General features: G+C 60.8%; 99 protein-coding genes, 1 tRNA gene and 1 other RNA gene (1 of these 101 only partly in view). 54 read left to right on the forward strand and 47 right to left on the reverse strand.

Features of this window, described 5'->3' with window-relative positions:
• Positions 1-231: 231 nt before the first annotated feature.
• The 13 genes from AC1Q6I_RS02740 (at position 232) to AC1Q6I_RS02800 (ending at position 10,087) form a co-directional block, all read left to right on the forward strand.
• Positions 232-1,047, forward strand: a complete 816-nt coding sequence (locus tag AC1Q6I_RS02740) for a substrate-binding periplasmic protein (protein WP_102625471.1) — start codon at positions 232-234, stop codon at positions 1,045-1,047.
• Positions 1,048-1,056: 9 nt separating this feature from the next.
• On the forward strand, positions 1,057-1,419 hold the full coding sequence (locus AC1Q6I_RS02745) for a DUF4398 domain-containing protein (protein ID WP_102625470.1): 363 nt from the start codon (positions 1,057-1,059) through the stop codon (positions 1,417-1,419).
• Complete coding sequence (locus AC1Q6I_RS02750) at positions 1,416-2,231, forward strand: OmpA family protein (protein WP_024076930.1); 816 nt, start codon at positions 1,416-1,418, stop codon at positions 2,229-2,231. The genes AC1Q6I_RS02745 and AC1Q6I_RS02750 overlap by 4 nt, the downstream gene beginning before the upstream one ends.
• Before the next feature lie 251 nt (positions 2,232-2,482).
• A complete protein-coding gene (locus tag AC1Q6I_RS02755) occupies positions 2,483-3,922 on the forward strand; it encodes an aminotransferase-like domain-containing protein (RefSeq protein ID WP_024076929.1) in 1,440 nt (479 codons plus the stop codon).
• A 103-nt stretch (positions 3,923-4,025) separates the two neighbouring features.
• Positions 4,026-4,517: a translation initiation factor 2 gene (locus AC1Q6I_RS02760; protein WP_102625469.1), complete on the forward strand. Its 492-nt coding sequence runs from the start codon at positions 4,026-4,028 to the stop codon at positions 4,515-4,517.
• A gap of 161 nt (positions 4,518-4,678) precedes the next feature.
• Positions 4,679-4,933: a YkgJ family cysteine cluster protein gene (locus AC1Q6I_RS02765; RefSeq protein WP_024076927.1), complete on the forward strand. Its 255-nt coding sequence runs from the start codon at positions 4,679-4,681 to the stop codon at positions 4,931-4,933.
• 41 nt (positions 4,934-4,974) lie between these two features.
• Positions 4,975-5,580 (forward strand): START domain-containing protein, encoded by a 606-nt coding sequence (locus AC1Q6I_RS02770; protein WP_024076926.1) that lies wholly within the window; start codon positions 4,975-4,977, stop codon positions 5,578-5,580.
• A gap of 103 nt (positions 5,581-5,683) precedes the next feature.
• A complete protein-coding gene (locus AC1Q6I_RS02775) occupies positions 5,684-5,920 on the forward strand; it encodes a hypothetical protein (RefSeq protein WP_041161285.1) in 237 nt (78 codons plus the stop codon).
• Between the two features lie 230 nt (positions 5,921-6,150).
• A complete protein-coding gene (locus AC1Q6I_RS02780; protein WP_015885395.1) occupies positions 6,151-6,492 on the forward strand; it encodes a ribonuclease E inhibitor RraB in 342 nt (113 codons plus the stop codon).
• A 24-nt stretch (positions 6,493-6,516) separates the two neighbouring features.
• Positions 6,517-6,852, forward strand: a complete 336-nt coding sequence (locus AC1Q6I_RS02785; protein WP_144113513.1) for a hypothetical protein — start codon at positions 6,517-6,519, stop codon at positions 6,850-6,852.
• A gap of 70 nt (positions 6,853-6,922) precedes the next feature.
• The gene (locus AC1Q6I_RS02790) at positions 6,923-8,332 is read left to right on the forward strand and encodes a circularly permuted type 2 ATP-grasp protein (protein WP_024076924.1); all 1,410 of its coding nucleotides are present in this window, start codon (positions 6,923-6,925) and stop codon (positions 8,330-8,332) included.
• Between the two features lie 4 nt (positions 8,333-8,336).
• On the forward strand, positions 8,337-9,287 hold the full coding sequence (locus AC1Q6I_RS02795) for an alpha-E domain-containing protein (protein WP_010563770.1): 951 nt from the start codon (positions 8,337-8,339) through the stop codon (positions 9,285-9,287).
• Positions 9,284-10,087, forward strand: a complete 804-nt coding sequence (locus AC1Q6I_RS02800) for a transglutaminase family protein (protein ID WP_024076923.1) — start codon at positions 9,284-9,286, stop codon at positions 10,085-10,087. Before AC1Q6I_RS02795 ends, AC1Q6I_RS02800 begins: the two co-directional genes overlap by 4 nt.
• Positions 10,088-10,349: 262 nt before the next feature.
• Here AC1Q6I_RS02800 and AC1Q6I_RS02805 read toward each other — a convergent pair whose 3' ends face one another.
• Positions 10,350-11,156 (reverse strand): c-type cytochrome, encoded by an 807-nt coding sequence (locus tag AC1Q6I_RS02805; RefSeq protein WP_102625468.1) that lies wholly within the window; start codon positions 11,154-11,156, stop codon positions 10,350-10,352.
• Between the two features lie 637 nt (positions 11,157-11,793).
• On the opposite strand from AC1Q6I_RS02805, the gene AC1Q6I_RS02810 reads away from it, so the two are divergent.
• The 3 genes from AC1Q6I_RS02810 (at position 11,794) to AC1Q6I_RS02820 (ending at position 16,094) form a co-directional block, all read left to right on the forward strand.
• Entirely contained in the window at positions 11,794-12,999 is a 1,206-nt protein-coding gene (locus tag AC1Q6I_RS02810; RefSeq protein ID WP_102625467.1) for an acetyl-CoA C-acetyltransferase, read from the forward strand.
• A gap of 15 nt (positions 13,000-13,014) precedes the next feature.
• Positions 13,015-15,162 (forward strand): 3-hydroxyacyl-CoA dehydrogenase NAD-binding domain-containing protein, encoded by a 2,148-nt coding sequence (locus AC1Q6I_RS02815; protein WP_102625466.1) that lies wholly within the window; start codon positions 13,015-13,017, stop codon positions 15,160-15,162.
• Positions 15,163-15,350: 188 nt separating this feature from the next.
• Positions 15,351-16,094, forward strand: coding sequence for an amidotransferase (locus AC1Q6I_RS02820; protein ID WP_024076918.1), 744 nt, complete (start codon positions 15,351-15,353; stop codon positions 16,092-16,094).
• On the opposite strand, the gene AC1Q6I_RS02825 is transcribed toward AC1Q6I_RS02820, so the two are convergent.
• The 3 genes from AC1Q6I_RS02825 to AC1Q6I_RS02835 all read right to left on the reverse strand — a co-directional run bounded on the left by AC1Q6I_RS02825 (position 16,072) and on the right by AC1Q6I_RS02835 (position 18,738).
• Positions 16,072-17,043 carry a magnesium and cobalt transport protein CorA gene (locus tag AC1Q6I_RS02825; protein WP_041161284.1) on the reverse strand — a complete coding sequence of 324 codons (972 nt, stop codon included), beginning with the start codon at positions 17,041-17,043 and terminating at the stop codon, positions 16,072-16,074. The genes AC1Q6I_RS02820 and AC1Q6I_RS02825 overlap by 23 nt on opposite strands.
• Positions 17,044-17,085: 42 nt before the next feature.
• Positions 17,086-17,832 carry a lysophospholipid acyltransferase family protein gene (locus AC1Q6I_RS02830; RefSeq protein WP_024076916.1) on the reverse strand — a complete coding sequence of 249 codons (747 nt, stop codon included), beginning with the start codon at positions 17,830-17,832 and terminating at the stop codon, positions 17,086-17,088.
• 213 nt (positions 17,833-18,045) lie between these two features.
• A complete protein-coding gene (locus tag AC1Q6I_RS02835; RefSeq protein WP_024076915.1) occupies positions 18,046-18,738 on the reverse strand; it encodes a crotonase/enoyl-CoA hydratase family protein in 693 nt (230 codons plus the stop codon).
• Between the two features lie 319 nt (positions 18,739-19,057).
• Between AC1Q6I_RS02835 and AC1Q6I_RS02840 the strand changes: the two genes are divergently transcribed.
• Positions 19,058-19,147, forward strand: a tRNA-Ser gene (locus AC1Q6I_RS02840).
• Between the two features lie 149 nt (positions 19,148-19,296).
• Here AC1Q6I_RS02840 and AC1Q6I_RS02845 read toward each other — a convergent pair.
• The 6 genes from AC1Q6I_RS02845 to AC1Q6I_RS02870 all read right to left on the reverse strand — a co-directional run bounded on the left by AC1Q6I_RS02845 (position 19,297) and on the right by AC1Q6I_RS02870 (position 23,809).
• The gene (locus AC1Q6I_RS02845; protein ID WP_102623735.1) at positions 19,297-20,337 is read right to left on the reverse strand and encodes a DMT family transporter; all 1,041 of its coding nucleotides are present in this window, start codon (positions 20,335-20,337) and stop codon (positions 19,297-19,299) included.
• Positions 20,338-20,414: 77 nt separating this feature from the next.
• Positions 20,415-20,750 carry a hypothetical protein gene (locus AC1Q6I_RS02850; RefSeq protein WP_024076912.1) on the reverse strand — a complete coding sequence of 112 codons (336 nt, stop codon included), beginning with the start codon at positions 20,748-20,750 and terminating at the stop codon, positions 20,415-20,417.
• A 91-nt stretch (positions 20,751-20,841) separates the two neighbouring features.
• A complete protein-coding gene (locus AC1Q6I_RS02855) occupies positions 20,842-21,195 on the reverse strand; it encodes a gamma-glutamylcyclotransferase family protein (RefSeq protein ID WP_024076911.1) in 354 nt (117 codons plus the stop codon).
• Between the two features lie 17 nt (positions 21,196-21,212).
• On the reverse strand, positions 21,213-21,872 hold the full coding sequence (locus AC1Q6I_RS02860) for a M24 family metallopeptidase (RefSeq protein WP_102623734.1): 660 nt from the start codon (positions 21,870-21,872) through the stop codon (positions 21,213-21,215).
• 419 nt (positions 21,873-22,291) lie between these two features.
• The gene (locus AC1Q6I_RS02865) at positions 22,292-22,870 is read right to left on the reverse strand and encodes a DUF4337 domain-containing protein (RefSeq protein ID WP_024076909.1); all 579 of its coding nucleotides are present in this window, start codon (positions 22,868-22,870) and stop codon (positions 22,292-22,294) included.
• Positions 22,871-22,924: 54 nt separating this feature from the next.
• Positions 22,925-23,809, reverse strand: a complete 885-nt coding sequence (locus AC1Q6I_RS02870) for a LysR family transcriptional regulator (RefSeq protein ID WP_024076908.1) — start codon at positions 23,807-23,809, stop codon at positions 22,925-22,927.
• A gap of 93 nt (positions 23,810-23,902) precedes the next feature.
• On the opposite strand from AC1Q6I_RS02870, the gene AC1Q6I_RS02875 reads away from it, so the two are divergent.
• Positions 23,903-24,898 (forward strand): NAD-dependent epimerase/dehydratase family protein, encoded by a 996-nt coding sequence (locus AC1Q6I_RS02875; protein ID WP_102625770.1) that lies wholly within the window; start codon positions 23,903-23,905, stop codon positions 24,896-24,898.
• Here AC1Q6I_RS02875 and AC1Q6I_RS02880 read toward each other — a convergent pair.
• Complete coding sequence (locus AC1Q6I_RS02880) at positions 24,858-25,214, reverse strand: DUF2784 domain-containing protein (RefSeq protein ID WP_024076906.1); 357 nt, start codon at positions 25,212-25,214, stop codon at positions 24,858-24,860. The genes AC1Q6I_RS02875 and AC1Q6I_RS02880 overlap by 41 nt on opposite strands.
• 109 nt (positions 25,215-25,323) lie before the next feature.
• Here AC1Q6I_RS02880 and AC1Q6I_RS02885 point away from each other — a divergent pair, with 109 nt between their 5' ends.
• Complete coding sequence (locus AC1Q6I_RS02885; protein WP_024076905.1) at positions 25,324-26,010, forward strand: HAD-IA family hydrolase; 687 nt, start codon at positions 25,324-25,326, stop codon at positions 26,008-26,010.
• Between the two features lie 327 nt (positions 26,011-26,337).
• Here AC1Q6I_RS02885 and AC1Q6I_RS02890 read toward each other — a convergent pair whose 3' ends face one another.
• A complete protein-coding gene (locus tag AC1Q6I_RS02890; RefSeq protein WP_102625416.1) occupies positions 26,338-27,084 on the reverse strand; it encodes a 3-oxoacyl-ACP reductase family protein in 747 nt (248 codons plus the stop codon).
• Between the two features lie 125 nt (positions 27,085-27,209).
• On the opposite strand from AC1Q6I_RS02890, the gene AC1Q6I_RS02895 reads away from it, so the two are divergent.
• Entirely contained in the window at positions 27,210-28,133 is a 924-nt protein-coding gene (locus AC1Q6I_RS02895; RefSeq protein ID WP_024076903.1) for a LysR family transcriptional regulator, read from the forward strand.
• Between the two features lie 31 nt (positions 28,134-28,164).
• Here the strand turns inward: AC1Q6I_RS02895 and AC1Q6I_RS02900 are convergent, their stop codons facing one another.
• From AC1Q6I_RS02900 to AC1Q6I_RS02910, 3 genes are all read right to left on the reverse strand, one after another.
• Complete coding sequence (locus AC1Q6I_RS02900) at positions 28,165-28,893, reverse strand: aspartate/glutamate racemase family protein (RefSeq protein ID WP_102625417.1); 729 nt, start codon at positions 28,891-28,893, stop codon at positions 28,165-28,167.
• Between the two features lie 13 nt (positions 28,894-28,906).
• Positions 28,907-30,436 (reverse strand): NCS1 family nucleobase:cation symporter-1, encoded by a 1,530-nt coding sequence (locus AC1Q6I_RS02905; protein WP_024076901.1) that lies wholly within the window; start codon positions 30,434-30,436, stop codon positions 28,907-28,909.
• A 470-nt stretch (positions 30,437-30,906) separates the two neighbouring features.
• Positions 30,907-31,641 (reverse strand): phosphoadenylyl-sulfate reductase, encoded by a 735-nt coding sequence (locus tag AC1Q6I_RS02910; protein ID WP_024076900.1) that lies wholly within the window; start codon positions 31,639-31,641, stop codon positions 30,907-30,909.
• A 152-nt stretch (positions 31,642-31,793) separates the two neighbouring features.
• Between AC1Q6I_RS02910 and thrH the strand changes: the two genes are divergently transcribed.
• Complete coding sequence (thrH, locus tag AC1Q6I_RS02915; RefSeq protein WP_024076899.1) at positions 31,794-32,411, forward strand: bifunctional phosphoserine phosphatase/homoserine phosphotransferase ThrH; 618 nt, start codon at positions 31,794-31,796, stop codon at positions 32,409-32,411.
• Positions 32,412-32,461: 50 nt separating this feature from the next.
• On the opposite strand, the gene AC1Q6I_RS02920 is transcribed toward thrH, so the two are convergent.
• From AC1Q6I_RS02920 to rloA, 6 genes are all read right to left on the reverse strand, one after another.
• On the reverse strand, positions 32,462-32,818 hold the full coding sequence (locus AC1Q6I_RS02920) for a helix-turn-helix domain-containing protein (RefSeq protein WP_069077441.1): 357 nt from the start codon (positions 32,816-32,818) through the stop codon (positions 32,462-32,464).
• Positions 32,818-33,120, reverse strand: coding sequence for a type II toxin-antitoxin system HigB family toxin (locus AC1Q6I_RS02925; protein WP_024076897.1), 303 nt, complete (start codon positions 33,118-33,120; stop codon positions 32,818-32,820). The genes AC1Q6I_RS02920 and AC1Q6I_RS02925 overlap by 1 nt, the downstream gene beginning before the upstream one ends.
• A 229-nt stretch (positions 33,121-33,349) precedes the next feature.
• Complete coding sequence (gene pabB / locus AC1Q6I_RS02930; RefSeq protein WP_024076896.1) at positions 33,350-34,693, reverse strand: aminodeoxychorismate synthase component I; 1,344 nt, start codon at positions 34,691-34,693, stop codon at positions 33,350-33,352.
• Positions 34,694-34,793: 100 nt separating this feature from the next.
• Positions 34,794-35,780, reverse strand: coding sequence for an alpha-L-glutamate ligase-like protein (locus tag AC1Q6I_RS02935; protein ID WP_024076895.1), 987 nt, complete (start codon positions 35,778-35,780; stop codon positions 34,794-34,796).
• Complete coding sequence (gene rloB, locus AC1Q6I_RS02940) at positions 35,780-37,312, reverse strand: osmotic stress tolerance membrane protein RloB (protein ID WP_024076894.1); 1,533 nt, start codon at positions 37,310-37,312, stop codon at positions 35,780-35,782. The genes AC1Q6I_RS02935 and rloB overlap by 1 nt, the downstream gene beginning before the upstream one ends.
• 5 nt (positions 37,313-37,317) lie before the next feature.
• Entirely contained in the window at positions 37,318-37,863 is a 546-nt protein-coding gene (gene rloA, locus AC1Q6I_RS02945; protein ID WP_102625418.1) for a retropepsin-like aspartic peptidase RloA, read from the reverse strand.
• A gap of 272 nt (positions 37,864-38,135) precedes the next feature.
• Here rloA and AC1Q6I_RS02950 point away from each other — a divergent pair, with 272 nt between their 5' ends.
• The 6 genes from AC1Q6I_RS02950 (at position 38,136) to prpD (ending at position 46,648) form a co-directional block, all read left to right on the forward strand.
• Positions 38,136-38,858, forward strand: coding sequence for a GntR family transcriptional regulator (locus tag AC1Q6I_RS02950; RefSeq protein WP_024076892.1), 723 nt, complete (start codon positions 38,136-38,138; stop codon positions 38,856-38,858).
• Positions 38,855-39,748 (forward strand): methylisocitrate lyase, encoded by an 894-nt coding sequence (gene prpB / locus AC1Q6I_RS02955; RefSeq protein ID WP_024076891.1) that lies wholly within the window; start codon positions 38,855-38,857, stop codon positions 39,746-39,748. Before AC1Q6I_RS02950 ends, prpB begins: the two co-directional genes overlap by 4 nt.
• Positions 39,749-39,800: 52 nt before the next feature.
• The gene (gene prpC, locus AC1Q6I_RS02960) at positions 39,801-40,928 is read left to right on the forward strand and encodes a bifunctional 2-methylcitrate synthase/citrate synthase (RefSeq protein WP_102625419.1); all 1,128 of its coding nucleotides are present in this window, start codon (positions 39,801-39,803) and stop codon (positions 40,926-40,928) included.
• 169 nt (positions 40,929-41,097) lie between these two features.
• Positions 41,098-43,692, forward strand: a complete 2,595-nt coding sequence (acnD, locus tag AC1Q6I_RS02965) for a Fe/S-dependent 2-methylisocitrate dehydratase AcnD (protein ID WP_102625420.1) — start codon at positions 41,098-41,100, stop codon at positions 43,690-43,692.
• 11 nt (positions 43,693-43,703) lie between these two features.
• Positions 43,704-44,894, forward strand: a complete 1,191-nt coding sequence (gene prpF / locus AC1Q6I_RS02970) for a 2-methylaconitate cis-trans isomerase PrpF (protein WP_102625421.1) — start codon at positions 43,704-43,706, stop codon at positions 44,892-44,894.
• Positions 44,895-45,163: 269 nt separating this feature from the next.
• Positions 45,164-46,648 carry a 2-methylcitrate dehydratase gene (prpD, locus tag AC1Q6I_RS02975; RefSeq protein WP_024076887.1) on the forward strand — a complete coding sequence of 495 codons (1,485 nt, stop codon included), beginning with the start codon at positions 45,164-45,166 and terminating at the stop codon, positions 46,646-46,648.
• Positions 46,649-46,846: 198 nt separating this feature from the next.
• On the opposite strand, the gene AC1Q6I_RS02980 is transcribed toward prpD, so the two are convergent.
• The 7 genes from AC1Q6I_RS02980 to AC1Q6I_RS03010 all read right to left on the reverse strand — a co-directional run bounded on the left by AC1Q6I_RS02980 (position 46,847) and on the right by AC1Q6I_RS03010 (position 55,647).
• Positions 46,847-48,169: an ABC transporter ATP-binding protein gene (locus tag AC1Q6I_RS02980; protein WP_041161281.1), complete on the reverse strand. Its 1,323-nt coding sequence runs from the start codon at positions 48,167-48,169 to the stop codon at positions 46,847-46,849.
• A 14-nt stretch (positions 48,170-48,183) separates the two neighbouring features.
• The gene (locus AC1Q6I_RS02985; RefSeq protein ID WP_102625681.1) at positions 48,184-49,929 is read right to left on the reverse strand and encodes an ABC transporter permease; all 1,746 of its coding nucleotides are present in this window, start codon (positions 49,927-49,929) and stop codon (positions 48,184-48,186) included.
• Positions 49,930-50,155: 226 nt separating this feature from the next.
• Positions 50,156-50,884, reverse strand: coding sequence for an alanyl-tRNA editing protein (locus AC1Q6I_RS02990; RefSeq protein WP_069076762.1), 729 nt, complete (start codon positions 50,882-50,884; stop codon positions 50,156-50,158).
• 2 nt (positions 50,885-50,886) lie between these two features.
• A complete protein-coding gene (locus AC1Q6I_RS02995) occupies positions 50,887-51,879 on the reverse strand; it encodes a serine O-acetyltransferase (protein ID WP_024076883.1) in 993 nt (330 codons plus the stop codon).
• Positions 51,880-51,916: 37 nt separating this feature from the next.
• Positions 51,917-52,831 (reverse strand): PLP-dependent cysteine synthase family protein, encoded by a 915-nt coding sequence (locus AC1Q6I_RS03000; RefSeq protein ID WP_024076882.1) that lies wholly within the window; start codon positions 52,829-52,831, stop codon positions 51,917-51,919.
• A 24-nt stretch (positions 52,832-52,855) separates the two neighbouring features.
• Positions 52,856-54,718, reverse strand: a complete 1,863-nt coding sequence (gene moeB, locus AC1Q6I_RS03005; protein WP_024076881.1) for a molybdopterin-synthase adenylyltransferase MoeB — start codon at positions 54,716-54,718, stop codon at positions 52,856-52,858.
• A gap of 35 nt (positions 54,719-54,753) precedes the next feature.
• Complete coding sequence (locus tag AC1Q6I_RS03010; protein ID WP_162163613.1) at positions 54,754-55,647, reverse strand: DMT family transporter; 894 nt, start codon at positions 55,645-55,647, stop codon at positions 54,754-54,756.
• 160 nt (positions 55,648-55,807) lie between these two features.
• Here AC1Q6I_RS03010 and AC1Q6I_RS03015 point away from each other — a divergent pair, with 160 nt between their 5' ends.
• Positions 55,808-57,232: an aminotransferase-like domain-containing protein gene (locus tag AC1Q6I_RS03015; RefSeq protein ID WP_102625680.1), complete on the forward strand. Its 1,425-nt coding sequence runs from the start codon at positions 55,808-55,810 to the stop codon at positions 57,230-57,232.
• Between the two features lie 111 nt (positions 57,233-57,343).
• Here the strand turns inward: AC1Q6I_RS03015 and ppsR are convergent, their stop codons facing one another.
• A complete protein-coding gene (gene ppsR, locus AC1Q6I_RS03020) occupies positions 57,344-58,162 on the reverse strand; it encodes a posphoenolpyruvate synthetase regulatory kinase/phosphorylase PpsR (RefSeq protein WP_024076878.1) in 819 nt (272 codons plus the stop codon).
• A 178-nt stretch (positions 58,163-58,340) separates the two neighbouring features.
• On the opposite strand from ppsR, the gene ppsA reads away from it, so the two are divergent.
• From ppsA to AC1Q6I_RS03060, 8 genes are all read left to right on the forward strand, one after another.
• Positions 58,341-60,716: a phosphoenolpyruvate synthase gene (ppsA, locus tag AC1Q6I_RS03025; RefSeq protein WP_024076877.1), complete on the forward strand. Its 2,376-nt coding sequence runs from the start codon at positions 58,341-58,343 to the stop codon at positions 60,714-60,716.
• 105 nt (positions 60,717-60,821) lie between these two features.
• On the forward strand, positions 60,822-61,811 hold the full coding sequence (locus AC1Q6I_RS03030; protein ID WP_024076876.1) for an alpha/beta fold hydrolase: 990 nt from the start codon (positions 60,822-60,824) through the stop codon (positions 61,809-61,811).
• A gap of 189 nt (positions 61,812-62,000) precedes the next feature.
• Positions 62,001-62,492 carry a ribonuclease E activity regulator RraA gene (gene rraA / locus AC1Q6I_RS03035; protein WP_024076875.1) on the forward strand — a complete coding sequence of 164 codons (492 nt, stop codon included), beginning with the start codon at positions 62,001-62,003 and terminating at the stop codon, positions 62,490-62,492.
• A 24-nt stretch (positions 62,493-62,516) separates the two neighbouring features.
• On the forward strand, positions 62,517-63,512 hold the full coding sequence (locus tag AC1Q6I_RS03040; protein WP_024076874.1) for a zinc transporter ZntB: 996 nt from the start codon (positions 62,517-62,519) through the stop codon (positions 63,510-63,512).
• A gap of 86 nt (positions 63,513-63,598) precedes the next feature.
• Positions 63,599-63,844 (forward strand): hypothetical protein, encoded by a 246-nt coding sequence (locus tag AC1Q6I_RS03045; RefSeq protein WP_005790375.1) that lies wholly within the window; start codon positions 63,599-63,601, stop codon positions 63,842-63,844.
• Between the two features lie 2 nt (positions 63,845-63,846).
• Positions 63,847-64,671: a mechanosensitive ion channel family protein gene (locus tag AC1Q6I_RS03050; RefSeq protein WP_003175519.1), complete on the forward strand. Its 825-nt coding sequence runs from the start codon at positions 63,847-63,849 to the stop codon at positions 64,669-64,671.
• 87 nt (positions 64,672-64,758) lie between these two features.
• Complete coding sequence (gene sigX, locus AC1Q6I_RS03055) at positions 64,759-65,349, forward strand: RNA polymerase sigma factor SigX (protein ID WP_017845210.1); 591 nt, start codon at positions 64,759-64,761, stop codon at positions 65,347-65,349.
• Positions 65,350-65,456: 107 nt separating this feature from the next.
• Entirely contained in the window at positions 65,457-66,437 is a 981-nt protein-coding gene (locus AC1Q6I_RS03060; RefSeq protein WP_024076873.1) for an OmpA family protein, read from the forward strand.
• A gap of 64 nt (positions 66,438-66,501) precedes the next feature.
• Here the strand turns inward: AC1Q6I_RS03060 and cobA are convergent, their stop codons facing one another.
• The 8 genes from cobA to AC1Q6I_RS03100 all read right to left on the reverse strand — a co-directional run bounded on the left by cobA (position 66,502) and on the right by AC1Q6I_RS03100 (position 77,934).
• The gene (cobA, locus tag AC1Q6I_RS03065; RefSeq protein WP_102623544.1) at positions 66,502-67,245 is read right to left on the reverse strand and encodes a uroporphyrinogen-III C-methyltransferase; all 744 of its coding nucleotides are present in this window, start codon (positions 67,243-67,245) and stop codon (positions 66,502-66,504) included.
• Positions 67,246-67,255: 10 nt separating this feature from the next.
• A complete protein-coding gene (locus AC1Q6I_RS03070) occupies positions 67,256-69,964 on the reverse strand; it encodes a nitrate reductase (protein ID WP_102623543.1) in 2,709 nt (902 codons plus the stop codon).
• Entirely contained in the window at positions 69,964-70,281 is a 318-nt protein-coding gene (gene nirD / locus AC1Q6I_RS03075; RefSeq protein ID WP_024076870.1) for a nitrite reductase small subunit NirD, read from the reverse strand. The genes AC1Q6I_RS03070 and nirD overlap by 1 nt, the downstream gene beginning before the upstream one ends.
• Entirely contained in the window at positions 70,278-72,731 is a 2,454-nt protein-coding gene (nirB, locus tag AC1Q6I_RS03080) for a nitrite reductase large subunit NirB (protein WP_102623542.1), read from the reverse strand. The genes nirD and nirB overlap by 4 nt, the downstream gene beginning before the upstream one ends.
• Before the next feature lie 298 nt (positions 72,732-73,029).
• Positions 73,030-74,697: a bifunctional protein-serine/threonine kinase/phosphatase gene (locus AC1Q6I_RS03085; RefSeq protein WP_102623546.1), complete on the reverse strand. Its 1,668-nt coding sequence runs from the start codon at positions 74,695-74,697 to the stop codon at positions 73,030-73,032.
• Positions 74,697-75,908, reverse strand: coding sequence for a nitrate/nitrite transporter (locus AC1Q6I_RS03090; protein WP_041160996.1), 1,212 nt, complete (start codon positions 75,906-75,908; stop codon positions 74,697-74,699). Before AC1Q6I_RS03090 ends, AC1Q6I_RS03085 begins: the two co-directional genes overlap by 1 nt.
• Before the next feature lie 210 nt (positions 75,909-76,118).
• Positions 76,119-76,694, reverse strand: a complete 576-nt coding sequence (locus AC1Q6I_RS03095) for an ANTAR domain-containing response regulator (RefSeq protein WP_024076866.1) — start codon at positions 76,692-76,694, stop codon at positions 76,119-76,121.
• A 13-nt stretch (positions 76,695-76,707) separates the two neighbouring features.
• On the reverse strand, positions 76,708-77,934 hold the full coding sequence (locus AC1Q6I_RS03100) for a CmpA/NrtA family ABC transporter substrate-binding protein (protein WP_102623541.1): 1,227 nt from the start codon (positions 77,932-77,934) through the stop codon (positions 76,708-76,710).
• 248 nt (positions 77,935-78,182) lie between these two features.
• On the opposite strand from AC1Q6I_RS03100, the gene sctC reads away from it, so the two are divergent.
• The 4 genes from sctC to AC1Q6I_RS03120 all read left to right on the forward strand — a co-directional run bounded on the left by sctC (position 78,183) and on the right by AC1Q6I_RS03120 (position 81,880).
• Positions 78,183-79,742 carry a type III secretion system outer membrane ring subunit SctC gene (sctC, locus tag AC1Q6I_RS03105; protein WP_371858340.1) on the forward strand — a complete coding sequence of 520 codons (1,560 nt, stop codon included), beginning with the start codon at positions 78,183-78,185 and terminating at the stop codon, positions 79,740-79,742.
• Between the two features lie 167 nt (positions 79,743-79,909).
• Positions 79,910-80,314 (forward strand): winged helix-turn-helix domain-containing protein, encoded by a 405-nt coding sequence (locus tag AC1Q6I_RS03110; RefSeq protein ID WP_102623539.1) that lies wholly within the window; start codon positions 79,910-79,912, stop codon positions 80,312-80,314.
• A complete protein-coding gene (locus AC1Q6I_RS03115; RefSeq protein WP_102623538.1) occupies positions 80,307-80,768 on the forward strand; it encodes a transglycosylase SLT domain-containing protein in 462 nt (153 codons plus the stop codon). The genes AC1Q6I_RS03110 and AC1Q6I_RS03115 overlap by 8 nt, the downstream gene beginning before the upstream one ends.
• Positions 80,769-80,854: 86 nt before the next feature.
• Positions 80,855-81,880 (forward strand): quinone-dependent dihydroorotate dehydrogenase, encoded by a 1,026-nt coding sequence (locus AC1Q6I_RS03120; protein WP_024076861.1) that lies wholly within the window; start codon positions 80,855-80,857, stop codon positions 81,878-81,880.
• A gap of 122 nt (positions 81,881-82,002) precedes the next feature.
• Here the strand turns inward: AC1Q6I_RS03120 and rmf are convergent, their stop codons facing one another.
• The gene (gene rmf, locus AC1Q6I_RS03125) at positions 82,003-82,218 is read right to left on the reverse strand and encodes a ribosome modulation factor (RefSeq protein WP_002553055.1); all 216 of its coding nucleotides are present in this window, start codon (positions 82,216-82,218) and stop codon (positions 82,003-82,005) included.
• A gap of 531 nt (positions 82,219-82,749) precedes the next feature.
• Here rmf and rlmKL point away from each other — a divergent pair.
• Together rlmKL and AC1Q6I_RS03135 are read left to right on the forward strand one after the other, a co-directional pair.
• Complete coding sequence (gene rlmKL, locus AC1Q6I_RS03130; protein WP_024076860.1) at positions 82,750-85,020, forward strand: bifunctional 23S rRNA (guanine(2069)-N(7))-methyltransferase RlmK/23S rRNA (guanine(2445)-N(2))-methyltransferase RlmL; 2,271 nt, start codon at positions 82,750-82,752, stop codon at positions 85,018-85,020.
• 141 nt (positions 85,021-85,161) lie between these two features.
• A complete protein-coding gene (locus tag AC1Q6I_RS03135) occupies positions 85,162-87,546 on the forward strand; it encodes a sensor domain-containing diguanylate cyclase (protein ID WP_069076767.1) in 2,385 nt (794 codons plus the stop codon).
• A gap of 64 nt (positions 87,547-87,610) precedes the next feature.
• Here the strand turns inward: AC1Q6I_RS03135 and dacB are convergent, their stop codons facing one another.
• Positions 87,611-89,071, reverse strand: coding sequence for a D-alanyl-D-alanine carboxypeptidase/D-alanyl-D-alanine endopeptidase (dacB, locus tag AC1Q6I_RS03140; protein ID WP_102623537.1), 1,461 nt, complete (start codon positions 89,069-89,071; stop codon positions 87,611-87,613).
• A gap of 236 nt (positions 89,072-89,307) precedes the next feature.
• On the opposite strand from dacB, the gene AC1Q6I_RS03145 reads away from it, so the two are divergent.
• Positions 89,308-89,652, forward strand: coding sequence for a YggL family protein (locus AC1Q6I_RS03145; protein ID WP_003193255.1), 345 nt, complete (start codon positions 89,308-89,310; stop codon positions 89,650-89,652).
• A 36-nt stretch (positions 89,653-89,688) separates the two neighbouring features.
• Here AC1Q6I_RS03145 and AC1Q6I_RS03150 read toward each other — a convergent pair whose 3' ends face one another.
• Positions 89,689-90,879 carry a benzoate/H(+) symporter BenE family transporter gene (locus AC1Q6I_RS03150; protein WP_024076857.1) on the reverse strand — a complete coding sequence of 397 codons (1,191 nt, stop codon included), beginning with the start codon at positions 90,877-90,879 and terminating at the stop codon, positions 89,689-89,691.
• Between the two features lie 360 nt (positions 90,880-91,239).
• Here AC1Q6I_RS03150 and AC1Q6I_RS03155 point away from each other — a divergent pair, with 360 nt between their 5' ends.
• On the forward strand, positions 91,240-92,004 hold the full coding sequence (locus AC1Q6I_RS03155) for a GntR family transcriptional regulator (protein WP_024076856.1): 765 nt from the start codon (positions 91,240-91,242) through the stop codon (positions 92,002-92,004).
• Positions 92,005-92,144: 140 nt separating this feature from the next.
• On the opposite strand, the gene guaD is transcribed toward AC1Q6I_RS03155, so the two are convergent.
• The 4 genes from guaD to xdhA form a co-directional block, all read right to left on the reverse strand.
• On the reverse strand, positions 92,145-93,449 hold the full coding sequence (gene guaD, locus AC1Q6I_RS03160; protein WP_102623535.1) for a guanine deaminase: 1,305 nt from the start codon (positions 93,447-93,449) through the stop codon (positions 92,145-92,147).
• 7 nt (positions 93,450-93,456) lie between these two features.
• Positions 93,457-94,299 carry a xanthine dehydrogenase accessory protein XdhC gene (gene xdhC, locus AC1Q6I_RS03165; RefSeq protein ID WP_069076769.1) on the reverse strand — a complete coding sequence of 281 codons (843 nt, stop codon included), beginning with the start codon at positions 94,297-94,299 and terminating at the stop codon, positions 93,457-93,459.
• 117 nt (positions 94,300-94,416) lie between these two features.
• Positions 94,417-96,816, reverse strand: coding sequence for a xanthine dehydrogenase molybdopterin binding subunit (gene xdhB, locus AC1Q6I_RS03170; protein ID WP_102623534.1), 2,400 nt, complete (start codon positions 96,814-96,816; stop codon positions 94,417-94,419).
• Complete coding sequence (gene xdhA / locus AC1Q6I_RS03175) at positions 96,809-98,257, reverse strand: xanthine dehydrogenase small subunit (protein ID WP_024076852.1); 1,449 nt, start codon at positions 98,255-98,257, stop codon at positions 96,809-96,811. The genes xdhB and xdhA overlap by 8 nt, the downstream gene beginning before the upstream one ends.
• A 280-nt stretch (positions 98,258-98,537) precedes the next feature.
• Here xdhA and AC1Q6I_RS03180 point away from each other — a divergent pair, with 280 nt between their 5' ends.
• From AC1Q6I_RS03180 to ffs, 6 genes are all read left to right on the forward strand, one after another.
• A complete protein-coding gene (locus tag AC1Q6I_RS03180) occupies positions 98,538-99,197 on the forward strand; it encodes a GntR family transcriptional regulator (RefSeq protein ID WP_024076851.1) in 660 nt (219 codons plus the stop codon).
• 2 nt (positions 99,198-99,199) lie between these two features.
• Positions 99,200-102,688, forward strand: coding sequence for a chromosome segregation protein SMC (gene smc / locus AC1Q6I_RS03185; RefSeq protein ID WP_069076771.1), 3,489 nt, complete (start codon positions 99,200-99,202; stop codon positions 102,686-102,688).
• Between the two features lie 259 nt (positions 102,689-102,947).
• A complete protein-coding gene (zipA, locus tag AC1Q6I_RS03190) occupies positions 102,948-103,811 on the forward strand; it encodes a cell division protein ZipA (protein ID WP_024076849.1) in 864 nt (287 codons plus the stop codon).
• A gap of 86 nt (positions 103,812-103,897) precedes the next feature.
• Entirely contained in the window at positions 103,898-106,264 is a 2,367-nt protein-coding gene (gene ligA, locus AC1Q6I_RS03195) for an NAD-dependent DNA ligase LigA (protein ID WP_024076848.1), read from the forward strand.
• Positions 106,265-106,424: 160 nt separating this feature from the next.
• Positions 106,425-107,591, forward strand: coding sequence for a zinc-binding metallopeptidase family protein (locus AC1Q6I_RS03200; RefSeq protein ID WP_024076847.1), 1,167 nt, complete (start codon positions 106,425-106,427; stop codon positions 107,589-107,591).
• Between the two features lie 236 nt (positions 107,592-107,827).
• Positions 107,828-107,924, forward strand: an RNA gene (ffs, locus tag AC1Q6I_RS03205) — signal recognition particle sRNA small type.
• A 105-nt stretch (positions 107,925-108,029) separates the two neighbouring features.
• On the opposite strand, the gene AC1Q6I_RS03210 is transcribed toward ffs, so the two are convergent.
• Positions 108,030-108,596 (reverse strand): HI_0983 family protein, encoded by a 567-nt coding sequence (locus AC1Q6I_RS03210; protein ID WP_102623533.1) that lies wholly within the window; start codon positions 108,594-108,596, stop codon positions 108,030-108,032.
• Between the two features lie 445 nt (positions 108,597-109,041).
• Between AC1Q6I_RS03210 and AC1Q6I_RS03215 the strand changes: the two genes are divergently transcribed.
• From AC1Q6I_RS03215 to AC1Q6I_RS03230, 4 genes are all read left to right on the forward strand, one after another.
• Complete coding sequence (locus tag AC1Q6I_RS03215; protein WP_102623532.1) at positions 109,042-111,003, forward strand: hypothetical protein; 1,962 nt, start codon at positions 109,042-109,044, stop codon at positions 111,001-111,003.
• Positions 111,004-111,102: 99 nt separating this feature from the next.
• Positions 111,103-111,384 carry a hypothetical protein gene (locus AC1Q6I_RS03220; RefSeq protein ID WP_102623531.1) on the forward strand — a complete coding sequence of 94 codons (282 nt, stop codon included), beginning with the start codon at positions 111,103-111,105 and terminating at the stop codon, positions 111,382-111,384.
• 176 nt (positions 111,385-111,560) lie between these two features.
• Positions 111,561-112,607: an N-acetylmuramidase family protein gene (locus AC1Q6I_RS03225; protein WP_024076845.1), complete on the forward strand. Its 1,047-nt coding sequence runs from the start codon at positions 111,561-111,563 to the stop codon at positions 112,605-112,607.
• A gap of 1 nt (position 112,608) precedes the next feature.
• Entirely contained in the window at positions 112,609-113,196 is a 588-nt protein-coding gene (locus AC1Q6I_RS03230) for a hypothetical protein (protein ID WP_024076844.1), read from the forward strand.
• Between the two features lie 58 nt (positions 113,197-113,254).
• On the opposite strand, the gene AC1Q6I_RS03235 is transcribed toward AC1Q6I_RS03230, so the two are convergent.
• A complete protein-coding gene (locus AC1Q6I_RS03235) occupies positions 113,255-114,157 on the reverse strand; it encodes a DUF2167 domain-containing protein (protein WP_102623530.1) in 903 nt (300 codons plus the stop codon).
• A gap of 61 nt (positions 114,158-114,218) precedes the next feature.
• Positions 114,219-114,252, reverse strand: the end of a protein-coding gene (locus AC1Q6I_RS03240) for a LysR family transcriptional regulator (RefSeq protein ID WP_102623529.1). 830 nt of this gene lie beyond the right edge of the window; only the last 34 of its 864 coding nucleotides appear in the window; its start codon lies beyond the right edge, outside the window; its stop codon occupies positions 114,219-114,221.

Below are 114,252 nucleotides of genomic sequence, written 5' to 3' on the forward strand. Positions count from 1 at the left end.
AAGCCCCAAACAGACGCCGGATAGATTTAAGCAAGCCAACCACATCGCCCGTTAATCAGTATTGCAAAAATGGGGGGGACCATAGATTTTTTTTGAATACCCCAAAACACGGTAGGAGCGAGCTTGCTCGCGAAAAACTCACAAGCACCGCGTTCATCCAGGATGCGCGCCATCGCTAACGTTTTTCGCGAGCAAGCTCGCTCCTACAATAATCCTACGGAGAACCTCGCCATGGAACTGCGCCCCTGGGCCGTACTGCTGGGCTTCACGCTGCTGCCAGGCCTGGCGCTTGCCGCCGGTAAATGCGAGCGCCTGGTGATCACCGGCAGCCCGGATGCGCCGCCTTTGCTCTGGCGCGATCCCCAGGACCCCACGCACCTGATCGGCGCCACCGCCGATGTGCTGCAACAGGTGGCCAAGGACCTCGGGCTGAAAATCGACCTGCTCTACGGCGGCAAGCGCTCCATGGCCCTGGATGAAGTGCGCAGCGGGCGCATGGACCTCCTTGCCGATGCACCGTTGAACCTGGGTGAGCTGGAGAACCTCGATTACATCCACCCGGCGCTGGTGCAGACCGATTACCTGGTCTGGACCCGCAAAGACTCAACGCTGGCCTATACCACCGCGGCCGACCTGCACGGTCACCAGGGTGCAGTGTCGGAACGGGCACGATTGAGCCGCGACTTTGAAACCTTCGCCAGCCAGCAACTGAGCCTGCAACGCATGCCCACGTTGACCCCGGCGTTCCAGAAACTGCTGTTAGGGGAGGTGGACTATGTATTGGCCGGACGCTACTCGGGCATGGCCATGGCCCAGACCTTGGGCATGAGCAATGACCTGGTCGCTCGCGACGTTCCCGTCGACCAGCCCGGTCTGTACCTGGCGATTTCCCACAACTCGGCCTGCAATGATCCGTGGCTGCGCGGACAGCTGGCTAAAAAGATGACAGAATTGTCCGGGTCTGGTGTGACGCAAGCTGCGCTACAGCGCAACCTCGAGCGCTGGAAAGCGCAATTGCAACAACCCGTCGGCACCCCAACACAGTAGGGATTTCCAGTGATTTTTCGACCTCTTTTAGCGGCCCTCGCCGTCGTTGCTCTGGCGGGATGTGCAGCCGATCCTGCGCCGAATGAACAAGTACGCCTCACCCAGCAAGCGTTGGAACAAGCCAACGCCGTGGGTGCCAACACCGATGAATCGCCCGAACTGAAACTGGCCGAAGACAAATTCGCCCAGGCCAAGGCCGATATGGCCGACCAATCCTACAAGGACGCGCGCATGCAGGCCGAACAGGCCGAGCTGGATGCGCGCCTCGCCGAAGCACACGTGCTGACCCGCAAGAGCCAGGAACAACTCAACGTGCTCAATACCCGCATCACCCGCTTGCGCAAGCAATTGCAGTTGGGAGAAGCCCAATGAGCCCGATGATCCGTGGTTTGAGCTGTGTATTGCTGCTGGGCAGCGCGGCGCTGGGCGGCTGTGCCAGCCACCCGAATGGCGAACTGGCCCTGCAACAGGCGGGCAGCGATTTCCAGAAGGTCAAGGAAGACGCGAATGTGCTGCGCTTTGCGCCCAAAGACGTGATCCGCGCCGGTGAATCCCTCGCCCGTGCCGATCGCCTGTCCAGCTATTGGGGCAGCGGTGCCGACGTGGTGCATTACGCCTATCTTAGCCAGCGCTACAGCGCGATCGCCCGCGAACATACCGAGCAGGCACTCAACCAGGAACGCGGCGCCAAGCTTGAACTGGAGCGCCAGCGCTTGCAGCTGGCCCTGCGTGAAAGCAAGTTGATCAGCGTGCAGCAACAGGGCAAATGGCTCGAAGAACAGATCGCCAGCCTGGCCACCACCCAGACCGATCGGGGCCTGGTAATGACCCTGGGGGATGTGTTGTTCGACACCGGTGAAGCAGAGCTGAAAAACTCGGCCAACCGCACGGTGTTGAAGATCGTGCAGTTCCTGCAACTGAACCCCAAGCGCGTGGTGCGCATCGAGGGTTACACCGACAGCACGGGCGGCGAGCAGGAAAACCTCAAACTGTCCCGCGACCGCGCGCAATCGGTGGCGGACGTGCTGGTCGACCTGGGCATCGACGAAAAACGCATCCAGGTCGAAGGCTACGGCGATCAGTACCCGGTGGAAGCCAACGCTTCCGAGCGAGGCCGCGCGCAGAACCGTCGGGTGGAAATCGTGTTCTCCGACGCCAAAGGCCAGTTGGGCGCCGCTCGCTGAAGCGTTGCGCCGTTCAAAAATGTGGGAGGGGGCTTGCCCCGATGACGGCGTGTCAGTCAGCGAAACTGTTGACTGAACCCCCGTCATCGGGAGTAAGCCCCCTCCCATATTTGTTTGGGGTACACCCTCACAGTTTTTGCTGTCACTGCGGTCCGCGCTCGACTATTGTGGCAACTGTCCCCGTACACTTTTAAACTGTGCCGGTATGTTTCACACAAAAATAAAATACCCGTGAAATCGAGTGCTGCGTCATGACCAATCTGTTGCTTTACCAACGTATCGCCCAGCAACTGGCTGAGGATATCCGGCGCGGTGTCTATCAGCCGGGCGAGCGCGTGCCTTCGGTGCGCAAGATGAGCTCCCAGTTGAATGTCAGCCACGCCACGGTGTTGCAGGCCTACGCCAACCTGGAAGACCAGGGGTTGATCCGCGCGCGCCCGCAGTCCGGGTATTACGTGCACCAGACGCCCGCGCTCACGGCGCCGACGCCGGATATCGCGCGGGTCGAGCGCCCGGGGCTGGTCACCCGCAGCAGCATCATCCAGCAGGTGTTGGTGGAGTCACGTCGCGAAGGCGTCTTCCCGTTGGGCGCCGCCGTGCCGAGTGTCGATTACCTGCCCGTGCGCGCGCTGCACCAGCAGTTGGCCAAGGTCACGCGCTTCCAGAGCCCTCGCGCGTTCAGCTATATGTTCAGCCCTGGTTTCGAACCGTTGCGTCGCCAGGTGGCGATCCGCATGCGCGATGCCGGCGTGGTGGTCGACCCGTCCGAAGTGGTGATCACCCACGGTTGCGTCGACGCGTTGCAGATGTCGTTGCGCGTGTTGACCCGTCCAGGCGACCTGATCGCCGCCGAATCGCCGACCTATTACGGCTTGTTGCAATTGGCCGACCTGCTCGGCCTCAAGGTTATCGAGATCCCCAGCGACCCGGCCACTGGCATGAGCCTGGAAGCCCTGCAACTGGCAGCCAACCAATGGTCGATCAAGGCCCTGGTGCTGACCACGCGCCTGAGCAACCCCCTGGGCGGCACCATGCCTGAGGAGCGACAGAAACAGTTGCTGCGCCTGGCCTCGGATTTCGATATCCAGATCGTCGAGGACGATATCTACGGCGAGCTGATGTTCGAACTGGGGCGCACCAAGGCCCTGAAAGCCTATGACCGTCTGGATCGGGTGATCTACTGCTCGAGTTTTTCCAAGACCTTGTCCCCCGGTGTGCGCATCGGTTGGATGATCGCCGGCAAATACCAGCAGGAAATCCAGCGCCTGCAGATGTTCAGCACCCATTCGGCATGCAGTGTCACCCAGATGGGCGTCGCCGCGTACCTGGAGAACGGTGGCTACGACCGGCACCTTCGCTACATCCGTCAGGAATACCGCAAGAACCTCAGCGCTTTCCAGCTGGCGGTCCAGCAGTATTTCCCCGAAGGCACGCAGATGACCCGGCCTAACGGCGGTTTTATCCTGTGGGTCAGTTTGCCCGGGCGGGTCAATACCCAGGAACTGCATGTACGTGCCCTGCAACAGGGCATCAGCATCGCCCCGGGGCTGATCTTCAGTAACACCGAACAGTTCAACCACTGTATTCGCTTGAACTGCGGCACGCCGTGGAACCGCGAGGCAGAGCGCGCACTGATGACCCTGGGGATGTTGGCCAGCCAGTTGTGCCAGGAAACCGCAGCCGGTTTTTAGGCGCCCAAATGGGGCGGTACCGATCGCCGGCTGATCACCGCGCTTGTCATGCCGCGCACAACAAGCGAGCATATGGCCCTCTGCCGTTAATGCTGTTGGCGATATGACCTCTATTTTTCGTGCCGTTTTGGTGATTAGCCTCTTAAGCCTTGGCAACGTCGGCACTGTACTGGCGGCGACCCCTGTGCCGGGAGCCGCACCCGCAGTCAGCACCGAGCAGAAGACCCCTGCGAAAAAGCCGGCACCTGCGAAAAAAACCGCGCAGGCCAAGAAGAAAGCGGCCACGACGAAAAAACGTGCGCCGGTCTCGAGCAAGTCCAAGTCGGCTCGCGAAGTGGCTCAGACCCAATTGCCACCGGCACAGTTGGACTTGTCCTTACCCTCGGACATGGTCAGGCACTTGCAACCCATTGGCACCATGGCCCAGCCGAGGAACGTGCCTCTGCTGCCGCCGATGTTTGGCGAAAAGCCATCCGATAACAGTGCGTTCCAGATCAACGGCCGCTTGCTCAGCAATGAGATGAGGCTGCAACTGCGCAACGAAGAGCGCCGCGAAGTCGAAGGCGCCGCGCTGGATTTCGAGTTCAAGCAGTAGACTTTCCGTCAAAGGTGACTTCGTCACTCGACCATCTGTCGCAGACTGGTCAGTCACTTTTGTTTTCTGCGAAAAACTCCTGTTAGACCATTTTAAAACGGCTGTTTAAGGGCGTAATCTAACCCGGCCATCCCTATTGAGTCGTCGAGGACCTGCTGGTCATGAAATGCCGTGAAGGCTGTGGCGCCTGTTGCATCGCCCCCTCCATCAGTTCACCGCTGCCAGGAATGCCCCACGGCAAACCCGCGGGCGAACGCTGCCTGCACCTGTCGGTCGAACAGCTATGCCTGCTGTTCGGCCGACCGGAGCGGCCGGCGGTGTGCAGTGATTTCAAGGCGGATATCGAGGTCTGCGGCACCGACCAGGCCGATGCGATCCGGTTGATCGGCTGGTGGGAGCAGATGACGGCGGCTTGATGGGCTTTACTATCGGAACTTCAACAATAAGGAATACAACAATGGGTTCGCTGAAACGAATGGCTGTGTTGTGCGGTTTTACGGTGTTGTTTGCTGCTACTGCTCAAGCTGAGGATTGGCAGGTCGCCAAGGACGAAGACGGCATCAAGGTGTCGCTGAGCGAAATTGCCGGCTCCAAGTACAAGGCATATCGCGGTGTGACCGTAGTCAAGGCGCCGGTGGCCAAGATCGTGGCATTGCAGGAAGACGTGGCTGGCGCCTGCAAATGGATTCATGAGTGCAAATCGCAAAAACTGCTCAAGAAGGAAGGCGACAAGAGCTGGACCTATACCCAGTTCAAGGCACCGTTCCCGGTGACCGACCGCGATTCCATCCTGGAAATCACCACCTCCACGGCCGCCGACGGTAGCGTGACCCGCAAGCTGCTGGAAGTGCCCACCTACCAGCCGGAAGTGAAGGGCTACGTACGCGTCGCCCAGGTGGAAGGCTACTGGAAGCTGGTGCCCAAAAACGCCAATGAAACCGAAGTCACCTACCAGGTGCACACCGAGCCAGGCGGCAGCGTGCCTTCGTGGCTGGCCAACAAGTTCGTGGTCGACGCCCCGTTCAACACCTTGAAAGCCCTCAAGGAACGCGCTGAGCAGTAAGCGCAGTTGATCCGGTGCCTCCGACCTTGAGTGGAACGTTTGCCAGGCCCTCAAGGTCCAGATAGAGGTAAGCCCACACATGGGTTTTATCGAGGAGGCACCGATGCAAAAGTGGCAGATTACTTTCGTTGATGATCACGGCGTGCAGTCCGTGGAGCAGTTCACCTGCGAACAGAAGCCCAGCCTCGAAGACGCTGCGCACATGATTCGTAACAAGCTGGTGCCAGTGGCTGCCGAATTGAACCTCAATGACCTGGAAGGTCGTAAACCCGAGCCCACGGTCAAGATCCTCAAAGACCAGAACAGTATCCAGATCCTCGACATCTCTCCTGCTGTCTGAACATTTCCTGTATGCCTTTCAAGCGCCTCTGGTGGAGGTGATAGCTTCGCGCTACTCTGCAAGCGAGATCAGCGAATGAATCGCTAAGGTCTGGTCTTGTCAGCTACATGCTTGTTTTCCAGCGGTGATGTCATTGCCCCAGGTGATGTGATTGCCGTAGCCCCGCGCCAGTAGGGCGCGGGCTTGGGGAAGCACGGAAAGTCTATCCATCGGTCTGAGGAGGACGTTTCATGAGCACAGCCTATCAAGAAGACATCAGCACCAATGTTCTGCGCCGTATGAAAGAAGGCGGGTTCGATTTTTCACGGTTCCACCCCATCGAGTTCTACGCCATTTTCCCGGATGAGGAGCGGGCGCGCAGGGCTGCGGGTGAATTTCGTGGCGAATCGCTGAATGCCCAGGTCAGCGCGCGCGACGATGGTGCCTGGTACTTGGAACTGAGCAAGATCATGTTTGCAACCTACGACGGCATAGGAGACTTCGAGCAGGACTTTGAGGCGGTGGTCGAGCCCTTGGGCGGGATCATCGAGGGATGGGGGGTCAAGCAGGAGGTGCGTGGCTTACCCATGTAAATTTTCATCATGTAGTCAGGTTTTATGAGCAGCGAAGTGTATCGGCTGACCTTTTGGGTCGGCCGATTTTGTTTGGGCGCCAATAAAACTATTCGGAACTTGCGCGTGTTTTTTGGGCACCAAAAAAAAGCCACCCGAGCAAGGTGGCCTAAAGGGAAGAGCGGTTCGCTGACGTGGCAGGACGCATCCTGTTCAGCCGATGGGGACGATTATCCGCAGGCTTGGCCGGGCAGTGAAATCAACTCTGGCTATGCTGTTGATAGTCAAAGCCCGCCTTGTGATGAAGCAATGGGCATGACGCCGGGCGTTCTGCGCACCAGGAAGGTGCGACATGGCGCTTCTATTAATTCAACGGCTTGATTTATAAGTGTTTATGCCGCTGGCACGGGCCTTGCGATGCTTCTTGCGTCCGGGTGACAAGGAGTTCGGCATGATCCGCACTTATTACGACGAAATGTACGATGGGGCAGGGCAGGTCCGCCCTCACTACCGCGAGTTCGCCCGTTGGTTGGCTGAAACCCCTGCTGAACTGCTGGCCCAGCGCCGGCGCGAAGCCGATTTGCTGTTTCACCGCGCCGGGATCACGTTCACCCTCTATGGGGACGAGCAGGGGACCGAGCGCCTGATCCCCTTCGACACCATTCCCCGCAGTATTCCCGCCAGTGAATGGCGGATTGTCGAACGTGGCTGTATTCAACGGGTCAAGGCGCTGAACATGTTTCTCGCCGACCTGTATCACGATCAACGCATCATCAAGGCCGGGATCATTCCCGCCGAACAAGTGCTGGCCAACGAGCAATACCAATTGGCCATGCAGGGCCTGGACCTGCATCGCGATCTGTATTCCCACATCTCTGGGGTCGACCTCGTACGCGATGGTGACGGCACCTACTACGTGCTTGAAGACAACCTGCGTACACCGAGCGGTGTCAGCTACATGCTCGAAGACCGCAAGATGATGATGCGCCTGTTCCCTGAACTGTTCGCCGCCCAGCGCATTGCGCCAATCGATCACTACCCCAACTTGCTGCTCGACACCCTGAAAAGCTCCAGCCCCCTGGATAACCCCAGTGTGGTGGTACTGACGCCGGGGCGCTTCAACAGCGCATTCTTCGAACATGCTTTCTTAGCCCGGGAAATGGGGGTGGAACTGGTGGAGGGCGCCGACCTGTTCGTGCGCGATGACCGCGTGTTCATGCGCACCACCGACGGGCCCAAGGCGGTAGACGTGATCTATCGACGCCTCGATGATGCATTTCTCGACCCGCTGGCTTTCAACCCGGACTCCATGCTCGGCGTGCCCGGCCTGCTGGCGGCCTATCGCTCCGGCAATGTGGTGCTGGCGAATGCTATCGGCACCGGGGTAGCGGATGACAAGTCGGTGTACCCCTTCGTCACCGAGATGATCCGTTTTTACCTGGATGAAGAACCGATCCTGAAGAACGTTCCGACCTTTCAATGCCGCAAGCCCGACGAACTGTCCCACGTGCTGGCCAACCTGCCGGACCTGGTGGTCAAGGAAACCCAAGGCTCCGGCGGTTACGGCATGCTTGTCGGCCCGGCGTCCACGGCGGCGGAAATCGAAGCCTTCCGCGCGCGCATCAAGGCCAAGCCCCACGCCTATATCGCGCAACCGACCCTGTGTTTATCCACCTGCCCGACGTTTGTCGAAAACGGCATTGCGCCGCGCCATATCGACCTGCGCCCCTTCGTGCTCTCCGGCAAGGAGACCCGCGTAGTGCCCGGTGGCCTGACCCGCGTGGCCCTGCGCGAAGGGTCGCTGGTGGTCAATTCGTCCCAGGGCGGCGGCACCAAAGACACCTGGGTGGTTGAGGACTGATGCCATGTTGAGTAGAACTGCCTCGGATTTGTACTGGATGTCGCGCTACCTGGAGCGCGCGGAAAACCTCGCGCGCATGCTCGATGTCAGCTATTCGTTGTCGCTGATGCCCCAGGACGGGCGCGGCGACGGCTTGCATGAGTTGGCCATGCCGTTGTTGATCACCGGCACCTTGGACGATTACCACGAACGCCACGGCGAATTACACGCCGAGCGCCTGTTGCACTTCTTTGCCCTGGACGCCGCCAACCCGGCGAGCATCTACAGCTGCCTGGGCGCCGCGCGGGCCAGTGCCCATGCGGTGCGTGGGCGCATTACCGCCGACATGTGGGAAAACATCAACGCCACCTGGCTGGATATTCGCGATATCGCCCAGCAGGGCTTGAGCCGTTACGGCATGAGCCGGTTTTGTGAATGGGTCAAGGAGCGTTCCCATCTGTTCCGGGGCGCGACCTACGGCACCATCATGCGCAACGACGCTTTTCGCTTTATCCGGTTGGGCACCTTTATCGAACGCGCCGACAACACCCTGCGCCTGCTGGATGCGCGCTATGAAATGGCCGGCGACCAGGCCGAAGCAGTCACCGATGGCACGGCCCACGCGTACTACCAGTGGAGTGCCTTGCTGCGCGCGTTATCGTCGTTCGAGGCCTATACCGAGATCTACCGGGACGCCCCCGGCGCGCGCCAAGTGGCGGAGTTGTTGCTGCTGCGCGCCGATGTGCCGCGTTCACTGCGGGCCTGCAGCGAAGAGATCGACCAGATCCTTGCCAGCCTGCCCGGCCTCAATGGTCGCCCGGCCCAGCGGTTGGCCGCGGAGATGGACGCGCGCCTGCGCTTTACCGCCATCGATGAAATCCTCGAGGAAGGCCTGCACGCCTGGCTGACCGACTTTATCCCCTTGGTTCGCCAGTTGGGCGACGCCATCTACAGTTCTTACCTGGAGGCGGCATGAGACTCTCCATCAGTCACGAAACCACTTACCACTATGACGACCAGGTTCGCGCGAGCATCCAGTACCTGCGCCTTACGCCCCACGATAGCGAGCGCCAGCACGTACTCAGCTGGCAATTGGAACTGCCACGCCCGGTGCGTGCCCAGGTCGACCCGTTCGGCAATATCCTGCATGTGCTGACCCTGGACGAACCCCACGATGCCATCATCATTGGCGCCCGTGGCCAGGTGGATATCGACGAACTGCGCGAGGCCGAGCACGAAAGCCAATCGGCCTTTCCGTTCCTGCGCAGTACCCGCCTGACCGAACCCGACGACGCCCTGCGCCGCTTTGCCGAACAGCACTGCCACCAGCGTCGCGACCGTACGGCGCTGATCGACCTGATGCATGCGCTCAACCAGTCGATGGTCTATACGCCGGGCGCCACCGAAGTCGACACCAGCGCCGCCCAGGCCTTCGCGGGCCGGGCGGGCGTGTGCCAGGACCACACCCACGCGTTCCTGGCCTGCGCACGCAGCCTTGGGATTCCGGCGCGGTATGTGTCGGGGTATCTGTACACCGAAGACAGCACCCACCTGGCCAGCCACGCCTGGGCCGAAGCCTGGCTGGATGACGCCTGGTACAGCTTTGACGTGACCAACCAATTGGCCCGCCCCGAACGGCACTTGAAACTGGCCGTGGGCCTGGACTACCTCGACGCCTGCCCAGTGCGCGGCATGCGCCGTGGCGGTGGGCATGAGCAGATGCATGCCAAGGTGAGCGTGGCGCCGACGCCGGTGATCTCAGTCCAGCAGCAATAATCCGCTGCCACCGATCTACCTCCTCTGGCGAGCGGGCTTGTTGTGGCAAGCAGGCTTGTTGTGGCGAGCGGGCTTGCCCCGCGTTGGGCTGCGCAGCAGCCCTAAAACCAGCCACCCCGGCCATATCTGATACACCGCATTCTGCTTTATTGGGGCTGCTTCGCAGCCCAACGCGGGGCAAGCCCGCTCGCCACAACGTACCTGCTTGCCACAACAAGCCCGCTCGCCACAGCACATCCGCTGCTACAGAGATTGGGTGGATTCAGGGTTGTTGCTTGCGCCCGGCCATATGCTTCAAATACCCCACCAGCAACGCCAGCTCGCTGTCAGGCAACACACTGACGGCGAACGCTGGCATCTTTGCCTGCGGCCAGCGCCTCAGGCTCTGCGGGTCGCGGATATAGCGCTTGAGGAAATCGCCGCTGAAATATTCGGTGGGGTTGTAGGGAATATTCAGGTCCGGCCCTACCTGAGCATCGCCGCCACCATTGAGGCGGTGACAGGCCAGGCAGTTTTTCTGGAACAGCGCAAAGCCCTGGTTCACCGGGTCATCGGCCGCCAGTTTCGGGTCGGGTAACAGCGCGGGAAAACGCTCGGCCACGGTCTTCAATTGCTTGATCGCGGAAACCTGGAACGGCCACTGTTCCGGGCTGATAGGCCCGGCCTGCGGGTCGGTCCACACCAGGTAAAACGGCCCGGCGCTGGGTTTGCCGTCGGCCAGCGCGGGCCATGGGTGAGCGGGGTCTTCCACCGCGAGCCAGGCGCGGGCGCCGCTTTTTTGCAACAACGGCGCGGCCGTCAGTTCAGCGGCGAATCCATCAAGGGCCACGGCTTGCAGATGGTTTTCCGGCTTGAGGCCCGGTAGGAGCGCCGCCAGCGGCACTGCGCGATAGGTCATGTTGCGTTTGTAGGACACGTCATCAACGATCTGCACCGTCTGCGCCTCAGGAAGCTTGAGCAGCTCGGCGGTCTGCCAGGTCCTGCTGGCGTGGTCCAGTTCGATGGTCAGTTGCGCGGCCGAGGCGGGCAGGGCCAGGAGCAGCGCGAGGAAGGCTAGCGACGGTTTCAAGAGAGAGGTCCGGACGAAAGGGGGATGGAACCTACGATAGCGCAAATGCGCACGCAAAACGGCAGCTCCTGGCAGGACCGCTATAAGCAATGTCCCGACAGGTGCTGCCAAAAACTGCAATCCTGATGTACAGAATGGGGCATGTGATTCTTCAGCCAATAACCTTGGTGAGGTTGGGCAGGATCAGAATCAGTGTGGTGGCGAACAGAATAAGTCCCGCCTGACGTACTTTCGTGTGCTTGAACATGGCTGACTGCCTTTTGTTGTTATTCCTGAGCGTCAAATGCGTGCCGGTGTAGGTCAGTATCGCAACGTGACGTGTCGCTTTTCTTACAGTTGCTCCAGCAAAACCCGGCAGCAACGTCTTACTGATTGAACCTTAGAGCCCTCGTTCTTCGTGGCTTAGACCCATTTCATATCAGCTAATCGCAATTACTGATTAAAACGCTATGAGGCCTATCGCCATCTTGGCGCCAATGCCTTGGCTAGACCGCTAAAACGATTAATCAGGCGAATCCTGTAGCTACCTACCGTTCGTCCGAGCGTGGGGGTCAAAACCTATGAGCGCATCCGTCATTGAAACCGTGTCAATCGGGCCTAAGGTAAGGGCACTACTGCGCAATGGTTCGAGGACGTCATGACCCAAGCTTTGATCTTTGATGCGATACGCACGCCCCGTGGCAAAGGCAAGGCCGAGGGTGCCCTGTACAGTGTCAAGCCGGTGAACCTGGTGGCGGGGTTACTCAAGGCGCTGGCCCGGCGCAGTGACCTCGACACGCATCAGGTCGATGACATCGTCCTCGGTTGCGTCACCCCGGTGGGCGACCAGGGCGCCGACATCGCCAAGACCGCCGCGCTCGTGGCCGACTGGGACATCAGCGTCGCCGGCGTGCAAATCAACCGCTTCTGCGCCTCGGGCCTGGAGGCGGTGAACCTCGGCGCGATGAAAGTGCGTTCCGGCTTTGAAGACCTGGTGGTGGTCGGCGGCGTCGAGTCCATGTCCCGCGTGCCCATGGGCAGTGACGGCGGCGCCTGGGTGCTCGACCCGCACACCAATATGCACTGTCACTTCACGCCCCAAGGCATTGGCGCGGATTTGATCGCCACCCTGGAAGGTTTCAGCCGTGAGGATGTCGACGCCTTCGCCCTGCACTCCCAGCAGAAAGCGGCCAGGGCGCGCGCAGACGGTTCCTTCAACAAATCGCTGATCACGGTGCAGGACCAGAACGGCATTGTGTTGCTGGACCATGACGAGTTTATCCGTGGCGACTCCACCCTCGAGGGGCTGGGCAAACTCAAGCCCAGTTTCGAAATGATCGGGCAGATGGGGTTTGATGCCACCGCACTGCGGGTCTACAGCCACGTGGAGCGCATCCACCATGTGCACACCCCAGGCAACAGCTCCGGCATTGTCGACGGCGCCGCCTTGATGTTGATCGGTTCCGAGGCCAAGGGCCGTGAACTGGGCCTGCAAGCGCGGGCGCGCATCGTGGCGACGGCGGTCACCAGCACCGACCCGACGATCATGCTGACCGGCCCTGCACCGGCCACGCGCAAGGCCTTGGCCAAGGCAGGTTTGCGGGTCGAGGACATCGACCTGTTCGAGGTCAATGAAGCCTTCGCCTCGGTGGTGCTCAAGTTCATCAAGGACATGCGCATCGACGCCGCCCGGGTCAATGTCAACGGCGGGTCTATCGCCATGGGCCACCCGCTGGGCGCCACCGGCTGCGCGATCCTCGGCACCCTGCTCGACGAGCTGGAGGTGCGCCAGCAGCGTTACGGCCTGGCCACTCTGTGTGTCGGCGGTGGCATGGGCATCGCCACCATTATCGAACGCCTCTGAGCCCAAGGAATTGTCATGACCCAAGCTATCCGATACGAAAAAGGCCAGGACCAGATCGCGGTGCTCACCCTCGATATGCCCGGCCAGAGCGCCAACACCATGAACGCCGTGTACCGTGAGGCCATGGCAGCCACCGTTGCGCGCCTGGAAGCGGAAAAGCACACGCTTGCCGGCGTGATCGTCACGTCGGCGAAGAAGACATTCTTCGCCGGTGGCGACCTCAATGAACTGATCAAGGTCGACAAGGCCCACGCCAAGGATTTCTACGACAGCGTGCTGGTGTTGAAGGCGCAACTGCGCCGTCTGGAAACCCTCGGCAAACCCGTGGTGGCCGCGATCAACGGCGCGGCCCTTGGCGGTGGCTGGGAGATCTGCCTGGCCTGCCATCATCGGGTCGCGCTGGATAACCCGTCGGTGCAACTGGGGCTGCCGGAAGTCACCCTGGGCCTGTTGCCGGGCGGCGGCGGGGTGGTGCGCATGGTGCGCATGCTGGGGTTGGAAAAGGCCCTGCCGTATTTGCTCGAAGGCAAGAAAGTGCCGCCGCAACAGGCGCTGCAAGCCGGCTTGATCGATGAACTCGCGGCGGATCTCGATGAGCTGCTGGCCAAGTCCCGCGCCTGGATTCTCGCCAACCCTGAGGCGAAACAGCCTTGGGACACCAAGACTTTCCAGATCCCTGGTGGTACGCCGTCAAACCCGAAAGTCGCGCAAATGCTCGCCATCGCACCGTCGATCCTGCGCAGTAAAACCAACGGCTGCTTCCCGGCTCCGGAGAACATTCTCAGTGCCTCCGTGGAGGGTGCCCAGGTGGATTTCGACACCGCGCACCTGATCGAAACCCGCTACTTCACCGAGCTGGTCACCGGGCAAGTGGCGAAGAACATGATCGGCACCTTCTGGTTCCAGCTCAATGAAATCAACGCCGGCCGTTCGCGGCCCCAAGGGTTTGCCACCTATGTGACACGCAAGGTCGGCGTGCTGGGCGCCGGCATGATGGGGGCGGGGATCGCCTACGTCAGCGCCAGCGCAGGCATTGACGTGGTGCTCAAGGACATCAGCCTGGCCGCCGCCGAAAAGGGCAAGGCGCACACGGCTGCGTTGTTGGACAAGAAGGTCAGCCGTGGGCAATTGACCGCCGGGCAGCGGGAAAGCATCTTGGCGCGCATTCATCCAACCCAGGATGACGCCGACCTGGGCGGTTGCGACCTGATCATTGAAGCGGTGTTCGAAGACCGCGACCTCAAGGCCAAGGTCAGCGCCGCTGCGCACCGCGTGGTCGGCAGCGACGCGGTGATCGCTTCCAACACCTCCACCTTGCCCATCAGCGGCCTGGCCACGGCCGTGCCCGACCCAGGCAAGTTTATCGGCCTGCACTTCTTCAGCCCGGTGGACAAGATGCCGTTGGTGGAGATCATCAAGGGCGCCCATACCTCGGAAGAAACCCTGGCCCGTGGTTTCGACTTCGTCCTGCAAATCAAGAAAACCCCGATTGTGGTCAACGACAGCCGCGGCTTCTTCACCTCGCGGGTGTTCGGCACCTTTACCAACGAAGGCATCGCCATGCTCGGCGAAGGCGTGGCCGCGCCGATGATCGAGACCGAAGCGCGCAAGGCGGGCATGCCGGTGGGGCCACTGGCGGTGTCCGACGAGGTATCCCTCAGCCTGATGAGCCATATCCGACAGCAAACCGCCAAGGACCTGCAAGCCGAAGGTAAAACCGTGCCGACCCATCCGGCGACGGTGGTGATTGATCTGCTGGTCAACGAGTACAAACGCGCGGGCAAGGCGGCGGGGGGCGGTTTCTACGAGTACCCGGCGGGCGGGCAGAAGCATTTGTGGCCTGAGTTGAAGGCGCGCTTTGAGCGAGCCGACCAGCAGATTCCAGCGCAGGATGTGCGCGACCGTTTGCTGTTTATCCAGGCCATCGAGACCGTGCGATGCGTGGAGGAGGGCGTGTTGATGTCCACCGCGGACGCCAACGTGGGGTCAATCTTCGGGATTGGCTTTGCGGCGTGGAGCGGGGGCGCGTTGCAGTTTATCAATCAGTACGGCTTGAACGACTTCATCGCGCGGTCGCGCTACCTGGCCGAGCAATATGGTGAACGCTTTACGCCGCCGGCGTTGCTGCTGGAGAAAGCGGCGCGGGGTGAAGTATTTCGGTGATCAACCTGTGGGAGGGGGCTACACCCCGATAGCGGAGCATCAGTCACAGAATACAGTGGCTGGATCACCGCTGCCGGGAGCCAGCCCCTCTCCCACAAAGAGCATCCTGCGGGGCTTGCCTTGGAGGGGTATTTCAAGGCAGGCTCTTGGGGTGTTCAATATTCCCATCGCCGTGTCAGGTATTTTTTATGTCGCTACGCGTCTGCATCCTGGAAACCGATATCCTGCGTCCAGGCTTGATCGATCAGTACCAAGGTTACGGGCAGATGTTCAAGCGCCTGTTCTCCAAGCAGCCGATTCCCGCCGAATTTGTCGTGTACAACGTGGTGCAGGGTGAATACCCCTCGGACGACGAAGTGTTCGACGCCTACCTGGTGACCGGTAGCAAAGCCGACTCCTTCGGTACCGACCCTTGGATCCAGACCCTCAAGACCTACCTGCTCGAACGCTACCAGCGCGGCGACAAGTTGCTGGGCATCTGCTTCGGTCACCAATTGCTGGCGCTGCTGTTGGGCGGCAAGACCGAGCGCGCCGGCCAGGGCTGGGGCATGGGCATCCACGACTACAAGCTCGACGCCAAGGCCCCTTGGATGAGCCCGGAGGTGCCTGAACTGACGCTATTGATCAGCCATCAGGATCAGGTCACCACCTTGCCGGAAAATGCCACGGTCATTGCCTCCAGCGATTTTTGCCCGTTCGCCGCGTATCACATCGGCGACCAGGTGCTGTGCTTCCAGGGACACCCGGAATTTGTCCACGACTATTCCCGCGAACTGCTGGAGATACTTCAGACAACCTTGGGCGAAAAGGTCTACACCAACGGCGTGGCCAGCCTCGAACGCGACCACCACGGCGTCACCGTGGCGGAATGGATGATGCGCTTTGTGGCACACAAGCCCGAGGCCAAGGTCAAAGCCAGCCCGAGCGCTTGAAGCTGGCCCACAGTCCGGTACAGCCTAAAGCGATGAACCCCAACACCCCGAAATAGCCGTAGTGCCACTGCAGCTCGGGCATGTTCTGGAAGTTCATCCCATAGATCCCCGCGACCGCCGTGGGGAACGCCAGGATCGCTGCCCACGCGGCGAACTTGCGTTGCACCACACTCTGGCGCGACGCTTCCAGCAACACCCCGATCTCGATGGTCTGGCTGGCAATGTCGCGCAGGGTGGTGAGGTCTTCCATCTGCCGCGTCACGTGGATCTGCACGTCACGGAAATACGGGCGCATGTTCTTGTCGATAAACGGGAAGCTCAACTTCTGCAATTCCTGGCTGATCTCCACCATCGGCGCCACATAGCGCTTGAGCCGCAACACATCACGACGCAGGCCGTGAAGGTTCTGGATATCGCGCTCACTCAGCGAGCTGCACAGCACGTTGCGCTCCAGCTCATCGATCTCGGCGTGGATCGCCTCGCTCACTGGCTGGTAGTTTTCGGTGACGAAATCCAGCAGGGCATAGAGGACAAAATCCTCCCCATGCTCCAGCAATAACGGCCGCGCCTCACAGCGTTGGCGCACAAAACCGTAGGACGCTGAATGGCCGTTGCGCGCCGTGATGATGTAGCCGTTGCCGGCGAAGATATGGGTCTCGATAAACACCAGCTTGCCGTTCTCGCGCACCGGTGAGTAAGTGACGATAAACAGCGCGTCGCCAAACGTTTCCAGCTTCGGGCGGCTGTGTTTTTCCAGGGCGTCTTCGATGGCCAGCTCATGCAGGTTGAACTGGCGTTGCAGGTTGGCCAGCTCCTGGGCGTTGGGTTCTTCCAGGCCGATCCACACAAAGTGACCGGGTTTGGCGGCCCAGGCCGCGCCTTCGTCAAGGGTGATATCAGTAACTTTCTTTCCGGCGCTGTACACAGCGGCCGCAACAACTCTACCCATGATGCTGATCACTTCTTATTAGGAGGACAGGTGTTGGGCAGCTTAGCTTGAAGCGAGTTCTATTGTTGCGGCACTTTGCAGTTCCAGGTCCATTGCCTTGATGCACTCATCCATCTGCGCATGACACGCCTGCATCAATGCCGGGATGTCATCCGAAGTCAGGCCGATGGTAGGAATCGGCGGCAATGAGCGTATGAGTACATCACCGCTGTTCCAGCGGTTCAGCCGCATATGGGTGACGTAATTGCTCACGCACACCTGCACGATTGGCACACCCGCGGCCACCGCCATATGAAACGCGCCCTTCTTGAACGGCATCAGGCCACTGCCCAGATTGCGCGTGCCTTCCGGGAATACCCAGATCGACGTGTCCTTGTGCTGCAAGGTATGGGTGGTGGTCAGCATCGCCCGGCGTGCCTTGTATGCATTGCCCCGGTCGATCAGCACATTGCCCGCCAGCCAGAACAACTGGCCGAACAACGGCACCCATTTCAGGCTTTTCTTGGCGATGCACACCGTGCGGTGCGGCACCACGGTGCCGAGCACAAACAAGTCATAGTTGGACTGGTGGTTGGCGATGATCACGCACGTACCGGGCTTGTTGCGCAACGAGTCCACGTCGGCCTTCACGTTCAGGCGCAAGATCCACATGGCCGGCAGTGCATACAGGCGGGCACACAGGCGGCTGTTGTCCGGGTTGAACGGCCGGCAGATTCCCACCAGCACGCCCAGCCCACCGGCGGCAATAAAGTGCAGGCCCATCAACAACATACGCAACAGAAAAAGCATCGATACGGCTCATCGAGACAAAAGTGGGCGCAGTGTACGGATGTGCACTGAATTCGGCAATTGCGCCTAAATAGGAAGGAGATAGGCGATGTTTAAGTACATGTTTCAACAAGTGCTGACAGAGCCTGTCTAGAGCGGTGAGGGATGATTCGGATATGCCTGTAAGAAAAAGCCCGACTCAAGGTCGGGCTTTGGTGCAGCATGTGTAGGCGATTAGCTGAGGATATGGCCCTGATCCTGGATGATGGCATCGTCCAAGGCTTCCAGCAGCCCACTGCGCACTTTCAACTTGGTGTGCTTGTGCGCGTTCATATTGAGCTTCTTCAACTGCCGTGCGGCTTCCAGCGCCGCTGCGTGCAACTCCTCCGGCGCCACCACCTTATCGAGGAAGCCGGCCTGCAACGCGCCCTGCGGGTCAAACATCTCGGCATTGATCACCGAGCGATGAAACGCCGACTTACGCAGACGATCCCGCGCCAGTTCGATACCCGCATGGTGCATGGTCATGCCGATCGCCACCTCATTCAGGCCGATACTGAACGGGCCCTCGACACCAATCCGATAATCCACCGACAACAGCAGGAACGCGCCCTTGGCCACCGCATGGCCTGGGCAAGCGACGATCACCGGGAACGGGTGCGACAACAGGCGACGTGCCAGCGTCGAGCCCGACGTCACCAGGCTGATAGCCTCTTTAGGGCCGGCCGTCATCACCTTCAAATCATAGCCACCCGACAAAATCCCCGGTGTACCGGTGATGATCACCACCGCCCGGTCTTTCTCTGCCTGATCCAGCGCTTCGTTAAATGCGCTGACCACCGCTGGAGAAATGGCGTTCACCTTGCCGTTGCTCAAGGTCAGTGTGGCGATACCGTCTTCGAGGTGGTAGGAGATCAACTCACTCATGACGCGGTTCCTTGTAGGATTTGTTATAGACGTATGCAGCAGACGTTACCCACCACGCCCGCCCTGGTAAAGCACCATGACTGACTACCCAGTCAGACTTTTCCCGTATACCCGACGGCAGACGGCCTAGGGCAGGGCACAGCAGCCAGGGTAGACCCTCGCGATCAGTGCCTGAGATTGGCACAATCACCCTCCTGCGCCGCCCCCACGCCGACATACCCCCTAACCGCATGAAAATTCTGAAAAAAACCTTTGCCATCAGAAAGGCTTTCGACTACATTAGCGCGCCTCGACAGACTGAACTGGTTTGACGAGATACGGTGAAGTGTCCGAGTGGCTTAAGGAGCACGCCTGGAAAGTGTGTATACAAGAAATTGTATCGAGAGTTCGAATCTCTCCTTCACCGCCACATTCTACAAACACAAACCCCTGATTTTCCTAGAGAAAGTCGGGGGGTTGTGGTTTTTGGCGTCTGAAAAAAGTCATCTGGGACAGCGCTGGGACAGGTACGTGACTCATATTTAAAAGACCGCCGATCACACGCCCCCCAACCCCTCTTCAATGCCTATGCCGATGATGCACATCCGGAAAATGTGCATGGCTATGCTTCATCGCACCATGCATATGCACATGACTATGTGGCACCTTCGCATCCCACTCAAACCCATGCTCATGCTGGTGATGTTCATCGTGCACATGCCAATGCCCGTGCTCAGTCGCTTCATGTTGATGCTCATGGGCGTGCCGCTCCGTCAGGTGCAGCCACACCCCTACGGCCATCAGCGCGGACGCTATCCAGAAGGCCGTTGACACCGATTCCCCCAACGCCAGCAGCGCAATCGCGGCGCCCAGGAACGGCGCGGTCGAGAAATAGGCCCCCGTGCGTGCGCTGCCGAGCCCGCGCAGTGCCAGTACAAACAGGACCAGGCTGATGCCGTAGCCCAGGAAGCCGACCAACAGGATCGGCCCCAGTTGCGCGGCACTGGGTAGCTGCGCGCCGAGATAAAGCGCCAGGCTGCAATTGACCAGGCCCGCCATCAACCCCTTGGCGCCGGCGATAAACAGTGCGTCCGACGCCGACACCTTGCGCGTCAGGTTGTTATCGATCCCCCAGCACAGGCAGGCCACGGCTACTGCCAGCGGGCCGGTCCAGTCGTGGCTTGCGCCGCCGCCTTCGGGCCATGACAGCACGACGCCGCCCAGCACGATGGCGAGCATGCCGAGGACGATGCGTCGATCCGCGTTTTCCCGGAATACCAGCCAGGCGATGACGGCGGTCAGTACCGATTCTAGGTTGAGCATCAGGGAGGCCGTCGAGCCGGTGGTGCGGGTAAGGCCGAACATCAGGGCCACGGGGCCGAGGATGCCGCCGAATGCGATGGCACCGAGCAGCCAGGGCCATTCAGGTGCGGTCAGGCCGGTGGGTTTCCAGCCGCGATCACGGATGAGGCGTACGGCACTCAGGCCAATACCGCTGCCGAGGTAGAGCAGGCCGGCGAGCAAGATGGGCGAGAGGCCCAGGCCGAGGCTTTTGGCGAGCGGGGTGCTGGCGCCGAACAGCGCGGCGGCGGCGAGTGCGTAGACGATACTGAGGTTCATGGGCCATCCTCGGAAGGTTGGCCCATGATACGTCGCTCACTCGGGTTAAATCCCGGGCGAATACAGCAACGTGAGGTTTATTGCGCTTTTTTCAGCTTGATCACATCACCGGAAATGTTGGTGGTGTAACCGCTCAGCACCCAAGCCCAGAACCATTTTTCCTGTACTTGTGTGTTGATCAGCGCGTCGCCGCCTTTTGCCTTGATGGCAGCATCCTGTGCACGCACGAAACGGCTGTTCTGGCCGATCGGGATGACGCCGAACAGCATGATGCCGGTGGCGCTGGCTTCGCTGTGGCCCAGCACGGTGTATTGATTGCTGTCGTACTGCGGGGATTTGATGGCGGTGCCGGTGCAACCTGCGAGGGCGAAACCGAGAACAGCTGCTGCAACCACTTTACTGACGTACTTCACTGAGTAACTCCATGGGCTGAATCCCGAGATTCAATTCTCGGGGGCGACACTTTAATCGCTCCTGTAACAGATTGAAATAAAAGCGCCTGCGTCAGGCTTGCACATACACCCACGCGGTGAGGCCCGAGGCCAGCGCCACCGATACCCGCTTGTAGTCCGACACTTCGTACGCATCCGCCGCCGCCAGCTCCTGCTCGGTGATCTGGAACACCATCCCGTCGACGCTGGCGCCTTGCTCGAGGGTCGGCGCCACGATCGGATGATGGGTCTTGCCACTGGTGGCCAGGACGTGCGGGTCGGTGATTTCTACCCAGCGTTGCGAGTAGCCCAGCATGGCGTCGTGATGGCCGCTCAGTTCGCGGCCGAAGTTAGCCAGTTGTACGGCTTTGTCCTGCAAGGTGCCGTAGGAAAACAACAGCACGGGAAATTCGGTTGAGCGTTCCATTTCTGTTCCTTGAAGGGTCAGGCGAGCAGGTCTTCGTAGAAGGCGCCGTAGGGTTGGGTCGGGTGGGCGATCTGGATCTCGAGAATCCACAACCCGGCATTCGGACAGTGCTCGAAATCACCCAGGTCGCCGCCACGATGAATGGCGTGGGGAAAGTCGCTGACACGGTGGCCCTTGATGTCCAGGTTCAACCGCCAGCCCATGGCGCGCGCTTGTTCTTCGGCGTAGCGGTAGAGTTCGAGGCCGACCACCTGGTCGTTTTTCCAGCGCGATTGTACGCGGTCGAACAGCTCCTTGGCGGCGCTGGCGCAGGCGATCATGTCCGGGTCGGTGCCGGTGGCGAATGTCGCGCCGGCGTCACCTTCGTGGCCTTGCCACACGGCGCCCATGTCGATGAAGAAGATATCGTTGTCGCCCAGCACCGGGTCGCCTTCGGAGCGTTGCTTGAAGGTCTTGAGGGTGTTGGCGCCGAAGCGCACCAGCAGCGGGTGCCAGATGCGTTGCATGTTCAGGTCGGCGAGCACTTGCTTGCCCAGTTCACGCGCTTGGGACTCGAGCATGCCGGGGCGGATGTGCTGTGAAAGGTGTTCGATGGCTTGCCAGGTCATGGCCTGGGCGTAGCGCATGGATTCAATGCTGTAGGCGGCGCCCACGGCTTCTTTGGGTTGTGCGGACACCGGTGTTCCCTCGAGTTGAATAGCATCAGGCGTTATGCGTTTAACTATATAGCGACTCGCAGGCAGAGCCAAAGCGCAAAGGGGCTGTGCGACGACGTTTTCTGTCGAAAACACCTGCTGGGGTTGATGAGTCAAGCGTCAACGAGGCCGTAATCTTCTCAAGCATAAAACGACCGAATTTGTATGGCGGGCCTGTTGTAGTGAGAGGGCTTATTGTGGTGATCGGGCCTGTTGTGGCGAGCGGGCTTGCCCCGCGTTGGGCTGCGAAGCGGCCCCAAAACCTGGCGATTTAATATGCCTGGATAAACGCGGTGGCCTTATTGGGGCTGCTTCGCAGCCCAACGCGGGGCAAGCCCGCTCGCCACAACAGGCCCGCTCGCCACAGGGGGGCGACAGCACTCGCAAGGTTTTTATGCCCCTCAGACATGCAACCAGGCCAGGCTCCCCAGCAGCATCGCCACACCCGCTGCCGTATACGACAGCCGCTTCAACCACTCTTTCCTCGTCAACAACGTGATCGCCGCCAACGAGATCGCGATCTGGATCGCGGTCATCGCCTGGGCCCAGCGGTGATGCTGGTGCAGCGCCTGTTCGGATTTTTCATCCCAGGCTTTCGAGGTCGCTTCGAGTTTCTCGGCCTGCTTGCGCACTTCTTCCTTCTGGTTCCTGTAGCGCTCGATCTCATCCTTGTAGTGCGCGGCGTCCACACCAGGAATATGGGTGGCCAGTTCCGCCAGGTTTTGCCGGCTGGATTTGGCCTGGTAGTAGTTCCATTGGTTGGCGGCTTCGGTCTTGATGATGGCGGCGTTGTTCTTGTCCATCGCCGCTTCGCTTTCGGTGGAGCCGGCCTGGTAGCTGAGCATGGCACCCAAGGTGGCCATCAGGGCGGTCATCACGGCGATGCGGCTGGCGAAACTGTCGCCACGTCCGTGGGCATGTTCAGTGGTGTGTTCGATGTGTTTTTCGTGGGGGCTGGGGACTTCGAAGGCTTCGGACATGGGGGCGTCTATGAAGGGAGTGAGGGAGTCTGATTCTTTACCAGTGAAGCTGTCTCAATCCTGTACGTAACGCTGCAAACCCTGCACGAGCGCATCGAATGTGACCCGGCAGCGCGGGCTGTTGCGCAGGTCTTCATGCATGGTCACCCAGGTGTCGAGTTTCAGCGCGAAGGCCTGCGGCAATACGCGCCGCAAGCGCGGGTCTCGTTTGGCCAGTTGCACCTGGCATCCACCGATACCGGCGCCGGCGCGGATCAGGGCCAGTTGGGCCAGGTCGCTGTCGCTGCTGAAGGCAAAGTCGCTGCGTTCGAAGCCGGTGATGGCCACGCTGCGGATAAACGCGTTGGCCTGGTCGTAGCCGATCACCGAATGGTCGGTGAGGTCTTTCAATACCTGGGGTATGCCGTGTTGTTGCAGGTAATCGTCGCGGGCGTGCAGGCCGACTTCGATCAGGCCGATGCGCTGTGCCAGCAGTTGTTCCTGGCTCGGGCGCACCATGCGCACGGCGATGTCGGCTTCCAGTTGCAGCAGGTCGCTGAGGCGGTTGGTCAGTACCAGTTCGACCTTGAGATGCGGGTGCTGCCGGCGCAAGTGCGTGATGATCGACGGCAGCACTTCCACGCCGACCACTTCGCTGGCCGACACGCGCACCACGCCGCGCACTTCGTCGCCCTGGGATGACGCGGCGCGCTCAAGGGCGGCGGCGGTGCGCTCCATGGTTTCGGCATGGGCGCGCAAGGTGTGGGCTACCGCGGTGGGCAGTAAGCCCGTGGGGGAGCGGGTGAACAGCACCACGCCCAGGGCACTTTCCAGCGCAGCGATGTGCCGACCGACCGTGGGCTGTGTAATGCCAAGCAGCCGCGCGGCTCCTGACAGCGACCCCTCCTTGAGTACCCCGAGGAACGACCGGTAAAGCTCCCATCCAATGCTTGATGCCATGCATAAATGTATAGCGACTGGATGGTCTTCGGCAATTTATCTATAGCAGGGCCGCGCACACAATGGCCTCACCAACCACTGTGGGAGAGGATGATGAGCAAGGTTCTGGTATTGGGTGCCACCGGTGGCATTGGCGGCGAAGTGGCGCGGCAGTTGAGCGCGGCGGGCTGGGAGGTGTGTGCGTTGACCCGGGATGTCGACAAGGCCCGTCGCCAGAATCCCGCCCTTACCTGGCTCAAGGGCGATGCCCTTGATCGCGCGGCGGTGATCGCGGCCGCCCGTGGTTGCGCGGTGATCGTCCATGGGGTCAACCCGCCGGGCTACCGCCATTGGGCCGAGCAGGTGCTGCCGATGATCGACAACAGCATTGCCGCCGCCATCGCTGAAGGTGCCACCATCGTATTGCCCGGTACGGTCTACAACTTCGGGCCGGATGCGTTTCCCGTGTTGCACGAAGACTCGCCCCAGCACCCGCAGACTCGCAAGGGCGCGATCCGGGTCCAGCTGGAGCAACGTTTACGGGAGGCGTCCCAGCAGGGCGCCCGGGTGTTGATCGTGCGCGCCGGTGACTTTTTCGGGACCCGGCTGGCCAATAACTGGTTTGCCCAAGGGTTGGTCAAACCCGGCAAACCCGTACGCCGCGTCAGCTATCCCGGTGCCCCTGGGGTGGCCCATCAATGGGCCTACCTGCCGGATGTGGCGCGTACCGTGTTGGAGTTGATCGAGCGCCGCGCGACCCTCGACGCCTTCGCCTGTTTTCATATGGCCGGGCATGTGGATACGGATGGCACGCAGATGACCCAGGCGATCCAGCGCGTGGTGTTGCGCCGGACAGGCCAGCAACCCCAGGTCGGCGCGTTCCCCTGGTGGCTGTTGACGTTGGCGATGCCCTTTGTCGTGACCGTGCGCGAGATGCAGGAGATGCGCTACCTGTGGCACACCCCGTTGCGCCTGGATAACCAGCGCCTGCTGGCGACCCTCGGCCACGAGCCCCACACCCCGCTGGAGCAGGCAGTAGAGGCCACATTGGAGGGCTTGGGTTGCTTGCCTACGCCCGCCTGGTCAGGCGCACATACACCGCAAGGTTGACCAGCACCACCACAGCGCCCAACACCAGTTGAATGTTCGGCGTCAGGCCGGCGGGGTAGATCAGCGTCAGGATGTAATGCTCGATAAAGCCACCGCCATAGCCGTCTTGCCCGGCCAGGTGGCGAAACAGGTTTTCCCAGCGGGTCAGCGGACACGGCAGGTGGAACACCTCCACCGCAATGCCCCATGCGACCGCAGGTCCATGCAGCCACAGCACCCCACGCCACTTGAGGGCGAGCAACCCGCCGAACAGCACGAACACAATGAAGGACAGATGGAACAGCACCAGGCTGTCGGCGGCCAGACGGTAGAGCATCACGGGCACTTCAAAAGGAGGGCCCCACAGTCTAAAGGGTTGCCTGCTGGCAAGGGGGGCCGTTATTGTGCTGAATCCTTTTAGTCCTTCCCCCCAAGGATCTGTAGTGATGAATGCACCGCGTACCGCCGCTCCGATCAAGGCCGTCATTTTCGATATGGACGGTTTGCTGCTGGATACAGAAGGCATCTACACCGAAGTGACGCAGATCATCGCCGAACGCTACGGCCGTACCTATGACTGGGGGATCAAGCAGCACATCATCGGGCGAGGCGCCCAGGACCTGGCCGACTACGTGGTCAAGGCGCTGGACTTGCCGATCACATCGGCGCAATTCCTCGAAATCCGTGAACCGCTGATGAGCGAGCGGTTCCCCAGGGCCCTGGGCATGCCCGGTGCCGAGGCGTTGGTGCGGCACTTGAAGGCGCACAATATTCCGATTGCCGTGGGCACCAGTTCGTCGCGCAATTCGTTTGGCCATAAAACCACCCTGCACCGCGAGTGGTTCAGCCTGTTCGGCACCATCGTCACCGCTGACGACCCGGAAGTCGGTGCCGCCAAACCTGCGCCGGACATCTTCCTCACCGCCGCCCGCCGCCTGGGTATCGCGCCACAGGACTGCCTGGTGTTCGAAGACTCACCGTTCGGCGTCACCGCTGCAAAAGCCGCGCGCATGACCGCCATCGCCGTGCCTGATGAAGCCATGGCCGACAGCAAGTACCACCACGCCGACCAGATCATCCGCAAACTCGCGGACTTTGACCTGGCGGCCTATGGCTTGCCGCCAATGTCCTGATTCATCACGATCAACGGTGGGAGGGCCCACTGCCTCTGTGGCGAGCGGGCTATTGTGGCGAGCGGGCTTGCCCCGCGTTGGGCTGCGAAGCAGCCCCAAAACCTGGCGATTCAATATGCCTGGATAAACGCGGTAGCCTTATTGGGGCCGCTTCGCAGCCCAACGCGGGGCAAGCCCGCTCACCACAACAAGCCCGCTCGCCACAAAAATCGGTCGCTTAGTGAAAGATTTAATACTTAAGAATCAATAAGTTACTTTGTTGAGAAGAGGGAACACGTCGAATCGTCGCTCCCTCTCCCTCATTTGGTTTTGCAGGGCTTCAGAAAATCAGGCGCTGAACCCACCGTCGATAGTCAGGCTGGCACCGGTGATATACCCGGCTTCAGGCCCGGCCAGATACGCCACAAAGCTGGCAATCTCTTCCACATGCCCATAACGCCCGACCGCCATCAACCCGATCAGGCTCTCGGCGAATTCGCTGTTCGCCGGGTTCATATCGGTATCCACCGGCCCCGGTTGCACATTATTGATGGTGATCCCACGTGGCCCCAGGTCTCTCGCCAACCCTTTGGTCAAACCGACCAGCGCGGCCTTGCTCATCGCGTATGGCCCACCCCCGCCAAACGGCATGCGCTCGGCGTTGGTGCTGCCGATGTTGATCACCCGGCCACCTTCGCCCATATGCTTGGCGGCTTCCTGGGTCGCGATAAACACACTGCGCACGTTGATCGCCAACGTCTGGTCGAAGTCTTCCAGCTTGAAGTCTTCCAGCGGTGCGATGGCCAGTACGCCAGCGTTGTTCACCAGGATATCCAGGCGGCCAAACGCTTTGACGGTGGCATTCACGGCATTGCGAATCGCTGCCGCATCGGCACTGTCGGCATGGATCGCCAGGGCCTTGCCACCTGTGCGGATCACATCGTTTTGCAGTTCCTCAGCCTTGGCGGCCGAGCTGACGTAGGTAAATGCGACGGCTGCGCCCTGCGCCGCCAGGCGCTTGACGATGGCAGCGCCGATGCCACGGGAACCGCCTTGAATCAAGGCAACTTTGCCGCTGAGGTTGTGGGTGGTCATGTCGATCTCCAAAGGGTCCAAGGCGGTATGCCTTGTTGATGGGACCGAGTATCGACCTCGCCTGCCCATGCCGGTAGACGGTGATTGCTATAGTCTGTGTAAACCAAAAGTTTAGAGTGGGCGATATGGAGAGCTTTGGAAGTATCGAATGCTTTGTGCGCAGCGCCGAAGGCGGCAGCTTTGCCGAAGCGGCCCGGCACTTGAGCCTGACCCCGGCAGCGGTAGGAAAAAGCGTCGCCAAACTGGAAGTGCGCCTCGGTGTGCGTCTGTTCCAGCGCAGCACCCGCCGCCTGGCCTTGACCGAAGCCGGCAAGCTGTTCCTCGAAGAGGTCAGCGGCAGCCTCACCACCATCCAGAACGCCGTGGCCAACCTGGCCAGCGCCGAAGGGCGGCCGGTGGGCACGCTCAAGGTCAGCATGGGCACGGTATTTGGCAACCGCTATGTGGTGCCGCTGCTGGGGGCGTTTATGCAGCGCTTTCCGGATATCCGCCCGGACTGGCATTTCGATAACCGCCAGGTCGACCTGATCGGCCAGGGCTTCGATGCCGCCATCGGCGGTGGTTTTGAACTGCCCCAGGGCGTGGTGGCGCGCAAGTTGGCCCCCGCCCATCGGGTGCTGGTGGCATCGCCGGATTACCTGGCGCAACGCCCAGCGGTTTTGCTGCCCGAAGACTTGTCGCGGTGCAGCGGCATTCTCATCCGCTCACCGCAAACCGGCCGCGTGCGCTCCTGGCAACTGACCAGCCTGGCCCGCGAACAGCGCCCGCTGCAGCTCAAGCCCGGTATGACCATGAGTGACTCCGAAGCCGCCTGCTGTGCCAGCGCCCAAGGCCTGGGTATCGCGCTGGTAAGCATGCCGATGGCGGTGCCGTTTCTGCACAGTGGCGAGGTGGTGCGGGTGTTGCCCGACTGGTACGTCGATGACGGCAACATCTCCATCTACTACGCCGAACACAAACTGCTGCCGGGCAAGACCCGGGCGTTTGTGGATTTCATCCTCGAGCAGTTTGTGGGGCAGGGCCTGGGCCTGCAGTTCAGCGCAATCTGAAACGGAGCAGCGCCCCTCCCACTTTTAATCTTCAGTGGCCGAACCGGGTCGGCCAGCCAATGACTTTCTTCGGCCGTGGTGTCGCGTAAGTCCTGATCTTCGATGTCGACAACCCCAACCGCACCAGGGATTCGGCAATGGTCACCGCTGCTGTTACCCCGTCCACCACCGGCACCCCGGTGCGTTGGCGAATCTGCTCATCCAGCCCGGCCATGCCGCCGCAGCCCAGGCAGATCACTTCGGCCTTGTCCTCGCGGATCGCCAGCTCTGCCTGGCGCACGATGGCTTCCATGGCGGCCAATGGGTCTTCTTCCAGCGCCAGCACCGCCATGCCACTGGCGCGCACCGAGGCGCAGCGTTGGTACAGCCCGGCCAGCTTCAGGCGGTCCTCGATCAGCGGCACCGTACGGTCCAGGGTGGTCACCACGGAGTAGGCATGGCCGAGGAACATCGCCGTGCTGGCCGCCGCTTCGGTGATGTCCACCACCGGCACGTCGAGCAACTCCTGCAAGCCTTCGCGGCCATGTTCGCCATAACCGGCCTGGATCACCGCATCGAAGGGCTGGTCATAGGCCATCACCCGGTCCATGACGGCGATGGCCGCCAGGTAGCTTTCAAAATTGCCCTCCACCGATTCAGCCCCGAAGTAGGGGGTGAGCCCGACAATCTCGGTGCCTGGCGACGCCACGGCCCGCGCTTGTTGGGCGATGGTTTCGGTAATGGATTCGGTGGTGTTGACGTTGACCACGAGGATGCGCATGGAAGGTCCTTGTTTAATGACTGACGTTATCGACTGCAATGCTTTCACCGCTGACATCGGCATAGAACGGCTGGCGCTTGGCGATCACCCGGTAGAGCAACCCTGCAATACCGGCGCCAAACAGCCAGGAAAACGGTGAGACGCTGGCAAAGCCCGGCAGCAGCGCCAGCAGGATGGCGATCACCGCCGCAGGAATGAACGCTGCCACCGCGCGCATATTCACGCCACGGCTGTAGTAATAAACGCCATTCGGGTCTTCGCTATACAGCTGCGGCACGTCCACCTGGCTTTTCCGAATCAGCCAGTAATCGACCATGATCACCCCGTACAACGGCCCCAGCAGCGCGCCCAGGCCGGAAAGGAAATACACGATCACCAACGGGCTGTTGTAGAGATTCCATGGCAGGATCAGTACCGCCACGGCGGCGCTGATCAAACCGGCGCGGCGGAAATTCAGGTACTTGGGCGCCAGGTTGCTCAGCACAAAAGCCGGCGCGACGAAGTTGGCCATGATGTTCACCGCCACGGTGACGATCAGGAACGCCAGGCAGCCCAGCACCAGGAAGAAGGTATTGGGGATGGCTGCGATGATTTCGGTGGGGCTCTCGATCACCTGGCCGTTGAGCTGGAACTGCCCGCCGCAGAGCAGCACGGTAATCGCGGCGAACACCAGGATATTCACGGGCAGGCCCCAGAAGTTGCCGACCTGGATGGTCTTGCGGCACGGCGACGAGCGCGCGAAGTCGCAGAAGTTGAGGATCAACGTGCCGTAGATCGCCAGCCACAGCGCACCACCGGCAAAGATATTGCGCCACATCTCACCGCCGCTCAGCGGTTCGCGGATCGACCATGCAATGTGGCCGTCGGCCTGGAAGTACATCCACCCGGCCAGCGACGCGACGGTCAGCAAAATGACCGGCCCGGCGAAGCCTTCGTAGCGACGCACCGTTTCCATGCCGTAGGCCAGTATCACCAGTTGCACGAACCAGATGGTCACAAAGCACACCCAGCCCAGGCTCGACAAACCCAGGATCGAATTGTGGTCGTAGTCGCCGAACCCCGGATGAATCGCCGTCAGCAATACGCGGAAAACCACCGATGCGAGGTAGGTCTGGATACCAAACCAGGCAATCGCGATCACCGCCCGGATCAACGCCGGAATCTGCGCCCCGTGAATGCCGAAACTGATGCGGCTGATCACGGGAAACGGCACGCCGGTCTTTTGGCCCATATACCCCGACAAGTTCATGAAGAAGTACACCAGCGCCGCGCCTATCCCCAGGGATAACAAAATCTGCCAGCCACCCAGGCCCAACGCATATAAGCCGATGGCGAATGAATAGTTGGCAATGTTGTGCACGTCGTTGGTCCACAGCGCAAAGATGCTGTAGCGCCCCCAGCGTCGGCCTTCGACCTTGGTGGGTGCCAGGTCTTTGTTGTGCAGGCGCGGGCTGAGCACCAGCGGGCCGGGGCCGGCAGCCTCGGGGTTCAGGGCGGAGGAGGGCAGATCCAGTGCGATGTTGTTCGAGAGACTTGTACGCATTCCGGCAGGCTCCAGCACATCTGCAGGGAAGCTGCAGACTGCAAAGTGTATGTAGGTTTTGTATTTATTGTATACAAAGCGTATTTACACTTAAGCCACATGCGTGCCAGTTTTGGATCTATGAAAGCCCTGGCTAATTTCGTTTTTATAGGTGAGTTAAATAACTGGCTGAATTTGAAGAAATATAAATTGACCGATTGAACAGCTATTTATTTTTGCGTTGTCAGCGTGCGATTCGCCAGACCAACCGAGGGGAGGGGGGAGGTGTTACGTTATGGTGCGCATGAAGAGAAATTGCACACATAAATGGCACCAATGGTTACATGTATGTGTACATTTCTAACGCTCAACACAAACCAAATGTGGGAGGGGCGGTGCGACGATTCGACTTGCCCCCGATAGCGGAGTGTCAGTAACCATTGAGCTGACTGATCCATCGCAATCGGGGGCATTTTTTTACAGCATCAACTTCAAGCCTTGCTGATGATATTCCCAGCGTGCAGCCCGCACTCCTTCTGCGTGGCTTCCTCCCACCACCAGCGGCCTTCACGCTCATGCTGGTTCGGCAGTACAGGGCGGGTGCACGGTTCACACCCGATGCTGATAAACCCGCGCTCATGCAGGCTGTTGTACGGCAGCTCCAGCATGCGGATGTACCCCCAGATCTCTTCGCTGGTCATCTGCGCCAGCGGGTTGAACTTGTACAGGGTGCGTTCCGGGGTGGAGAAGGCGCTGTCGATTTCCAGCGCCGCCACCTGGCTGCGGGTGCCGGGGCTCTGGTCGCGGCGCTGGCCGGTGGCCCAGGCGCGCACGTCGGAGAGTTTGCGGCGTAGCGGTTCGATCTTGCGGACACCGCAGCATTCGCCATGGCCGTCCTTGTAGAAGCTGAACAGGCCTTTTTCTTTGACGAAGGGTTCCAGCTTGCTCTGGTCCGGCGAGATCAGTTCGATATCGATCTTGTAGAACTCGCGCACCTGCTCGATAAACCGGTAGGTCTCCGGGTGCAGGCGGCCGGTGTCGAGGCTGAACACCTTGACGTTCTTGTTCAGCTTCCAGGCCATGTCCACCAGCACCACATCCTCGGCACCGCTGAAGGAAATCCACAGGTCATCACCGAACTGGCTGAACGCCAGCTTGAGAATGTCCTGGGCAGACTTGTTGGCATAAGTCGCGGCGAGTTCAACGACATCGAAGGCTTGGTTCATCAGGACGGTTCCTACAGGTCAATGGCGCTGAGCGCTCTATAGGGGAGCGATGGTATCAAAATCCGTCCCGCGTTGCGGCGGCGGGCTTGAATCGCTAGAGTTCGGCAGTCCTTTTGCTCGCTCGACTTGAACAATATAACTAGGAGTGTCTTGTGGAAATTGCCTGTCTCGACCTGGAAGGGGTGCTGGTTCCGGAAATCTGGATCGCCTTCGCTGAAAAAACCGGTATTGAATCCCTGCGGGCGACCACCCGGGACATTCCCGACTACGACGTGCTGATGAAGCAACGCCTGCGCATCCTCGATGAACACGGGCTCAAGCTGGCCGATATCCAGGAAGTGATCGCCACGCTCAAGCCGCTGGAAGGCGCCATCGAGTTCGTCAACTGGCTGCGCGAGCGCTTCCAGGTAGTGATCCTGTCCGACACCTTCTACGAATTTTCCCAGCCGTTGATGCGCCAGTTGGGCTTTCCGACCTTGCTGTGCCACCGCCTGATCACCGACGACAGCGACCGTGTGATCAGCTACCAACTGCGCCAGAAAGACCCCAAGCGCCAGTCGGTACTGTCGTTCAAGAGCCTGTACTACCGCGTGATCGCGGCCGGCGATTCCTACAACGACACCAGCATGCTGGGTGAGGCCGACCGTGGGATTCTGTTCCATGCGCCGGAGAATGTGATCCGCGAATTCCCGCAATTCCCGGCGGTGCATACGTTTGAAGATTTGAAGAAAGAGTTCATCAAGGCTTCGAATCGGCTGTTGAGCCTTTAATTTTTTCGGCCGGGCTGATGGGACGGGTAAAGCCACTGCCTATGTTCCTGTCAGCCCTCTGCAAGCAATCGCTCATAAGGAATACTCAAGCCTTCATGCAGTCGCTTGATCATCGACAAGCTCAGCTTGCGCTTGTGATTCAGCACTTCGGATACACGTCCGCTCGTCCCGATGAAAGGCTCAAGATCCCGGGCGGTCATACCTAGCTGTTCCATGCGAAATTTAATCGCTTCCACCGGGTCTGACGGGGGGATGGGATAGTGCTGCGCCTCGTATTTTTCGATGAGTATTGCGAGGACTTCCAGCTCATCACCCTCTGGCGAGCCTGGTTGCGCTCCCCATATCTGCTCCACGCGCGCAAGCGCAGCGGTCAGGTCCTCTCGGGAATGTATCGGTTTGATGTTCATCATACGGTCTCCGCATTGATCTGATCGTATTGCGCATGAGTTCCTACGAACCGTATGAACCCAAGCTGTCGCTGGTAATCGATCGCCATGATCACTCGATATTTGTTGCCGCCCACGTTGAATACAACCCTGCCACCTTTGAGAATGCTCGCGGTCCTGAGCTCTGCCTTGAGTGCTTGTGGCGTCGGGTAAATTGCCTTTTCCATATGCCGATACAATTCAATAAGCGGCGCTTTTGCATCGATATAGGCGGGTTGGTTTTCCCAGAATATTCGTAAGGTCGATAGAGCGATTATCCGCATCGCTGCAACCTCCCAATTTGGGAGATGGTAGGTGCGATTGAGAGGAGATGCAATCTCGGAAATATTTCCTGAAGGGTAGGCAGTCGCTTCATGTGATCCTTCACAGACGGCGGGTGGACGGTTGACGCCGGACGCTATCCTCCGACGTTCAACTGCGTCTACTGCGGGTCTGATTCAGGTTTTTTCTACTGCCCGGCTCTGCGTCTGAGAGCCAGAAAGGAACTGCGCGCTACAGGCTTTCCAGTGTTTGTAACAACACCCGCACCTTGGTCAGCGACTCCTGATACTCCGCCTGCCACTGCGAATCCGCGACGATCCCGCCGCCGCCCCAGCAGCACACCTGACCATCCTTGACCAGCAAGCTGCGAATGGCGATGGAGCTGTCCATCTCGCCGCGCACATCCAGGTACACCAGCGAACCGCAATACAAGCCGCGCCGCGTCGGCTCCAGTTCGTCGATGATCTGCATCGCGCGGATCTTCGGTGCGCCGGTGATGGAGCCACCGGGGAAGCTGCCGGCGATCAGGTCCAAGGCATCTTTGTCGTCGGCCAATTCACCGATGACGCTGCTGACCAGATGGTGCACGTTGGGGTAGCTTTCCAGGCTGAACAGCTCCGGCACGCTCACCGAGCCGGTGCGGCAGGTGCGGCCGAGGTCGTTGCGCAGCAGGTCGACGATCATCAGGTTTTCGGCGCGGTCCTTGGGGCTGGCCAGCAGTTCGGCGGCATTCGCCGCGTCTGCTTCGGGGGTCAAGCCGCGAGGGCGCGTGCCTTTTATCGGGCGGGTTTCGACCTGGCGCTGGCTGATACGCACGAACCGCTCCGGCGACAGGCTCAGCACCGCGCCATCATCCGGCAGGCTCTGGAACCCGGAAAACGGCGTCGGGCAGGCTTCGCGCAGGGCGCAATAGGCCGCCCACGGATCGCCGAGGCACGGTGCGCGAAAGCGTTGGGCAAAGTTGACCTGGTAGCAGTCACCGGCCTGGATGTAATCCTGGATGCGTACGATCGCCTGGCGATATGCCTCGGCGGTCAGGTCAGGGGCCATGGGGCCCAGGAGCTTGAACGTGGCTGCTCCGTCGACAACGCCATGACTGAACACCGCGATCAAGCGTTGCCGCTCGCTGACTGCCAGCGCCGGGTGAAACACCAACTGGCTGGTCCGCGCCTGGTGATCACTGATCAGCGCCCAGGCATACAGGCCAAAACGCGCATCCGGCAGGTGCAAATCGTCTGCGGCCAGGTGCGGCATCTGTTCCAGGTGGCGGCCGAAGTCGTAGCTCAAGTAGCCGATCAGGCCGCCAGCAAACGGGAGTTCCAAGCCAGCGGGTATGCTCGCTTCACCCAGTTGGGTCAGGCTTTCCCGCAGGCGCTGCAGGAAGTCTGCGCCGCTTTCACCAGGCGATACCGTTAGTGTCACTTGCGGCCAGGCGCTGAGCAGGTCATAACGCCCGCGCTCGGCCACGGGCCTGCCGCTGTCCAGCAGGACTGCGCCTGGCGCATGGCGAATCGCCGCAAAATACTCGGCGGGGTTGGCCCGGTAGGGCAGCGGGTGTACGGAGCAGGTCGACATGCGGGGGTGGATCAGCTGTTGGCGTGGGGGAGGGGATTGTAGTCCCCCGTAGGATTTGCTCCTAGGGGGGATGTCGGGGATAGACAGATGTAAGGCCGCGTCAGCCTTCGACGGGCGGAATATGCCCGAACATTTCCTGTACGAACGCCACCCGCTCTTCCGGGGTTTCCGTCACACCGGCCGCTTTCAGCGCTTCCAGGCGCGCCTCCACGGCATGGGTGCGCAGGGTCAGGCCGCAGTCGTTGGCGATCTGGATATTCAGCCCCGGCCGTGCGTTCAGTTCGAGGATCAGCGGGCCTTTCTCCTGGTCCAGCACCATGTCCACGCCGATATAACCCAGCCCGCACAGCTCGTAGCAGCCGGCCGCGAGCTTCATGAAGCCGTCCCAGTTGGGCAGTTGCACACCGTCCACCGCGTTGGTGGTGTCGGGGTGCTTGGTGATGATGTTGTTCAGCCAGGTACCGCGCAGGGTCAGGCCGGTGGCGAGGTCGACACCCACGCCAATCGCGCCCTGGTGCAGGTTGGCCTTGCCGCCGGACTGACGCGTCGGCAAGCGCAACATGGCCATCACCGGGTAGCCCATCAAGACGATGATGCGGATATCCGGCACGCCTTCGTAGCTGATGCTCTTGAAAATCTGGTCGGGGACCACGCGGTACTCGATCAGCGCGCGGTCACGATGGCCACCCAAGGAGTACAGGCCGGTGAGGATGCTGGAAATCTGGTGCTCGATTTCCTCATGGCTGATGATCTTGCCGGACACTGTGCGGTAGCGCCCTTCAAAACGGTCGGCGACGACCAGGATGCCGTCGCCGCCGGCGCCCTGGGCCGGCTTGATCACGAAGTCGCTGCGCCCACCGATGATCGCGTCGAGCTTGTCGATTTCCTTCTCGGTGGAAATCACTCCGTACATTTCCGGCACATGGATGCCGGCCGCCATGGCCCGTTCCTTGGTGATGATCTTGTCATCCACGATCGGGTACAGGCTGCGCTTGTTGTACTTGAGCACGTAGTCGGCGTTACGCCGGTTGATGCCCATGATCCCTCGCGCTTCCAGGGCCTTCCAGGTCTTCCAGAAGCCGAACATTACGAATCAGCCTTGAGGAAGGCCTTGAACCGCACCAGTTCGGTCAGGCGGTAGCCGCGATAGCGACCCATGGCCAGCATGAAGCCCACCAGGATCAACAGGATCGCCGGGAAGGTGAATACGAAGTAAATCAGCTCCGGCACGCTCATGATGATGTGTGCCAGGGAGGCGGCGAACAGCGTGCCGATCGCGACTTTCATCGCATGGCTGGCGCCGCGTTCTTCCCAGGTGATCGACAGGCGTTCGATGGTCATGGTCAGGATCACCATCGGGAACAGCGCCACCGACAAGCCGCGCTCCAGGCCCAGTTTATGGCTGAACAGGCTGATGGCGGCGATCAGCACCACCACGAAGGTCAGCACCACCGACAACCTGGGCAGCATTTGCAGCTTCAAGTGTTCCAGGTACGACCTCAGGGACAAGCCCAATGCCGTGATAATCGTGAACAGCACAATCCCGAAGCCCAGCTGCGTCTCGCGGAACGCCAGCGCGATCAGCACCGGGGTGAACGTGCCCAGGGTCTGCAGGCCGATCAGGTTGCGCAGGATCAGGATCACCAGCACGCCGATCGGGATCATCACCATGATCATGAAGGTTTGCTGGGTTTGCAGCGGCAGGCCATACAGCGAGTATTCGAGGAAGTTGGCGTCGGTATTTTCGTCGGTCAGCTTGGCCAGGCGAATCGCGTTCATTTCGCTGTTGTTCAGGCTGAAGGTAACCACGGCTTTCTTGCCGCCATCGACGGTGATCAGGTTTTCATCGCCGGTCCACCACAGCAGGCGGTCGGCGGGCAGGCCCTGTTCGCCGGTCTCCGGGTTGAAGTACAGCCAGTCATTGCCATTGAAGCTGCGCAGCCACAGTTCCGGGGTTTGCGGCTGGTCGGCGACCAGGCGGATGGTGTGGACCTTTTCCACCGGTACGTGGGCGATGGACAGCAGCAGCTCGACGATCTTGGCCTTGTGCGGCGTCGACGGGTCGCCGCCCAGCAGCAGCTTGACGTTGTCGTCGTTGAGGTTGTTGGTGCGCTTGATCGCTTCGGTAATAAAGGTCTCGACGTCGGCCGAGTGCTGGCGGATCGGCGCCAGCAGGGCTTCGGCGGCGATTTTCTCCGGGCCTTCCACGGCAATGCTGTCGCGGAAGGTCGGGCCCTTGATCTTGACCTTCTCGCCGCTGTAGCGCTTGGTCAGCACCAGGCGGTAATACAGGGTCTGGTTGCCCTTGGCGCGGCGTGCCGACCAGGTGACCTTGCGGTTGCCATCGATGCGGTTGACGCTCACCCCGTAGTTGTTCGAGATGAAACTCTCATTGAGGCTGACGAAGTCGCGGCTCAGGGGCGGCACGAACATCTGGATCTTCACCGGGTCTTTCGGGTTGGCGACGAACTCGACCTTGGCGTCGATGTTCCACAAGTCGTCGGTGGCGTCCTCGGTAACAGGAATGCCCAGCACGAAGATCTGGTAGGCGGTGACCGAAATACCGAGCACCACCAAGAGGGTGATGAGGATTTTCAGGTGCAGGGTGAGAGAGCGCATTCGGTTTACTCGGCGGTATGAGCGTCGGCGGCGCAGGCGGGTTTGCCTGCTGCGTATTTAAGACTGGGGTCGACCAGCGCATCAAAGCGTTTCAGGGCTTCGGAGCCGATCAGCAGTGGGTATTGGAAGGCGCTGCGGTCAGTCAAGTTCACTTCGATGCTGCGTAAAGCGCTGCCCATGCAGATATCCAGGGCAATCACCGGACGGGCGGTGTAGTTCTTGTCCTCATCGGGATCGTAGTCACCGGCGCGACGCTTGATCTTGCTGACGCGGGCCAGGGGGCGCTCAATGGGGTGGGAATGGGCGGCGTCGATCGCCAGGTAGAAGCGTACCCAGGATTCACCGTTGCGCTTGAAACGCTTGATATCGCGGGCGCTGAGCGAGGCGGTCTTGGCGCCGGTGTCGAGCTTGGCCGCGACTTCCAGGTCGATACCGGCGAGCTTGGCGTATTCGTTGAGGCCATACACGGTCTTTTCGGCGGCAACGCTTAGCGCCGGCATAAGTCCCGGTACGAACAATAGGCATATCAGAAGGAAGGGCTTGAGTCTCATAGATCCTGAGGCGGTGCAGTGCGATGTTCAATTCAAGGCGACTGGCATTGCTGCGCAAGCTCCCTCGTGCGCCGTTTCATCCAGTGATGTCAGGCAAAAGCGGCGGGCATTCTAACATGATGCTTTTCTGACGCCAGCGCTGGCAGGCGGCCATGCCCCAAGCGCGTGCGGGGCTGGTTATTAGACGATTGTCGACAATGTGCATTTATTCTTTGACTATCTGGGGCTGATTGGCTAGTTTTTGCCACATTGCTTTTAAAGGTGTCGACAATATGCTCGAGCAAGCGGAAGCCCCGGTGGTGCCCTCGGACGAATCCCAGACGATGTCGGAAAACGTCTTCCGCCGTATCCAGGCCGCCATCGTCAAGGGCGAGATCGCCCCCGGCAGCAAGATCTCCGAGCCAGAGCTGGCGCGCACCTACGGCATCAGCCGTGGCCCGTTGCGTGAGGCGATCCACCGCCTGGAAGGCCAGCGCCTGCTGGTGCGCGTACCCCATGTGGGCGCGCGAGTGGTGTCGTTGAGCCACGCCGAGCTGATCGAACTCTATGAGATCCGCGAGTCCCTCGAAGGCATGGCCTGCCGCCTGGCTGCCGAGCGCATGACCGATGCGGAAATCGAAGAGCTGCGTCAGGTGCTGCACACCCATGAACGCGACGAGGCGTTCCAGGCCGGCCTGGGCTACTACCAGCAGGAAGGCGACTTCGATTTTCACTACCGGATCATTCAAGGTGCCGGTAACCGCACCCTGACCCAAATGCTCTGCGGCGAGCTGTACCAGTTGGTGCGCATGTACCGCATCCAGTTCTCCGCCACCCCCAATCGTCCACGCCAGGCTTTTGCCGAGCATCACCGCATTCTTGACGCGATTGCCGATCGCGACGGTGAACTGGCCGAACTGTTGATGCGCCGCCATATCGGTGCATCCAAACGCAATATCGCCCGTCATTTTCCCGACGGCGCTCCCCAGACAGCCACTCAGCGAGGTGAGTCATGAGTTCCAATAACAACACCACTCCAGGCCAGCGTTTCCGTGACGCGGTTGCCAGCGAACAGCCTTTGCAAGTGGTCGGCGCAATCAACGCCAACCACGCGCTGCTGGCCAAGCGCGCGGGCTTCAAGGCGATCTACCTGTCGGGTGGCGGGGTGGCTGCCGGCTCCCTGGGCGTACCGGACCTGGGCATTACCGGCCTGGACGACGTGCTGACCGACGTGCGCCGCATCACCGACGTGTGCGACCTGCCCTTGCTGGTGGACGTGGACACTGGCTTCGGCTCCTCGGCGTTCAACGTGGCGCGTACCGTCAAGTCGATGATCAAGTTCGGCGCTGCCGCCATCCACATCGAGGACCAGGTCGGCGCCAAGCGTTGCGGGCATCGTCCGAACAAAGAAATCGTGTCCCAGCAGGAAATGGTCGACCGCATCAAGGCCGCCGTGGATGCGCGCACCGATGACAGCTTCGTGATCATGGCGCGTACCGATGCCCTGGCGGTCGAGGGCCTGGAGTCGGCGCTGGAGCGTGCCGCCGCCTGCATCGAGGCGGGCGCCGACATGGTGTTCCCGGAAGCCATCACTGAACTGGAGATGTACAAGCTGTTCGCGTCCCGGGTGAAAGCGCCGATCCTGGCTAACATTACCGAGTTCGGCGCAACGCCGCTGTACACCGTCGAACAGTTGAAATCTGCCGATGTTTCCATCGTGCTGTACCCGCTCTCGGCCTTCCGCGCCATGAACAAGGCCGCCGAGAACGTCTACACCGCGATCCGTCGCGACGGCACCCAACAGAACGTGATCGACACCATGCAAACCCGCATGGAGCTTTACGATCGCATCGACTACCACACCTTCGAGCAGAAGCTCGACGCGCTGTTCGCCGCGAAGAAGTAACGAACGCGCCTCTCTATAAATACAAGATTAAATACAAGATTGGAGAACAGACATGGCTGAAGCAAAAGTACTGAGTGGCGCCGGCCTGCGTGGCCAGGTTGCCGGGCAGACGGCGTTGTCCACCGTGGGGCAGGCCGGTGCCGGCCTGACCTATCGCGGCTACGACGTGCGCGAACTGGCGGCCGATGCGCAGTTTGAAGAAGTGGCCTACCTGCTGCTCTACGGCGAACTGCCGACCAAGACCGAACTGGCCGCCTACAGCGCCAGGCTGAGCAAGCTGCGCGACCTGCCGCAAGCGCTCAAGGAAGTCCTGGAGCGCATCCCCGCCGACGCCCACCCGATGGACGTGATGCGCACCGGTTGCTCGTTCCTCGGCAATATCGAGCCCGAGCAAGACTTCAGCGTGCAACGCGACGTCACCGACCGCCTGCTCGCCGCCTTCCCGGCGATCATGTGCTACTGGTACCGCTTCAGCCACGACGGCAAGCGCATCGACTGCGTGACCGACGAGCCCAGCATCGGCGGCCACTTCCTGCACCTGCTGCATGGCAAAAAACCGAGCGAGCTGCACGTCAAGGTGATGAACGTGTCGCTGATCCTCTACGCCGAACACGAATTCAATGCCTCGACCTTTACCGCGCGGGTGTGTGCGTCGACCCTGTCTGACCTGTATTCCTGCGTCACCGCTGCGATTGGCTCGCTGCGCGGCCCGCTGCACGGCGGCGCCAACGAAGCGGCGATGGAAATGATCGAGCGTTTCGGCTCGGCAGAGGAAGCAGTCGAAGGCACCCTCGGCATGCTGGCGCGCAAGGACAAGATCATGGGCTTCGGCCACGCGATCTACAAAGACAGTGACCCGCGCAATGAAGTGATCAAGGGCTGGTCGAAAAAGCTCGCTGACGAAGTGGGCGACACGGTGTTGTTCCCAGTGTCCGAAGCCATCGACAAGACCATGTGGGAACAAAAGAAACTGTTCCCCAACGCCGACTTCTACCATGCCTCGGCGTACCACTTCATGGGCATCCCGACCAAGCTGTTCACGCCGATCTTCGTGTGCTCGCGCCTGACCGGCTGGGCCGCCCACGTGTTCGAACAGCGCGCCAACAACCGCATCATCCGTCCAAGCGCCGAGTACGTCGGCGTTGAACAGCGCAAGTTCGTGCCAATCGAACGTCGCTGAATTGCAGGTGTAATCCTGCTCTCTGTAGGAGCGAGCTTGCTCGCGAAAAACGTCAAGGCATCGCGATCATTCAGTATGCCCGCATTATCGTTGACGACCTTCGCGAGCAAGCTCGCTCCTACAGGAGGCAGGTTCCCGCAGCAACCTATACCGTGACCGAGTCCTGACGATGAACACTGAATTCCGCAAACCGCTCCCCGGCAGCCGCCTGGATTATTTCGACGCCCGCGCGGCGGTCGATGCCATCCGCCCAGGCGCCTACGCCACCTTGCCCTACACCTCACGCGTGCTCGCGGAAAACCTGGTGCGCCGCTGCGACCCTGCCACCCTCAACGCGTCCCTGAGCCAACTGATCGAGCGCAAGCGCGACCTCGACTTCCCATGGTTCCCGGCACGCGTGGTATGCCACGACATCCTCGGCCAGACTGCCCTGGTCGACCTCGCCGGCCTGCGCGATGCCATCGCCCTGCAAGGCGGCGACCCGGCCCAGGTCAACCCGGTGGTGCCGACGCAACTGATCGTCGACCACTCCCTGGCCGTTGAAGCCGGTGGTTTCGACCCGGACGCGTTCGAGAAAAACCGCGCCATCGAAGACCGTCGCAACGAAGACCGTTTCCACTTTATCGAGTGGACCAAAAAAGCCTTCAAGAACGTCGACGTGATCCCGCCGGGCAACGGCATCATGCACCAGATCAACCTGGAGAAAATGTCCCCGGTGATCCAGGTGCGTGACGGTGTGGCCTTCCCGGATACCTGTGTCGGTACCGACAGTCACACCCCGCATGTGGATGCGCTGGGCGTGATCGCCATCGGCGTCGGCGGCCTCGAAGCCGAAAGCGTCATGCTTGGCCGCGCCTCGTGGATGCGCCTGCCGGAAAGCGTCGGCGTGGAGCTGACGGGCAAGCTGCAACCCGGCATCACCGCCACCGACATGGTGCTGGCGCTGACCGAGTTCCTGCGCCAACAGAAAGTGGTCGGTGCCTGGTTGGAGTTCTTCGGCGAAGGCGCATCGAAACTGACGTTGGGCGACCGCGCGACCATCTCCAACATGGCCCCGGAATACGGTGCGACAGCGGCGATGTTCTACATCGACCAGCAGACCATCGCCTACCTGAAACTCACCGGCCGCGAAGACGAACAGGTCACCCTGGTCGAGCAGTACGCGCGTCATACCGGCCTGTGGGCGGACGACCTCAAGAGCGCGAAATACGAGCGCGGCCTGACCTTCGACCTGTCCAGCGTCGTGCGCAACATGGCCGGCCCGAGCAACCCCCACGCCCGTGTCGCCACGCGTGACCTGGCCGCCAAGGGCATTTCCGGCCAGTGGGATGAAGTTCCGGGGCAAATGCCTGACGGCGCGGTGATCATCGCTGCCATTACCAGCTGCACCAACACCAGCAACCCGCGCAACGTGATCGCCGCCGGCCTCCTGGCACGCAACGCCAACAAGCTGGGGCTGAAACGCAAGCCGTGGGTCAAGTCGTCCCTGGCACCAGGTTCGAAGACCGTGGCCATGTACCTCGAAGAAGCGGGCCTGGGCCATGAGCTGGAAAAACTCGGTTTTGGCGTGGTGGCCTTTGCCTGCACCACCTGCAACGGCATGTCTGGCGCACTGGACCCGGTGATCCAGCAGGAAATCATCGACCGCGACCTGTACGCCACCGCCGTGCTCTCGGGCAACCGCAACTTCGACGGGCGTATCCACCCGTACGCCAAGCAAGCGTTCCTGGCTTCGCCGCCGCTGGTGGTGGCCTATGCGATTGCCGGCACCATCCGTTTCGATATCGAGAAGGACGTGCTGGGCCTCGATGCCAATGGCAAGGAAATCCGCCTGCAGGACATCTGGCCGACTGACGAAGAGATCGACGCAGTGGTCAAGGCCTCGGTCAAGCCGGAGCAGTTCCGCGCGGTGTACATCCCGATGTTCGCGATCCACGAAGACACCGGCCCGAAAGTCGCGCCGCTGTATGACTGGCGCCCGCAAAGCACCTATATCCGCCGTCCGCCGTACTGGGAAGGCGCACTGGCCGGGGCGCGGCCACTCAAGGGCATGCGCCCGTTGGCGGTGCTGCCGGACAACATCACCACGGACCACCTGTCGCCGTCCAACGCGATCATGCTCGACAGCGCCGCGGGCGAATACCTGGCGAAAATGGGCCTGCCGGAGGTCGACTTCAACTCCTACGCGACCCACCGTGGCGACCACCTGACCGCGCAGCGCGCCACGTTTGCCAACCCGAAACTGTTCAACGAGATGGTCGTCGAGAACGGCAAGGTCAAACAGGGTTCCCTGGCGCGCATCGAGCCGGAAGGCAAGGTCACGCGCATGTGGGAAGCCATCGAAACCTACATGGAGCGCAAGCAGCCGCTGATCATCATTGCCGGCGCCGACTACGGCCAGGGCTCGTCCCGCGACTGGGCGGCCAAGGGCGTACGCCTGGCTGGCGTGGAAGCGATTGCCGCCGAAGGCTTCGAGCGCATCCACCGCACCAACCTGGTGGGCATGGGCGTGTTGCCGCTGGAGTTCCTGCCGGGCACCGACCGCCACACCCTGCACATCGACGGCAGCGAAACCTATGACGTGGTCGGCGAGCGCACCCCGCGCGCGCAGTTGACCCTGGTGATCAATCGCAAGAATGGCGAACGTGTCGAAGTGCCGGTGACCTGCCGTCTGGACACCGCCGAAGAAGTGTCGATCTACGAGGCGGGCGGCGTGTTGCAACGTTTTGCCCAAGACTTCCTGGAATCGGCGGCGACCGTCTGAAGAGGATAACCATGGCACACGTAGCGCAAATCAAGATCCCCGCCACCTATATGCGTGGCGGTACCAGCAAGGGCGTGTTTTTCAGGCTCCAGGACCTGCCCGAATCGGCGCAGGTGCCGGGTGCCGCCCGCGATGCCTTGCTGTTGCGGGTGATCGGCAGCCCCGACCCCTATGACAAGCAGATCGATGGCATGGGCGGCGCCACGTCGAGCACCAGCAAGACCGTGATTCTCGCCAAGAGCACCCGTGCCGATCACGACGTGGACTACCTGTTTGGCCAGGTCTCCATCGACAAGCCCTTTGTCGACTGGAGCGGCAACTGCGGCAACCTGTCGGCGGCGGTGGGCTCGTTCGCTATCAGCGCCGGGCTGGTCGACCCGGCGCGCATACCGCACAACGGCATTGCCGTGGTGCGGGTGTGGCAGGCCAATATCGGCAAGACCATCATTGCCCATGTGCCGATCACCGACGGCGCGGTGCAGGAGACCGGTGATTTCGAGCTCGATGGCGTGACCTTCCCGGCCGCCGAAGTGCAGCTGGAGTTCATGGACCCGGCGGCGGAAGAAGAGGGCGGCGGCGGTTCGATGTTTCCCACCGGCAACCTGGTCGACGAGCTGGAGGTGCCGGGTGTCGGCACCTTCAAGGCGACGCTGATCAACGCGGGCATCCCGACGATTTTCATCAACGCCGAAGACCTTGGCTACACCGGCACCGAGCTGCAGGGCGCGATCAACAGCGACCCCAAGGCCCTGGCGATGTTCGAGACGGTGCGCGCCTACGGCGCGTTGCGCATGGGCCTGATCAAGCACCTGGACGAAGCCGCCCAGCGCCAGCACACGCCGAAGGTGGCGTTTGTGGCTAAGCCTGCCGATTACGTGGCGTCCAGCGGCAAGGCGATCAAGGCCGGCGATGTGGACCTGTTGGTGCGCGCCCTATCCATGGGCAAGCTGCACCACGCCATGATGGGCACCGCAGCGGTGGCGATTGGCACGGCTGCGGCGATTTCCGGGACCTTGGTCAACCTCGCCGCGGGCGGCATCGAGCGTAATGCCGTGCGCTTCGGGCATCCGTCCGGCACGTTGCGCGTGGGGGCTGAAGCCACCCAGGTGGACGGTGAGTGGGTGGTGAAGAAAGCCATCATGAGCCGCAGTGCGCGGGTGTTGATGGAAGGTTTCGTCCGCGTACCCGGCGACGCCTTCTAAAACCCTGCACAGATCCAATGTGGGAGGAGGCTTTTTGTAGGAGCGAGCTTGCTCGCGAAAAACTCACAGGCGCCGCGTTCATTCAGGAAGCACGCGTTATCGTTGACGTTTTTCGCGAGCAAGCTCGCTCCTACAAGAGGCGATGTGAACTGGCATTAGGGTAAGCCCTTCCCACAGAGGATCTCTATTCCAAAAGGCAGGCATCCAAGACCTGCTTTCAATAACCGTAAGCCCGAGGACTGACCCCAACCCATTTTCGGAGTACTGCCATGAGCACCAACGTCGACCAGAACAACCGCCCCGATTACGACCAGGTTTTGCAGGACATTGCCGACTACGTCCTCAACTACCGCATCGACTCCCCGGCCGCCCTGGACACCGCGCGCAATTGCCTGATGGACACCCTCGGCTGCGGTCTGCTGGCCTTGCGTTTCCCGGAGTGCACCAAGCACCTGGGGCCCATCGTCGAAGGCACGGTGGTGCCGTTCGGCGCGCGGGTACCGGGCACGTCGTTCCGCCTGGATCCGGTCAAGGCCGCCTGGGACATCGGTTGCCTCGTGCGCTGGCTCGACTACAACGACACCTGGCTCGCCGCCGAATGGGGGCACCCCTCGGATAACCTCGGCGGCATCCTCGCCGTGGCCGATCATCTTTCGCAAAAGCGCGTGGCCAATGGTGAGGCACCGCTGACCCTGCGCGCGGTGCTGGACGCAATGATCATGGCCCACGAAATCCAGGGCGTGATTGCCTTGGAAAACTCCTTCAACCGCGTCGGCCTCGACCATGTGCTGCTGGTGAAAGTCGCCTCCACGGCGGTCACCGCCAAGCTGATGGGGGCCAACCGTGAACAACTGCTGGCAGCGCTGTCCCACGCCTTCGTCGACGGCCAGGCCTTGCGCACTTACCGCCATGCGCCCAACGCCGGTTCGCGTAAATCCTGGGCGGCGGGAGATGCGTCGAGTCGTGGTGTACGCCTGGCCGACATCGCCATGCGCGGTGAGATGGGCATTCCCGGGGTGCTGAGCGCGCCGCAGTGGGGGTTCTACGACGTGTTGTTCAGCCACACCAACAAGGACCTGGCGCTCAAGCCCGAAGACAAGCGCGTCTTCAGCCTGTCGCAGCCCTACGGCACTTATGTGATGGAAAACGTGCTGTTCAAGATCAGCTTCCCTGCCGAGTTCCATGCGCAAACCGCCTGCGAAGCGGCGGTGACCTTGCACCCGCAGGTCAAGGATCGCCTGCATCAGATCGAGCGCATCGTGATCACCACCCATGAGTCGGCGATTCGCATCATCTCCAAGGTGGGCCCACTGGCCAACGCCGCCGACCGCGACCATTGCCTGCAATACATGACCGCGGTGCCCCTGGCGTTCGGCAACCTGGTGGCCGAGCAGTACGAAGATGAGTTCCACGCAGCCCACCCGATCATCGACGAACTGCGCGACAAAATGGTCATCGTCGAAGACCCGCGCTACAGCCGCGAATACCTGGAGGCCGACAAGCGCTCCATTGCCAATGCGGTGCAGGTGTTCTTCACGGATGGCACCCACACCGAGCAGGTGGCGGTGGAGTACCCGATTGGCCATCGCCGTCGCCGCGCAGACGGCATTCCGTTGCTGGAAGACAAGTTCAAGGCCAACCTGGCCACGCGGTTTACCGCGCAGCGCAGCGCGGAGATTTTTGCATTGTGCAAAGACCAGGCGCTGCTTGAAGCGACGCCGGTCAATCGGTTCGTGGACCTGTTTGTGATCTAAAAAACACAGGAGATCCCAGTCACACAGGAGATCCCACTAACACAGGAGATCAAATGTGGGAGGGGCGGTGCGACGATTCGACTTGCCCCCGATGGCGGTATGTCAGCACCCGATGTATTGGCTGACACACTGCTATCGGGGGCAAGTCGAATCGTCGCACCGCCCCTCCCACATTTGGAATTGTGCTGGAGTTGAAAGTTACATACTGCCTTCGACATCATCCAGGCTGAACGTCTCGGTATGGTCGTCATAGGAGAAAATCTCCGCATACCGCCCCCAGGCCACCACGCTTTCCAGGGTTTTCTCCACGAACGCTTCCGTCATCGAGTCTTCCAACTCCTGTTCGAAGCGCACCCGTGGCGCCCGATGCCCGCTGCGCTCCAGCAGCACCTGGTGAATGCGCGCGGCCAACGGCACGTGTTGAATCAAATGCTCGGCGAACAGGGTTTTGCGTTCCTGGGTGCCGTAGTTGGCGAACAGCTTGCCAGCATCGGTAAGCGTGATGTCGGCGCCCTTGAGTTCGGCGAAACCCAAATGTTCAAGCATCTCCGCCACCGGGAACAGGTCGTCCACTTCCAGCAAGCGCCGTTCGGCGACGGTCGGCAAACCGGCATGACCGTTGTAGGGTTCGGCGGCCAGGGTTTCGATCAGGCCGGCCATCAGGTTGGTGGACACTTCCGGCAGCAGGCTACCCATTTTCAGCTCGGGTATGCCCCGGCTCGCATCGGCGCTGCGCCTGTCGGTCATCAGGGCGTAGATGTCGTCGACCATTTGGCGGAAGGTGGGGTCCAGCCGATTGCGCGGGTGCGCGAACGGCACTTTGATCTCGGCGACCACGCGGCCGGGGTTGGACGACAGCACCAGGATGCGGTCGCACATCAGCACCGCCTCTTCGATGTTGTGCGTCACGATCAGGATTGACTTGATCGGCAGTTGTTTGCCGCTCCACAAATCCAGCAGGTCGTTGCGCAGGGTTTCGGCGGTGAGCACATCCAGCGCCGAGAACGGTTCGTCCATCAGCAACAAGGTCGGGTTGACCACCAGGCCACGGGCGAAGCCCACGCGCTGGCGCATACCGCCGGACAACTCGCGTGGGTAGGCGTTTTCAAAACCGTCCAGGCCGATCAGGTCAATCGCCGCCAGCGCGCGCCTGCGGCTTTCCTTGCGTTCGACTTGCAAGGCTTGCAGGCCGGCCTCCACGTTTTCCAGCACGGTCAGCCAGGGGAACAGCGCAAACGTCTGGAACACCATGGCCACGCCTTCGGCCGGGCCGGTCAGCGGTACGCCGTGGTAGCGCACTTCACCCGATGACGGCTGGATCAGCCCGGCGATGATGCGCAGCAGCGTGGATTTGCCGGAGCCGGAGCGGCCGAGCATGCCGACGATTTCGCCTTCGTGCAGGCTCAGGTCCACACCGCTGAGGACTTGCAGTTCATCCTTACCTTTGCCGAACACCCGGTTCACGTTTTTCAGCGAGTAGATTTCCGGGGTGTCGGCAGCATGTTCGGGGCGGGTAGTCATCACAGCGAATCCCATCAGTTCAAGCGGAGTTTGTTTTCAGCCATGGCGTACATCGGTCGCCAGACCGCGCGGTTGAAAGCCACCACAAAGATCGACATCACCACCACGCCCAGGGCGATCTTCGGGAAGTCGCCGGCCGCGGTGGTCTGTGCGATATAGGCGCCCAGGCCATGGGCGACCACGTTGTCCTGGCCCCAGGATACGTACTCGGAAACGATGCTGGCGTTCCATGCCCCGCCCGAGGCGGTAATGGCGCCGGTGACGTAGTACGGGAAGATGCCCGGCAACATTACCTTGCGCCACCACAGCCAGCCGCGAATGCGGAAGTTGGCGGCGGCTTCCTTATAGTCATTGGGAAAGGCACTGGCGCCGGCGATCACGTTGAACAGGATGTACCACTGGGTGCCGAGCACGATCAGTGGGCTCAGCCAGATGTCCGGGTTGAGGTGGAAGTGCAGGATCACAATGACAAAGACCGGAAACAGCAGGTTGGCCGGGAACGCCGCGAGGAACTGCGCCAGTGGCTGGATTTTTTCCGCCAGCTTTGGTCGTAGGCCGATCATCACCCCCAGCGGTACCCAGATGAGCGAGGCGATCAGGATCAGCCCCACGACGCGCAGCAGGGTAATCAGGCCCAGTACCACTACATGCCCGACTTCGGCGAGGGTCACCTCGGTGCCGACATAGCGCACGATGTGGTACAGCGCGTAGGCCGTCAGCAGGGCGATCATTGAGCCCCATACCCAGTCGATCACCTTGGACCTCGTGGCACTGGCCGCGGGCATGGCCTTGAGCGTGCCGCGCGGCAAGGCGAAGCGTTTGTTGCCCAGGCGGCTGATCGTACGGGTTATCGGGCGCAGGATACGTTGGACCACGCGTGTGCGCTGGATCAGGTTCAACACCCAGGATTGCGGGGCGACGCCTTGTGAGGCGGTGGTTTCCATCCGGAACTTGTCGGCCCAGGCCACCAGCGGGCGAAACAGGAACTGGTCGTAGATCAGGATTACCGCGATCATCGCCAGGATCACATAGCCTACGGCGTGCAGGTCTTTCTGGGCGATGGCCAGGGCCAGGTACGACCCCACGCCTGGCAGGGTAATGGTCTTGTCGCCGACCGTGATGGCCTCGGAGGCAACCACGAAGAACCAGCCGCCTGACATGCTCATCATCATGTTCCAGACCATCCCCGGCATGGCGAAAGGCACGTCGAGTTTCCAGAACTTCTGCCAGCCGGACAGCCGCAGGTTGGTGGACACTTCGACCAGGTCGTGAGGAAGCATGCGCAGGGACTGATAGAAACTGAACGTCATGTTCCAGGCCTGGCTGGTGAAGATCGCAAAGATCGCGGCGAACTCCGCGCCGAGCACGCGCCCGGGAAACAGCAGCAGGAAGAACGTCACCGTAAACGAGATATAGCCGAGCACCGGCACCGATTGCAGGATGTCCAGCACCGGCACCAGCAGCTTTTCGGCACGTCGGCTTTTGGCCGCGAGGGTGCCGTACAGCAGGGTGAACACCAGCGCCGCCGCCATTGCCGCGAGCATGCGCAGCGTGGTGCGCATGGCGTATTCCGGCAGGTTGGCCGGGTCGAGGGAAATGACTTCGCTTTGTAGGGTGGCGATGGGGGCCCAGGTTTCCCGGGCGGTGATGGAAAAAAACAGTAAAAAGCCGATGACCAACGGCAGGGCGACCAGGTCCCAGCGATTGGGGAGCAGACGTAGCGTGGACGCCGGGATGTAGTGACGGAACACTTTGTTCATAGGCAGTCAGTCCTGCAGCGTTCAGGTTCAGAGTGGGCGTAATGGGAGTGAGCGTAGCCGCTGCACGAATGACCTACCGAACAGCACGGGTGCTGTTCATGAGTCAGGGGCATCAAGAAGATGCTGGAGGAATTGTACGTTTCTGAATGTTACAAGCGCGTCAATTTTGCTGTCAGTTTCCTGTACGAACTGAGACTGGGGCGCGAGCACCCCAGCCGCTCAGCTGTTATTCAAACCGCAGGATCACGCGGCGGTTGTGTTTGCTCTTCTTCTCGATCTTTTCGCAGAACACCCGGCCGATTTCCTCGGTGTTGGCCACATGGGTGCCGCCGCACGGTTGGATATCGATCCCGCCAATTTCAATCACGCGTACCGAGCCCTGGATCACCGGCGGCGCGACCGCCTGGGTGCGGGTGATCTGCAGCAGGGTGGCGTACTCCGTGGCGGGCATCGAGAGGGTCTTGACCTCATGGGCCTGGGCGATCAGCGCGTTGAGGTCGCGGGTGATGCTGTCCTTGTCCAGCGTCATCTCCGGCAGGTCGAAATCCAGGCGGCCCTTGTCGGCACTGATGCTGCACCCGGTCACAGGGGCATCGATGAGCGAGCACAGCAGGTGCAGGCAGGTGTGCATCTTCATGTGCTGGTAGCGCCGTTCCCAATCGAGGTTGGCCTCCACCTGCACCCCGGCAACCAATGGCTCGGGGCAATGTTCCACCTGATGCCAGATGATCGAGCGCGCTTCGGCGTCGCGCACGGTACCGGTGATGTCGACGCGCGTGCCATCCGCCAGGGTGAAGTGGCCAGTGTCACCCGGTTGCCCGCCGCCGGTGGGGTAGAACAGCGTGTGCTCCAGGGCGATGCCGTGCTCGCTGACGGCAATCACCCGGGCGTTGAATGCGTTCTGGTAGGGCGCGCTATCAAACAGCGCCAGGGTTTCCATGGTGTGCACGGACATGTTCATCCTCCGACGATCAGTGGGCTGGCTTGCAGCAAGTGGCGCACCATTGCGCTCAAGCCAGGGGGGGAGAGCAAAGTGATTTCGAATTCCGGGCCGCAGACTTTGAGGTTCAATGGCAGGCGCGGCAGGTGGTCGGCCGTTTCGACGCGATGCAGGCGAAATTGCAGGTGATGGCGTTCCTTCACCGTGGGTTCGAGCATCAGCCCTTGCAGGGGGTGGAAGTCGGCGTCGAGTACGGTGACCTTGTGGCTGGTACTGATCTCACCGACCACGTGCAGGCGCTCATCGAGGGCGAAGGCACCGAGGTAGTTGCTGTGGTCCGATTCATCGTTTTTTTGCAACTGGATCTGGTTCACCACTTTGACCTTGGTACCGGCGGGCACGTCCTGGGTAATCACGCACGAGGGGCTGATAAACACGTTGTCGCCGATCGTCACATAACCCAGTACGCGGGCGCCGGAGCCGACTTCGACGTTGTTGCCCAGGCGCGGGTGGCGCTTGCCGTCCGGGTTGTTGGCGATGCCGCGGGCGCCCAAGGTCACGCCGCAGAGGATGTAGCAGTCGTTGCCGATTTCGCAGGTTTCGCCGATCACCGTGCCGTAGCCGTGGTCCAGCACAAAGCGCCGGCCGATGCGCGCAGCCGGGTGAATCTCCGCGCCGGAAAGGATCTTGCCCTGGTTGCTGAGCTTGAGGGCAATGCGCGAAAACACGCCGTTGGTCCGGTCGGGGAAATTCCATACCAGGTGGGCAAGCCGATAAAACAGCACGGCCTTGAACGAGGCATAGGACTCCAGGATCAGTTCGCCCCGCCCGCGCGACGCCGGGTCGCGGTAGGCATAGGCGATCAGGTCCTCGGCTACCGCCTGTGCGGCGTTCTGGATCAGCGGTGCCAGGTGCGGTTCCAGCTGTTTCATCTGCGTGGGCGTGAGGGTTTTGATGAGGTGGGTGAGTAACTCATCGTGCAGCTGTTGCATGTCGATAAAGCCGCTCATGGAGGCACCCCCGCATTCTGGATGGTTGGAAAACCGGTTATTCGAAACTGGGCAGGTAGCTGTCGGCATTGTCGTAGACCATGGTCAACACCACCGTTTCGGGCGGTAGTTCGGGGGCGAGTTGGGCGATGGCCACCATATTGGCGGCTGAGGACAGGCCCAGGCTGATGGCGTCGGTGCGCATGATGCGTTTCATCATGTCGATGCATGCCTGGCGCGAGACCTTGAGCATGCCGTCGATCACGTCCAGGTTGAGGATGCTCGGGATCAACCCGATCGACAGGCCCTGGATATGGTGCGGCGCGTGCTGGTTTTTCAGCAGGTCGCATTCCTCCGGCTCCACGCCCATCACGCGCAGGGCCGGCCAGGCGGCCTTGAGGGTTTCACCGATGCCGGTGATATGGCCGCCGGTACCGATGCCGCTGACAAAATAATCGACACGCCGGTCAGCGAAGGCACGCAGGATTTCCGGGGCGGTGGTGTCGCGGTGGGTCTGCGGGTTGGCGCCGTTGCGTTGCTGGTTGAGCATCACGTAGCTGGGGTTTTCCAGCTGCAGTTCCATGCACTTTTCACCGTGGGAATTGTTGCCCAGGCGACTGTCCGACAGCACCACCTTGGCGCCGTAGAGGCGTAGCAGTTTCTGTTTTTCGGGGCTGTAGTTATCCGGGATCACCAGCACTACTTTGTAGCCCAGCACGTTGCCCGCCATCACCAGGCCGATGCCGGTGTTGCCACCGCTGGGTTCGATGATGGTTTGCCCGGAGTCGCGGATCAGCACGCCCCGGCGTTCGGCGTCGAGGATCATGCCCAGGGCGATGCGCGCCTTGTGGCTGCCGCCGGGGTTGAGCGATTCCAGCTTGGCGTAGACCTCGATGCCGAGGTCTTCGGAAAACTGCGCCAGGCGCACGATCGGCGTATGGCCGATGGCGTCGAGTATGGAGTTATGCAACATCAGCTCATCATCCCAAATCGACGGTCAGTACAAAGGCATGTCGGGTTCGACATCGCGAACCCAGTGCTTCATGCCACCTTGCAGGACTTTGGTGTTGGCAAAACCGGCCGCCAGCAGTGTGCTGGCCGCTTGTTCGGCGCGGGTGCCGGCGTAGCAGATCAGGTAATGGGTGTTGTTCCGGCTGAGGCGACCGAGTTGGCCATCCAGCTCGGCCAGGGGGATATGCACCACCCCCGGTAATTTGCACACCTCGAGTTCGCTGGCATCGCGCACATCCAGCAGCACGTCGGCGCTGCTGTGGTGTTCGAGTACCTGCTTGAGTACGCGCGGCTTGATGTAGCGCTCTTCGGCCAGGGACGGTTGGCTGGGCACGGCATCTGCGCACACGGTCGGTGCCTGGGTTTCGCTGTGGCGCAGGTCAGAGCAGCACGGGCAGTCGGCGCGGCGCTTGAAACGGATTTCGCTGAATTTCATCGCCAGCGCGTCGAAGCGCATCAAGCGGCCAGACAAGGGCTCGCCCAGGCCGATCAAGAGCTTGATGGCTTCGGTGGCCTGGATCATCCCAACCACGCCCGGCAGTACGCCGATAACCCCGCCGGCGCTGCAGTTGGGCGCCAGTTCCGCCGGCGGAGCCTTGGGGAACAGGCAGCGGTAGCACGGGCCTCCTTTATAGTTGAGCACGCTGATCTGCCCGTCGAAACGGTAGATCGCCCCGTATACCAAGGGTTTGCCCAGTTGCACGCAGGCATCGTTGACCAGGTAGCGGGTGTCGAAGTTGTCGGTGCCATCAATGACCAGGTCGTAGGCACCCACCAGTTCCAGGGCGTTATCGGCATTCAGCGCGGTGTCGTGGGCGTTGATCTGGATATGGCGGTTGAGGTCCTGCAAGCGCTGCTTGGCAGATTCGACCTTGGGCATGCCGAGGGTACTGTTGCCATGCACGATCTGGCGTTGCAGGTTGCTGCTTTCCACCACATCGAAATCCACCAGGCCCAGGGTGCCGACGCCGGCCGCCGCCAGGTACAGGCTGATGGGCGAGCCCAGGCCACCGGTGCCGATGATCAGCACCTTGGCTTTCTTCAGGTTCAACTGGCCTTCGCGCCCAACGCCGGGCAGGGTGATATGGCGAACGTAGCGCTGTACTTCCTCATTACTCAGGGTGTCGACATCCATGCCGCCGGACGTGGCGAGCAGGACTTCGATCCTGGCCTTTTCCGGCAACCGGTCATCGGCGTCGATCAGCGCTTCCTCGGCGGTGAACAGGAAGTGCTCCTTGAGCTGGTTGTTCTTTTCGTGAAACAGGTGCGTGCGCAGCTGGGGGTGGCTGTCGCAGAGGCTTTCAATGACTTCGCGCAATGTCGATCCGGCGCCCTCGAGGGTCGATTCCGGCAGCTTGGCCACGCGAACCAGAATGTCGGGGAAAGAGACAGCGTTCATGGACAACTCCGTGTGCAGGTCGTTGAAGGGTTGAAGGGCGAAATGCTTGCCATCCCAGGCAAACAGCTTTGATCCCAGGGCCTGGCCTCGGCGAACATCCACCACCAGGTAGCTGACGGGGTAGATCGGCTCGCCCAGGAACAGCGCCTTGTCCTGGTCTTCGTCACTGAAGTAGGCGCCGACGTCCGGGTGGGAGTGGTAGATCACCACCACCGGGTTGTCGCTGCGAAACGCCTTGTTCATCAGCAGGGTGTCGGCTACCGAGAACGTGTAGCCGTTGGCCGCGCTGCGCGGATACATCTCGGGGTTCTTGCGGTGCAGCTCATTCTGGATATTGCTGCCCAGGTACACGCTGCCATCGGCGAAGACGAACCCACAGCATTCCTCGGGGTAGCTGCGGCTGGCGTGGGCGTAGATCTGTTCGAGGGCTTCTGGGCGAAGGACGGCCATGTTTCTCTCGCGTTTCTGTGTGAGGGCCGGGAGGGTCAATTTTTCTTGGCCATGAGTTTTTCAATGGGCAACTTGGTGATCGCAAAGCCGGCCAGCAGGATGGCCGAGTACAGCATCAAGTCGCGGGAAATCGTCACGCCTTCGTACCAGGCGCCGATGATCACCGCGAACACCGGGAAGATGATGAACACGAATGACAGGATGATCGGGCTCAGGCGCTTGAGCAGCATGAAATACACGATGAACCCACCCACCGAGGCAACCAGCCCCAGGTAGAACAGGGCGCTCCAGGAGCGCAGGGTGATGGCTTCGAAGGTCGGCGCTTCAAACCACAGCCCGGCGACGAACAGCATCAGCCCGGCAATCCCGATGGGCAGCGTGTTGTAGGTGATCACGCTGATGGCGCTGCCTTTCTGCTTGGTAATGACGTAGCACAGGGCATGCATGATCGCGGCGCTCAGAATCGCCAGCACCCCGAAGAACTCGGCGTGGTCCAGGTGCAGGCCCTGGCTCTTGATGATCATGTACAGGCTGCCGAAGCCGATACCGATGCCGACCACTTGGGAAAAATAGATGCGTTCGCGCAGGAACAGTGCGGAAAAAATCAGGATGAACACCGGCATGCAGCTGAACAGCAGGGCGGTGAGGCCGGACGACACATGCATCTCACCGTAGTTGAGCAGGTAATAGGGCACGCTGAAGTAGGACAGGGTCACGAACACGAAGAACCAGCGGCTTTCCCTGGGGAACAGGATCGGCTCACGGCGCACCATGGCGAAACACAGGAACAGCGGGAAGGCGATAAGGAAGCGCAGGCCGGCGGAGGTCAGCGGCGGCACGCTCTCCACCGCGATCTTGATGCCCAGCCAGGTAGTGCCCCAACTCAGGCACACGATGAGAAACATCACACTGGTCACCAGGCCGGCCAACCACTGTTTTTGAGTTTTTGTTTTTGCAGTGTTTTCGAGAACGGCGGACATTGGCATCGTTTATTGCTTCCCTGAGCCGGAATTGAACTCTATATTGAACTTGTAATGAGTTATTTTTTTGGCTGATTGAACCCGTAAAAGCACACTATTAGGGCGAAAGATGACTGTCAAAACAAATATTGACATGGTGTCAATTATGCGTGAGGGGTTATCCAACGGGCAGGGCGTCAAGTACAAGCGCCTGTCCGATGTCATGGAACGGGGTATCCTCGAAGGCTTGATTGAACCGGGACGAAAACTACCGCCCCACCGGGTGCTTTCCGACAATCTGGGCGTGACTATCGGCACTATCAGCCGGGCCTACGGCGAACTCGAACGCCTCGGCCTGGTGGTGGCGCGGGTCGGTGACGGCACGTTCGTGCGCAAGCGTGGGATGGAGCGACAGCGTGATGAAGGCTTTCGTAACTTCAGCGAAGAGCCGCGGCAGTACTTTGATATGAGCCGCAACATGCATATCCCGGGGCAGGAGACGGTATTCCTGGCCCAGAGCTTCCAAACCCTGTCGACCAATGCCAAGTTCCTCCAGGACATCAGCGCCTACACCCCTGACGCCGGCCTGCCGCGTTACCGTGAAGCCGGTGCGCAATGGCTGGTGCAGCGCGATTTCCATCCGATTCCCGAACAGGTCATCTGCGTCAACGGCGGCCAGCATGGGTTGTTGTGCGCGATGATGGCGCTGTTGCGTGCAGGCGATACGGTGGTCACCGAACAGTTGACCTACCCTGGCCTGATCACCGCCGCGCGCATGCTGGGTGTGCGTCTGATCGGCCTGGAGATGGATGAAGAGGGCGTACTGCCGGGAGCGCTGGATGAAGTCTGTCGTAATCACCGGGTTTCGGCGTTGTATTGCACGCCGACCATCCAGAATCCTACGACGGCGGTCTTGTCGGTCGCACGTCGCGAGGCTTTGGTCAAAGTGTGCCGCGAGCACAACCTGCTGATTCTTGAAGATGAAGCCCACGGCGTGCTGGTAGAAGATCGGCCGCCGCCTCTCAGCTATTTCGCGCCTGAGCGTACGATTTTGATCAGCAGCCTGAGCAAGGCGGTGTCGGCCGGTTTACGCGTGGGCTATGTGCACGCGCCACCGGCGCTGGTCAGCCGTATCTCGGCGGCCTTGCGCTCGACCTGCTGGATGGCCACCCCCGTGACCCTGGAACTGGCCACCCAATGGATCGAAAACGGCACTGCGGAATACCTGCTGCGCCAGCAGATCAACGAGATCAGCCGGCGCAAAGCGCTGGTGCGCGACCTGTTGGCCGGGCTGGAATACCGCACTCATCTCAATAGCCCGCATTTCTGGATTGAAGTCCCAGAGCCCTGGCGCGCGTCGGAAATCGAGGCAGAGCTCAAGCAGAACAATTACCTGATCGCCACCGCCGAAGCGTTCGCCGTCGGGCAAACGGCTGTGCCGCAGTTTATTCGAGCGAGTATCTGCAATACGTCCGGCGATGATCAGTTGTTGCGGGCCGGGTTCGATGCGTTGGCGACGGCGTTGGGGCAGGGCGGTGGGCGGTTCCACCTGTAGCGAGGGGCGTTGTTGGGGGGAGCGGGCTTCTTTGTGGCGAGCGGGCTTGTTGTGGCAAGCCCGCTCGCCACAACAAGCCCGTTCACCACCGTTAAGCAGCGTCTCAATGCATTATTTGAAGCGTCGCTCGACGCCTTTCTCCACCAGAATCTTCGCCGAAATCTCCTCCACCGAAAAATGCGTGGAATTGATATGCGCAATATTCTCGCGACGGAACAGATTTTCCACTTCACGCACTTCGAATTCGCACTGGGCATAGCTGGAGTAGCGGCTGTTGGGCTTGCGCTCGTTGCGAATGGCCGTGAGGCGGTCCGGGTCGATGGTCAGGCCGAAGAGCTTATGTGAATGCGCGCGCAGGGCGGCCGGCAACGTCAGGTGCTCCATGTCGTCCTCGGTCAACGGGTAGTTGGCCGCACGGATACCGAATTGCATCGCCATGTACAGACAGGTGGGCGTTTTGCCGCAGCGGGACACGCCGACCAGAATCAGATCGGCCTTGTCGTAGTAGTGGGTACGGGCGCCGTCATCGTTGTCGAGGGCGAAGTTCACCGCCTCGATACGCTCCATGTAATTGGAGTTATGCCCAATGGAATGGGACTTTCCGACCGAATAAGAGGAGTGTTCGCTCAACTCCTGTTCCAGCGGCGCCAGGAAGGTCGAGAAAATATCGATCATGAAACCATTGGAGGTTGCGAGGATCTCACGGATGTCTTGATTGACGATGGTGTCGAAAATGATCGGCCGAAAGCCGTCTTTTTCTGCCGCCAGATTGATTTGTTGTACCATGGCCCGCGCTTTATCCACGTTGTCGATATAGGGCCGCGTGAATTTGGCGAAGGTAATGTTTTCGAACTGCGCGAGCAGGCTCTGACCCAGGGTTTCGGCTGTAATGCCGGTGCCGTCGGAAATAAAGAAAGCAGATCGTTTCATTTGAGCCCTGGGCCTTAAGCTGATGGCGAATCTTGGATATGATAGGCGCGATTTTGCCGTCCCGCAGTGGGCCGCATTCTCACTTATTTTCCAGGTCCAGGCCACAAGCGCTGGCGAATGCTCCTACTGAGCAGCCGGCGTCCTGAGCTTTTCCAACACAGAAAGTGGAGAGATCACCTTGGTAGAGTACGTAGTTTCCCTCGATAAGCTCGGCGTCCATGATGTAGAGCACGTAGGGGGCAAGAACGCATCCCTCGGCGAGATGATCAGTAATCTTGCAGGCGCTGGTGTCTCGGTGCCCGGTGGTTTTGCCACCACTGCCCAGGCTTACCGCGATTTCCTCGAACTGAGCGGTCTCAACGCCCAGATCCACGCCGCGCTGGATGCCCTGGACGTCGATGACGTCAACGCCCTGGCCAAGACCGGCGCCCAGATCCGTCAATGGATCATGGAAGCCGAGTTCCCCGAGAAGCTCAACGAAGAAATCCGTACGGCCTTCGCCACCCTGTCGGCCGGCAACCCGGACATGGCCGTCGCCGTGCGTTCCTCGGCCACCGCCGAAGACTTGCCCGACGCCTCCTTCGCCGGCCAGCAGGAAACCTTCCTCAACATCCGCGGCGTGGAAAACGTGATCCGCGCGGCCAAGGAAGTGTTTGCCTCGCTGTTCAACGACCGTGCCATTTCCTACCGGGTCCACCAGGGTTTCGACCATAAGCTGGTGGCCCTGTCTGCCGGTGTGCAGCGCATGGTGCGTTCTGAAACCGGCACCGCCGGCGTGATGTTCACCCTCGATACCGAGTCGGGCTTCCGTGACGTGGTGTTTATCACCGGCGCCTACGGCCTGGGTGAGACCGTCGTACAAGGTGCGGTCAACCCCGATGAATTCTACGTACACAAGGGCACCCTCGAAGCGGGTCGCCCGGCCATCCTGCGCCGCAACCTGGGCAGCAAGGCCATCAAGATGATCTACGGCGACGAGGCCAAGGCCGGTCGCTCGGTGAAAACCGTTGATGTGGACAAGGCCGAGCGCGCGCGTTTCTGCCTGACCGACGCTGAAGTCAGCGAACTGGCCAAGCAGGCGATGATCATCGAGAAGCACTACCAGTGCCCGATGGACATCGAGTGGGCCAAGGACGGTGATGACGGCAAGCTGTATATCGTGCAGGCGCGTCCCGAGACCGTGAAGAGCCGCACTTCGGCCAATGTCATGGAGCGCTACCTGCTCAAGGAAACCGGCACCGTGCTGGTGGAAGGCCGAGCCATTGGCCAGCGCATTGGCGCCGGCAAGGTGCGGATCATCAAGGACGTGTCCGAAATGGACAAAGTCCAGCCCGGCGACGTGCTGGTCTCCGACATGACCGACCCGGACTGGGAGCCGGTGATGAAGCGCGCCAGCGCTATCGTCACCAACCGTGGCGGGCGTACCTGCCACGCGGCGATCATCGCCCGTGAACTGGGGATCCCGGCGGTCGTGGGCTGCGGCAATGCGACCCAGTTGCTCAAAGATGGCCAGGGCGTGACCGTTTCCTGCGCCGAAGGCGACACCGGCTTCATCTTCGAAGGCGAGTTGGGCTTCGACATCAAGCAAAACTCCATCGACGCCATGCCGGACCTGCCGTTCAAGATCATGATGAACGTCGGTAACCCGGACCGTGCCTTCGACTTCGCGCAGTTGCCGAACGCCGGCGTGGGGCTGGCCCGCCTGGAGTTCATCATCAACCGCATGATCGGCGTGCACCCCAAGGCCCTGCTGAACTACGACGGCCTGCCACAGGACATCAAGGACAGCGTCGACAAACGCATCGCCGGCTACAACGACCCGGTGGGCTTCTATGTCGAGAAGCTGGTGGAAGGCATCAGCACCCTGGCGGCTGCGTTCTACCCGAAAAAGGTCATCGTGCGCCTGTCGGACTTCAAGTCCAACGAATACGCCAACCTGATCGGCGGCAAGCTCTACGAGCCGGAAGAAGAAAACCCGATGCTGGGCTTCCGCGGTGCCTCGCGTTACATCAGCGAAGCGTTCCGTGATTGCTTCGAGCTTGAATGCCGCGCCCTCAAGCGCGTGCGCAACGAGATGGGCCTGACCAACGTTGAAATCATGGTGCCGTTCGTACGCACCCTGGGTGAAGCGAGCCAGGTTGTGGATTTGCTGGCCGAAAACGGCCTGTCCCGTGGTGAGAACGGCCTGCGCGTCATCATGATGTGCGAACTGCCGTCCAACGCCATCCTGGCCGAAGAGTTCCTCGAGTTCTTCGACGGCTTCTCCATCGGCTCCAACGACCTGACCCAGCTGACCTTGGGCCTGGACCGCGACTCCGGGATCATCGCGCACCTGTTCGACGAGCGTAACCCGGCGGTCAAGAAGCTGCTGGCCAACGCCATCCAGGCTTGTAACAAGGCTGGCAAGTACATCGGTATCTGCGGCCAAGGCCCTTCCGACCACCCTGACCTGGCCAAATGGTTGATGGAGCAGGGCATCGAAAGCGTCTCGCTGAACCCCGATTCGGTGCTGGAAACCTGGTTCTTCCTGGCGGAAGGCCAAGCGTCCGCCTAAGGTCGACGCGTCAAAAGTGCCGGTCAATCGTCAGGTTGGCCGGCATTCTTATCTGTACAGGGCGGAACTCCTTCCGGACGCCGCCCTTTTTTGTGCAAGAGCATTATGCAAAGCAGCAGCAACCTGTTTCCCGTCGCCCTGATCAGCGCTGAACGTCGTGGCGACCTGAGTGAAGATGTGTATCGACTCAAACCCGGTAACAGTCCCGACGGCACCGTCGAGCTGGCCGTCACCCGGTTGGGCCTGGCCGATGTCCCGGAAAACCGGGGCATTCCGGTTATCTTGTTGCATGGCAGTTTTTCCAATCGACGCTTTTGGTATTCGCCCAAGGGCATTGGCCTGGGGGCCTATTTGGCGCGCCAGGGATTCGACGTGTGGATCCCGGAAATGCGCGGGCATGGGCTGTCCCGGCGCAACCAACAGTACGCCCGCAACCGCGTTGCCGACTATGCCCGCTACGATTTGCCGGCGATCGGCGCGTTTGTGCGCGAGCAAAGTGCGCAGGTTCCGCACTGGGTCGGCCATTCCCTCGGCGCCACTACCCTGGCAGCGGCCTTGGGGGGGAAGCACCTGGGAGCGCCGGCAGTGGCCTCGGTGGCCTTGTTTGGCTGCCAGGTGAGTCGCACCCACTGGCCATTGAAAATTCCACCGGTGGAGTGGACCGGCCGCTTGTTCTTGAAACGTTTTGGCCAGGTCTCTGGCGCTCGGCTCAAGCGTGGCCCGGAGGATGAACCGGCTGGTGTGATGATTGAGGCCATGCGCTGGAATGGCCTGTTTGGACGCTTTGGCGATGGCAAGCAGGACTGGTGGAAAGGCCTGGCCGATGTGGACGTACCGCTGCTGGCCGTCAGTGCCGCGGGCGACCGGCAGGACCCGGATTGGGCGTGCCGCAAGCTGTTCGAGCAAGTCGGCTCCGAGCACCGCCAATACCTGTGCCTGGGACGCCAGCAAGGTTTTACCGGGGACTTCGGGCATGTGGAAATGCTGGTCAGCAAACCCGCCCAGATCGAGGTGTGGCCGCTGGTGGAGCAATGGTTGAAAGATCCGCTGACACCCTCGCTGGGTGCCAGGCCTGAGGCTTTGGTCGTAGTTTGACGCAGCGCTCTGCCAAGGGCGTTTCGCTCGTGTGTGGTTGCGGCTAAGATATGACGCGTTAATCGCTTCTGGTCATATTCAGTCGCGCAGTGGTTATTGCGTTGCGACGAAGCGGATGGGATGTTGCGCACCGGCCCAGGCTGACGCTTCTTTCGAAAGACTCTTCTTTGACAGAAAGGAATTTTTTCAATGAACCATTACGTGACCCCCGACTTGTGCGACGCCTACCCGGAACTGGTGCAGGTGGTCGAGCCGATGTTCAGCAACTTCGGCGGTCGAGACTCCTTTGGCGGCGAGATTGTCACCATTAAATGCTTCGAAGATAACTCTCTGGTCAAGGAACAGGCCGACCAGCCAGGTACCGGCAAGGTATTGGTGGTCGACGGTGGTGGTTCGCTGCGCCGTGCGCTGCTGGGCGACATGATCGCCGAAAAAGCCGCGAAAAACGGTTGGGAAGGCCTGGTGATCTATGGCTGCATCCGGGATGTCGACGTGATCGCCCAGACCGACCTGGGGGTGCAGGCCCTGGCCAGCCATCCGATGAAGACCGACAAGCGCGGTATTGGCGACTTGAACGTGGCGGTCACCTTTGCGGGTGTGACGTTTCGCCCGGGTGAATACATCTACGCCGACAATAATGGCGTGATTGTGTCGCCCAGCCCGCTGAAAATGCCTGAATAAACCGCAATAGCCAACGGGGTGAGGATGTTCGAGGAAGAAAACGCGCAATGGGGGCTGGTGCATGCCCTGGTGCTGGACGGTAAAGGCGGTGCGCGTTCGATTGCCCGGACTGAGCTCGACGATTTACACATGCAGCCCCAGGAAAGCCTGTGGCTGCATTGGGACCGCAGCCATCCCCAGACCCAGACCTGGTTGCGCACCTCCAGCGGCTTGAGCGAATTCGCCTGTGACCTGCTGCTGGAAGAGAACACCCGGCCGCGCCTGTTGCCGCTGCCGGACGCCGAATTGCTGCTGTTCCTGCGTGGGGTCAACCTCAACCCGGGCGCGGAGCCTGAGGACATGGTCTCGGTGCGTATTTTTGCCGCAGCCAGCCGTGTGATCTCCCTGCGTTTGCGCCCGCTGCGTGCCACCGATGAATTGCTGGTGCAACTGGAGGAGGGCACCGGGCCCAAGACCGCATCCGAACTCATCCTTTATATGGCGCAGTACCTCACCCATAAAGTGCAGGACCTGGTCTCGGACCTGTCTGAAATCGTCGATATCGAGGAAGAAAAACTGGATGCCGACGAACGGTATACTCCGGAGCATGGCAGCGTTTTGCAGATCCGTCGGCGAGCGGCCGGGCTCAAGCGTTTCCTGTTCCCGCAGCGGGATATTTTTGCCCAGCTGACGCGGATCAAATTGCCGTGGTTTTGTGATGACGATGCCGACTACTGGAACGAATTGAACAACAGCCTGACCCGCTACCTGGAAGAGCTCGAATTGACCCGGGAGCGCGTGGGGCTTGTGCTTGAGACCGAAGACCGGCGCTTGAGCGTGCGCATGAACCGCACCATGTACCGCTTCGGGATCATCACCGGGATCTTCCTGCCGATGAGCTTTCTGACCGGCCTGCTGGGGATCAATGTGGGGGGGATTCCGTTCTCTTCCAGCCCCTACGGATTTGTGATTGCCTGCCTGCTGATGGTCTCGGTGGCGCTCGGACAATGGTGGCTATTTCGACGATTGCGCTGGGTTTGACCTGAATATGAGCTGAACGTAGGAAGGGTCCCATGTGACCTCAAGAATTTTACCCTCGTCTTTTAAAACACTTGCGAGAGGTCTTTATGCACGATCCGTTCGAACAGTCTTTGCGTGACATGCTCAATGCCTCGCCGTCCAACCGCGACGACGATGCTTGCCTGGGTCGCGTGTTGAAAACCGCCAACCGTCAGGTGGGTGCGGGGGACCTGTTCGGCCTGCTCGGTCGGTGGTTACCGGCGTTGATGATGGCCCTGAACAACGGTTCAGCCCATGTATCGCCGGTTTCCCGTCGTAAACCTCTTGCTCGCACTGCTGATAAGGCTGATTGAATATGGAACTTGATCTCTGGACCCAGAGCCTGGTCACCGCGATGACCGCATTGTGGACCAAGGTGGCGAATTTCATTCCCAACCTGTTTGGGGCGCTGGTCCTGGTGCTGCTGGGCTTTGTCGTGGCCAAGCTGCTCGACACCCTGCTGTCCAAATTGCTCGCGAAACTGGGCCTTGATCGCCTGATGGCAGGTACCGGGCTGACCAAGCTGCTCGGCCGCGCCGGTCTGCAAGTGCCGATTTCGACCTTGATCGGCAAGATCGTCTATTGGTTCGTATTGCTGATTTTTCTGGTTTCTGCGGCTCAATCCCTTGGACTTGAGCGAGTTTCAGCTACGCTCGACATGCTTGCGCTGTATTTACCGAAGGTTTTCGGTGGCGCGCTGGTCCTGCTTGTCGGCGTTTTGCTGGCGCAACTGGCCAATGGGCTGGTGCGCGGTGCTGCCGAAGGGGTAGGGCTGGACTATGCGGCAGGCCTGGGGCGAATTGCCCAGGGGCTGGTGATCATCATCAGTATTTCCGTCGCGATCAGCCAGTTGGAGGTCAAGACTGACCTGCTCAACCATGTGATTGTGATTGTTTTGATTACCGTTGGTCTGGCCGTTGCGCTGGCCATGGGGTTGGGAAGCCGGGAAATTGCCGGCCAGATTCTTGCGGGAATCTACGTGCGTGAGTTGTATCAGGTGGGGCAGCAAGTGCGTGTGGGCGAGGTCGAAGGGCAAATCGAGGAGATCGGCACGGTCAAGACAACGGTGCTGACCGATGACGGCGACCTGGTGTCGCTGTCCAATCGGATTCTCCTGGAGCAGCAGGTCAGTAGCCGCTAACGCGGCAAACCCTGCTAATGTACGCCGCCGCGAACCTGGGTGACCGGATTGCAGCGGACATTGACCTGACTGTCGGCACGACTTGTTTTGAATAAAGCCCAAACGCTGTCCACGCGCTATGACCCCCGTGAGCTCTCTGATGAGGAGTTGGTCGCGCGCGCGCACACGGAGCTGTTTCACGTAACTCGCGCGTACGAAGAATTGATGCGCAGATATCAACGCACTCTGTTCAACGTTTGTTCAAGGTATTTAGGGAACGATAGAGATGCGGATGATGTCTGTCAGGAAGTGATGCTCAAGGTGCTGTACGGCCTGAAGAACTTCGAGGGCAAATCGAAGTTCAAGACCTGGCTCTACAGCATCACGTACAACGAGTGCATCACGCAGTATCGGAAGGAACGGCGAAAGCGTCGCTTGATGGACGCCTTGAGTCTCGACCCCCTTGAGGAGGCGTCTGAAGAAAAGACGCCGGCACCCGAGGAGAAGGGTGGACTTGATCGCTGGTTGGTGCATGTGAACCCGATTGACCGGGAAATTCTGGTGCTACGATTTGTCGCAGAGCTGGAGTTTCAGGAAATCGCCGACATCATGCACATGGGTTTGAGTGCTACAAAAATGCGTTACAAACGTGCTCTTGATAAATTACGTGAGAAATTTGCGGGCGAGACTGAAACTTAGTGCGTGGCAAATATCTCTTACGTGTAGGCAAGTTCTGTTAGACTTGTCGCCGAGTTGTCCCCCGGTTTGTGGGACTGCTTTACAATCACCAGATGGGGATTTAACGGATGAAACTGAAAAACACCTTGGGCTTGGCCATTGGTACTCTTATTGCCGCTACTTCTTTCGGCGCGCTGGCACAAGGCCAAGGCGCAGTTGAAGGCCAGCTGTTCTACAAAAAGCAGTTCAACGATAGCGTCAAGCACATCGAAGACGGCTATAACCCTGGCGCTAGCATCGGTTACTTCATTACCGACGACGTGTCGGTTAACCTGAACTACGACACCACCAACCACACCCGTTCGAACGACGGTACTGGCAACCAGAAGATCAAAGGTGACACTGGCAGCGTGACTGCTCAGTACCACTTCGGTCAGGCCGGTGTTGACTCCCTGCGTCCATACGTAGAAGGTGGTTTCGGTCACCAGAGCCGTACCAACGTACAGGCTGACGGCCACAGCGGTCGCGACCAGTCGACCCTGGCTATCGCTGGCGCTGGTGTGAAGTACTACTTCACCAACAACCTGTTCGCTCGTGCTGGCGTTGAGTCTGACTACAACCTGGACAACGGCAAGTGGGACTACTCCGCACTGGTTGGCCTGGGCGTGAACTTCGGCGGTAACGCTGGCGCAGCTGCTCCAGCTCCTACCCCAGCACCAGCTCCAGAGCCAGTTCCAGAGCCAGAAGCTCCGGTTGCTCAGGTTGTTCGTGTTGAGCTGGACGTCAAGTTCGACTTCGACAAGGCCGTTGTTAAGCCTAACAGCTACGGCGACGTGAAAAACCTGGCCGACTTCATGGCTCAGTACCCAGCTACCAACGTAGAAGTTGCTGGTCACACTGACTCCGTAGGTCCAGACGCTTACAACCAGAAGCTGTCCCAGCGTCGTGCTGACGCTGTTAAGCAAGTCCTGGTTAAAGACGGCGTTGCTCCTAGCCGTATCACCGCAGTAGGTTACGGCGAATCCCGCCCAGTTGCTGACAACGCAACTGAAGCTGGTCGTGCCATCAACCGTCGCGTAGAAGCGTCGGTAGAAGCTACCGCTAAGTAAGTAATTACTGAGTGGTAGAAAAAAGCCCGGCTTAGGCCGGGCTTTTTTTCGCCTGGAATTTGCCTCAGGCGCTGGCGGCTTCTCTCAGCTGGGCGACCTGTGCCATGCCGGCCACCTGGCCAATCACCAGGATCGCCGGGCTCTTCAGGGCGAACGCCTGCGCATCCTCGTGCATGCGCCACAGCTCGCTGCGGCACTCGCGTTGCTGCGCCAGCGAGGCATTTTCGATCATCGCCACTGGCGTATCCGCCGCCATGCCGCCTTCAAGCAATTGCTCGCGAATCTCCTCCAGCTTCGCCACGCCCATGTAAACCACCAGTGTCGTGCCGCCCTCGGCCAAGGCTCGCCAGTTCAGGCGGCTGTCGTCTTGGGTATGTGCGGTGACCAGCGTCACGCCGCGACTGACCCCTCGCAACGTCAGGGGAATATCGCAATTCGTCGCCCCTGCCAGCCCTGCTGTGATTCCGTTGACCAACTCCACCTCGACCCCACGCTCGCGCAGCCAGGTGGCCTCTTCGCCACCCCGGCCGAAAATGCAGGGGTCACCGCCCTTGAGGCGCACCACGCATTTGCCCTGGCGCGCATAGCGCAGCATCAGGCGGTGGATAAAATCCTGCGGCGTCGAGCGACAGCCACCGCGTTTGCCGACGGTAATCACTCGCGCATCGCCGCAATGCTCCAGCACCGCCGGGTTGACCAGGTCATCGATCAGCACCACATCGGCGGCGTGCATCGCCCGTACCGCCTTGAGGGTCAGCAACTCCGGATCACCGGGGCCTGCGCCCACCAGCCAGACTTTTGCGCTCATTTTGTTGCCCTCACACACTGATTGCGATTGGCTGCGGGTTGCTGGCCAATAGACGTTTGATTTCCGGTACACAGGAACCACATTGCGTGCCGCAGCCCAGTTCCTGTTTGAGCCCCTCCAGGGCCAGACCCCGGGCAATGCCGGCACACACCGCGTTTTCGCTGACGTTCTTGCAGTTGCACAGGATCTTGCTGCTCGCCGCCGCGCCGCCGGGTGCTGCGCTTAAGGGCGCCAACAGCCAGCGCCGCAACTGATCGTCGGTGCGACCTTCCAGCCACAGGCTTTGCAGCCAGTGGCGGGCCAGGGTTTCACCCGCCAGGCGCACCGCCGTAATACGGCCTTTCTCGATTTTTACCCGCTTGCCGATGGAGCGACGCGGGTCGTCGTAGGCCATCACCGGTCCGTCATGCAGGCCCAGCAGTTGGTCGATACGGGTCAACAGTTGCAGGTCGGGTGCCTCAGTATGTGCCGCGCGTACCAGCAACGCTGGCCGCTCACGACCGGCCAGGCTCAGGCTGACGTAGGCAAAGCCCTCGCACAGTGGGCGCAAGGCCTCGAAGTGTTGCTGAACATCGCCTTCGATCAGTGCAAACAACTGCCACGGCAGTTGCACGGCTTCCAGGCGTACGCCGCTGTGCTTGAGTTCCGGCTGTTTGGATAACGGATCGAATGCTGGCTGGGTGAGGCCATTGACGCCGCCCTTGAGAAAACGATCGCCCCAGTGCATGGGCAGGAAGGCTTGGCCGGGACGCACACTGTCATCGCTGCTGACCGCGACGATCAGGTGGCCACGACGGCTTTTCAGGTTGACCAGGTCACCGTCCTTGAAACGATGCCGGCGCAGTTCGTCCGGGTGCAGGCTGAGCCGCGCCTCACTGACGTGGCCGAACAATTGCGCGGCGGTGCCGGTGCGGCTCATGCCATGCCATTGGTCGCGCAGGCGTCCGGTGATCAGGGTCAGGGGGAAGCGTGCGTCACGCTGCTCCTTGGCTGCTCGATAGGGATCGGCGATAAAGTGTGCGCGGCCATTGTCGGTCGGGAAGAGCCCATCGGTGTACAGGCGCGGTGTTCCAGCCTGGGCGCCCAGGGGAAATGGCCACTGCTGCGGGCCGATCTGGTCGAGCAGGGCATGGCTGATACCCGACAGGTCCAAGTCACGGTCGCGGGTCAGCAGCTTGTACTCGTCAAAGAGCTGCGCCGGTTGCTCGAACGCGAACAGGCTGTTCAAGCCAGGGCGCAGGCGACGCTCCAGACGCTGTGCGAAATCCACGGTAATCGCCCAGTCCGCACGAGCTTCACCCGGAGGGGCAATGGCCTGGCGCACATGGGAAATACGCCGTTCGGAATTGGTCACCGTGCCTTCTTTTTCGCCCCAACTGGCGGCGGGTAACAGCAGGTCGGCATAGGCGGCGGTTTCGGTGGTACGAAACGCCTCCTGCAACACTACAAACGGGCAGGCTGCCAGGGCCGCGCGCACGTTGTTCTGGTCTGGCAGCGATTGCGCAGGGTTGGTACAGGCAATCCACAGGGCCTTGATCTTGCCCGCCTGCACCTGTTCAAACAGTTCGATGGCAGTGAGGCCAGGGGTAGCCGGTAATTGCTCCACGCCCCAATACGCGGCCACTTCAGCCCGATGCTCGGGGTTGGCGGCCTCCCGATGCCCGGGCAGCAGGTTGGACAAGCTGCCCGTCTCGCGGCCGCCCATGGCGTTTGGCTGGCCGGTCAACGAGAACGGCCCGCAACCTGGGCGGCCGAGGGTCCCGGTCGCCAGGTGCAGATTGATCAGCGCGCTGTTTTTCGCACTGCCGGCGGTGGACTGGTTGAGCCCCATGCACCACAGCGATAAAAAGCTGCTGGAGGTGCCTACCCATTCGGCACACAGGCGTAATTGCTCGACGCTGATGCCGCACAACTGCGTGACCATCTGTGGCGTGTAGTCGTGCACCAGGCGTTTGAGTGCGGCCAGGCCGTCGGTGTGGGCCTGGATAAAATCACGGTCGATCCAGTCTTCCCACAGCAGCAGGTGCAAAATCCCGTGGAAGAGCGCCACGTCTGTGCCCGGCAGGATCGCCAGGTGCAGGTCAGCCAAATCACAGGTATCTGTGCGGCGCGGGTCGATCACCACGACTTTCATCTGCGGCCGCCGTGCCTTGGCCTCTTCCAGGCGTCGGAACAGTACCGGGTGGGCGTAGGCCATATTGCTGCCGACGATCATCACGCAGTCGCTGCATTCGAGATCTTCATAGCTGCATGGCGGCGCATCGGCGCCCAGGCTGCGCTTGTAGCCGACCACCGCCGAGGACATGCACAGCCGCGAGTTGCTATCGATATTGTTGGTGCCGACCAGGGCCCGGGCCAGCTTGTTGAAGCTGTAGTAATCCTCGGTCAGCAACTGCCCGGAGATGTAGAAGGCCACGCTGTCGGGCCCGTGTTCGGCGATGGTCTCGGCGAATACGTTGGCCGCATGTTCCAGGGCGGTGTCCCAACTGGTGCGGGTGCGGGCCAGGCCCTTGCCCAGGCGCAACTCCGGGTACAAGGCGCGGGCGCTGAGGTCGCCGGTCAAATGCAGGCTGGCGCCTTTACTGCACAGCTTGCCGAAGTTGGCCGGGTGGTTGGGGTCGCCTTGCACGCCGAGGATCTGTTCGCCGTCATGCTCGATCAGCACGCCGCACCCCACCCCGCAGTAACAGCAGGTGGACGCGGTGGTCTGGCGGTTCATCAACCGGCGTCCCGCAGGGCCAGCATCACCCGGCCGTTTTCCACACGGGCGGGATGATGATGGGCGCAGCCGATATCCGGCGCCAGGGCTTCGCCGGACGCCAGGTCAATCTGCCAGTTGTGCAGCGGGCAGGCCACGCGTTTGCCGTAGATCAGGCCTTGGGACAGCGGGCCGCCCTTATGCGGGCAGCGGTCGTCGAGGGCAAAGACTTCGTCGTCGCTGGTACGAAAAATCGCGATGTCGCCTTTGGGTCCATTGATGATGCGCGAGCCCAGGGTGTTGATCTCGTCGAGGGCACAGATATCCAACCAGTTCATGCCGGCACCTCCAGTTGTTTGACGGGGATGACCTCGAACTCCTTTTTCAGCAGCGGCTGTTCCAGGCGTTCTTTCCACGGGTCCTGTTCGAACGACAGGGAGAATTGCAGGCGCTCATTGAGGGCCTTGCGCCGGGCCGGGTCTTCCAGTACGGCTTTCTTGATGTGGTCCATGCCCACCCGTTGCAGGTAGTGCACGGTGCGTTCCAGGTAAAAGGCCTCTTCGCGGTACAGCTGCAGGAACGCGCCGTTGTATTCGCGCACTTCCTCGGCGGTCTTGAGCTTGACGAAGAACTCGGCGACTTCGGTCTTGATCCCGCCGTTGCCACCGATGTACATCTCCCAGCCGGAGTCCACACCGATAATGCCGACGTCCTTGATACCGGCTTCCGAGCAATTGCGTGGGCAACCGGACACCGCCAGCTTCACCTTATGCGGCGACCACATGTTGAACAGGTCATGCTCCAGTTCGATTCCCAGCTGTGTGGAGTTCTGCGTGCCGAAGCGGCAGAACTCGCTGCCGACGCAGGTCTTCACGGTGCGGATGGATTTGCCGTAGGCGTGGCCGGACGGCATGTCGAGGTCCTTCCACACGCCGGGCAAGTCCTGCTTCTTGATGCCCAGCAGGTCGATGCGCTGGCCGCCGGTGACCTTGACCATCGGCACGTTGTACTTGTCGGCCACGTCGGCGATGCGCCGCAGTTCCGAAGGATTGGTCACACCGCCCCACATCCGTGGGACGACGGAGTAGGTGCCGTCTTTCTGAATATTGGCGTGGGCCCGTTCGTTGATCAGGCGCGATTGCGGATCGTCCTTGGCTTCACCCGGCCAGGTGGAAATCAGGTAGTAGTTCAGCGCCGGGCGGCAGGTGGCGCAGCCGTTCGGGGTGCGCCAGTTCAGGTAGCCCATGGTGTCGGCGATGGTCAGCAAGTGCTGTTCGCGGATGGCCTGGCGGATTTGCCCGTGGTTGAGGTCGCTGCAACCGCAGATGGCTTTTTCGCTCTTGGGTTTGACATCGGCTGCACCGCCCACGGTGTTGATCAGGATCTGTTCCACCAACCCGGCGCAGGAACCGCAGGAGCTGGCGGCCTTGGTGTGTTTTTTCACCTCGTCGACGCTGAACAGCCCGTGTTCCTGGATAGCCTTGACGATGGTGCCCTTGCACACGCCATTGCAGCCGCAGACTTCGGCGTTGTCGGCCATGCTCATGGCTTTGTCCTGGCCTTGATGGCCGACGTCACCCAGGGCGTTTTCGCCGAACATCAGGTGGTCGCGGATCTCGCCAATTGCGTGGTTCTCACGGATTTGTCGGAAATACCAACCGCCGTCGGCGGTGTCACCGTACAGGCAGGCGCCGACGAGGATGTCGTCCTTGATCACCAGCTTCTTGTAAACGCCGCCAATCGGATCGGAGAGGGTGATGGTCTCGGTGCCTTCGCCGCCCATGAAGTCGCCAGCGGAGAACAGGTCGATGCCGGTGACCTTCAGCTTGGTCGAAGTCACCGAGCCCTTGTAGGTGGCAAAGCCCAGTTGGGCCAGATGGTTGGCACACACCTTGGCCTGCTCGAACAGTGGCGCTACCAGGCCATAGGCAATCCCGCGATGGCTGGCGCATTCGCCGATCGCGTAGATGCGTGGGTCGTAGGTTTGCATCGTGTCGTTGACCAGAATCCCACGGTTGCAGGGGATGCCGGATTTTTCCGCGAGTTCGGTATTGGGCCGGATGCCGGCGGCCATCACCACCAGGTCGGCGGGGATGATGTCGCCATTCTTGAATTGCACCGAGCCGACCCGGCCATTGCCGGCGTCGTGCAGGGCCTGGGTCTGTTCGCACAGGCGAAATACCAGGCCACGGCTTTCCAATTCGGTTTGCAGCAGTTGGCCGCTGGTCTTGTCCAACTGGCGTTCCAGCAGCCATTCGCCGAGGTGCACCACGGTCACGTGCATGCCGCGCAGCATCAGGCCGTTGGCGGCTTCCAGGCCGAGCAGGCCGCCGCCGATCACCACGGCGTGCTTGTGGGTCTTGGCGGTCTCGATCATCGCCTGGGTGTCGGCGATGTCGCGGTAGCCGATCACACCCTGCAGGGTGTTGCCCGGAATGGGCAGGATAAACGGTGTGGAACCGGTGGCGATCAGCAGGCGATCGTACTCGGCCTCGGTCCCGTCTTCGGCAATGACCTTGCGTTTGACCCGGTCGATTTGCACCACTTTGCGGTTGAGCAGCAGCTTGACGTGGTTGTCCAGGTACCAGTCGAGGTCGTTGAGTACGATCTCTTCGAAGGTTTGCTCACCGGCCAGCACCGGCGAGAGCAGGATGCGGTTGTAGTTGGTGTGGGGCTCGGCGCCGAACACGGTGATGTCGTACAGCTCGTTGCTCAGCTTGAGCAGTTCTTCCAGGGTGCGGACCCCGGCCATGCCGTTGCCGATCATCACTAATTTGAGTTTTTTCATATCGTTCTCCGCATGGGTTCGACCCATCACGCGCAAACAAAAAAAGGCGTCCCCGCTAGTTACCTAGCGAGGACGCCTTTGTCCTGGTCCCGTTCTCTCGGGAAGCTCGACCCTTCGACGTTGAAGGTGCGGCTATATGTTGGGTGTTGGGAAAGCTAATGCAGTGGTTGTGCCAAGTTGCATGACCCTCGCATTTATTGGCTCAATCGCTCTTCATTCCCTGTTTTTTCGCACCATTTGAACGCGCGCTGCCCACATCTGGCGCATGGTCAGGCTGTAGGCGCAAGCACGCTCGTTCCTACAGGTACAGCGTGTAGAGCAGCACCAGGTTGATCAGCAGTGAGACCAGCGCCAGGGTCCGCCAGACCTTCAGGGGTTCGCGCTCCAGCAGCGGGCGTGGTCGCACGCTGAGTTCGTGGCGGTCGGCCTGTTCCAGCACCAGCAACCATTCTTCGGCGGTTTCGTAGCGCTGGGTGGGATCGGCGGCCACGGCCCGTTCCAGGCTGTGGGGCAGCCAGTCCGGCAAATCGGGACGATAGCGACTGGCGCTGACCGGCAAGTTGAACCTTGGCCGTTGGAAGGCTTCGATTTCGCCGTAGGGATAATGCCCGGTCAGCAGGTAATACAGGCTGACGCCAACACTGTACAAATCTTGTTGCGCCGTAGGACGTTCGCCATTAAATGCCTCGGGTGCAATAAAGCTCGGGGTACCGGGCAGCAGGTGGGCGCGGTCTTCGGACAGGCCCGGACAGTAGGCCAGGCCGAAATCCAGCACACGCAACTCGGCGTCGTCGCCCAGCAGCAGGTTTTCCGGCTTGATGTCGCGGTGCAGGATTTGTCGGCGGTGCAGCAGGCCCACCGCGCGCAACAACCGTTCAGCGATGGACTGCCATTGCGCCAAGGGTAATGGGCCTTGGTGCTGGAACAGTTCGGCGAGGGTTTGCCCTGGGTATTCACGCATCACGTAGTACAAATGCTGACGCCCGCTGGCGGGGTGGACTTCAGGAAACGCGCGGCCGGCCACTCGGCGTAGAAACCACTCCTCCGAGAGCAGGGCTTGGCCGGCGTCGCTGTCGTCGTCGCGGCTCAGGGGCAGGGTCTTGAGCAGCCAGGGTTGCTGCTGGGCATCGCGGACCCGGTACAGTAAGGACTGACGGCTCTGCGCCAGCACGCATTCCACCTGCCAGCCTTCAAAGTGTTGGCCAACCTTGAGCGGCGGCGGCAGTGGCCATTGCTGCAACTGCACCAGGGCGTCGCCGAGGGTGGCTGCGCCCCGTTGATCGATGCGCACCAGCAGGGCGCTGGCATTGTCCTGGCTACCCGCCAGGTGTGCGGCGTTGACCAGGGTGGTCACCGCGAGGTCGAGGTCGGTCTGCTCGCGCAGGATCGCACGGATGCTGTGGTCGCCTAGGGTGGCCCATACGCCATCGCTGAGCAGCAGGAAACATTCGCCCTCACGCAGTTCGCCATCGAGGAAGTCCAGCACCAGGTGTTGATCCAGGCCGAGGGCGCGCTTGAGCACGTGCTGCATGCCCGGTTGTTCCCACACGTGGTCCGCGCTGATGCGCTGCAGCTCATCGTCCAGCCAGCGATACACCCGGCAATCGCCGACATGTGCCAGCGTAAAGCGCTGGCCGCGAAACACCAGGGCGCTGAGGGTGGTCAGCAGCGGCTGGCCGCCGCCATTGGCTTGCAGCCAGCGATTCTGTGCGAGCAATAAACGTTCGAGTGCCTGGGCCACGCCCCAGGTTTGCGGCGTGGCGTAGTAGTCCAGGGCCAGGGCCTGCAAGGTCGAGCGCGCGGCCAGGCCACCGTCGGCGCACTGGCTGACACCGTCGGCCAGCGCGCACAGGTAGCCCTTGCTCGCGGCCAGTTCCGCCACGGGGGTGACCACGCGCAGGGCATCCTGGTTTTCGGCGCGGGGGCCGATGGCGCTGGCCTGGGCGACGCTCAGTTGCAGGCTCATCAGACGCGTGCGGCGGTCACGGCGGCCGAACCCCAGGTGGTTCTCCAACGCCGCTTGACGCCGTGCAGGCCGAACCAGGCCAACACGCCCAGGCTGGCGAACAACCACAAGGCCAGTTGATAGCTGCCGGTGCTCTGCTTGATGGCGCCCATGCCCGCCGCCAGCGCGAAGCCGCCGATACCGCCGGCCATGCCGATCAGGCCGGTCATCACGCCAATTTCACGCCGGAAGCGCTGGGGCACCAGTTGGAACACTGCGCCATTGCCGGCGCCCAGGCCGAGCATGGTGCAGACGAACAAGGCCAGTGCCGCGTAGGAGCTGGGCAGGTTGAAACCCACTGCCGCGATGCAAATTGCCGCCACGCTGTACATGCCCAGCAGGGTGCGAATCCCGCCGAAACGGTCTGCCAGCGCGCCGCCCAGCGGGCGCATCAGGCTGCCGCCAAACACGCAGGCGGCGGTGTAGTAACCGGCGGTCACCGGGCTCAGGCCGTACTGGTCGTTGAAGTAGCCGGGCAGGGCGCTGGCCAGGCCGATAAAGCCACCGAAGGTCACGCTGTAGAAGAACATGAACCACCAACTGTCGCGGTCACCCAGGGCCTTGAAGTAGTCACTCATGGACTTGGCTTTCGGGCGTTCAGGCGCATTGCGCGCGAGCCAGGCGAAGACGATCAGGGTCAGGATCAACGGGATCAGGGCGAAGCCGAACACATTGCTCCAGCCAAACGCGGCGGCCAGTACCGGTGCCAGCAGGGCTGCAAACACGGTACCGGAGTTGCCGGCTCCCGCGATGCCCATCGCTTTGCCCTGGTGTTCGGCCGGATACCACTGGGAGGCCAGGGGCAGGGCGACGGCAAAGGACGCACCGGCCATACCGAGGAACAGCCCCAGCAGCAACGCTTGTTCGTAGCTGTGGATTCCCACTTTCCAGGCGATGAACAACGCCGCGATCACAATCACCTGGCCGATCAGCCCGGCGGTCTTGGGCGACAGCTTGTCGGCCAGCATGCCCATCAGGAAGCGCAGCACCGCGCCCGCCAGGATCGGCGTCGCGACTACCAGGCCGCGCTGTTGGGTGGTCAGATGCAGGTCGGCGGCAATCTGCACCGCCAGGGGGCCCAGCAGGTACCAGACCATGAAGCTCAGGTCGAAATACAGGAACGCGGCAAACAGGGTCGGGGTGTGCCCGGATTTCCAGAAGCTTGATTTCATCACGCACCTCAACGGTTGGGAGTCTTGTAAGAAGGCCTGGTGATGGAACAGCCGGCTAAGGCCGCCCCACCGGCCCCATGCACTGGGGCCAAAACGAAAAAACGCCGCCACCGGGTTCGCGAGGGCAAACCGGATGTGCGACGTCTTTGTCGTGGAGGGGCAACCGCCGTTGGTTACCTGTGAAGATTCTTTAGCAAGAGCTGAGCCAGGTCAGCCGAGCAGCTCGCTCATGGCGATGATCTGCTCCGCCACCTGGATCAGTTTCTGCTGGCGGCTCATGGCCTGGCGGCGCATCAGGGTGTAGGCCTCTTCCTCGTTGCAGGCCTTCATTTTCATCAGCAGGCCCTTGGCCAGTTCGATGCGCTTGCGCTCGGCCAACTGCTGGTCGCGGGCGTGCAACTGGGCGCGCAGGGCCTGGTCGCTTTCGAAGCGTGCCATGGCCACGTCGAGGATGGGCTGCAGGCGCTGGGCCTGGATGCCTTCAACGATGTACGCACTGACGCCGGATTTGATCGCCTGGCGCATCACACTGGGGTCGTGCTCGTCGGTAAACATGACGATGGGCCGGGGTTGGTCGCGGCTGACCAGCACCACTTGCTCCATGACATCGCGGCCGGGTGACTCGGTATCGATCAGGATCACATCCGGACGCACCGTTTCGACGCGCGCGGGCAGGTCGATGGTCAGGCCGGACTCGTCGATCACCTCGAAACCGGCCTCTATCAGTGCCGCCTTGAGGCGCCCGACCTTGCGCGGGGTGTCGTTGATCAACAGGATTCGCAACATATCAGTCCTCCTGTCAGCGCAGGGCTTGGCGGCTGGCGTGGTCGGCCATGGCATGCAGGCGGAAGCTGCGGGCATAGGCGACGGGGTCGGCGCCGTCCCAGATCTTGCCGTCGATCAATTGGCTGCTGCGCATGTCCTGGTCCCTGGCAGGCAACCCAAGTGCCGCGGCGGCCTGGCGATAGAGCGCCAGTTGCTGGACCTGCCGCGCCACGCCGAGGTAGTCCGGGTCTTCGCGCAACAGGCCCCAGCGACGAAATTGGGTCATGAACCACATGCCGTCGGACAGATACGGCAGGTTCACTGCTCCATCGGCAAAGAACCGCAGCGCATGGGGGTCTTGCCACTGGTTACCGAGGCCATCGTCGTAGTGACCCAGCAGGCGCGGCTCGATGCAGTCGAGCGGGGCGTCGAGGTACTCGCGGGCGCTGAGCAACTGAGCGGTGGAGCGACGGTTCTCGGTGCTTTGCTCGATAAAACGACTGGCTTCAAGGATCGCCATGACCAGCACGCGGGCGGTATTGGGGTATTGGTCGATAAAGGCTTGGGTGCAGCCGAGGACTTTTTCCGGATGATTGGGCCAGATTGCCTGGCTGGTCGCCAAGGTGAAGCCTTGGTTTTGCTTGACTGCGCTGGCGCTCCAGGGTTCGCCGACACAGAAGCCGTCGATACGCCCGGCCTGCAGGTGCGCGACCATTTGTGGTGGCGGTACCACCACGCTCTCCACATCCTGCAACGGGTGAATGCCTTGGCTCGCCAGCCAGTAATACAGCCACATCGCATGGGTACCGGTGGGAAAGGTCTGGGCGAAGGTCAACGGTGTTCGGCTTTGGTGCACGTGGCGATCCAGCGCCTCAGGAGTGACCACGCCTTGCTGTTGCAGGCCGTGGGACAGGTTGATGCTCTGGCCATTCTGGTTCAGCCCCATCAGCACCGCCATGTCGGTCGGGGCGGTGCCGCCAATGCCCAGGTGCACGGCATAGATCAGGCCATACAGGCCGTGGGCGGCATCCAGTTCGCCGCTGACCAGTTTGTCGCGCAGGCTGGCCCATGACGACTGGCGCTTGAGGTTCAGCGTCAAACCATAGGGTTGGGCGAACCCCTGGGTTGCCGCAACCACCAGCGAGGCGCAGTCGGTCAAGGCCATGAAGCCCAGGTCGAGGCTGCTCTTTTCCGGGGCGTCACTGCCGCTGACCCAGGCCAGAGGGTCTTTTATCGGGCTGCTGCCTACCGAATCGTTCATCAGTGCCTACCTTTTCGTTCAAAAAAAAACGTCGTCCCTTCAGATGGCGGTGTAGGCCATTGCAGGTAACGACGCCTTTGTCCGTAAGCCCGCTCCGTCGTTGGCGCGTGCTCTGATGCAGAGTGCAAAGCAAGGCACATGCCACGGGGCGACAGGCGCCGTTCGCCGTCAACTTTTCATCAAGATTGAAACCCGGCCGGCTTTCAGTATGGCTGACTCTTTACGCCAGACCGCCCAGGAATCCCACGGTGTACGCTGACTTATCCGCAACCACGACCGTTCATTGGCCTTGCCGCTGGCTGCTATGCGCTGTACTGATGCTGGGCTGCGCGTCTGCGTGGGGGGAGACCTACCAGGCACAGGATGAAAGCCTTCACACGTTTTTTACCGCGTTGTCAGTGCCCTTCGGCCTGCCTATCGTCGTCAGCCGGGAGGCCGCCCGCCGACGCATCAGCGGCACCTACGACTTCGGCAACGCGCGGCAGGTCCTGGAGGCGGTTGCCCGGCAATACGGCCTGATCTGGCACAGCGATGGCCAGGTGCTGCACCTCTACGACGCCGCCGAGGCGAAAAGTTCGGCAGTGGCGCTGCGGCATATTTCCGTTGAAAAGTTGACTGGGCTCATGCGCCGTTCGGGCCTGGATGATTCGCGTCACCCCCTGCGACAGAGCGGGGAGCGGATGTTCTATGTGACCGGGCCGTCGAACTATGTGGACCAGGTGTTGCGGCTCGCGCAAACGCTGGACCGGCCGCAGGCTGATTTGCGCGTGGGCCCCCACACATTCGGTGTGGTGCAGGTGTTCAACACCCACGTGGCCGACCGTCGGTACGCCATGGGCGATGACCATGTGAATGTGCCGGGGGTGGCGTCGATGATCGAGACCCTGTTGGCCAACGAGCGCAGGCGTAACCCGCAACCAGCGAATGACATGCTGGCTGACAAGAGCCTTTCGGTATTTGCGTACCCGGATACCAACAGCCTGTTGATCAAGGGCACCCCTGCCCAGGTGCGTTTTATCGAACGACTCGTCGCGGAACTGGATATGCCCAAGCGGGCCATCGAGGTGTCGTTATGGCTGGTGGACGTGGACAGCGAGGAACTCAGGAAGATGGAGATGGGCTGGCCTGACGAGGCCAACCCTTCAGCCGCGGCGACGCGAGTGCTGGAGCCTTCGGAAGATAATCGCTTCATGGCGTTGGTCACTGCGCTGGAGCGTCGACGGCGGGCCAGGGTGGTGACACTGCCCGTGATATTGGCCCAGGAAAATGTTCCCGCCGTATTCCAGGACAACCAGACTTTTTATCTGCCACGACCTGGAGAAGACGGTGGCGACTGGCAGCCCGTTCGGTACGGCACCCAGGTCAGCGTGTTGCCGCGCTTCACCCATGGCAATGAAATCGAGATGCAGATCAACGCTGTCGATGGTCAGCAACTGGGCAAGGGCCGGAACCGTAAACAATCGCCTGTGGTGGGGAATGTGGGCATCAGCACGGTGATTCGGGTGCCTCAGGGCCGGCGCCTGTGGATAGGGGGCTTTCAGCGTGACGCCGAGTCCTTGGCGCGGGGCAAGGTGGCAAGCCGTGGAGGCGAGGTGCGCCTATTCGTGATCCAGGCTCGGGCGGTAGGTCATGAGCCGAGAACACTCAACGGCGCCGTGGGGCCGCCCCTCCTGACCCAGGCTCAATACGAGCGCGTGCAACGTGCGTTCGTTCGGCCTGTCGCAAAGCCCTTCAATGATCGTCAGCCCACAGGCGGATCGATCGAAGGGGAGCGGCATGAGGTTTATCTCGACAGTGATGCTCAGTGAGGGGTGATGAAGAAACGTCTTACGCATGGTCTCCCACAAAGCCTCGGATGTATGGGGTTTTTCCTAGCGTGGTTCGACCGCCAGATTTCTATAGTCATGTCTCTCGTGGTTTGGCCGGCACTGGCAATGAGGACCGTCAATGTCAGTAGTCGGATGCAGAGGTATGTATGACCGTCTTGAGTGAGCGAATGACGACGGCAACCCTGTTTTTTGCGCGCTGGACCCTTCACGGTGATGGCCGGTTGACCGGTGACGGCGTGGATATTCAATTGCCGCCCAAGGAGTGGCACGTGCTGCGGCTGCTGCTGGTTTCCGGCGGCGAACTGATGACCAAGGATCGGCTTCTGGAACTGGCATGGCCCCATGGGGAAGTTGCGGAGGAGTCGTTGACCCGTTGCATCTATTCCTTGCGTAAGCACCTCAGGGCGGACAAGGGCTTCATCAAGACGATCTATGGCAGGGGCTATCGTTTCACCTGTGCCGTGAGTATCGAGGAGCATGAGCCGCGCCGGGCCGGGCAGGGGCGCGTGGGCCGCATATGTTCGGCCTGCGGCCAGGTGAGTCATGGGTAAACCCTGGTACACCGGCCTGTTGCTGGCGGTGCTGGTGTGGAGCAATGAGGCACTGGCTTACTGCTGGGAAGAGGTGGCAGCCCGCTATGACATCGAAGCTGAATTGCTGCAGGCCATTGCAGCGGTGGAGTCGGGGTACCGCGCGCATGCGATGAATTACAGCAACAGCAATGGCACCCGCGATATCGGTTTGATGCAGATCAACAGTATTCATTTGCCGCGCCTGCTCAAGCAAGGCATTACCGAAGAGCGCCTGTTGAGTGAACCTTGCCTTTCGGTGGAGGTGGGTGCGTCCATTCTTGCGCAGTTCATCGAGCGCTTTGGCTACAACTGGACGGCCGTGGGTTCCTACAATGTGGGGGCGGGGATGGGGCCCGAGCGGGAAGCGTTGCGCATGCGCTATGCCGAAAAGATCTGGGCGCGCTATGAGGAGCTGGTGGCGTTGCGCAACTGACGATTGGGCGGCACGCCTCGCATGCAGCCCATCACCCCGGCTATAATCGCCGCCACCTTTCGCCGCCATCCGAGTCTAGCCCGCCCATGTATACCCTGGCCCGCCAGCTGTTGTTCAAACTCTCTCCGGAAACCTCCCACGATCTGTCCCTGGACCTGATCGGTGCGGGTGGCCGCCTGGGGCTCAATGGCCTGGTATGCAAGGCACCCGCGAAAATGCCGGTGTCGGTGATGGGGCTCGACTTTCCCAACCCGGTGGGGCTGGCTGCCGGCCTGGACAAGAACGGCGCGGCAATCGACGGTTTTGCGCAGTTGGGGTTCGGTTTTGTTGAAATCGGCACGGTGACCCCACGCCCACAACCGGGCAACCCCAAGCCACGGATTTTCCGCTTGCCGGAAGCCGAGGCGATCATCAACCGCATGGGGTTCAACAACCTGGGGGTTGATCATCTGTTGGCGCGGGTTCAGGCGGCGAAGTACAAGGGCATCCTTGGGATCAATATCGGCAAGAATTTCGACACGCCGGTCGAGTGTGCCGTGGATGACTATCTGATTTGCCTGGACAAGGTCTACGCCCACGCCAGTTATGTCACGGTCAACGTCAGCTCGCCCAACACCCCGGGCTTGCGCAGCCTGCAGTTCGGCGACTCCCTCAAGCAATTGCTCGAAGCCTTGCGCCAGCGCCAGGAAGACCTGGCGGTACGCCACGGCAAGCGTGTGCCCCTGGCGATCAAGATCGCTCCGGACATGAGTGATGAAGAGACCGTGCTGGTGGCCCAGGCCCTGGTGGAGTCGGGGATGGACGCGGTGATTGCCACCAATACCACCCTCAGCCGCGTGGGCGTCGAAGGCCTGGCCCATGGTGACGAGGCGGGCGGCCTGTCAGGCGCGCCGGTTCGGGACAAGAGCACGCACATCGTCAAGGTACTGGCAGCCGAGCTGGCGGGGCGTTTGCCGATCATCGCGGTGGGCGGTATCACCGAAGGCAAGCACGCAGCCGAAAAGATCGCCGCGGGCGCGAGCCTGGTGCAGTTGTATTCCGGCTTTATCTACAAGGGCCCGGCGTTGATTCGTCAGTCGGTGGATGCCATTGCAGCCTTGCCCAAGGCCTGAGAGGCGCGCAATAAAAAGGGCTCCTTAAGAGGAGCCCCTGGGCCGAAGCCCGCCGCCTGGATAAGGCGTGCGTGGTTAAGTCGTTACATATTCGTGGTGGTGTCGGAATTAAATGCCCTTGATTAGCCGACGGCGTGAAGTTCGTTGAGTCTGTGGATGCCCGCAGTGCCTGTCATACCGTCCCAGTTGTCGCCGCGTCCTTCTCGCCAGCCGTTGATCCAGGCTTGGCGTACCGACGGTAGAGTAAATGGGCAAAGCTCACGGGATTTGCCATGAACGCCATATTGATATCCGCGTAAAAATGCTCTTTCCAACGGATCACGCTTAAGTCTTCTCATAGGGTGTTTCCCTCACTTGTTGACTGTCTAGATATCCTTCGGCCTCGTCCGAGGCCGGGCAGAGTTTTTCTGCCGTTGGTGGGCTCGCTGCCGGCGTGGCGAGCCAAAGTGTCGACACCGTTACGGCGCCAACCTGTGTTGAGTTCTAACCAATAGGTCACATGGATTCAATGATCGTTTTGTCATAAGCACGTAACGATAACGATGCTATAGCCATAAGCTGGGCTGGCTTTTCGCCCCATTTATGGGGTAAAGCCAGCTATGATGTGCCCTGCGAAGAGGATTGGTTCAGTCCCTTAGTGAGAAAGACCGCCCGTTGCAGTCGGTTATTATTCGACGAAGGGTCGGAATATTTCTTTTTGTTTCATCAGATGATCTATCTGCCCCGTCAATCAAGGCCAAAAGGCCCGGCAGGCGGGGTGGGACGGCACATTCGTGCCACGCGGGCACTCTTCAAGAAAAGTGCCTGATTGAAAACCGAACCGGCGATGCGTTGCCCGTTCATTTATTGCTGAAAAGCCTGGATTGCCCATGTCGGACCGTTTTGAACTCTTCCTCACTTGCCCCAAGGGCCTCGAAGGCCTGCTGATCGAGGAAGCCGTCGGGCTTGGCCTTGAGGAAGCCCGCGAGCACACCTCGGCCGTGCGCGGCATGGCCGACATGGAAACCGCCTACCGCCTGTGCCTCTGGTCGCGCCTGGCCAACCGTGTATTGCTGGTGCTCAAGCGCTTCCCGATGAAGGACGCCGAAGACCTCTACCACGGCGTGCTGGATATCGAGTGGCAAGACCATATGGTCGCCGACGGCACCCTGGCCGTGGAATTCAGCGGGCATGGTTCAGGCATCGATAACACCCACTTCGGTGCGCTGAAGGTCAAGGATGCGATCGTCGACAAGTTGCGCACCCCAACCGGCGAACGTCCGTCCATCGACAAGATCAACCCGGACCTGCGCATCCACCTGCGGCTGGACCGTGGCGAAGCGATCCTGTCCCTGGACCTCTCCGGCCACAGCCTGCACCAGCGCGGTTACCGCCTGCAGCAGGGTGCTGCACCATTGAAGGAAAACCTGGCGGCCGCGATCCTGATCCGCGCCGGCTGGCCGCGCATTGCGGCTGAAGGCGGCGCGCTGACTGACCCGATGTGCGGTGTCGGTACCTTCCTGGTGGAAGGCGCGATGATCGCTGCCGACATGGCGCCCAACCTGAATCGCGAGCAGTGGGGCTTCACCGCCTGGCTCGGTCACGTGCCGGCGCTGTGGAAAAAGCTTCACACCGAAGCCAGCGAACGTGCCGCCATCGGCATGAACAAGCCACCGCTGTGGATTCGTGGCTACGAGGCGGACCCGCGCCTGATCCAGCCCGCGCGTAACAACGTCGAGCGTGCCGGTCTCAGCCACTGGATCAAGATCTATCAGGGCGAAGTCGGCACCTTCGAGCCGCGCCCGGACCAGAACCAGAAAGGCCTGGTGATCTGCAACCCACCCTACGGCGAACGCCTGGGTGACGAAGCCAGCCTGTTGTACCTCTACCAGAACCTCGGCGAGCGCCTGCGCCAGGCGTGCATGGGTTGGGAAGCCGCGGTGTTCACCGGTGCCCCGGACCTGGGCAAGCGCATGGGTATCCGCAGCCACAAGCAATATGCGTTCTGGAACGGCGCCTTGCCGTGCAAACTGTTGCTGATCAAGGTCAACCCGGACCAGTTCGTCACCGGCGAACGCCGTACCCCGGAACAGCGCCAGGCCGAACGTGAGCAAGCGGCTTATGACCAGGCCCCGACTGAGCCGCAAGAGCGCCAGTACAACAAGAACGGCAACCCGATCAAACCTGCGCCCGCGCCGGCCCCTGTGGTTGAGCAGGCGCGCTTGAGCGAAGGCGGGCAGATGTTTGCCAACCGCCTGCAAAAGAACCTCAAGCAACTGGGCAAGTGGGCCAAGCGTGAAGGTGTGGACTGCTACCGTGTGTACGATGCCGACATGCCGGAATACTCCATGGCCATCGACCTGTACCACGATTGGGTGCACGTGCAGGAATACGTTGCGCCGAAGTCCATCGACCCGGAGAAAGCTTCGGCGCGCATGTTCGATGCCCTGGCGGCCATTCCCCAGGCGTTGAACATCGACAAGAGCCGCGTGGTGGTCAAGCGTCGCGAGCGCCAGAGCGGCACCAAGCAGTACGAACGCCAGAGCGCCCAGGGCAAGTTCACCGAAGTCAGCGAAGGCGGCGTGAAGTTGCTGGTCAACCTGACCGATTACCTCGACACCGGGCTGTTCCTCGACCATCGCCCGATGCGCATGCGCATCCAGAAAGAGGCGGCCGGCAAGCGCTTCCTCAACCTGTATTGCTACACCGCCACGGCGAGTGTGCATGCGGCCAAGGGCGGTGCGCGCAGCACCACCAGCGTCGACCTGTCCAAGACCTACCTGGACTGGGCACGTCGCAACCTTTCGCTCAACGGTTTCTCCGACAAGAACCGCCTGGAGCAGGGTGATGTGATGGCGTGGCTGGAAGCCAGCCGCGATGAGTTCGACCTGATCTTCATCGACCCGCCGACCTTCTCCAACTCCAAGCGCATGGAAGGTATCTTCGACGTGCAGCGTGACCACGTGCAGTTGCTCGACCTGGCCATGGCCCGCCTGGCACCGGGCGGCGTGCTGTATTTCTCGAACAACTTCCGCAAGTTCCAACTGGAGGACAACCTCAGCGCACGCTATGCGGTGGAGGAAATCAGCGACAAGACCATCGACCCGGATTTTGCTCGCAATGCCAAGATCCACCGGGCCTGGAAAATCACCGCGCGTTGATTGTCCGGCTCATGAGCCGCAAGCCTGGATTTTTCCGGGCTTGCGGCTTTTTTTGCGCTGGTCAAACCCTGGACCGATGGCTATAACTAAAACCTAGCCAAAGTGACACCCCCCCGCACGCTGGCGTTGTGAGTGTTGCCTATGTCGTTGCAAGCCGTTCGCCCGAAAATCCTAGGCTTTATCAGTGAGCAGGCGTCGGCTTGGCTGGTGGCGTTGGTGGTATTACTGGCGGGTTGTACGTTGACAACCATCGTCGCCTGGGCGGCGTCCGACCTCGACCAACAACAGGAGCGCCAGCGTTTCCAGTTGCTGGTCAACGAGCGATTCAGCCGCTTGCAAGAGCGTTTCGAGGACCAGGAGCAGCGCCTGGGAAGCCTGCGGCGTTTCTTCGTCAACTCCGATGAAGTGTCCCGCGAAGAATTCGAGGGTTTCGCCCAGCCCTTGCTGCAGCGCGCCCGCGCCTATGCGTGGGCACCACGGGTGTCGCGTGATCAGCGCAAGCTGTTTGAGCAGCAGGTGTCTCGCCAGCGCGGTACGCCCTTCAACATTCGCGAGCTGAATGCAAACGGCGAACTGGCACCCGCCGCCGAGCGTGATGAATACGTACCGGTGCTGTACAGCCAGACCCTGAGCCTGCTCGTCTCGCCCCTGGGCTTTGACCTGCTGGCCCAACCCCTGCGCCGATCGGCCCTTGAGCGTGCGCAAAAGAGCGGCAAGCTGGCGGTGTCGCAACCCATGCAATTGGTGGGTGTGGAACCCGCCTACGCCACCGGGGTGTTGTTGGTGGCGCCGGTCACGGCCCATGGAGCGACTGAGCCCCACGGCTTTGTAATGGCTGTGATCAGCATGCGCCAACTGGTGGCCGAGGGCCTGCCCAGACCCGACCGCGATAACCTGGCGATGCAGATTGTCGACACATCCGACCTGCAACAGCGGCTGTTGTACGAGTCCGGTAGCGCACGGGTCGACAGCGACCTCAGCGCCGTGCGCCGCCTGACCCTGGGCGACCATGTCTACGCGCTTAGCTTGCGCCCCAGCGAGATGTTTGAGCAGGCCAATTACTCATCATTGGCGTTGATCCTGGCCATGGGCGGGCTGCTTAGCCTGTTACTCAGCGCCTTGCTCTACGTCCTTGTCAGCCAGCGCCAACGTGCGTTGAAACTGGTGCAACAACGCACCATGCAGTTACGCGCCCGTGAACAGGAATTGCGCGGCGCCCATGGCCAGTTGCGCAGCGTATTGAATGCCGCCACCCAGGTGGCGATCATTGCCACCGATCTGCGTGGGGTGATCAATACATTTAACGCCGGCGCCGAGCAGATGCTTGGCTTCAAGGCCGAGCAGGTGTTGGGGCGCTCGACGCTTGAAAGCCTGCATGTGCCCGCAGAACTGGAAGCGCGGGCCACCAGTTTGAGCGTGGCGCTGGGCAAACGGATCCCGCCGAGCCAGGCGATGCTGGTGGAAAGCCCGGACAGCCAGCATGAGGCCAGTGAATGGACCTTGGTTCGCGAGAACGGCAGCCAGCTGACGGTCAACATGCTCGGCACGGTGTTGCTGGATGACCACGGTTTATGGGTGGGATACCTGGCGATCTACCTGGATGTGACTGAGCAAAAGCGCGCTTACGAGGCATTGGCGGCGCGGGATCGCTTGCTGAAAAAACTCAGCGCCCATGTGCCTGGCGGGATTTTCCAGTTCACCCTGGAGCCCCAGGATAACTGGCGCTTTATCTACGCCAGCGATGGCATGCGCGATATTTATGAAATCGAGACCGGGATGTTGCAGCAGGATGCGAAGAAAGTCTTCGAGCGCATTCATCCCCTGGATGTGGAGCGGGTACGCGCGTCGATTCGTTTGTCGGCGCTGCAATTGAGCCATTGGCGCGAAGAGTACCGTGTGCAATTGCCACAACGAGGCCTGCGCTGGATTCGAGGCGAAGCCACACCGGAAGAACTGCCGGCAGGCGGTACGTTGTGGCACGGTTATGTGTCGGATATCACCGACCTCAAGCGCGTGGAAGAAGAGCTGCGTACGTTGTCCATCACCGACTCCCTGACCGGCATCCATAACCGTCGGTATTTCCAGGATCGCCTCAAGACCGAGATGCTCCGCCTCAACCGCACGGCCGGAGCGCTGTCGGTGATCATGCTGGATATCGATCACTTCAAGCGAATCAACGACCTGCATGGGCACGGGGTCGGCGACGGCGTGTTGCAGGAGCTGTGCAAACGCATCGGCCAGCGTCTGCGCCGTACGGATGTGTTCTGCCGCCTGGGTGGCGAGGAGTTCATGGTGCTGTGCCCCAACACTGATGGCGAGCAGGCCTACCGCCTGGCGATGGAGTTATGGCAGTCGTTGCGCAGTGCGCCAATGGAACCGGTGGGCATCGTGACTGCCAGCTTCGGGGTGGCGAGCTGGCGGGTGGATGAAGGCGTTGACGGTTTGCTGTTGCGTGCTGACTCGGCGGTGTATGTGGCCAAGCAGGCGGGCAGGGACCGAGTGGCCGCAGAGGAAGTACAGGCTTGAGGACCGACGCCGGAGCACCCGTGGGAGGGCACGAGCCTCTCCCACAGGAGGACGGCGGTGTGGCCTAGAGAACGGGCGCTGCCGCCGCCAGTTTCGGCTGGCGATACAGGTCCAGCAGCACCTGGTCCAGTACCGACGACGCACCCCATGGCTTCGTATCGTTGAGGATCGCCACCACGGCCCAGGTATTGCCATTGTTATCGCGGCTGAACCCGGCGATCGCGCGCACGGTGTTCAGGGTTCCGGTCTTGACATGGGCTTCGCCACGCATCGCCGTGGTCTTCAGGCGTTTGCGCATGGTGCCGTCGGTGCCGGCAATCGGCAGCGAGCTGATGTATTCCGCCGCGTAAGGGCTTCTCCAGGCCGCTTGCAGCATCTCAGCCATCTCACGGGCGCTGACCCGTTCGGCACGGGACAGGCCGGAACCGTTCTCCATCACCAGGTGCGGCGAGGTGATGCCTTTCTTTGCCAGCCACTGGCGTACCACTCGCTGGGCAGCCTTGGCGTCGTCGCCGTCCGCGTCGTTGCGGAACTGCGCGCCCAGGCTCAGGAACAGCTGTTGGGCCATGGTGTTGTTACTGTATTTGTTGATGTCGCGGATGATTTCCGCCAGGTCTGGTGAAAACGCACGGGCCAGCACTTTGGCATCCTTGGGCACCGGCGCCTGGATATCGCGGCCCTGGATCGTGCCGCCCAGCTCCTGCCAGATTGCCCGAACGGCACCCGCGGTGTAGGTCGCGTGGTCCAGCAACGACAAATAGGTTTGTGAGCTGCAACCTTCAGCCAGTTGGCCGCTGACGGTGACGGTGACACTGCCGTCAGCGGCGGTGACCGGGTTGTAGCGCACATCGCCGGTGCATTGCTTGGCGTTGGAGACCTTGACCTGGTTATCGATACGAATGCTGGCGATCGGCGGCTCGACCGATACGAGCACCCGCCCCGAATCGTTGCGCGTCACGAAGCGCAGGGCCTTGAGGTTGACCAGCAGAGCGTCGGGCTTGACCAGGAAGGGCTTGTTTTCGTCGTTGCCGTCGTCATTGAACTCCGGCAGTTGCGGCTGGGTAAAGAAGCTGCGGTCCAGCACCAGGTCGCCGGTGACTTGTTGCACGCCATTGGCGCGCAGGTCACGCATCAACAGCCAGAGCTTTTCCATGTTCAGCTTGGGGTCGCCGCCGCCCTTGAGGTAGAGGTTGCCGTGCAAGACGCCGCCACTGAGGGTGCCGTCGGTGTAGAACTCGGTCTTCCACTGGTGGTTGGGCCCGAGCATTTCCAGGGCCGCATAGGTGGTGACCAGCTTCATGGTCGAGGCCGGGTTCACCGAGACGTCGGCATTGAATACGGTGGGGGTACCGGGGCCGTTCAGGGGAATCATCACCAGTGACAGCGCGGTGTTTTGCAGCTTGGCTTTCTGAAGGGCCTGCGCGACGCTGGACGGCAGGGTGTTGTTGATCGGCGCGGCGGTAATGGAAAAACTCAGTGGCAGGAGAAAACCGGCAAGCAGTAATGGACGCAAAGATTTGATCATAAGGAATAAGACCCTGCTGCTGACGAGGGGGAAAAGGCGAGGGGTATGTAAGAAAATCCCTCATTGGTCATGAAAGTGTCGGCATTATGCCCCAAGGTGGAGCCCGTTGTAGCTGAACGATAGCTGCTAATCGGCGTTTTTTTTGCGTGTAGCTGGCCGCCTGTACCAGAGAGTCGGGCAATCGCCACCTTAAACTGCTAAAGTGCCGCCCGTTATTACTTATGAGGATTGTTCCAATGGCGACTAACCGTTCCCAGCGTCTGCGCAAAAAACTGTGCGTTGATGAATTTCAAGAGCTGGGTTTCGAACTGAACCTGGACTTCAACGAAGGCCTGAGTGAAGAAGCTATCGACGCTTTCCTCGAAGCATTCATCAAAGAAGCCATGGAAGCCAACGGCCTGGGTTATGTTGGCGGCGACGACTACGGTCTGGTTTGCCTGCAGAAGCGTGGCTCGGTCTCCGAAGAGCAGCGTGCTGCTGTTGAAGCCTGGCTGAAAACCCGCTCCGAGCTGACCAAGGCTGAAGTCAGCCCGCTGCTGGACGTGTGGTATCCGGAAAAGCCGATCAACGCGGCTAAGTGATACTGAAAAAACGGCGACCCGAGGGTCGCCGTTTTTTTATGCCTTGCGCCCGTTCAGAATCAGCAGCGTCAACACCCCCGCCACAATCCCCCAGAACGCTGAACCGATGGAAAACAACGTCAGCCCTGACGCCGTGACCATAAAGGTGATCAGCGCCGCTTCCCGTTCCTTTGGCTCATTCATGGCAATGCTCAGGCCATTGATGATCGAGCCAAACAAGGCCAGCGCTGCAATCGATAGCACCAGTTCCTTGGGTAACGCTGCGAACAACGCTGCCAGTGTGGCGCCAAATACGCCGGCAATTGCGTAGAACACACCACACCAGACCGCCGCTGTGTAGCGCTTGTTGCGGTCTTCGTGGGCGTGTGGCCCGGTGCAGATGGCTGCGCTGATCGCTGCCAGGTTGATCCCGTGGGAGCCGAACGGCGCCAGCACCAGCGAGGCCAGGCCGGTAACGGTGATCAACGGCGAGGCCGGCACGTTATAGCCGTCGGCGCGCAGCACGGCGACGCCGGGCATATTCTGCGAAGTCATTGCCACCACGAACAGCGGAATGCCAATGCTGATGGTCGCTGCCAGCGAGAAGTGCGGAGTGGTCCACACCGGGGTCGCCACTTCCAGGTGGAAGCCGCTGAAGTCCAGCAGGCCCATCAAGCCAGACAGCAGGGTACCGATCACCAGCGCGGCCAGCACCGCATAGCGCGGCGACAGGCGCTTGATGATCAGGTAGGTGAAAAACATCCCCAGCACCAGGCCGGTACGATGTTGCGCGGCGACAAATATTTCGCTGCCGATCTTGAACAGAATGCCCGCCAGCAAGGCCGCCGCCAGTGAAGCCGGAATACGCTTGACCAGTTTTTCGAAGCTGCCGGTCAGCCCGCACAGGGTCACCAGCACTGCACAGGTGATATAGGCACCGATCGCTTCGCCATAACTGACGCCGCCCAGGCTGGTGATCAATAGCGCTGCGCCCGGTGTCGACCAGGCAATGGTGATCGGCGTGCGATAACGCAGGGACAGGCCGATGCTGCACACCGCCATGCCGATGGAGATCGCCCAGATCCATGAAGAAATCTGCGCCGTGGTCAGGCCGGCGGCCTGTCCAGCCTGGAACATCAGCACCAGGGAGCTGGTGTAGCCGGTCATCATGGCGATAAAGCCGGCGACGACGGCGGACGCGGAAGTGTCGGCCAGCGGGCGCAAGGGCGCTTGGGTGGCGTCGGTCATGGATAGGTGTTCCTTTTACCTGACCCCCTCCTTGTAGGAACGAGCGTGCTCGCGAAAAGCGTCAACGATAACGCGGGCGCCCTGGATGTTCGCGACGCGCTCGGATTCTTCGCGAGCAAGCTCGCTTCTACAGTGGGGTGTCGTTCGTGGGAAATCTTGGATTCAAGCCTAAACTCAAACGTAACTACTCATTGCAATACAGCCGGCGCCGCAAACAGCCGTACAGTGTGTTGGCGCAGTGGGTTGTGTACAATGTGCCGTGTTTTTAGCTGATACTTGCCAGCGACCCATTGTTGCCGTATTACCTTAAAGTCGCCGTATTACCGTTAATTCGCCGCCGTTCTCCCGACCCGAGTGCCCATGAACGAACAGTTGCAACCTCTCAAGAAACAACCGCGAGCCGGCAAGGCCGGTCGCAGCGGAACCCAGGACGATATCGTCTACGCGCATATCTTCGAGGCGATCCTCGAACAACGCCTGGCACCCGGTACCAAATTGAGTGAAGAGGCACTGGGCGAAATCTTCGGCGTCAGCCGTACCATCATTCGCCGCGCCCTGTCGCGCCTGGCCCATGAAGGCGTGGTGTTGCTGCGGCCCAATCGCGGCGCGGTGGTGGCCAGCCCGAGCGTCGAGGAAGCACGCCAGGTGTTCCTCGCCCGGCGCCTGGTAGAGCGAGCGATCACCGAGTTGGCCGTGCAGCACGCCACCGCCGAGCAACTGGCCGAACTACGCCAGATGGTCAACGACGAGCGCGACAGCTTCTCCCGTGGCGATCGCGGTGCCGGTATCCGCCTCTCTGGCGAGTTCCACCTCAAGCTGGCCGAGGCGGCGAAGAACGCGCCGCTGATCAGCTTCCAGCGCAGCCTGGTGTCCCAGACCTCGTTGATCATTGCGCAGTACGAAAGCGGCAATCGCTCGCACTGTTCCTACGATGAACACACCCAGTTGATCGATGCGATCGAGGCCCGCGACGCGGCGCTGGCAGTTGACTTGATGATGCACCACATGGACCACATCGACAGCAAGCTCAACCTCGACGAGGAAAGTGCGTCGGATGATTTGCATGCGGTGTTCTCGCATTTGTTGCAGACCAAGAAGCCGGGGCGTTCGCCTGTAAAGTTGTAAACCCGATTAAAGAATGTGGGAGGGGGCTTGCCCCCGACGGCAGAGTCAGTCACTGAGTAAGGTGACTGGTCCACCGCCATCGGGGGCAAGTCGAATCGTCGCACCGCCCCTCCCACATTTGTTTTGTGTTGTGGCGCAGATCAGCGTTGGTGCACCCGTTGGCCGGCCGCATAGGTCTGCAATACCGTCCGATCATCCCCCAACGTCATCAGCACGAACAACGTCTCGGCTATGTTGTTGGCCTGCTTCAAGCGATAGCTCAGCAGTGGCGTGGCGTTGTAATCCAGCACCAGAAAGTCTGCATCGGTGCCTGGCTGCAACGTGCCGATCTTGTCTTCCAGGCGCAGCGCCCGCGCACCCCCGAGGGTGGCCAGGTACAACGACTTGAATGGGCTCAATCGCGCGCCCTGCAGCTGCATGACCTTATAGGCTTCGTTCAAGGTTTGCAGCAGTGAGAAGCTGGTGCCGCCGCCCACATCCGTGCCCAGGCCAACGTTGAGCTTGTGTTTCTCGGCCATCGGCAGGTTGAACAGGCCGCTGCCGAGGAACAGGTTCGACGTCGGGCAGAACGCCACCGCCGACCCCGTCTCCGCCAGCCGCGCGCATTCGTCATCACACAGGTGCACACCGTGGGCGAACACTGAGCGCTCACCCAGCAGCTTGTAATGGTCGTACACATCCAGGTAGCCGTTGCGTTCTGGAAATAGCGCCTTCACCCACTCGACTTCCTGCTTGTTCTCACTGATGTGCGTCTGCATGTACAGGTCCGGGTACTCGCCCAGCAGTTGCCCGGCCAACGCCAATTGTTCCGGCGTGCTGGTGGGGGCGAAGCGCGGCGTGACCGCATAGTGCAGGCGGCCCTTGCCGTGCCAGCGCTCGATCAACGTCTTGCTTTCCTGGTAGCCGGATTCGGCGGTGTCGGTGAGGTAATCCGGGGCGTTGCGGTCCATCATCACTTTGCCGGCGATCATGCGCAGGTCGAGTTTTGCGGCCGCTTCAAAGAACGCGTTCACCGACTGCGGATGCACGCTGCCGAACACCAGGGCGGTGGTGGTGCCATTGCGCAGCAATTCCTTGATGAAAATGTCGGCCACTTCTTCGGCGTGGGCCTTGTCGGCGAACTGGCGTTCGCACGGGAAGGTGTAAGTGTTGAGCCAGTCCAGTAACTGCTCGCCATAGGCGCCGACCATGCCGGTTTGCGGCAGGTGGATATGGGTGTCGATCAGGCCTGGGGTAATCAGCGCATCCTGGTAGTGGGTGATGTCGATATCGGCGGGCAGCTTCGGCAGCAGGTCACTGGCGTGGCCCAGGGCACTGATCTTGCCGTTTTCGATCACCAGCAGGCCGTCTTCGAAATACTCATAGGAGGCTTCGATGCCCACTTCAGCGGGGTCGGCGATGCTGTGCAGGAGGGCGGCACGGTAGGCTTTGCGAGTCAAAGGCATGGTCGTCTCAATTGATAGCTTGGCTGCGGCGTGACACCGGCAGCAGTTTGGCAATAGGTTCGGCGCTCGCGGTGTGCTGGCCGAAATGGGCGTTATAGGTGGCGATGATTTCGCCGGCGATGGAGATGGCGATCTCTACCGGCAATTTGCCCTTTACCTCGGTGAGGCCCATGGGGCAGCGCATGCGTTGCAACTGCGCGGCGTCAAAGCCGCGATCACGCAGGCGGTGTTCGAACTTGACGCGTTTGGTCTTCGAGCCGATCAGGCCGAAGTAGGCAAAGTCATTACGCTTGAGCAGGGCGGCGGTCAGTTCCAGGTCCAGCGCGTGATTGTGGGTCATGACGATGCAATAACTACCCGCGGGCAGGTCGGCAATTTCGTCCACCGGCTCTTCGCTGACGATTTTACGCACGCCCTGGGGGATATGTTCCGGGAATTCCTGCTCGCGCGAATCGATCCAGCGCACCCGGCACGGCAGGCTCGCCAGCAACGGCACCAACGCGCGGCCGACGTGACCGGCGCCGAACACCGCGATCTGCGCCTGCACCTGGCCCATGGGTTCGAACAGCAATACGGTTACGCCACCGCAGCACTGGCCCAGGCTCGCGCCGAGGCTGAAGCGCTCCAGGTGGGTGTTCTGCTGGCCGCGCGCGAGCATGTCACGGGCGATCTGCATCGCCTTGTATTCCAGGTGTCCGCCACCGATGGTGTCGAAGGTTTGCGTGGCGCTGATCACCATCTTCGAACCGGCATTGCGCGGCGTGGAGCCGAGCTCTTCGATGATGGTCACCAGTACGCAGGGTTCGCCTTGGTTCTGCAGGTCGGCGAGGGCGCTGATCCAGTTGTTCATAGTCACCTCTTGTGGTGTCTGTCAGGCCGTCATCGGGGGCAAGCCCCCTCCCACACTTTGATCTGTGAAGGCCTTCAAATGTGGGAGGGGGCTCGCCCCCGATGGCAGCGCCTCGGTCTAGAGCGAAGCCATCTCGGTTTCGGTTTCAACAGGCACAGCTGCCTGCAACTTGCGCATCTGCTCGCACCCCCACAACACCCGCTCCGGTGTCGCCGGTGCATCGATCTTCGGCTGATGGCGATAGTCACCCAGGCTCGCCACCGCATCCTTGATCGCACACCACGAGGCAATGCCGAGCATGAACGGTGGCTCGCCCACGGCCTTGGAATGAAACACCGTGTCTTCCGGGTTCTTGCGGTTCTCCACCAGCTTCACGCGCAGGTCCAGCGGCATGTCGGCCACCGCCGGGATCTTGTAGCTGGCCGGGCCGTTGGTCATCAGCTTGCCCTTGTTGTTCCACACCAGCTCTTCCATGGTCAGCCAGCCCATGCCCTGGATGAAGCCGCCTTCCACTTGGCCGATGTCGATCGCCGGGTTCAACGAGGCGCCCACGTCGTGGAGGATGTCGGTGCGCAGCATCTTGTATTCGCCGGTCAGGGTGTCGACGATCACCTCGCAACAGGCCGCGCCAAAGGCGTAGTAGTAGAACGGCCGCCCCCGCGCCTGGCTGCGGTCGTAGAAGATTTTCGGGGTCTTGTAGAAGCCAGTGCTCGACAGCGACACTTGGGCGAAGTACGCCTGCTGGATCAGCGCTTCAAAGGGCAGGATATGATCGCGCACGCGCACATGGCCGTTGTGGAATGCTACGTCGGCCTCACTCACGTCGTACTTGCGCGCGGCGAATTCCACCAGGCGTTGCTTGATGGTTTCGGCGGCGTTCTGCGCGGCCTTGCCGTTCAGGTCGGCACCGCTGGAGGCGGCGGTCGGCGAGGTGTTGGGCACCTTGTCGGTATTGGTGGCGGTGATCTGCACGCGGTCGATTTCCACCTGGAACACTTCGGCCACCACCTGTGCGACCTTGGTGTTCAACCCCTGGCCCATTTCGGTACCACCGTGGTTCAGGTGGATGCTGCCGTCGGTGTAGATATGGATCAGCGCACCGGCCTGGTTCAGGAAACTGGCGGTAAAGGAAATACCGAATTTCACCGGGGTCAGCGCCAGGCCTTTTTTCAGGATCGGGCTGTGGGCGTTGTACAGGCGGATCGCTTCACGGCGCTCGGCGTATTGGCTGCTGGCTTCAAGCTCAGCGGTCATTTCCTCGAGCATGTTGTGCTCGACGGTCTGGTAGTAGTGAGTGACGTTGCGCTCGGTCTTGCCGTAGTAGTTGGCCTTGCGCACGGCCAGCGGATCCTGGCCTAAGTGGCGGGCGATGGCGTCCATCACTTCCTCGATGGCGACCATGCCTTGGGGGCCGCCAAAGCCCCGGTAGGCGGTGTTGGACGCGGTGTTGGTCTTGCAGCGGTGGCCGTTGACCGTGGCGTCGCCCAGGTAATACGCGTTGTCGGCGTGGAACATTGCGCGGTCGACAATCGAGTTCGACAGGTCCGGCGAGCAACCGCAGTTACCCGCCAGTTCCAGATTGATACCCTGCAGGCGACCGCTGTCGTCGAAGCCCACGTCGTATTCGATATAGAAGGGGTGGCGCTTGCCGGTCATCAGCATGTCTTCGACCCGGGGCAGGCGCATCTTGGTCGGCTGCCCGGTCAGGCGCGCGACCACCGCGCACAGGCATGCCGGGCTGGCCGCCTGGGTTTCCTTGCCGCCGAAACCACCGCCCATGCGACGCATATCGACGACGATCTTGTTCATCGACACGTCAAGTACTTCGGCCACCAGCTTCTGTATTTCGGTGGGGTTCTGGGTGGAGCAGTAGACGATCATGCCGCCGTCTTCGGTGGGCATCACCGACGAGATCTGGGTTTCCAGGTAGAAGTGTTCCTGGCCGCCGATATGCAGGGTGCCCTGGAGGCGGTTTTTTGCGGTCGCCAGTGCGCCGGCCGAATCACCGCGTTGGTGGGTGTGGCTGTCGAGCACGAAATGCTTATTGCGAAAGGCCTCGACCACATCCAATACGGGTTCGAGGTCTTCGTATTCGATCACGGCCGCCATCGCGGCCTTGCGTGCGGTTTCCAGATCGCGGGCAGCCACGGCCAATACCACTTGGCCGACAAACTGCACGGTGTCGATGGCCAGCAGCGGGTCGCCGGGCATCAGCGGGCCGATGTCTTTCAGGCCTGGCACGTCTTCATGTGTGATGACGATACGCACACCGTCGAAGGCGTAGCAGGGCGCGGTGTCGATGCTGAGGATCTTCGCGTGGGCGCGGTCGGACATGCGCGCATACAGGTGCAACTGGTTGGGGAATTCCAGGCGGTCATCGATGTACTGCGCTTCACCGCTGACGTGCTTGGCGGCGCTGTCATGCTTGACGCTGCGGCCGACCCCGGAGGTCAGGTCCTGGGCAAACAGCTCGGCCAGTTCGGCCTGGGTTTTTACCACGGCGTGATGGTTAGACATAAGCGGTCACCCGAGTCTCGATGTGCGGCGTTTGCAGCTCGATAAAGTATTTGCGCAGCAGGTTCTGCGCGCTGAGCAGGCGGTATTCCTTGCTGGCGCGGAAGTCCGACAACGGGGTGAAATCCTCGGCCAGGGCAGTGCAGGCTTTCTCGACGGTGGCGGCATTCCAGGTGGCGCCGATCAGCACGCTCTCGCAGTGTTTCGCGCGTTTCGGGGTGGCGGCCATGCCCCCGAAGGCAACACGCGCATCGCTGATCACACCGTTGTCGATCTTGAGGTTGAAAGCCGCGCATACGGCGGAAATATCGTCGTCCAGGCGCTTGGACACTTTGTACGCCCGGAATAGCGCGTGGCCCTTGGGCACGATGATTTTCTCGATGAACTCGCTGTCCTGGCGTGCGGTGACGCGGTAGTCGATGAAGTAATCTTCCAGCGCCAACGTACGACGGGTGTTGCCCTTGCACAGCACGATCTGCGCGCCGAGGGCGATCAGCAGTGGTGGCGAATCGCCAATCGGCGAGGCGTTGCCGATATTGCCGCCCAGGGTGCCTTGGTTGCGGATTTGCAGGGACGCGAAACGGTGCAGCAGCTCACCGAAGTCCGGGTAGGCCTGGTGCAGCGCGGTGTAGCAGTCGGAAAGAGGGGCGGCGGCGCCTATTTCCAGGCGATCGTCGAAGGATTCAATGCGCTTCATTTCGTCGATGTTGCCGACGTAGATCATCACCGGCAGCGTGCGGTGGAACTGGGTGACTTCCAGCGCCAGGTCAGTGCCGCCAGCCAGCAGCCGGGCTTGCGGGTAGGCATCGTAGAGGTCGGCGAGGTCGGCGACGGTCAGGGGGACCAGGCAGCGTTTGTCGCCGCTGTTGAGTTCACCGGTTTGCGTCGGCGCGATGGCCTTGAGGCGTGCGATGGTTTCGACTTGCCGGCTGTCGAACTGGTCCTGGGGTTTGTTACAGCAGGCCTGCTCGGCGGCGGCCAGGATCGGGCGGTAGCCGGTGCAACGGCACAAGTTGCCGGCCAGGGCTTCATGGGCTTTCTGGCTATCTGGCGCGTCGCTGTTCTTTTGCAGGGCAAACAGTGACATCACAAAACCGGGGGTGCAAAAGCCGCATTGCGACCCGTGGCATTCAACCATTGCCTGTTGCACGCTGTGCAGTTGACCCTGGTGCTTCAGGTCTTCGACGCTGATCAATTGTTTGCCATGCAACGATGAGACAAACGTCAGGCAGGCATTGAGGCTGCGATAGCGAATCCGCTCAGCGCCTGGCTCGTCGCTGTGCAGCTCGCCGACCACCACGGTGCATGCACCGCAATCGCCGCTGGCGCAGCCTTCCTTGGTACCGGATTTGCCCAGGTGCTCACGCAAATAGTTGAGCACGGTCAGGTTGGGGTCCAGGGCGTGCTCGCTACGGAGCTCCTGGTTAAGTAGAAACTGGATCACGGAAGGCCTCGCAGACTCATTATTGTTGTTAACCGCTTTGCGCCGAATCTAGTCATGTCTGACTTTTCGGTCAATGATTTTCTGACTACGAGGTCAAGAAATTGCGATCACAACACTTTCAATTATGGTCCAGTCTTCTGGAACCGCTGTTTTTGGGGGCTTCTGGGTTTCAGCGCTGCTTATTCCGTGCCAAATTCAGCAGGGTGGGCCTAGCGCCATCAGCCAGGCATTTGCGCTACACTGCCGCGCTTGTATCGATAGAAGATTTTGAAGGGAAAACATGACGTTCAAGGCGCCGGACAGTCTCGCCGAGCAAATTGCTCACCACCTCGCCGAACGTATCATTCGCGGCGATCTCAAGCCTGGGGAGCGGATCCAGGAACAGAAAGTCACGCTGGCGCTCAATGTCAGCCGTGGTTCCGTGCGTGAAGCCTTATTGATCCTCGAACGTCGCCACCTGATCGCGATCCTGCCGCGCCGTGGCGCCCACGTCACCGAGCTCACCGCACACAAGGTGCAGAGCCTGTGCACGTTGATGAGTGAGCTGTATATCCTGCTCGGCAATGCGGTGGCCCAGGGCTGGCAGACCCAGGCTGACATGGCGCCGTTCCTGCAGATCCAGCAGCGCCTGGTCGGCAGTTTCGAGCGCCAGGACATCCGCGCCTTTGTCGAAGAATGCTTCAGCGTGATGCGCGCCGCGTACCCCTTCGCCAACAACCCGTATTTGCAGGAAACCGTCGAAAACCTGCAGCCGGCGATGAACCGTGCCTATTACCTGGCCCTCGATCAGCGCAAGGCCTCCATGAGCGAGTACCTGGCGTTGTTCGAGCAATTGCTCGCCGCCGTGCTTGCCCGCGACCTGCCGCAGATTCGCCAGGTGTTGTCGGCCTATGGCCAGCGTAGTTGCTCGCTGGTCATCGCTGCGTTGGCGGACGCCTAAGCGTGCGGCTCAAGTGCATCAAACTGGCGGGGTTCAAATCCTTCGTCGACCCGACCACGGTGAACTTCCCCAGTAACATGGCGGCAGTGGTGGGGCCCAATGGCTGCGGCAAGTCGAACATCATCGACGCCGTACGCTGGGTGATGGGCGAGAGCTCGGCAAAAAACCTGCGCGGCGAGTCGATGACCGACGTCATCTTCAACGGCTCCACCAGCCGCAAACCCGTCAGCCAGGCCAGCATCGAACTGGTGTTCGATAACTCCGACGGCACCCTGGTCGGCGAATATGCGGCCTACGCGGAAATCTCCATCCGCCGTAAAGTGACCCGCGACAGCCAGAACAGCTACTTCCTCAACGGCACCAAGTGCCGGCGCCGGGATATCACCGATATCTTCCTCGGTACCGGCCTGGGCCCGCGCAGCTACTCGATCATTGAGCAAGGCATGATCTCCAAGCTGATCGAAGCCAAGCCGGAAGACCTGCGCAACTTTATCGAAGAAGCGGCCGGCATCTCCAAGTACAAGGAGCGCCGCCGCGAAACTGAAAACCGTATCCGCCGCACCCACGAAAACCTCGCCCGCCTCACCGACCTGCGTGAAGAGCTGGAACGCCAGCTGGAACGCCTGCACCGCCAGGCCCAGGCCGCCGAAAAGTACCAGGAATACAAGGGCGAGGAGCGCCAGCTCAAGGCGCAACTGTCGGCCCTGCGCTGGCAGGCGCTGAATGACCAGGTGGGCCAGCGTGAAGCGATCATCGGCACCCAGGAAATCAGCTTCGAAGCCCTGGTAGCCGAGCAACGCAATGCCGACGCCAGCATCGAGCGCCTGCGCGACGGTCACCATGACCTGTCCGAGCGCTTCAATCTGGTGCAGGGCCGTTTCTACTCGGTGGGGGGAGACATCGCCCGGGTCGAGCAGAGCATCCAGCACGGCCAGCAGCGCTTGCGTCAGTTGCAGGAGGATTTGAAGGAAGCCGAGCGCGCGCGCCTGGAGACCGAATCTCACTTGGGCCATGACCGCACCTTGCTGCTGACCCTCGGCGAAGAGCTGGACCTGCTCACTCCCGAGCAGGAGATCACCAGCGCGGCGGCCGAAGAAGCCGCTGCCGCCCTGGAAGAGTCCGAAACCACCATGCACGGCTGGCAGGAGCAGTGGGACACCTTCAACCTGAAATCCGCCGAGCCTCGGCGCCAGGCCGAAGTGCAACAGTCACGCATCCAGCAGCTGGAAACCAGCATGGAGCGTCTGGCCGAACGCCAGCGTCGCTTGCAGGAAGAACGCGTGTTGCTCGCTGCCGACCCGGAAGACGCGGCGATCATGGAGCTCAGCGAGCAACTGGCTGAAAGCGAGATGACCCTCGAAGAGCTGGAGGCCAGCGAAGAACAGCAAGTCGAGCGCCTGGAGCAATTGCGCCAGCAACTGCAACAGGCGACCCAGGCCCAGCAGCAGGCCCAGGGCGATCTGCAGCGGCTCAACGGTCGTTTGGCCTCCCTGGAAGCCCTGCAGCAAGCCGCTCTGGACCCTGGCACCGGTACCGCCGAATGGCTGCGCGACCAGCATCTGGCCGAGCGTCCGCGCCTGGCCGAAGGCTTGAAAGTCGAAGCCGGTTGGGAGTTGGCGGTGGAAACCGTATTGGGTGCCGACCTGCAAGCGGTACTGGTGGACGATTTTGGGGGCTTCGACCTGGCCGGTTTTGCCCAGGGCGATTTGCGCCTGCTCAGCCCGGCCGCCGACGGCACCCGCGTGCCGGGCAGTTTGCTGGACAAGGTCGAGGCGGCGATTGACTTGTCGCCGTGGCTGGGCCAGGTCAAACCGGTTGAATCACTTGAGCAGGCGCTGGCCCAGCGCGGTCAGTTGGCTGCCGGCGAAAGCCTGATCAGCCGTGATGGCTACTGGGTCGGCCGCCACTTCCTGCGGGTACGCCGCGCCAGTGAAGCAGAAAGCGGGGTTTTGGCCCGTGGCCAGGAAATCGTCAATTTGATCGCCGAGCGTGAAGAGCGCGAAGCGACCCTGGAAAGCCTGGAAACCGAGCTGCAAACCCTGCGCGCCACCCAGCGCCAGCAAGAGACCGGCCGCGAACATCTGCGTCGCCTGTTGCAGGATGAGGCGCGCCAGCAAGGCGAATTGAAAGCCCAGCTTTCCGCGAGCAAAGCCAAGGTCGAGCAACTGACCCTGCGCCGTACCCGTCTCGATGAAGAAGTAGCCGAGATGGGCGAGCAACGCGCGCTCGAGCACGAACAAATCGGCGAAGCACGCCTGCAATTGCAGGAAGCCCTCGACAGCATGGCCCAGGACACCGAGCAACGCGAACTGCTGCTGGCCCAGCGGGACAGCCTGCGTGAACGCCTTGACCGTGTGCGCCAGGAAGCTCGCCAGCACAAGGACCACGCTCACCAGTTGGCGGTGCGCCTCGGCTCGCTGCGTGCGCAGCACGACTCCACGCGCCAGGCCCTTGAGCGCCTGGAGATGCAGTCCGAACGCCTGACCGAGAAGCGCGAGCAACTGAGCCTCAACCTGGAGGAGGGCGAAGCGCCCCTGGAAGAGCTGCGGCTCAAGCTTGAAGAGCTGCTCGACAAGCGCATGACCGTCGACGAAGAACTCAAGACCGCGCAAATCGCCCTCGAAGATGCCGACCGCGAACTGCGTGACGCAGAAAAGCGCCGGACCCAGGCCGAGCAGCAATCCCAACTGATCCGCGGCCAGCTCGAACAACAGCGCATGGAATGGCAAGCCCTGACCGTGCGCCGCAAAACCCTCCAGGACCAGTTGCTCGAGGATGGCTACGACCTGCACGGCGTGCTTGACACCTTGACCGCCGAGGCCAACGAAAAAGACGCCGAAGAAGAACTCGAACGCATAGCCGCGCGGATTCAGCGCCTGGGGGCAATCAACCTGGCCGCCATCGATGAGTACCAGCAGCAGTCCGAGCGCAAACGCTACCTGGACGCCCAGGACGCCGACCTGGTCGAAGCCCTGGATACCCTGGAAAACGTGATCCGCAAGATCGACAAGGAAACCCGCAACCGCTTCAAGGATACCTTTGATCAGATTAATGGCGGTTTACAGGCGTTATTCCCAAAAGTTTTCGGTGGTGGCAGCGCTTACTTGGAACTGACGGGCGAAGATCTACTCGATACAGGGGTAACGATCATGGCGCGGCCTCCGGGCAAGAAGAACAGCACCATCCATTTGTTGTCCGGCGGCGAAAAAGCCCTGACCGCATTGGCCCTGGTGTTTGCCATCTTCAAGTTGAACCCGGCGCCGTTCTGCATGCTCGACGAAGTTGACGCACCGCTGGATGACGCTAACGTGGGACGGTACGCACGCCTGGTCAAGGAGATGTCCCAGACTGTGCAGTTCATCTATATCACCCACAACAAGATCGCCATGGAAATGGCTGATCAGTTGATGGGGGTGACGATGCACGAGCCGGGCTGTTCGCGATTGGTCGCGGTGGATGTCGAAGAAGCGATGGCAATGGTGGAATCCTGAGCCACGCCAGGAGAGAAGATTTTCAGCGCGATGTAAGACGGTTTACCGCCCTGGCGAAAGTGGCAAATGGACATATTTGTTCAAGGCATTTTGACAGACGGTGTAAAGTTATCTTTGGTCGTGCTAGTTTAATGTCAATTTTTCGTATGCGTGGGCAAAACGTCAGTCAGAACATAGAGTTGGCGCCACGTTTTAAAGCGGTTTGCACGGTGCTAAACCCCTTATTTTTCAGCATTTTTTATTAGAGGCACGGGATTACATGGAAATCGGTCTGCGCGAGTGGCTGATCGTCATCGGCATTATTGTCATTGCCGGTATTCTTTTTGATGGCTGGCGCCGCATGCGCGGTGGCAAGGGCAAGCTCAAATTCCGTCTGGACCGTAACCTGTCCAACTTGCCCGACGACGACGGCAGCGCCGAGCTGCTGGGGCCGCCCCGTGTGTTGGATACCCATAAGGAACCGCAGCTGGATGAGCATGACCTGCCGTCCATGAGTGCGCCTGTGCGTGAAGCCCGCGAGCCATCTTCCAAACGTGGCAAGCGCGGCAGTGCTGCAGTTGCCGAGCCGCACCAGGGCGACCTGAACCTTGACGTCGACGAAGGCCCGAGTTTCAGCAGCCGCGATGACGACTTCCCTGATGAGAATGCGACCAAGAGCCCGCCGCGCCAATCGGTCAGCGATCAGCCGGCCGCCGAAGAAGTGCTGGTGATCAGCGTGATTTGCCGCGACGCCGCGGGCTTCAAAGGCCCGGCGCTGTTGCAGAACATCCTCGAAAGCGGCCTGCGTTTTGGCGAAATGGACATCTTCCACCGCCACGAAAGCATGGCCGGTAATGGCGAAGTGCTGTTCTCCATGGCCAATGCGGTCAAGCCGGGCACCTTCGACCTGGACGATATTGACCTGTTCAGCACGCCGGCCGTCAGCTTCTTCCTTGGCTTGCCAGGCCCGCGTCACCCGAAACAAGCGTTCGACGTGATGGTGGCGGCAGCGCGCAAGCTGTCCCAGGAACTGAATGGCGAATTGAAGGACGATCAGCGCAGCGTCCTCACCGCCCAGACCATCGAACACTACCGTCAGCGCATCGTCGAATTCGAGCGTCGCGCCCTGACACAGAAACGCTGAGGATTGGCCTCAAGCGTTGTCGATAGAATAAGCGCACCAACATTTGAGCAGCTTCGGCTGCTCTTTTGCTTTATGAGAGAACACCCATGACCGCCGCCCACACCCGCATCCTTGAACTGCGCGCTGAACTGGATCAGCACAATTACCGTTACCACGTGCTCGACGAGCCGAGCATTCCGGACGCCGAGTACGACCGCTTGTTCAATGAGCTCAAGGCCCTGGAAGCCGAGCACCCGGAACTGGTGACGCGTGATTCGCCGACGCAGCGGGTCGGCAGTGCGGCGTTGTCGGCCTTTACCCAGGTGCGTCATGAGATCCCGATGCTCAGCCTGGGCAACGCGTTCGATGAAACCACCATGCTCGAGTTCGATCGCCGCGTCACCGAGGGGCTCGACCTGCCGGTGGGCGATCTGTTTGGCGGTGGCGCCGCGGTGGAGTACAGCTGTGAACCAAAGCTGGATGGCCTGGCGGTCAGCCTTTTGTACCAGGACGGCGAACTGGTGCGCGGCGCCACCCGCGGCGACGGCACTACGGGCGAAGACATCAGCGTCAATGTGCGCACCGTGCGCAATATCCCGCTGAAACTGCACGGCACCGGCTGGCCGGCCACCCTGGAAGTGCGCGGCGAAGTGTTCATGTCCAAGGCCGGTTTCGAGCGACTGAACGCCTCGCAACTGGAAGTCGGTGGCAAGACCTTCGCCAACCCGCGTAACGCCGCCGCCGGCAGCCTGCGCCAGCTGGACTCGAAGATCACCGCCAGCCGCCCGCTGGAGTTCTGCTGCTACGGCATTGGCCAGGTCACCGCAGACATCAGTGACACCCACATCGGCAATTTGAAGCAGTTGCAGAAGTGGGGCCTGCCGATCAGCCATGAGCTGAAGTTGGCCAAGGGCATCCAGGCATGCCTGGACTACTACCGCGATATCGGCGAGCGACGTAACAGCCTGCCCTATGAAATCGACGGCGTGGTGTTCAAGGTCAACAGCATTGCCTCCCAGCGCGAACTGGGTTTCCGTGCCCGTGAGCCGCGTTGGGCGATCGCGCACAAATTCCCGGCCATGGAAGAGCTGACCGAGCTGCTCGACGTGGAATTCCAGGTTGGCCGCACCGGTGCCGTCACGCCGGTGGCACGACTGAAACCGGTCAAGGTCGCGGGTGTGACCGTGTCCAATGCCACCTTGCACAACATGGACGAAGTGGCGCGCCTGGGCCTCATGATCGGCGACACCGTGATCATCCGCCGTGCCGGAGACGTGATCCCGCAGGTGGTGTCGGTGGTCACCGAGCGCCGTCCGGAAAATGCCCGCGCCGTGCAGATCCCCGAGAGTTGCCCGGTGTGCGGCTCCCACGTCGAGCGCACGCAACTGGTCAAGCGCAGCAAGGGCAAGGAAACCGTCAGCGAAGGCGCGGTGTATCGCTGTGTCGGCCGCCTGGCCTGTGGCGCGCAGCTCAAGCAGGCGATCATCCATTTCGTCTCGCGCCGGGCGATGGACATCGATGGCCTGGGTGACAAGACCATCGAGCAGTTGGTGGATGAAAAACTCATTGGTTCGCCGGCTGACCTCTACACGCTCAAGTACGAACAGATCATCGACCTGGAAGGCTTCGCCGATATCTCCAGCAAGAAGCTGATCGCCGCCATCGAGAACAGCAAGAGCCCGACCCTGGCGCGCTTCATCTACGCCTTAGGCATTCCCGACGTGGGCGAGGAGACCGCCAAGGTGCTGGCGCGTTCCCTGGGGGCCTTGGAGCGCGTGCAGCGCGCGTTGCCGGAGGTGCTGACGTACCTGCCGGACGTGGGCCTGGAAGTCGCGCACGAGATCCGCAGCTTCTTTGATGACCGCCACAACCAGGACGTGATCGGCGCACTGTTGGCGCCGGACAAATGCGGCCTGCAATTGCAAGACGAAGGCGCCCTGGCCGCCGAATTCGCCGCCAGCACCACCCTCGGCGGTTTGCTCGACAAACTCAATGTGCCCAGCGTCGGTCCCGGCGCCGCGCAGAAACTGGCGGACAAGTTCGGCTCCCTCGAAGGCGTGATCAAGGCTGACTGGCTCGATATGCGCCAGGCGCTGCCCGAGAAGCAGGCCAAGGCTGTGCGCGAGTTCTTCGATAACCCCGACCATGCCAACCATGCCCTGGCCATCGAGCGGCAGCTCGAGGAATTCGGCATGCACTGGCAGAGCGAGAAGAAAGTGATCGAAGGCTTGCCGGAAGCAGGGCATACCTGGGTGCTGACCGGCTCCCTGGAGCGGATGAGCCGCGATGTCGCCAAGGACAAGCTCGAAAGCCTCGGCGCCAAGGTGGCCGGTTCGGTGTCGGCGAAAACCCATTGCGTGGTGGCCGGGCCGGGTGCTGGTTCGAAGTTGGCCAAGGCCAGCGAACTGGGCCTGAAGGTGCTGGACGAAGACGCTTTCGTGGCCTTCCTCGCCGGGCATCACATCACCGTCTGATAGCGTGCGCTTCTGGTGGCGAGCCGGCTCACCACAGGTTACTGTTTGCTCGTTCCATTCTTAACCGACAGGCATTAGGGCTCGCCCCGCGTCGGGCAGCAAAGTGGAACGATCCCGAGCGAGAAATGATCTAGTCTCTGTCACCCAGGGAGAGATCGCCATGTTTCGCTATTTCGAGCAACTCAGTTCGCGCATCGCCGCACCGTTCATGGCCGAATCCTCGCGCAACAGCAAGGTCTGGCAATGCCGGTGCGGTCAGCCGCTGTTCTTTCGCAACAGCCAATGCCTGGCCTGCTCGGCGGTGCTGGGCTATCAACCCCAACAAAGCCGATTGTCCTCCCTGCAGCCGGGGCCTGTCGTGGACACCTGGCTGCAAGACGACAACCTCGATGCAGGCGCCTTTCGCCGCTGTGCCAACCTCGACACGCCCGCCGCCTGCAACTGGCTGATTCCCGCCCACAGCACCGCACCGCTGTGCGTGGCCTGCAGCCTGAACCGCACCATTCCCGACCTGTCGATCACCGAGAACCACGAGCGCTGGCGCAAGGTGGAAACCGCCAAGCGCCGACTGGTGGCACAACTGATCAGTCTGGGCCTGCGCGTCGTGCCCAAGAGCATCGACGAAGACAACGGCCTGGCCTTCGACTTCGTCGGCATCGACCTGGAAGGCAATGCGCCGACCACCGGGCATGCCAACGGCCTGGTTACCCTCGACATCAAGGAGGCCGACGACGCCCACCGCGAAAAAGTCCGGGTGCAGATGCGCGAACCCTATCGCACGCTGCTCGGGCATTTTCGCCACGAGGTCGGTCACTATTACTGGGACCGCCTGATCGCCAACAGCCATTGGCAGACGCCTTTTCGCGACCTGTTCGGCGACGAAAGCGCCAGTTACGCCGATGCCCTCGACCAGTACTACCAGAATGGCCCGCGCCCGGATTGGCAACATACCTGCGTCAGTGCCTACGCCACCATGCACCCGTGGGAAGACTGGGCCGAAACCTGGGCCCACTACCTGCACATGATGGACGCGGTCGACACCGCCCTGGGGTTTGGCATGAGTGCGCGGGAACTGGACCTGGATTACCAGCCATTTCCCCTGAGCACCCTCTACGACCCCGAGCACCCTGGCGGTGCGGCGTTCCTGTCTTTCGTCAACGCCTGGATCGAACTGGCCGGCATGCTCAACGAACTGTCCCGTGCCATGGGGCAGCCGGATTTCTATCCCTTCGTACTGCCACCGGCGGTGATCGCCAAGCTGCACTTCATTCACCTGGTCATCCAGGAAGAGGGCGGCCGGGCGGACGAGGTGTTGCAGACACCATGATGAATTAATGTGGGAGGGCGCTTGCTCCCGAAAGCAGTGTGTCAGTCACTGATTTATTGGCTGGCAGACCGCTATCGGGAGCAAGCCCCCTCCCACAGGGGATGGCGGGGATGCTGACGGCCATGGCAAGTACTTGAACCCCTTCATATTTTAATCCGGCACCAACGGTTGTAACTTCCGATGAGATCGGTACAATGGCGCGGCTTGCCGAGAGGCCAGCGTCGTTATGGTGACCCCATCGGTCCCCCCGCAACGATTACCCGTGAACCTGGTCAGATCCGGAAGGAAGCAGCCACAGCGGGAACATTGTGTGCCGGGGTGTGGCTGGTGGGGTTGCCTCCATAACGCTCTTCCTGAATCTTCAAAAATCCTTATTTCTAAAACGCTTTGCTGGCCATTACTGCCTGCGAATCGATTTCTGCTGTGCGCTCCACAGGCTTACGGGCGGTACAGGGGGAATGCCTTTATCACTGGCACTATTTCGTCGCCCAGGGTCTTGGCGCTTTCCCATCGCTCGTCCCTGGTCTGGGACTTGGCCGGGACGTTCCTGGCGAAGTGAAAGATGACGATCGCGCCCGTGCCGGCGTCGCGGTAGTACTTGAAGAAGCTGAATTCAGAGAAATGCCCGTCTTTGCGCAGCGCCGAGGGATAAAACAGCATCAGGTAGAGGATCCCGGTTCGGTTGTCTGTTGCCAGGACCGCTGGCATGTCCGGGTTTTCCTGTTGGTGCAACTGCACCGTGCGCTTTCCCAGGTCCAGCGGCTCGAAGCGGTCATCGGGAGGCACAACCGTAAAGTCCACCATTTCAGTCCAGGCATCGACGCTTTGGTTTTCCGGAAAATATTCCCACAAGCCGTTTTTCTGGAATTTCAGGACAAACGTCTTGCCCGCGAACACCACCGACTTCGTTTCGGCAATGGAGGGGCGTGAGAGGTCTGGCGTAGGCGTCGAGGCACAGCCGGACAGCAGGGCCATGATCGACAAGATCAGCAGAGGGGCTTTCATTTCAATCCTTGAATTTTTTTTGGGCAGTATTTGCGCCTGCCACATTAGCTCAGCGGATGGCTGGATACGTTGAATAAATGGAGTACTGCGTTTTTGAGGTCTGCCTCTTGGAGCTCTGTCACCCCGTTAAATCGGGATCAGCACCCTTCAAAAGCGATCATTGCGTTTGAAGGGTGGCATACTTCGACGCCTGCACAGCCACAGGGTCGTGGTGGTTCTGAGTGCTAAGCTCGGAGCGTCCAGGCGGCCGGTTTGCTCGCGCTTAGTCGAATTGGAGTGGCTTGACGATGTCCGCATGGTTTCATCAATAACGGATCAAGTGGCATGCGTTGTTGATCGTTCGTCCGCTGAAACGAACTATGTGCCAGATAATGACCTGTAGATGAATGAACAGTTATACCCACGACTGACGCCGTGACTTTTCTTGCACTGGCTCTGAGGATGTATGCACCCGGAACATTTTGATTTATCCAGCCCAGTGTTCCTGCCTATCACCTTTGAAACCGCCAAGGGCGTATTGGACGCCGCTGATGTAAACGTCCTCTCCACCTTGACGGATCCTGAATTGGCAGCGATTTTGGTCATCCAGAACCTGGCGCAAATGGCCGAAAAAGACCTTGCCGGGGCTACTGCAGAGAAGATTCTGGCCAGGCTTATTGGGTGGGCTGTCGACGCCAGGCATTCAAAGGCCACAGGTTTATGGCCAGAAGCCCAGCGTCTGTTCGACCCGCGCAAGTTGTATTTCGGTCTGGAAGTCGTAAAACAGCTGGAGCTACGTTTTCTCCTGGCGGACGAAGTCTCGGCGCAGGATTACCTATTGCCCAATGGCCAGTGGGACACGGGTTACAAGCTGCGCCATCTTCAGGCCAATAACCCGTTCAGCAAGCAGATGGTGACGCCGCGTCATCGCGAGCGTTGGCTGAGTGCAGAGCAAGACAAGCTGGTCAGAACCTTTCGTGCCAATTTGGGGGAAGACCTGCATGTCCAGGGGTATGCGGGAATAGGCAAAAGCCATTTGCTTGTTGCGCTGATGGAGCACCTGCAACCTGAAAAGACATTATTGCTGGCGCGGACAGAGGAAAAGCTAGAAACGCTTCGTCGTCGCATGGTGTCACGACCTGAGAAGCAAGCCGGCCAGTCCTTCCATGATTTTGCGCGAACCCTGTTGCACGGTCCAAGGCCACAGCCCGTAAGCAAGCGGGTAAAGGGGCCTGGCAAGCTAGCACTGGCGCACGCGTTGAACATCCTCGGCTTGCGTCACCTTGATGCGCAGGCAGCCTTGGATGTTTGCCTCAAGGTACTCGAATGCTATTGCCGCTCCCGGGATTACAGTCTGTCGGAGCGGCACCTGCCATTTTTTAAACAGCCTTTATCCGGTGTGGATGTCAGGGTGCTGCTTGAGTATTCGAGCCGGTTATGGGGTTACCTCGAGGCCAATCCGCTATGGGGCAACCAGACTGGGTTTGAGGCTTTGCTGATGATCAAGCGCGCAAACCTGGCGGGTTGTACGGTGCATCCTCGTTGTACCCACGTGCTGATTGACGAGAGCCAGGATATCCCCGCATCGCTGTTGCAGATTCTCGAGCGTGGCCGTCAGGTGCTGATTACGCTTGGGGATGAGTATCAACAGACACGCGGCATCGTCGTCAAAAGAGCGCGCACTGTTCGGCAAAGTAATATCAGTCACTCTGTGCGCTCAGGTCGCAACATCGAGCGTCTGGTCAATCCGCTGATTTTCCAGCACTCGAAAAAGAGCAAGGTTCCTTTCGAGGGCGCCCGTGATGCCGACGTCGTTATTGAGTACTATCCGAGAGGTTTCGTGCCGCCGGAGGGCTGTGTGGTGTTGGTTGCGTCCCTGTGGGACATGATGAAGTGGGCTATCGAACTGCACGATGCCAGCTGTGCGTTCGGGTTTCCATCATCAGACGCGCAGCGCGATCTCGTTTATTTCATGACCACGGCTATCGGATTATTCAAGCCGGAGTTTTACCGACCCAGTGAGAGTGAAATGGGTGTACACCCGTACTTCAGTGATATGCCGGATTGGCAACAAGTGCGCGATGCCAATCAATGTGATGAGTCATTTCTCTGGGTTGAAGCCAAGTTGGATAACGGTTTCAAAATCGCCGATTTGACCCGATTGAACAGGATGTTTAGTCAGGCGGGGAAAGGCTGCCTTTTGATGTTGGCAGACGAGGCGGGGGGCATGGAGTTTGACCGGGTCTTACTAACGACCGGCCTGCTCACCAACGTGAAAATTAAGGATCCCTATGAGTTGGACGAGCGAATCTGTTCGATATACATCGCGATTTCTCGTGCCAAGCAGCAACTCTATCTGCCTTACGATGTGGTTGAGTGGATCGAGTACCAAAATGACCACAACATCCGCGAAACGCCTGGCTTCTGACGCATCAGGCACGTCCGGCGGACATTTTTCTTGACGCGCTTCAGGTGTGATATTGTTCGGCCATCAATGAGCGATTCAACCGTGTTATAGGGAGATGGCATGAAAAAAGTAGTGGTGTTGACGGCATTGGCATGTGTGTTGGCTTTTTCAAGTAGCGCCTATGCACGCGGTAGCAGTTTCGGTGGGCATTCATCGTCACATTCCAGTTATTCCTCTAGCCGATCGGACCACACCATCAGCGGATACACCCGCGGTGGCACCTACGTGCGTCCTTCTCATGCCACCAACCCGGATGCGACGCGCAACAATAACTACAGCACCAAGGGCAATGTGAACCCCTATACCGGAAAGCTCGGTACGAAAAGTCGCGACAATAAGTAGCGCCGCTTAGGGTTGGGTTGTGAAAACTCACGAACTTTTCACAACTTTCAACTGCGCCACTGGACAACCAAAAAACACCTTGTTAGTTTCCGCCAGCCACTTGTTTCAGAGTGTGACAAGTGCGTGGATCTGATATTGAAGTGCCACTACTTCTTTAACTAACAAGGATGTCTGTCATGAAAAGCCTGCAAGGGTTGCCTCGTCTTATCAGTGCTTCAGTAGGCGCTCCCGGCAAAGCCCGAAACTTGCCCGCCGATGTGCAGTGCATCCAGTATTTATTCAATTTGATCATTCCCAAGATGGGTTTTCCGCTGGCCGAGAATGGCAAGTGTGATGGCCAGTTGGTGCAGTGCATCAGCCAGTATCAGTTTCGCCATCTCAAATATGCCCACCCCGATGGCGTGATCGACCCTACCGGTCGCACGTTCAACAGCCTGATCGAAGAGGCGGTGAAGGTGCCCGTCAAAGCCTTCCCGACGATGCGTATCCCCAGCTTTCTCAATGTGTTTGGCAACAACAATGGCGATGCGGTGCAGGCCACGGTCAACGTGTACCTGGACCGCGTGCGCGCGACGATCGAGGCCGAGCGGCGTAACCGCCAATTGATGCTCCAGGCCACGTGCGACGGGGGCATGACCCTCAGCGAAACGGACTTCCAGAACGCCGCCACACAGTTGGGTAGCGGTATTTCGGTAAATATCATCAAGGCCTTCGCCACTGTGGAATCAGGTGGGCGTTCGGGGTTCGGCCCGGCCAAGTTGCCGGTGATCGCGTTTGAAGGGCACTTGTTTCGCAAGTACACCAAGCACATCTACGACCAGGCGCACCCGCTGCTGTCCTACCCCTACAAGAAAAAAGCCGGGCCGCAGTGGCAGGCCAATAACAAGGACCAGGCCAAGGCTTGGGAAACCATGGCCACCGCGTTTGCCCTGGATCAGGAAGCGGCACTCATGTCGGCTTCGTGGGGTATGTTCCAGATCATGGGCTTCAACTTTGCCTCGTGCGGTTACAAGACGGTGTTTGAGTTTTCGGCAGCATTAAAGGTGAATGCCGGCAACCAACTAAAAGCGTTCCTTGGTTTTTGCAGCAAGAGCCCGGCATTGATGAAGGCCATGAAAGCCAAGGATTTTACCGGCATGGCGCGTAACTATAACGGCGAGGACTACGGCAACTACGACGTCCTTATGCAAAAAGCCTACGAAAAACTTGAAGGGAAAAAATAGGATGATCCGTTTTCTAGCGATAGGTGTGTTGTCGTTGTGCGCCGTGGGCCCTGCCTTGGCCGGTTCGGCTGCGTTGCATTCGGGCAAGTACGAAGGGCTGATGCTGGCAGTGACGCCGGAGCATCAGGTCGAAGGGTTCTATTCGGAAGCAATGGGCGAGGGCGTTACCCGCAGTTGCGCGTTTTACCTGCAAGGCAAACCTGAGGCGCTCACCACTTGGCTCGATGAGGCTCATCCCGGCAGCCTGGCGCCTTCGTCCGATGGCGTGACCCTGACGGTGGAAGAGGGCCGCCAGCACCCTGGGTGCATGAACGTGCTGATGCCGGAGATTGCCACCGGCCTGGACCTGACCCAGACCGCCAGTAAAAAATGGATCGGCCTGGTAACGGTATCCGCCGACAAGGCTTACCTGCTGAAGACCCCAGGCGCCAAGACCGCCAAGCGTCCGTATATCGTCAAGCGCGATGTGGTCGGTGTGCTGGCCTTCAAGGACGGCTGGGCCCAGGTCGAGTTCATCAATGCCGACGACCGCTCGTTCAGCGGCTGGATCAGCCAGGATCAATACACTCGTCTAGCGGCGCCTCACTAAGACATCCCCAAAACGCCGCAGTGTGCCAGGCATACTGCGGCGTTTTTGCGTCCGGGGTTCAGGCCTTGTTGCGGTTGAACAGCTTGCGAATCACTGCGAGCAGCGCCACTACGCCGATTATCAGGAACTTCTTCGCGGCCAGCAGGAAGATACCGATCTTGGCAAAGAGCCCGGCCTTGGCGGCAATCCCGCCGGCAACCAACGCGGCGAGGCCGTAAGTGGCGAGCTTGTCGGTGTTCGGGTTGAAGTCGGTATAGAGGTTGCCGTCGGTGAAGTTGGTAAAGGCCAGCACCTTGGGCAATTCTTGCTGGATGGTGGCCAGGTCGGCCATGGCGGCGACGGCGTTGAGTTCCAGCACGCCTTCACGGCCCAGCACGCGAATGCTGTAGTTGAGGGTCGTCTGGTCGGCGTCGTCGGCCTTCAGTTCGCGGGCCCAGTACATCTTGTGGGTGGTGTCGTCGTAGTGCGGCGGCTCCGCCCAGCCCAGCAGGTGCAGGCCCGCGTAGCCTTGTTTCTGGCGTTCCTGGTTCTCTGCTTCATCTTCTTCCTGCATTTGCTTGAGCAGGTCGGCGTAGTCGATTTTTGCCGCATCTTCGTCGGAGATGTGCCCGTCGGCCTTGTAGCTGACGATCACGCCCCAGCCGCGTTCCGACAATGGGCTGACGGCTTTGGGCACGATCATGCCAAGGGTCTTGAAGCCCGGCGGGTTGCCCCAGCCATCGGTCAGCAAGCGCTCGGTATCGGCGGGGTCGAGGTAGTAGAACTCGTCGGTGAGCTTGAGGGTGGCGATGCCGCTGGGCAGGGTGACCGTGCCGGTCTTTTGCTTGAGTGAGGCCAGAAAGTGCTCGGCTGTTTCGGCGGGGGCACTGGCTTCAACGGGGGCAGGCGAGGTATCAGCAACGGCAGGTGCGGCAGGCAGGCTCAGCGCGGCCGCCGCCAACAACAGGCGGAAGTAATTCATGGTAGTCCCTTACATTTTGAATTAATTTCGCGAGAGGATAACCGAAACAACATGTTGCGAGTTAGCCGAAAGTTTCCCGCAACAGCCCGGCGAAT

The sequence above is a fragment of the Pseudomonas sp. MPR-R2A5 genome, assembly GCF_058793055.1.

Excerpts from the sequence above, each read along its gene's own strand:
- AC1Q6I_RS02740 (WP_102625471.1), top strand. The coding sequence starts at position 232 with ATGGAACTGCGCCCCTGGGCCGTACTGCTGGGCTTCACGCTGCTGCCA.
- AC1Q6I_RS02750 (WP_024076930.1), top strand. The coding sequence starts at position 1,416 with ATGAGCCCGATGATCCGTGGTTTGAGCTGTGTATTGCTGCTGGGCAGC.
- AC1Q6I_RS02755 (WP_024076929.1), top strand. The coding sequence starts at position 2,483 with ATGACCAATCTGTTGCTTTACCAACGTATCGCCCAGCAACTGGCTGAG.
- AC1Q6I_RS02760 (WP_102625469.1), top strand. The coding sequence starts at position 4,026 with ATGACCTCTATTTTTCGTGCCGTTTTGGTGATTAGCCTCTTAAGCCTT.
- AC1Q6I_RS02765 (WP_024076927.1), top strand. The coding sequence starts at position 4,679 with ATGAAATGCCGTGAAGGCTGTGGCGCCTGTTGCATCGCCCCCTCCATC.
- AC1Q6I_RS02770 (WP_024076926.1), top strand. The coding sequence starts at position 4,975 with ATGGGTTCGCTGAAACGAATGGCTGTGTTGTGCGGTTTTACGGTGTTG.
- AC1Q6I_RS02775 (WP_041161285.1), top strand. The coding sequence starts at position 5,684 with ATGCAAAAGTGGCAGATTACTTTCGTTGATGATCACGGCGTGCAGTCC.
- AC1Q6I_RS02780 (WP_015885395.1), top strand. The coding sequence starts at position 6,151 with ATGAGCACAGCCTATCAAGAAGACATCAGCACCAATGTTCTGCGCCGT.
- AC1Q6I_RS02785 (WP_144113513.1), top strand. The coding sequence starts at position 6,517 with ATGAGCAGCGAAGTGTATCGGCTGACCTTTTGGGTCGGCCGATTTTGT.
- AC1Q6I_RS02790 (WP_024076924.1), top strand. The coding sequence starts at position 6,923 with ATGATCCGCACTTATTACGACGAAATGTACGATGGGGCAGGGCAGGTC.
- AC1Q6I_RS02795 (WP_010563770.1), top strand. The coding sequence starts at position 8,337 with ATGTTGAGTAGAACTGCCTCGGATTTGTACTGGATGTCGCGCTACCTG.
- AC1Q6I_RS02800 (WP_024076923.1), top strand. The coding sequence starts at position 9,284 with ATGAGACTCTCCATCAGTCACGAAACCACTTACCACTATGACGACCAG.
- AC1Q6I_RS02810 (WP_102625467.1), top strand. The coding sequence starts at position 11,794 with ATGACCCAAGCTTTGATCTTTGATGCGATACGCACGCCCCGTGGCAAA.
- AC1Q6I_RS02815 (WP_102625466.1), top strand. The coding sequence starts at position 13,015 with ATGACCCAAGCTATCCGATACGAAAAAGGCCAGGACCAGATCGCGGTG.
- AC1Q6I_RS02820 (WP_024076918.1), top strand. The coding sequence starts at position 15,351 with ATGTCGCTACGCGTCTGCATCCTGGAAACCGATATCCTGCGTCCAGGC.
- AC1Q6I_RS02825 (WP_041161284.1), bottom strand. The coding sequence starts at position 17,043 with ATGGGTAGAGTTGTTGCGGCCGCTGTGTACAGCGCCGGAAAGAAAGTT.
- AC1Q6I_RS02830 (WP_024076916.1), bottom strand. The coding sequence starts at position 17,832 with ATGCTTTTTCTGTTGCGTATGTTGTTGATGGGCCTGCACTTTATTGCC.
- AC1Q6I_RS02835 (WP_024076915.1), bottom strand. The coding sequence starts at position 18,738 with ATGAGTGAGTTGATCTCCTACCACCTCGAAGACGGTATCGCCACACTG.
- AC1Q6I_RS02845 (WP_102623735.1), bottom strand. The coding sequence starts at position 20,337 with ATGAACCTCAGTATCGTCTACGCACTCGCCGCCGCCGCGCTGTTCGGC.
- AC1Q6I_RS02855 (WP_024076911.1), bottom strand. The coding sequence starts at position 21,195 with ATGGAACGCTCAACCGAATTTCCCGTGCTGTTGTTTTCCTACGGCACC.
- AC1Q6I_RS02865 (WP_024076909.1), bottom strand. The coding sequence starts at position 22,870 with ATGTCCGAAGCCTTCGAAGTCCCCAGCCCCCACGAAAAACACATCGAA.
- AC1Q6I_RS02870 (WP_024076908.1), bottom strand. The coding sequence starts at position 23,809 with ATGGCATCAAGCATTGGATGGGAGCTTTACCGGTCGTTCCTCGGGGTA.
- AC1Q6I_RS02875 (WP_102625770.1), top strand. The coding sequence starts at position 23,903 with ATGAGCAAGGTTCTGGTATTGGGTGCCACCGGTGGCATTGGCGGCGAA.
- AC1Q6I_RS02880 (WP_024076906.1), bottom strand. The coding sequence starts at position 25,214 with ATGCTCTACCGTCTGGCCGCCGACAGCCTGGTGCTGTTCCATCTGTCC.
- AC1Q6I_RS02885 (WP_024076905.1), top strand. The coding sequence starts at position 25,324 with ATGAATGCACCGCGTACCGCCGCTCCGATCAAGGCCGTCATTTTCGAT.
- AC1Q6I_RS02890 (WP_102625416.1), bottom strand. The coding sequence starts at position 27,084 with ATGACCACCCACAACCTCAGCGGCAAAGTTGCCTTGATTCAAGGCGGT.
- AC1Q6I_RS02895 (WP_024076903.1), top strand. The coding sequence starts at position 27,210 with ATGGAGAGCTTTGGAAGTATCGAATGCTTTGTGCGCAGCGCCGAAGGC.
- AC1Q6I_RS02900 (WP_102625417.1), bottom strand. The coding sequence starts at position 28,893 with ATGCGCATCCTCGTGGTCAACGTCAACACCACCGAATCCATTACCGAA.
- AC1Q6I_RS02905 (WP_024076901.1), bottom strand. The coding sequence starts at position 30,436 with ATGCGTACAAGTCTCTCGAACAACATCGCACTGGATCTGCCCTCCTCC.
- AC1Q6I_RS02910 (WP_024076900.1), bottom strand. The coding sequence starts at position 31,641 with ATGAACCAAGCCTTCGATGTCGTTGAACTCGCCGCGACTTATGCCAAC.
- AC1Q6I_RS02920 (WP_069077441.1), bottom strand. The coding sequence starts at position 32,818 with ATGAACATCAAACCGATACATTCCCGAGAGGACCTGACCGCTGCGCTT.
- AC1Q6I_RS02925 (WP_024076897.1), bottom strand. The coding sequence starts at position 33,120 with ATGCGGATAATCGCTCTATCGACCTTACGAATATTCTGGGAAAACCAA.
- pabB (WP_024076896.1), bottom strand. The coding sequence starts at position 34,693 with ATGTCGACCTGCTCCGTACACCCGCTGCCCTACCGGGCCAACCCCGCC.
- AC1Q6I_RS02935 (WP_024076895.1), bottom strand. The coding sequence starts at position 35,780 with ATGTTCGGCTTCTGGAAGACCTGGAAGGCCCTGGAAGCGCGAGGGATC.
- rloB (WP_024076894.1), bottom strand. The coding sequence starts at position 37,312 with ATGCGCTCTCTCACCCTGCACCTGAAAATCCTCATCACCCTCTTGGTG.
- rloA (WP_102625418.1), bottom strand. The coding sequence starts at position 37,863 with ATGAGACTCAAGCCCTTCCTTCTGATATGCCTATTGTTCGTACCGGGA.
- AC1Q6I_RS02950 (WP_024076892.1), top strand. The coding sequence starts at position 38,136 with ATGCTCGAGCAAGCGGAAGCCCCGGTGGTGCCCTCGGACGAATCCCAG.
- prpB (WP_024076891.1), top strand. The coding sequence starts at position 38,855 with ATGAGTTCCAATAACAACACCACTCCAGGCCAGCGTTTCCGTGACGCG.
- prpC (WP_102625419.1), top strand. The coding sequence starts at position 39,801 with ATGGCTGAAGCAAAAGTACTGAGTGGCGCCGGCCTGCGTGGCCAGGTT.
- acnD (WP_102625420.1), top strand. The coding sequence starts at position 41,098 with ATGAACACTGAATTCCGCAAACCGCTCCCCGGCAGCCGCCTGGATTAT.
- prpF (WP_102625421.1), top strand. The coding sequence starts at position 43,704 with ATGGCACACGTAGCGCAAATCAAGATCCCCGCCACCTATATGCGTGGC.
- prpD (WP_024076887.1), top strand. The coding sequence starts at position 45,164 with ATGAGCACCAACGTCGACCAGAACAACCGCCCCGATTACGACCAGGTT.
- AC1Q6I_RS02980 (WP_041161281.1), bottom strand. The coding sequence starts at position 48,169 with ATGACTACCCGCCCCGAACATGCTGCCGACACCCCGGAAATCTACTCG.
- AC1Q6I_RS02985 (WP_102625681.1), bottom strand. The coding sequence starts at position 49,929 with ATGAACAAAGTGTTCCGTCACTACATCCCGGCGTCCACGCTACGTCTG.
- AC1Q6I_RS02990 (WP_069076762.1), bottom strand. The coding sequence starts at position 50,884 with ATGTCCGTGCACACCATGGAAACCCTGGCGCTGTTTGATAGCGCGCCC.
- AC1Q6I_RS02995 (WP_024076883.1), bottom strand. The coding sequence starts at position 51,879 with ATGAGCGGCTTTATCGACATGCAACAGCTGCACGATGAGTTACTCACC.
- AC1Q6I_RS03000 (WP_024076882.1), bottom strand. The coding sequence starts at position 52,831 with ATGTTGCATAACTCCATACTCGACGCCATCGGCCATACGCCGATCGTG.
- moeB (WP_024076881.1), bottom strand. The coding sequence starts at position 54,718 with ATGGCCGTCCTTCGCCCAGAAGCCCTCGAACAGATCTACGCCCACGCC.
- AC1Q6I_RS03015 (WP_102625680.1), top strand. The coding sequence starts at position 55,808 with ATGACTGTCAAAACAAATATTGACATGGTGTCAATTATGCGTGAGGGG.
- ppsR (WP_024076878.1), bottom strand. The coding sequence starts at position 58,162 with ATGAAACGATCTGCTTTCTTTATTTCCGACGGCACCGGCATTACAGCC.
- AC1Q6I_RS03030 (WP_024076876.1), top strand. The coding sequence starts at position 60,822 with ATGCAAAGCAGCAGCAACCTGTTTCCCGTCGCCCTGATCAGCGCTGAA.
- rraA (WP_024076875.1), top strand. The coding sequence starts at position 62,001 with ATGAACCATTACGTGACCCCCGACTTGTGCGACGCCTACCCGGAACTG.
- AC1Q6I_RS03040 (WP_024076874.1), top strand. The coding sequence starts at position 62,517 with ATGTTCGAGGAAGAAAACGCGCAATGGGGGCTGGTGCATGCCCTGGTG.
- AC1Q6I_RS03045 (WP_005790375.1), top strand. The coding sequence starts at position 63,599 with ATGCACGATCCGTTCGAACAGTCTTTGCGTGACATGCTCAATGCCTCG.
- AC1Q6I_RS03050 (WP_003175519.1), top strand. The coding sequence starts at position 63,847 with ATGGAACTTGATCTCTGGACCCAGAGCCTGGTCACCGCGATGACCGCA.
- AC1Q6I_RS03060 (WP_024076873.1), top strand. The coding sequence starts at position 65,457 with ATGAAACTGAAAAACACCTTGGGCTTGGCCATTGGTACTCTTATTGCC.
- cobA (WP_102623544.1), bottom strand. The coding sequence starts at position 67,245 with ATGAGCGCAAAAGTCTGGCTGGTGGGCGCAGGCCCCGGTGATCCGGAG.
- AC1Q6I_RS03070 (WP_102623543.1), bottom strand. The coding sequence starts at position 69,964 with ATGAACCGCCAGACCACCGCGTCCACCTGCTGTTACTGCGGGGTGGGG.
- nirD (WP_024076870.1), bottom strand. The coding sequence starts at position 70,281 with ATGAACTGGTTGGATATCTGTGCCCTCGACGAGATCAACACCCTGGGC.
- nirB (WP_102623542.1), bottom strand. The coding sequence starts at position 72,731 with ATGAAAAAACTCAAATTAGTGATGATCGGCAACGGCATGGCCGGGGTC.
- AC1Q6I_RS03085 (WP_102623546.1), bottom strand. The coding sequence starts at position 74,697 with ATGAGCCTGCAACTGAGCGTCGCCCAGGCCAGCGCCATCGGCCCCCGC.
- AC1Q6I_RS03090 (WP_041160996.1), bottom strand. The coding sequence starts at position 75,908 with ATGAAATCAAGCTTCTGGAAATCCGGGCACACCCCGACCCTGTTTGCC.
- AC1Q6I_RS03095 (WP_024076866.1), bottom strand. The coding sequence starts at position 76,694 with ATGTTGCGAATCCTGTTGATCAACGACACCCCGCGCAAGGTCGGGCGC.
- AC1Q6I_RS03100 (WP_102623541.1), bottom strand. The coding sequence starts at position 77,934 with ATGAACGATTCGGTAGGCAGCAGCCCGATAAAAGACCCTCTGGCCTGG.
- AC1Q6I_RS03110 (WP_102623539.1), top strand. The coding sequence starts at position 79,910 with ATGACCGTCTTGAGTGAGCGAATGACGACGGCAACCCTGTTTTTTGCG.
- AC1Q6I_RS03115 (WP_102623538.1), top strand. The coding sequence starts at position 80,307 with ATGGGTAAACCCTGGTACACCGGCCTGTTGCTGGCGGTGCTGGTGTGG.
- AC1Q6I_RS03120 (WP_024076861.1), top strand. The coding sequence starts at position 80,855 with ATGTATACCCTGGCCCGCCAGCTGTTGTTCAAACTCTCTCCGGAAACC.
- rmf (WP_002553055.1), bottom strand. The coding sequence starts at position 82,218 with ATGAGAAGACTTAAGCGTGATCCGTTGGAAAGAGCATTTTTACGCGGA.
- rlmKL (WP_024076860.1), top strand. The coding sequence starts at position 82,750 with ATGTCGGACCGTTTTGAACTCTTCCTCACTTGCCCCAAGGGCCTCGAA.
- AC1Q6I_RS03135 (WP_069076767.1), top strand. The coding sequence starts at position 85,162 with ATGTCGTTGCAAGCCGTTCGCCCGAAAATCCTAGGCTTTATCAGTGAG.
- dacB (WP_102623537.1), bottom strand. The coding sequence starts at position 89,071 with ATGATCAAATCTTTGCGTCCATTACTGCTTGCCGGTTTTCTCCTGCCA.
- AC1Q6I_RS03145 (WP_003193255.1), top strand. The coding sequence starts at position 89,308 with ATGGCGACTAACCGTTCCCAGCGTCTGCGCAAAAAACTGTGCGTTGAT.
- AC1Q6I_RS03150 (WP_024076857.1), bottom strand. The coding sequence starts at position 90,879 with ATGACCGACGCCACCCAAGCGCCCTTGCGCCCGCTGGCCGACACTTCC.
- AC1Q6I_RS03155 (WP_024076856.1), top strand. The coding sequence starts at position 91,240 with ATGAACGAACAGTTGCAACCTCTCAAGAAACAACCGCGAGCCGGCAAG.
- guaD (WP_102623535.1), bottom strand. The coding sequence starts at position 93,449 with ATGCCTTTGACTCGCAAAGCCTACCGTGCCGCCCTCCTGCACAGCATC.
- xdhC (WP_069076769.1), bottom strand. The coding sequence starts at position 94,299 with ATGAACAACTGGATCAGCGCCCTCGCCGACCTGCAGAACCAAGGCGAA.
- xdhB (WP_102623534.1), bottom strand. The coding sequence starts at position 96,816 with ATGTCTAACCATCACGCCGTGGTAAAAACCCAGGCCGAACTGGCCGAG.
- AC1Q6I_RS03180 (WP_024076851.1), top strand. The coding sequence starts at position 98,538 with ATGACGTTCAAGGCGCCGGACAGTCTCGCCGAGCAAATTGCTCACCAC.
- zipA (WP_024076849.1), top strand. The coding sequence starts at position 102,948 with ATGGAAATCGGTCTGCGCGAGTGGCTGATCGTCATCGGCATTATTGTC.
- ligA (WP_024076848.1), top strand. The coding sequence starts at position 103,898 with ATGACCGCCGCCCACACCCGCATCCTTGAACTGCGCGCTGAACTGGAT.
- AC1Q6I_RS03200 (WP_024076847.1), top strand. The coding sequence starts at position 106,425 with ATGTTTCGCTATTTCGAGCAACTCAGTTCGCGCATCGCCGCACCGTTC.
- AC1Q6I_RS03210 (WP_102623533.1), bottom strand. The coding sequence starts at position 108,596 with ATGAAAGCCCCTCTGCTGATCTTGTCGATCATGGCCCTGCTGTCCGGC.
- AC1Q6I_RS03215 (WP_102623532.1), top strand. The coding sequence starts at position 109,042 with ATGCACCCGGAACATTTTGATTTATCCAGCCCAGTGTTCCTGCCTATC.
- AC1Q6I_RS03220 (WP_102623531.1), top strand. The coding sequence starts at position 111,103 with ATGAAAAAAGTAGTGGTGTTGACGGCATTGGCATGTGTGTTGGCTTTT.
- AC1Q6I_RS03225 (WP_024076845.1), top strand. The coding sequence starts at position 111,561 with ATGAAAAGCCTGCAAGGGTTGCCTCGTCTTATCAGTGCTTCAGTAGGC.
- AC1Q6I_RS03230 (WP_024076844.1), top strand. The coding sequence starts at position 112,609 with ATGATCCGTTTTCTAGCGATAGGTGTGTTGTCGTTGTGCGCCGTGGGC.
- AC1Q6I_RS03235 (WP_102623530.1), bottom strand. The coding sequence starts at position 114,157 with ATGAATTACTTCCGCCTGTTGTTGGCGGCGGCCGCGCTGAGCCTGCCT.